Annotated in this window: 113 protein-coding genes, 2 tRNA genes, 1 pseudogene and 1 riboswitch (1 of these 117 running past the window's edge); of the genes and pseudogenes, 43 read left to right on the top strand and 73 right to left on the bottom strand. The window is 60.1% G+C overall.

Annotated features, from left to right (window positions below; translation table 11 throughout):
• The 19 genes from der to trmJ form a co-directional block, all read right to left on the bottom strand.
• A protein-coding gene (gene der, locus FHK92_RS10220) for a ribosome biogenesis GTPase Der (protein ID WP_181287935.1) crosses the window boundary here: on the bottom strand, positions 1-675 show its 5' end (the start). It extends 798 nt beyond the left edge of the window; the window shows 675 of its 1,473 coding nt (coding positions 1-675); it begins with the start codon at positions 673-675; the stop codon falls past the left edge of the window.
• 202 nt (positions 676-877) lie between these two features.
• Positions 878-2,029, bottom strand: coding sequence for an outer membrane protein assembly factor BamB (gene bamB, locus FHK92_RS10215; protein ID WP_181287934.1), 1,152 nt, complete (start codon positions 2,027-2,029; stop codon positions 878-880).
• Complete coding sequence (locus tag FHK92_RS10210) at positions 2,022-2,663, bottom strand: tetratricopeptide repeat protein (RefSeq protein WP_030139587.1); 642 nt, start codon at positions 2,661-2,663, stop codon at positions 2,022-2,024. The genes bamB and FHK92_RS10210 overlap by 8 nt, the downstream gene beginning before the upstream one ends.
• 40 nt (positions 2,664-2,703) lie before the next feature.
• Positions 2,704-3,993, bottom strand: a complete 1,290-nt coding sequence (hisS, locus tag FHK92_RS10205) for a histidine--tRNA ligase (protein WP_181287933.1) — start codon at positions 3,991-3,993, stop codon at positions 2,704-2,706.
• A gap of 22 nt (positions 3,994-4,015) precedes the next feature.
• Positions 4,016-5,125 (bottom strand): flavodoxin-dependent (E)-4-hydroxy-3-methylbut-2-enyl-diphosphate synthase, encoded by a 1,110-nt coding sequence (ispG, locus tag FHK92_RS10200; protein ID WP_181287932.1) that lies wholly within the window; start codon positions 5,123-5,125, stop codon positions 4,016-4,018.
• Positions 5,126-5,128: 3 nt separating this feature from the next.
• The gene (locus FHK92_RS10195; RefSeq protein ID WP_181287931.1) at positions 5,129-6,175 is read right to left on the bottom strand and encodes a RodZ domain-containing protein; all 1,047 of its coding nucleotides are present in this window, start codon (positions 6,173-6,175) and stop codon (positions 5,129-5,131) included.
• Entirely contained in the window at positions 6,175-6,933 is a 759-nt protein-coding gene (gene pilW / locus FHK92_RS10190) for a type IV pilus biogenesis/stability protein PilW (RefSeq protein ID WP_181287930.1), read from the bottom strand. The genes FHK92_RS10195 and pilW overlap by 1 nt, the downstream gene beginning before the upstream one ends.
• 12 nt (positions 6,934-6,945) lie before the next feature.
• Complete coding sequence (gene rlmN, locus FHK92_RS10185) at positions 6,946-8,094, bottom strand: 23S rRNA (adenine(2503)-C(2))-methyltransferase RlmN (RefSeq protein WP_053118626.1); 1,149 nt, start codon at positions 8,092-8,094, stop codon at positions 6,946-6,948.
• A 28-nt stretch (positions 8,095-8,122) separates the two neighbouring features.
• On the bottom strand, positions 8,123-8,548 hold the full coding sequence (gene ndk / locus FHK92_RS10180; protein WP_030139592.1) for a nucleoside-diphosphate kinase: 426 nt from the start codon (positions 8,546-8,548) through the stop codon (positions 8,123-8,125).
• Positions 8,549-8,636: 88 nt separating this feature from the next.
• Entirely contained in the window at positions 8,637-8,837 is a 201-nt protein-coding gene (iscX, locus tag FHK92_RS10175; protein WP_181287929.1) for a Fe-S cluster assembly protein IscX, read from the bottom strand.
• A 13-nt stretch (positions 8,838-8,850) separates the two neighbouring features.
• On the bottom strand, positions 8,851-9,192 hold the full coding sequence (gene fdx / locus FHK92_RS10170; protein WP_030139594.1) for an ISC system 2Fe-2S type ferredoxin: 342 nt from the start codon (positions 9,190-9,192) through the stop codon (positions 8,851-8,853).
• A 3-nt stretch (positions 9,193-9,195) separates the two neighbouring features.
• The gene (gene hscA, locus FHK92_RS10165; RefSeq protein ID WP_181287928.1) at positions 9,196-11,058 is read right to left on the bottom strand and encodes a Fe-S protein assembly chaperone HscA; all 1,863 of its coding nucleotides are present in this window, start codon (positions 11,056-11,058) and stop codon (positions 9,196-9,198) included.
• 50 nt (positions 11,059-11,108) lie between these two features.
• Positions 11,109-11,630, bottom strand: coding sequence for a co-chaperone HscB (gene hscB, locus FHK92_RS10160; RefSeq protein WP_030139596.1), 522 nt, complete (start codon positions 11,628-11,630; stop codon positions 11,109-11,111).
• 8 nt (positions 11,631-11,638) lie between these two features.
• Entirely contained in the window at positions 11,639-11,962 is a 324-nt protein-coding gene (iscA, locus tag FHK92_RS10155) for an iron-sulfur cluster assembly protein IscA (RefSeq protein ID WP_030139597.1), read from the bottom strand.
• Between the two features lie 24 nt (positions 11,963-11,986).
• Complete coding sequence (iscU, locus tag FHK92_RS10150) at positions 11,987-12,373, bottom strand: Fe-S cluster assembly scaffold IscU (RefSeq protein WP_003185157.1); 387 nt, start codon at positions 12,371-12,373, stop codon at positions 11,987-11,989.
• 43 nt (positions 12,374-12,416) lie between these two features.
• Positions 12,417-13,631, bottom strand: a complete 1,215-nt coding sequence (locus tag FHK92_RS10145) for an IscS subfamily cysteine desulfurase (RefSeq protein ID WP_030139598.1) — start codon at positions 13,629-13,631, stop codon at positions 12,417-12,419.
• A 50-nt stretch (positions 13,632-13,681) separates the two neighbouring features.
• Positions 13,682-14,173, bottom strand: a complete 492-nt coding sequence (gene iscR, locus FHK92_RS10140; RefSeq protein ID WP_030139599.1) for a Fe-S cluster assembly transcriptional regulator IscR — start codon at positions 14,171-14,173, stop codon at positions 13,682-13,684.
• Positions 14,174-14,440: 267 nt separating this feature from the next.
• On the bottom strand, positions 14,441-15,217 hold the full coding sequence (gene cysE, locus FHK92_RS10135; RefSeq protein WP_181287927.1) for a serine O-acetyltransferase: 777 nt from the start codon (positions 15,215-15,217) through the stop codon (positions 14,441-14,443).
• Between the two features lies 1 nt (position 15,218).
• A complete protein-coding gene (gene trmJ, locus FHK92_RS10130) occupies positions 15,219-15,989 on the bottom strand; it encodes a tRNA (cytosine(32)/uridine(32)-2'-O)-methyltransferase TrmJ (RefSeq protein ID WP_181287926.1) in 771 nt (256 codons plus the stop codon).
• Positions 15,990-16,133: 144 nt separating this feature from the next.
• Here trmJ and suhB point away from each other — a divergent pair, with 144 nt between their 5' ends.
• Positions 16,134-16,952: a type III secretion system regulator SuhB gene (gene suhB, locus FHK92_RS10125; protein WP_003185165.1), complete on the top strand. Its 819-nt coding sequence runs from the start codon at positions 16,134-16,136 to the stop codon at positions 16,950-16,952.
• 318 nt (positions 16,953-17,270) lie between these two features.
• On the opposite strand, the gene FHK92_RS10120 is transcribed toward suhB, so the two are convergent.
• The 6 genes from FHK92_RS10120 to queA all read right to left on the bottom strand — a co-directional run bounded on the left by FHK92_RS10120 (position 17,271) and on the right by queA (position 23,354).
• Positions 17,271-17,819: a glycine zipper 2TM domain-containing protein gene (locus FHK92_RS10120; RefSeq protein ID WP_014336691.1), complete on the bottom strand. Its 549-nt coding sequence runs from the start codon at positions 17,817-17,819 to the stop codon at positions 17,271-17,273.
• Between the two features lie 117 nt (positions 17,820-17,936).
• Positions 17,937-18,851 carry a protein translocase subunit SecF gene (gene secF, locus FHK92_RS10115; protein WP_181287925.1) on the bottom strand — a complete coding sequence of 305 codons (915 nt, stop codon included), beginning with the start codon at positions 18,849-18,851 and terminating at the stop codon, positions 17,937-17,939.
• Positions 18,852-18,860: 9 nt separating this feature from the next.
• Positions 18,861-20,729, bottom strand: coding sequence for a protein translocase subunit SecD (secD, locus tag FHK92_RS10110; protein ID WP_181287924.1), 1,869 nt, complete (start codon positions 20,727-20,729; stop codon positions 18,861-18,863).
• 63 nt (positions 20,730-20,792) lie between these two features.
• Positions 20,793-21,131, bottom strand: a complete 339-nt coding sequence (yajC, locus tag FHK92_RS10105) for a preprotein translocase subunit YajC (protein WP_003227923.1) — start codon at positions 21,129-21,131, stop codon at positions 20,793-20,795.
• A 43-nt stretch (positions 21,132-21,174) separates the two neighbouring features.
• Positions 21,175-22,290 carry a tRNA guanosine(34) transglycosylase Tgt gene (tgt, locus tag FHK92_RS10100; protein ID WP_181288045.1) on the bottom strand — a complete coding sequence of 372 codons (1,116 nt, stop codon included), beginning with the start codon at positions 22,288-22,290 and terminating at the stop codon, positions 21,175-21,177.
• A gap of 14 nt (positions 22,291-22,304) precedes the next feature.
• The gene (queA, locus tag FHK92_RS10095; protein ID WP_181287923.1) at positions 22,305-23,354 is read right to left on the bottom strand and encodes a tRNA preQ1(34) S-adenosylmethionine ribosyltransferase-isomerase QueA; all 1,050 of its coding nucleotides are present in this window, start codon (positions 23,352-23,354) and stop codon (positions 22,305-22,307) included.
• A 108-nt stretch (positions 23,355-23,462) separates the two neighbouring features.
• Here queA and FHK92_RS10090 point away from each other — a divergent pair.
• The 3 genes from FHK92_RS10090 to FHK92_RS10080 all read left to right on the top strand — a co-directional run bounded on the left by FHK92_RS10090 (position 23,463) and on the right by FHK92_RS10080 (position 25,359).
• Positions 23,463-23,547: transfer RNA gene (locus FHK92_RS10090), tRNA-Leu, on the top strand.
• Between the two features lie 347 nt (positions 23,548-23,894).
• On the top strand, positions 23,895-24,224 hold the full coding sequence (locus FHK92_RS10085; protein ID WP_181287922.1) for a hypothetical protein: 330 nt from the start codon (positions 23,895-23,897) through the stop codon (positions 24,222-24,224).
• Positions 24,225-24,309: 85 nt separating this feature from the next.
• Positions 24,310-25,359: a PD-(D/E)XK nuclease domain-containing protein gene (locus FHK92_RS10080; RefSeq protein WP_181287921.1), complete on the top strand. Its 1,050-nt coding sequence runs from the start codon at positions 24,310-24,312 to the stop codon at positions 25,357-25,359.
• On the opposite strand, the gene FHK92_RS10075 is transcribed toward FHK92_RS10080, so the two are convergent.
• Both FHK92_RS10075 and FHK92_RS10070 read right to left on the bottom strand, forming a co-directional pair.
• Positions 25,349-25,681, bottom strand: a complete 333-nt coding sequence (locus FHK92_RS10075; protein WP_181287920.1) for a low molecular weight protein tyrosine phosphatase family protein — start codon at positions 25,679-25,681, stop codon at positions 25,349-25,351. The genes FHK92_RS10080 and FHK92_RS10075 overlap by 11 nt on opposite strands.
• Positions 25,678-25,872, bottom strand: a complete 195-nt coding sequence (locus FHK92_RS10070; protein ID WP_181287919.1) for a hypothetical protein — start codon at positions 25,870-25,872, stop codon at positions 25,678-25,680. Before FHK92_RS10070 ends, FHK92_RS10075 begins: the two co-directional genes overlap by 4 nt.
• A gap of 540 nt (positions 25,873-26,412) precedes the next feature.
• Here FHK92_RS10070 and FHK92_RS10065 point away from each other — a divergent pair.
• From FHK92_RS10065 to FHK92_RS10055, 3 genes are read left to right on the top strand one after another with little or no spacing between them, the layout of a single operon-like run.
• Entirely contained in the window at positions 26,413-27,300 is an 888-nt protein-coding gene (locus FHK92_RS10065) for a ParA family protein (RefSeq protein WP_181287918.1), read from the top strand.
• Entirely contained in the window at positions 27,297-27,770 is a 474-nt protein-coding gene (locus tag FHK92_RS10060; RefSeq protein WP_181287917.1) for a hypothetical protein, read from the top strand. The genes FHK92_RS10065 and FHK92_RS10060 overlap by 4 nt, the downstream gene beginning before the upstream one ends.
• A 4-nt stretch (positions 27,771-27,774) precedes the next feature.
• The gene (locus FHK92_RS10055) at positions 27,775-28,473 is read left to right on the top strand and encodes a hypothetical protein (RefSeq protein ID WP_181287916.1); all 699 of its coding nucleotides are present in this window, start codon (positions 27,775-27,777) and stop codon (positions 28,471-28,473) included.
• Between the two features lie 104 nt (positions 28,474-28,577).
• On the opposite strand, the gene FHK92_RS10050 is transcribed toward FHK92_RS10055, so the two are convergent.
• From FHK92_RS10050 to FHK92_RS10035, 4 genes are all read right to left on the bottom strand, one after another.
• Positions 28,578-28,943, bottom strand: coding sequence for a DUF6124 family protein (locus FHK92_RS10050; protein ID WP_181287915.1), 366 nt, complete (start codon positions 28,941-28,943; stop codon positions 28,578-28,580).
• A 384-nt stretch (positions 28,944-29,327) separates the two neighbouring features.
• Positions 29,328-29,933 carry a hypothetical protein gene (locus FHK92_RS10045; RefSeq protein WP_181287914.1) on the bottom strand — a complete coding sequence of 202 codons (606 nt, stop codon included), beginning with the start codon at positions 29,931-29,933 and terminating at the stop codon, positions 29,328-29,330.
• Positions 29,934-30,113: 180 nt separating this feature from the next.
• The gene (locus FHK92_RS10040; protein ID WP_181287913.1) at positions 30,114-30,473 is read right to left on the bottom strand and encodes a DUF6124 family protein; all 360 of its coding nucleotides are present in this window, start codon (positions 30,471-30,473) and stop codon (positions 30,114-30,116) included.
• An 838-nt stretch (positions 30,474-31,311) separates the two neighbouring features.
• Positions 31,312-31,647 (bottom strand): DUF2442 domain-containing protein, encoded by a 336-nt coding sequence (locus FHK92_RS10035; protein ID WP_181287912.1) that lies wholly within the window; start codon positions 31,645-31,647, stop codon positions 31,312-31,314.
• Between the two features lie 205 nt (positions 31,648-31,852).
• On the opposite strand from FHK92_RS10035, the gene FHK92_RS10030 reads away from it, so the two are divergent.
• A complete protein-coding gene (locus FHK92_RS10030; protein WP_181287911.1) occupies positions 31,853-32,938 on the top strand; it encodes a sensor domain-containing diguanylate cyclase in 1,086 nt (361 codons plus the stop codon).
• Here the strand turns inward: FHK92_RS10030 and FHK92_RS10025 are convergent.
• From FHK92_RS10025 to FHK92_RS10015, 3 genes are read right to left on the bottom strand one after another with little or no spacing between them, the layout of a single operon-like run.
• Positions 32,922-35,267 (bottom strand): TonB-dependent receptor, encoded by a 2,346-nt coding sequence (locus FHK92_RS10025; RefSeq protein WP_181287910.1) that lies wholly within the window; start codon positions 35,265-35,267, stop codon positions 32,922-32,924. The two genes, FHK92_RS10030 and FHK92_RS10025, sit on opposite strands and share 17 nt — an antisense overlap.
• Position 35,268: 1 nt before the next feature.
• Complete coding sequence (locus FHK92_RS10020) at positions 35,269-37,656, bottom strand: hybrid sensor histidine kinase/response regulator (protein ID WP_181287909.1); 2,388 nt, start codon at positions 37,654-37,656, stop codon at positions 35,269-35,271.
• Positions 37,656-38,456 carry a response regulator transcription factor gene (locus FHK92_RS10015; protein ID WP_181288044.1) on the bottom strand — a complete coding sequence of 267 codons (801 nt, stop codon included), beginning with the start codon at positions 38,454-38,456 and terminating at the stop codon, positions 37,656-37,658. The genes FHK92_RS10020 and FHK92_RS10015 overlap by 1 nt, the downstream gene beginning before the upstream one ends.
• A 196-nt stretch (positions 38,457-38,652) precedes the next feature.
• Between FHK92_RS10015 and FHK92_RS10010 the strand changes: the two genes are divergently transcribed.
• The 3 genes from FHK92_RS10010 to FHK92_RS10000 all read left to right on the top strand — a co-directional run bounded on the left by FHK92_RS10010 (position 38,653) and on the right by FHK92_RS10000 (position 42,216).
• The gene (locus tag FHK92_RS10010; RefSeq protein WP_181288043.1) at positions 38,653-39,057 is read left to right on the top strand and encodes a DUF488 domain-containing protein; all 405 of its coding nucleotides are present in this window, start codon (positions 38,653-38,655) and stop codon (positions 39,055-39,057) included.
• A 247-nt stretch (positions 39,058-39,304) separates the two neighbouring features.
• Entirely contained in the window at positions 39,305-40,657 is a 1,353-nt protein-coding gene (locus FHK92_RS10005) for a HEAT repeat domain-containing protein (RefSeq protein WP_181287908.1), read from the top strand.
• Positions 40,658-40,710: 53 nt separating this feature from the next.
• The gene (locus tag FHK92_RS10000; protein ID WP_181287907.1) at positions 40,711-42,216 is read left to right on the top strand and encodes a hypothetical protein; all 1,506 of its coding nucleotides are present in this window, start codon (positions 40,711-40,713) and stop codon (positions 42,214-42,216) included.
• Between the two features lie 198 nt (positions 42,217-42,414).
• On the opposite strand, the gene FHK92_RS09995 is transcribed toward FHK92_RS10000, so the two are convergent.
• The 3 genes from FHK92_RS09995 to FHK92_RS09985 form a co-directional block, all read right to left on the bottom strand.
• Positions 42,415-42,960, bottom strand: a complete 546-nt coding sequence (locus tag FHK92_RS09995) for a DUF4256 domain-containing protein (RefSeq protein WP_181287906.1) — start codon at positions 42,958-42,960, stop codon at positions 42,415-42,417.
• 155 nt (positions 42,961-43,115) lie between these two features.
• Positions 43,116-43,865 (bottom strand): hydroxypyruvate isomerase family protein, encoded by a 750-nt coding sequence (locus tag FHK92_RS09990; RefSeq protein ID WP_181287905.1) that lies wholly within the window; start codon positions 43,863-43,865, stop codon positions 43,116-43,118.
• A gap of 8 nt (positions 43,866-43,873) precedes the next feature.
• Positions 43,874-44,539: an arylsulfatase gene (locus FHK92_RS09985; protein ID WP_181287904.1), complete on the bottom strand. Its 666-nt coding sequence runs from the start codon at positions 44,537-44,539 to the stop codon at positions 43,874-43,876.
• A 129-nt stretch (positions 44,540-44,668) separates the two neighbouring features.
• Here FHK92_RS09985 and FHK92_RS09980 point away from each other — a divergent pair.
• Positions 44,669-45,089, top strand: a pseudogene (locus FHK92_RS09980) (VOC family protein).
• 126 nt (positions 45,090-45,215) lie between these two features.
• On the opposite strand, the gene FHK92_RS09975 reads toward FHK92_RS09980, so the two are convergent.
• On the bottom strand, positions 45,216-45,929 hold the full coding sequence (locus tag FHK92_RS09975) for a FadR/GntR family transcriptional regulator (RefSeq protein ID WP_181287903.1): 714 nt from the start codon (positions 45,927-45,929) through the stop codon (positions 45,216-45,218).
• Between the two features lie 96 nt (positions 45,930-46,025).
• Between FHK92_RS09975 and FHK92_RS09970 the strand changes: the two genes are divergently transcribed.
• Entirely contained in the window at positions 46,026-46,769 is a 744-nt protein-coding gene (locus FHK92_RS09970; RefSeq protein ID WP_181287902.1) for a FadR/GntR family transcriptional regulator, read from the top strand.
• Between the two features lie 177 nt (positions 46,770-46,946).
• On the opposite strand, the gene FHK92_RS09965 is transcribed toward FHK92_RS09970, so the two are convergent.
• The 7 genes from FHK92_RS09965 to FHK92_RS09935 form a co-directional block, all read right to left on the bottom strand.
• The gene (locus FHK92_RS09965; protein WP_181287901.1) at positions 46,947-47,669 is read right to left on the bottom strand and encodes an oligogalacturonate-specific porin KdgM family protein; all 723 of its coding nucleotides are present in this window, start codon (positions 47,667-47,669) and stop codon (positions 46,947-46,949) included.
• A gap of 129 nt (positions 47,670-47,798) precedes the next feature.
• Positions 47,799-48,566 (bottom strand): ABC transporter ATP-binding protein, encoded by a 768-nt coding sequence (locus tag FHK92_RS09960; protein WP_181287900.1) that lies wholly within the window; start codon positions 48,564-48,566, stop codon positions 47,799-47,801.
• A gap of 10 nt (positions 48,567-48,576) precedes the next feature.
• Positions 48,577-49,416, bottom strand: a complete 840-nt coding sequence (locus FHK92_RS09955; RefSeq protein WP_181287899.1) for an ABC transporter ATP-binding protein — start codon at positions 49,414-49,416, stop codon at positions 48,577-48,579.
• A 10-nt stretch (positions 49,417-49,426) separates the two neighbouring features.
• The gene (locus FHK92_RS09950) at positions 49,427-50,335 is read right to left on the bottom strand and encodes an ABC transporter permease (protein ID WP_181287898.1); all 909 of its coding nucleotides are present in this window, start codon (positions 50,333-50,335) and stop codon (positions 49,427-49,429) included.
• Entirely contained in the window at positions 50,335-51,372 is a 1,038-nt protein-coding gene (locus tag FHK92_RS09945; RefSeq protein WP_181287897.1) for an ABC transporter permease, read from the bottom strand. The genes FHK92_RS09950 and FHK92_RS09945 overlap by 1 nt, the downstream gene beginning before the upstream one ends.
• 34 nt (positions 51,373-51,406) lie before the next feature.
• Positions 51,407-53,029 carry an ABC transporter substrate-binding protein gene (locus tag FHK92_RS09940; RefSeq protein WP_181287896.1) on the bottom strand — a complete coding sequence of 541 codons (1,623 nt, stop codon included), beginning with the start codon at positions 53,027-53,029 and terminating at the stop codon, positions 51,407-51,409.
• A gap of 69 nt (positions 53,030-53,098) precedes the next feature.
• Positions 53,099-54,253: a mandelate racemase family protein gene (locus FHK92_RS09935; protein ID WP_181287895.1), complete on the bottom strand. Its 1,155-nt coding sequence runs from the start codon at positions 54,251-54,253 to the stop codon at positions 53,099-53,101.
• Between the two features lie 268 nt (positions 54,254-54,521).
• On the opposite strand from FHK92_RS09935, the gene FHK92_RS09930 reads away from it, so the two are divergent.
• Positions 54,522-54,938, top strand: coding sequence for a VOC family protein (locus FHK92_RS09930; RefSeq protein WP_181287894.1), 417 nt, complete (start codon positions 54,522-54,524; stop codon positions 54,936-54,938).
• A 67-nt stretch (positions 54,939-55,005) separates the two neighbouring features.
• Here FHK92_RS09930 and FHK92_RS09925 read toward each other — a convergent pair whose 3' ends face one another.
• A complete protein-coding gene (locus FHK92_RS09925; protein ID WP_181287893.1) occupies positions 55,006-55,233 on the bottom strand; it encodes a hypothetical protein in 228 nt (75 codons plus the stop codon).
• Positions 55,230-55,742 carry a type VI secretion system amidase effector protein Tae4 gene (locus tag FHK92_RS09920; protein ID WP_181287892.1) on the bottom strand — a complete coding sequence of 171 codons (513 nt, stop codon included), beginning with the start codon at positions 55,740-55,742 and terminating at the stop codon, positions 55,230-55,232. Before FHK92_RS09920 ends, FHK92_RS09925 begins: the two co-directional genes overlap by 4 nt.
• 174 nt (positions 55,743-55,916) lie before the next feature.
• Here FHK92_RS09920 and FHK92_RS09915 point away from each other — a divergent pair, with 174 nt between their 5' ends.
• From FHK92_RS09915 to FHK92_RS09895, 5 genes are all read left to right on the top strand, one after another.
• The gene (locus FHK92_RS09915; protein ID WP_181287891.1) at positions 55,917-56,909 is read left to right on the top strand and encodes a TRAP transporter substrate-binding protein; all 993 of its coding nucleotides are present in this window, start codon (positions 55,917-55,919) and stop codon (positions 56,907-56,909) included.
• Between the two features lie 124 nt (positions 56,910-57,033).
• Positions 57,034-58,029, top strand: coding sequence for a C4-dicarboxylate TRAP substrate-binding protein DctP (dctP, locus tag FHK92_RS09910; RefSeq protein WP_181287890.1), 996 nt, complete (start codon positions 57,034-57,036; stop codon positions 58,027-58,029).
• A 65-nt stretch (positions 58,030-58,094) separates the two neighbouring features.
• The gene (locus tag FHK92_RS09905) at positions 58,095-58,727 is read left to right on the top strand and encodes a TRAP transporter small permease (protein WP_181287889.1); all 633 of its coding nucleotides are present in this window, start codon (positions 58,095-58,097) and stop codon (positions 58,725-58,727) included.
• The gene (gene dctM / locus FHK92_RS09900; RefSeq protein ID WP_030138620.1) at positions 58,724-60,007 is read left to right on the top strand and encodes a C4-dicarboxylate TRAP transporter large permease protein DctM; all 1,284 of its coding nucleotides are present in this window, start codon (positions 58,724-58,726) and stop codon (positions 60,005-60,007) included. Before FHK92_RS09905 ends, dctM begins: the two co-directional genes overlap by 4 nt.
• Positions 60,008-60,117: 110 nt before the next feature.
• Positions 60,118-62,025, top strand: coding sequence for an alkaline phosphatase D family protein (locus FHK92_RS09895; protein ID WP_181287888.1), 1,908 nt, complete (start codon positions 60,118-60,120; stop codon positions 62,023-62,025).
• Here the strand turns inward: FHK92_RS09895 and FHK92_RS09890 are convergent, their stop codons facing one another.
• The 7 genes from FHK92_RS09890 to FHK92_RS09860 form a co-directional block, all read right to left on the bottom strand.
• Positions 62,026-62,634, bottom strand: a complete 609-nt coding sequence (locus FHK92_RS09890) for a LysE family translocator (RefSeq protein ID WP_181287887.1) — start codon at positions 62,632-62,634, stop codon at positions 62,026-62,028.
• A 182-nt stretch (positions 62,635-62,816) separates the two neighbouring features.
• The gene (locus tag FHK92_RS09885; protein WP_181287886.1) at positions 62,817-63,317 is read right to left on the bottom strand and encodes a methylated-DNA--[protein]-cysteine S-methyltransferase; all 501 of its coding nucleotides are present in this window, start codon (positions 63,315-63,317) and stop codon (positions 62,817-62,819) included.
• 170 nt (positions 63,318-63,487) lie between these two features.
• A complete protein-coding gene (locus FHK92_RS09880; protein ID WP_181287885.1) occupies positions 63,488-66,223 on the bottom strand; it encodes a LuxR C-terminal-related transcriptional regulator in 2,736 nt (911 codons plus the stop codon).
• A gap of 207 nt (positions 66,224-66,430) precedes the next feature.
• Positions 66,431-67,795: a DUF1329 domain-containing protein gene (locus FHK92_RS09875; protein WP_030138615.1), complete on the bottom strand. Its 1,365-nt coding sequence runs from the start codon at positions 67,793-67,795 to the stop codon at positions 66,431-66,433.
• 25 nt (positions 67,796-67,820) lie between these two features.
• Positions 67,821-69,692: a DUF1302 domain-containing protein gene (locus tag FHK92_RS09870; protein WP_181287884.1), complete on the bottom strand. Its 1,872-nt coding sequence runs from the start codon at positions 69,690-69,692 to the stop codon at positions 67,821-67,823.
• 287 nt (positions 69,693-69,979) lie between these two features.
• Entirely contained in the window at positions 69,980-71,662 is a 1,683-nt protein-coding gene (locus tag FHK92_RS09865; protein WP_181287883.1) for a fatty acid--CoA ligase, read from the bottom strand.
• 145 nt (positions 71,663-71,807) lie between these two features.
• Positions 71,808-72,437, bottom strand: coding sequence for a LysE family translocator (locus FHK92_RS09860; protein ID WP_181287882.1), 630 nt, complete (start codon positions 72,435-72,437; stop codon positions 71,808-71,810).
• A 195-nt stretch (positions 72,438-72,632) separates the two neighbouring features.
• Here FHK92_RS09860 and FHK92_RS09855 point away from each other — a divergent pair, with 195 nt between their 5' ends.
• The 3 genes from FHK92_RS09855 to FHK92_RS09845 all read left to right on the top strand — a co-directional run bounded on the left by FHK92_RS09855 (position 72,633) and on the right by FHK92_RS09845 (position 75,477).
• On the top strand, positions 72,633-73,598 hold the full coding sequence (locus tag FHK92_RS09855; protein ID WP_181287881.1) for a 2-hydroxyacid dehydrogenase: 966 nt from the start codon (positions 72,633-72,635) through the stop codon (positions 73,596-73,598).
• 32 nt (positions 73,599-73,630) lie between these two features.
• Positions 73,631-74,629, top strand: a complete 999-nt coding sequence (locus FHK92_RS09850) for a class I SAM-dependent methyltransferase (RefSeq protein WP_030138610.1) — start codon at positions 73,631-73,633, stop codon at positions 74,627-74,629.
• Between the two features lie 51 nt (positions 74,630-74,680).
• Positions 74,681-74,802, top strand: a riboswitch (yybP-ykoY riboswitch).
• 90 nt (positions 74,803-74,892) lie between these two features.
• Entirely contained in the window at positions 74,893-75,477 is a 585-nt protein-coding gene (locus tag FHK92_RS09845) for a TMEM165/GDT1 family protein (protein ID WP_181287880.1), read from the top strand.
• A 136-nt stretch (positions 75,478-75,613) separates the two neighbouring features.
• On the opposite strand, the gene FHK92_RS09840 is transcribed toward FHK92_RS09845, so the two are convergent.
• The 4 genes from FHK92_RS09840 to FHK92_RS09825 all read right to left on the bottom strand — a co-directional run bounded on the left by FHK92_RS09840 (position 75,614) and on the right by FHK92_RS09825 (position 77,775).
• On the bottom strand, positions 75,614-76,429 hold the full coding sequence (locus tag FHK92_RS09840; RefSeq protein WP_181287879.1) for a M48 family metallopeptidase: 816 nt from the start codon (positions 76,427-76,429) through the stop codon (positions 75,614-75,616).
• A gap of 233 nt (positions 76,430-76,662) precedes the next feature.
• Complete coding sequence (locus FHK92_RS09835) at positions 76,663-77,286, bottom strand: SOS response-associated peptidase (protein WP_181287878.1); 624 nt, start codon at positions 77,284-77,286, stop codon at positions 76,663-76,665.
• Positions 77,287-77,322: 36 nt separating this feature from the next.
• Positions 77,323-77,583 (bottom strand): putative signal transducing protein, encoded by a 261-nt coding sequence (locus tag FHK92_RS09830; protein WP_181287877.1) that lies wholly within the window; start codon positions 77,581-77,583, stop codon positions 77,323-77,325.
• Positions 77,584-77,592: 9 nt separating this feature from the next.
• On the bottom strand, positions 77,593-77,775 hold the full coding sequence (locus tag FHK92_RS09825) for a CPXCG motif-containing cysteine-rich protein (protein WP_181287876.1): 183 nt from the start codon (positions 77,773-77,775) through the stop codon (positions 77,593-77,595).
• Positions 77,776-77,914: 139 nt separating this feature from the next.
• Between FHK92_RS09825 and FHK92_RS09820 the strand changes: the two genes are divergently transcribed.
• On the top strand, positions 77,915-79,081 hold the full coding sequence (locus FHK92_RS09820; protein ID WP_033864426.1) for a 1-acyl-sn-glycerol-3-phosphate acyltransferase: 1,167 nt from the start codon (positions 77,915-77,917) through the stop codon (positions 79,079-79,081).
• A 162-nt stretch (positions 79,082-79,243) separates the two neighbouring features.
• On the opposite strand, the gene FHK92_RS09815 is transcribed toward FHK92_RS09820, so the two are convergent.
• On the bottom strand, positions 79,244-79,525 hold the full coding sequence (locus tag FHK92_RS09815) for a hypothetical protein (RefSeq protein ID WP_181287875.1): 282 nt from the start codon (positions 79,523-79,525) through the stop codon (positions 79,244-79,246).
• Between the two features lie 370 nt (positions 79,526-79,895).
• Between FHK92_RS09815 and FHK92_RS09810 the strand changes: the two genes are divergently transcribed.
• Positions 79,896-80,102, top strand: coding sequence for a hypothetical protein (locus FHK92_RS09810; RefSeq protein ID WP_003185312.1), 207 nt, complete (start codon positions 79,896-79,898; stop codon positions 80,100-80,102).
• 131 nt (positions 80,103-80,233) lie between these two features.
• On the opposite strand, the gene FHK92_RS09805 is transcribed toward FHK92_RS09810, so the two are convergent.
• On the bottom strand, positions 80,234-80,818 hold the full coding sequence (locus FHK92_RS09805; protein ID WP_181287874.1) for a YajG family lipoprotein: 585 nt from the start codon (positions 80,816-80,818) through the stop codon (positions 80,234-80,236).
• A 206-nt stretch (positions 80,819-81,024) separates the two neighbouring features.
• Between FHK92_RS09805 and FHK92_RS09800 the strand changes: the two genes are divergently transcribed.
• Both FHK92_RS09800 and mqo read left to right on the top strand, forming a co-directional pair.
• On the top strand, positions 81,025-81,258 hold the full coding sequence (locus FHK92_RS09800) for a hypothetical protein (RefSeq protein ID WP_181287873.1): 234 nt from the start codon (positions 81,025-81,027) through the stop codon (positions 81,256-81,258).
• 737 nt (positions 81,259-81,995) lie between these two features.
• On the top strand, positions 81,996-83,504 hold the full coding sequence (gene mqo, locus FHK92_RS09795; RefSeq protein WP_181287872.1) for a malate dehydrogenase (quinone): 1,509 nt from the start codon (positions 81,996-81,998) through the stop codon (positions 83,502-83,504).
• 110 nt (positions 83,505-83,614) lie between these two features.
• Here the strand turns inward: mqo and FHK92_RS09790 are convergent, their stop codons facing one another.
• Together FHK92_RS09790 and FHK92_RS09785 are read right to left on the bottom strand one after the other, a co-directional pair.
• On the bottom strand, positions 83,615-83,902 hold the full coding sequence (locus FHK92_RS09790; protein ID WP_181287871.1) for a PA4642 family protein: 288 nt from the start codon (positions 83,900-83,902) through the stop codon (positions 83,615-83,617).
• Positions 83,903-83,963: 61 nt separating this feature from the next.
• Positions 83,964-84,449: a hypothetical protein gene (locus FHK92_RS09785; protein WP_181287870.1), complete on the bottom strand. Its 486-nt coding sequence runs from the start codon at positions 84,447-84,449 to the stop codon at positions 83,964-83,966.
• Between the two features lie 322 nt (positions 84,450-84,771).
• Between FHK92_RS09785 and dauA the strand changes: the two genes are divergently transcribed.
• Positions 84,772-86,499, top strand: coding sequence for a C4-dicarboxylic acid transporter DauA (gene dauA, locus FHK92_RS09780; RefSeq protein ID WP_181287869.1), 1,728 nt, complete (start codon positions 84,772-84,774; stop codon positions 86,497-86,499).
• A gap of 169 nt (positions 86,500-86,668) precedes the next feature.
• Here dauA and FHK92_RS09775 read toward each other — a convergent pair whose 3' ends face one another.
• Together FHK92_RS09775 and FHK92_RS09770 are read right to left on the bottom strand one after the other, a co-directional pair.
• Positions 86,669-87,142 carry a WbuC family cupin fold metalloprotein gene (locus FHK92_RS09775; RefSeq protein ID WP_181287868.1) on the bottom strand — a complete coding sequence of 158 codons (474 nt, stop codon included), beginning with the start codon at positions 87,140-87,142 and terminating at the stop codon, positions 86,669-86,671.
• 3 nt (positions 87,143-87,145) lie between these two features.
• Positions 87,146-87,703 (bottom strand): hypoxanthine-guanine phosphoribosyltransferase, encoded by a 558-nt coding sequence (locus tag FHK92_RS09770; protein ID WP_181287867.1) that lies wholly within the window; start codon positions 87,701-87,703, stop codon positions 87,146-87,148.
• A gap of 162 nt (positions 87,704-87,865) precedes the next feature.
• Here FHK92_RS09770 and upp point away from each other — a divergent pair, with 162 nt between their 5' ends.
• Together upp and FHK92_RS09760 are read left to right on the top strand one after the other, a co-directional pair.
• Positions 87,866-88,504 carry a uracil phosphoribosyltransferase gene (gene upp / locus FHK92_RS09765; protein WP_030138594.1) on the top strand — a complete coding sequence of 213 codons (639 nt, stop codon included), beginning with the start codon at positions 87,866-87,868 and terminating at the stop codon, positions 88,502-88,504.
• Positions 88,505-88,506: 2 nt separating this feature from the next.
• On the top strand, positions 88,507-89,781 hold the full coding sequence (locus FHK92_RS09760; protein ID WP_181287866.1) for a uracil-xanthine permease family protein: 1,275 nt from the start codon (positions 88,507-88,509) through the stop codon (positions 89,779-89,781).
• A gap of 142 nt (positions 89,782-89,923) precedes the next feature.
• Here the strand turns inward: FHK92_RS09760 and hemH are convergent, their stop codons facing one another.
• Together hemH and FHK92_RS09750 are read right to left on the bottom strand one after the other, a co-directional pair.
• Positions 89,924-90,949, bottom strand: a complete 1,026-nt coding sequence (gene hemH, locus FHK92_RS09755) for a ferrochelatase (protein WP_181287865.1) — start codon at positions 90,947-90,949, stop codon at positions 89,924-89,926.
• A 13-nt stretch (positions 90,950-90,962) separates the two neighbouring features.
• Positions 90,963-91,862 (bottom strand): TIGR01777 family oxidoreductase, encoded by a 900-nt coding sequence (locus tag FHK92_RS09750; protein WP_181287864.1) that lies wholly within the window; start codon positions 91,860-91,862, stop codon positions 90,963-90,965.
• Between the two features lie 196 nt (positions 91,863-92,058).
• Here FHK92_RS09750 and FHK92_RS09745 point away from each other — a divergent pair, with 196 nt between their 5' ends.
• From FHK92_RS09745 to FHK92_RS09720, 6 genes are all read left to right on the top strand, one after another.
• On the top strand, positions 92,059-93,045 hold the full coding sequence (locus FHK92_RS09745) for an NAD(P)/FAD-dependent oxidoreductase (protein ID WP_181287863.1): 987 nt from the start codon (positions 92,059-92,061) through the stop codon (positions 93,043-93,045).
• A gap of 175 nt (positions 93,046-93,220) precedes the next feature.
• Complete coding sequence (locus FHK92_RS09740) at positions 93,221-94,183, top strand: YbgA family protein (RefSeq protein ID WP_181287862.1); 963 nt, start codon at positions 93,221-93,223, stop codon at positions 94,181-94,183.
• On the top strand, positions 94,183-95,121 hold the full coding sequence (locus FHK92_RS09735; protein ID WP_181287861.1) for a MerR family transcriptional regulator: 939 nt from the start codon (positions 94,183-94,185) through the stop codon (positions 95,119-95,121). Before FHK92_RS09740 ends, FHK92_RS09735 begins: the two co-directional genes overlap by 1 nt.
• 12 nt (positions 95,122-95,133) lie before the next feature.
• Positions 95,134-96,567, top strand: a complete 1,434-nt coding sequence (gene phrB / locus FHK92_RS09730) for a deoxyribodipyrimidine photo-lyase (RefSeq protein WP_181288042.1) — start codon at positions 95,134-95,136, stop codon at positions 96,565-96,567.
• Between the two features lie 163 nt (positions 96,568-96,730).
• On the top strand, positions 96,731-97,492 hold the full coding sequence (locus FHK92_RS09725; RefSeq protein WP_181287860.1) for an SDR family NAD(P)-dependent oxidoreductase: 762 nt from the start codon (positions 96,731-96,733) through the stop codon (positions 97,490-97,492).
• 28 nt (positions 97,493-97,520) lie between these two features.
• Positions 97,521-97,826: a YkgJ family cysteine cluster protein gene (locus tag FHK92_RS09720; RefSeq protein ID WP_181287859.1), complete on the top strand. Its 306-nt coding sequence runs from the start codon at positions 97,521-97,523 to the stop codon at positions 97,824-97,826.
• A 129-nt stretch (positions 97,827-97,955) separates the two neighbouring features.
• On the opposite strand, the gene FHK92_RS09715 is transcribed toward FHK92_RS09720, so the two are convergent.
• The 6 genes from FHK92_RS09715 to hemA form a co-directional block, all read right to left on the bottom strand.
• On the bottom strand, positions 97,956-98,474 hold the full coding sequence (locus FHK92_RS09715; protein ID WP_181287858.1) for an acyloxyacyl hydrolase: 519 nt from the start codon (positions 98,472-98,474) through the stop codon (positions 97,956-97,958).
• A 114-nt stretch (positions 98,475-98,588) separates the two neighbouring features.
• Positions 98,589-99,380, bottom strand: coding sequence for a glutamate racemase (gene murI / locus FHK92_RS09710; protein WP_181287857.1), 792 nt, complete (start codon positions 99,378-99,380; stop codon positions 98,589-98,591).
• Positions 99,377-100,129, bottom strand: coding sequence for a molybdopterin-synthase adenylyltransferase MoeB (locus tag FHK92_RS09705; RefSeq protein ID WP_181287856.1), 753 nt, complete (start codon positions 100,127-100,129; stop codon positions 99,377-99,379). Before FHK92_RS09705 ends, murI begins: the two co-directional genes overlap by 4 nt.
• A complete protein-coding gene (gene prmC, locus FHK92_RS09700) occupies positions 100,123-100,953 on the bottom strand; it encodes a peptide chain release factor N(5)-glutamine methyltransferase (RefSeq protein ID WP_181287855.1) in 831 nt (276 codons plus the stop codon). Before prmC ends, FHK92_RS09705 begins: the two co-directional genes overlap by 7 nt.
• A gap of 14 nt (positions 100,954-100,967) precedes the next feature.
• A complete protein-coding gene (prfA, locus tag FHK92_RS09695; RefSeq protein WP_053125197.1) occupies positions 100,968-102,050 on the bottom strand; it encodes a peptide chain release factor 1 in 1,083 nt (360 codons plus the stop codon).
• Positions 102,047-103,336 carry a glutamyl-tRNA reductase gene (hemA, locus tag FHK92_RS09690; protein WP_039592198.1) on the bottom strand — a complete coding sequence of 430 codons (1,290 nt, stop codon included), beginning with the start codon at positions 103,334-103,336 and terminating at the stop codon, positions 102,047-102,049. Before hemA ends, prfA begins: the two co-directional genes overlap by 4 nt.
• A gap of 181 nt (positions 103,337-103,517) precedes the next feature.
• On the opposite strand from hemA, the gene FHK92_RS09685 reads away from it, so the two are divergent.
• From FHK92_RS09685 to ychF, 8 genes are all read left to right on the top strand, one after another.
• Complete coding sequence (locus tag FHK92_RS09685; RefSeq protein WP_181287854.1) at positions 103,518-105,242, top strand: tetratricopeptide repeat protein; 1,725 nt, start codon at positions 103,518-103,520, stop codon at positions 105,240-105,242.
• 4 nt (positions 105,243-105,246) lie between these two features.
• The gene (gene lolB / locus FHK92_RS09680; RefSeq protein ID WP_181287853.1) at positions 105,247-105,864 is read left to right on the top strand and encodes a lipoprotein insertase outer membrane protein LolB; all 618 of its coding nucleotides are present in this window, start codon (positions 105,247-105,249) and stop codon (positions 105,862-105,864) included.
• Between the two features lies 1 nt (position 105,865).
• Entirely contained in the window at positions 105,866-106,717 is an 852-nt protein-coding gene (ispE, locus tag FHK92_RS09675; RefSeq protein WP_181287852.1) for a 4-(cytidine 5'-diphospho)-2-C-methyl-D-erythritol kinase, read from the top strand.
• Between the two features lie 37 nt (positions 106,718-106,754).
• Positions 106,755-106,829: transfer RNA gene (locus FHK92_RS09670), tRNA-Gln, on the top strand.
• Positions 106,830-106,876: 47 nt separating this feature from the next.
• Entirely contained in the window at positions 106,877-107,818 is a 942-nt protein-coding gene (locus FHK92_RS09665) for a ribose-phosphate pyrophosphokinase (protein ID WP_003171603.1), read from the top strand.
• Positions 107,819-107,958: 140 nt separating this feature from the next.
• Positions 107,959-108,561 carry a 50S ribosomal protein L25/general stress protein Ctc gene (locus FHK92_RS09660; protein WP_181287851.1) on the top strand — a complete coding sequence of 201 codons (603 nt, stop codon included), beginning with the start codon at positions 107,959-107,961 and terminating at the stop codon, positions 108,559-108,561.
• A 166-nt stretch (positions 108,562-108,727) separates the two neighbouring features.
• Positions 108,728-109,312 carry an aminoacyl-tRNA hydrolase gene (pth, locus tag FHK92_RS09655; RefSeq protein ID WP_003185374.1) on the top strand — a complete coding sequence of 195 codons (585 nt, stop codon included), beginning with the start codon at positions 108,728-108,730 and terminating at the stop codon, positions 109,310-109,312.
• Between the two features lie 22 nt (positions 109,313-109,334).
• Positions 109,335-110,435 carry a redox-regulated ATPase YchF gene (gene ychF, locus FHK92_RS09650; RefSeq protein WP_072344518.1) on the top strand — a complete coding sequence of 367 codons (1,101 nt, stop codon included), beginning with the start codon at positions 109,335-109,337 and terminating at the stop codon, positions 110,433-110,435.
• Positions 110,436-110,489: 54 nt separating this feature from the next.
• Here the strand turns inward: ychF and FHK92_RS09645 are convergent, their stop codons facing one another.
• Positions 110,490-112,565 (bottom strand): calcium-binding protein, encoded by a 2,076-nt coding sequence (locus FHK92_RS09645; RefSeq protein WP_181287850.1) that lies wholly within the window; start codon positions 112,563-112,565, stop codon positions 110,490-110,492.
• Positions 112,566-112,862: the final 297 nt, after the last annotated feature.

Here is a 112,862-nt window from a genome sequence, read left to right as displayed (position 1 = left end):
GTCGTAGACGATCACCCGATCTTCGCCGAGCATGCGGTTGACCAACGTCGACTTGCCGACATTCGGACGGCCGATGATCGCAATCTTGATCCCGTCCTTTTCGCTCGGGCCCGGAATGCGCTTGGCTTCCTCGCCTTCGGCAACGACTTCTTCCTCGCCTTCTTCCGGCTCGTCTTCGTCGTCTTTCGGGAAACTCTCCAGAGCGATTTCCAGCATCTGGGTGATGCCACGGCCGTGGGCGCCGGCGATCGGGATTGCCTGGCCCATGCCCAACGGTGCGAACTCGGCGCGGGCCATGTCCGGGTCGATGTTGTCGACCTTGTTGGCGACCACGTAGGAACGCTTGTTACGTTTGCGCAAATGCTCGGCGATCATCTGGTCGGCGGCGGTAAAACCGGCCTTGGCGTCTACCAGGAACAGCACCACATCGGCTTCTTCGATGGCGAGCAGCGACTGCTCGGCCATTTTTTCGTCCATGCCGTGTTCATCACCGGAGATGCCGCCGGTGTCGACCAGAATATAGGTACGCCCTTGCCACTTGGCCTCACCGTATTGGCGATCACGGGTCAGACCGGACAAGTCGCCGACGATGGCGTCGCGAGTCCTGGTCAGGCGGTTGAACAAGGTGGACTTGCCGACGTTCGGTCGGCCCACCAGGGCGATTACGGGAACCATGCGGCTCTCCACTTCGTTATTTCAGAAAATACAAAAGCCGCTGCGAGGCAGCGGCTGGTGCTCGGGGGCCACCTTGTGGGAGCGAGCCTGCTCGCGAAAGCAGTGGGTCAGTCGACATACAGGCCGCTGATCCATCGCATTCGCGAGCAGGCTCGCTCCTACAAAACTGGAGCCGCTTGGGGGATTAGCCCCAAGCATAGTCTTACTTGATGGTCAGGGCTTCCAGTTTGCCGCTGTTGCCATACACATAAATCATGCTGCCCACCACCAGCGGACGGGCACGCAGGCCGTCGCTGTCGATGCGCTCACGGCCGACGAAACGACCGTCCACCTGGCTGAGCAGATGCAGGTAACCTTCCAGGTCACCGACTGCAACGTAGCTGGAGAACACTTCCGGGGCCGACAGTTGACGACGGGCCAGGGAATCGTTGCTCCACAACGCGGTGGTGGAACGCTCATCGACGCCCTCGACCGTGCCCGAGGACAGGCTCACATAGACGCTGCCAAAACCTTGGGCGACACCGGCGTAGCTGGACGCATCGCGCTGCCACAGCACGCGACCGCTTTCCAGGTCCAGTGCCGCGACGCGACCCTGGTAGCTGGCGACATACAGCGTACCGCCGGACAGCAGCAAGCCGCCGTCGATGTCGACCACACGTTCCAGTTCCGAACGACCTTGCGGGATCGCTACACGCTGTTCCCAGACCGGCACGCCGTTGGAAATGTCCAGGGCCACGACTTTACCGGTCGACAAGCCAGCTACCGCGAGGCGGTTGGTGACGATCGGCGCGCTGGTGCCGCGCAGGGTCAGTACCGCCGGAGTGCTGTCATACAACCAGCGCTGGTTGCCGGTGGCGGCATCCAGGCCGATCAGGCGGTCATCCTGGGTCTGGACCACGACCACGTCGCCGTTGGTGGCGGGCGGTGCGAGGACTTCACTGGTTACGCGCGCGCGCCATTTTTCTTCACCGCTGCTCGCGTCCAGGGCGACGATCTCACCCTTGAGCGTGCCGATCATGACCAGCCCGTAACCCACGCCAACGGCGCCGGACACAGGCAGCTCGAGATCTTTCTTCCACTTCACGTCGCCGTTCATGCGATCCATGGCCATGACGACGCCGGTGACGTCACCGGCATAAATGGTGTCGCCGTCGATGGCCGGCACCAGCATGTTGTAGGTTTCACCCTGGCCGTCGCCGATGGAGCGGCTCCATTGCTTCTGCAGCACGACTTCTTCTTTGAAATCGGTCAGTTCGGCCGGAGGCAGTTCTTTCTTGCTGTTGCTGCTGCAACCCGCGGCCAGAATGGCCAGGGCCAGCAATGCTGCATGTTTCCAACGGATCACGTCACGCATCCCCTTTGGCCAGGTCGTCCAGCTTGATTTGCAGGCCACCGACCGCCGCTTCATCCGACAGCGCAGCCTTGGCTTTTTGGTAGGCCGCATGGGCCTCATCGGCACGGCCCAGCTGTACCAGCAGGTCGCCCTTGAGTTCTTCGCGAGTGGCCAGGAATGCCTTGTCGGCATCGCCGTCGAGCAGCTTCAAGGCGTCTTCGGTCTTGTTCTGTGCCGCCAGCACCTGCGCCAGGCGCTGACGCGCCACTTCGCCCAGGGTTGGGTTGGCCGGTTTGTCGACGATCGCCTTCAGCTCGGTGGCTGCGTCGTCCAGCTTGCCGCTGTCCACCGCGACCTTGGCCACGAACAGACTGCCGTACTGGGCGTAGGCGGTGCCGCCGAACTCTTTGTTGAGCTTGCCGGCCAGGTCCGCCACGCGGGCCGCGTCAGGCTTGCCGTCCGGGGTCAGGGTGGTTTCCAGCAATTGCTGGTAGAGCATCGAGGCGCCTTGCGACTGGTTGCTCTGGTATTTCTGGTAGGCCTGCCAGCCGAACACGATGACCAGCGCCAACAGGCCGCCAGTGACCAGCGGCTTGCCGTTGCGCGTCCACCAGTCCTTCAAATCCGCCAGCTGTTCATCTTCGGTACTCGACACCCCAATACTCCTTAATCGCTAAATCGGCTGTTTGACAGCTTCAACCCTGCACGACGCAGGTGGCCAGGTGTGCAGCAAGCGCATCCCAGGCAATACTTTGTTGTTCGCCCTGGCCACGCAGGGGTTTGAAACCTACCACTTGTTGGGCCAGTTCGTCGTCACCGAGGATCAATGCGTACAGCGCACCGCTCTTGTCGGCCTTCTTGAATTGGCTCTTGAAGCTGCCGGCGCCGGCATTGATCTGCAGGCGCAGGTTGGGCAACTGATCGCGGATCCGCTCGCTCAACGACAGGGCGGCCAGCTCGGCAGCCTCGCCGAAGGCGCACAGGTAGACGTCGACCTGGCGGGACAGCTCTTCAGGCACCTTGTCCAGCGCTTCAAGCATCAGCACCAGGCGCTCGATGCCCATGGCAAAGCCCACGCCTGGGGTCGGCTTGCCGCCCATCTGCTCTACCAGCCCGTCATAGCGACCACCGGCACACACGGTGCCCTGGGCGCCGAGCTTGTCAGTGACCCACTCGAAGACGGTCTTGCTGTAATAATCCAGGCCGCGAACCAACTTTGGGTTGATCACGTAAGGGATGCCCACGGCGTCCAGGCGAGCCTTCAGCCCTTCGAAGTGCGCACGGGACTCGTCGTCGAGGTAGTCGGCCATTTTCGGCGCGTCCACCAGGATCGCCTGGGTTTCCGGATTCTTGGTGTCGAGCACGCGCAACGGGTTGGTCTTCATGCGGCGCTGGCTGTCTTCGTCCAGCTTGTCCACGTGCGCGGAGAGAAACTCTACCAACGCTTCGCGGTAGCGACCGCGGGATTCACTGGTGCCCAGGCTGTTGAGCTCGAGCTTGACCGCATCACGCAGTCCCAACTCGCCCCACAGGCGCCAGGTCATGACGATCAGCTCGGCGTCGATGTCCGGCCCCTCGAGGTTGAACACTTCGAGACCAATCTGGTGGAACTGGCGATAACGGCCTTTCTGCGGACGTTCGTGACGGAACATCGGGCCGACGTACCAGAGTTTCTGCACCTGGCCGCCGCCGGTGATGCCGTGCTCGAGCACCGCACGTACACAAGCCGCCGTGCCTTCCGGGCGCAGGGTCAGGGAATCGCCGTTGCGGTCGTCGAAGGTGTACATCTCTTTTTCTACGATGTCGGTCACTTCACCGATGGAGCGCTTGAACAGCTCGGTGAACTCGACGATCGGCATGCGGATCTGCCGATAACCGTAGTTATCCAGCAAACGCGCCACGGTGCCCTCGAAATAGCGCCACAGGGGCGTCTGCTCGGGCAGGATGTCGTTCATGCCACGAATGGCTTGCAGAGGCTTGCTCACATGTATTCCTTAATCTTGCGACTTAACCGCGCGCGATGACCGCTGCGTCGGCTTCGACCTTTTCGGCCGCTTTCTGGCGGATCAGCCGTTCCAACTCATCCACCAGATTGTCATTCGTCAGTTTCTGCGACGGCTTGCCGTCGATGTAAATCAGGTTCGGTGTACCGCCAGTCAGGCCGATATGGGCCTCCTTGGCTTCGCCCGGCCCGTTGACCACGCAACCGATCACCGCGACATCCAGCGGCACCAGCAGGTCTTCAAGGCGCCCTTCCAGCTCGTTCATGGTCTTGACCACATCGAAGTTCTGCCGCGAGCAGCTCGGGCAGGCGATGAAGTTGATGCCACGGGAACGCAGGTGCAGGGACTTGAGAATGTCGTAGCCGACTTTCACTTCCTCGACCGGGTCAGCCGCCAACGAGATGCGGATGGTATCGCCAATCCCTTCGGCGAGCAGCATACCGAGGCCGACGGCGGATTTCACCGTACCCGAACGCAACCCACCGGCTTCGGTGATGCCCAGGTGCAAGGGCTGGACAATTTCCTTGGCCAGCAGGCGGTAGGCTTCGACGGCCATGAACACGTCGGACGCCTTCACGCTGACCTTGAAGTCCTGGAAATTCAGGCGTTCGAGGTGCTCCACATGGCGCAGGGCCGACTCCACCAGCGCGGCCGGGGTCGGTTCGCCGTATTTCTTCTGCAGGTCTTTTTCCAGGGAACCGGCGTTCACCCCGATGCGGATCGGAATGCCGCGGTCGCGTGCGGCATCCACCACGGCACGCACGCGGTCTTCACGACCGATGTTGCCCGGGTTGATGCGCAGGCAATCGACACCCAGCTCGGCCACGCGCAGGGCGATGCGGTAGTCGAAATGAATGTCGGCCACCAACGGGACCTTGACCAGTCGCTTGATCTTGCCGAACGCCTCGGCGGCGTCCATGTCCGGCACGGAGACGCGCACGATGTCGACGCCAGCGGCTTCCAGGCGGTTGATCTGCGCGACCGTGGCGGCCACGTCATTGGTGTCGCTGTTGGTCATGCTCTGCACAGCGATTGGCGCATCGCCGCCCACGGGCACGTTACCGACCCAGATTTTCCGGGATTCGCGACGCTTGATTGGAGATTCGCCGTGCATGACTTATTGACCCAACTTCAGGCGAGCGGTCTCGCCACTGGTGAACGGAGCGATGTCGACCGGCTGGCCGTTGTAGCTGACCTGCGCGCCACGGGCATAACCCAGGCGTACGGCAAACGGTGGCTTGCCGTTGACAGACGCGCTGTCGCCCTTGCGCTTGAGGCCACTGAACAAGACTTTGCCGTTGCCATCGGTGATCTGCGTCCAGCAATCGGCGGTGAACTGGATCTGTACCTGGCCGTCACCCGCTGCTGGGGCCGCTGGGGCAGCCGGAGCCGACACGGTGGGTGCCGGCGCGGCAGGAGTTGGAGCAGCAGGTGTTACCGGAGTGCTACCAGTGTGGGCTGGGTTCGCAGGAACTGCCGGAGTGCTACCGGCATGGGCCGGAGCCGTTGGCGCGGCAGGTGCAGGAGCAGGCACCGGCACGGCTGGCACCGCAGGCTCGCTGCCAGCAGCGGTATCGTCCTCGGCACCATCCTGGCCCTGAGGCAACGCCAGTGCGGTTTCGCCTTCAGCCTGGCCTTCGGCAACAGCCTGGTCTTCCGGCTCGTCCAGAGGATGGATCTGGGTGGTGCCGTCGGCGCCTTCGACTTCGACGTGCTCCGTGTTCATCGCAACCGGTTCCTTGGTACGCAAGGACGCCTGGTCTTGCCACCAGACAAAACCGCCACCGATCACCGCGATCAGCAGCAACAGGCTAACGATGCGCAGAATGGTGTGGGAAACACGCACGGGCTCTTCGATACGGCCCAGGCTGTGTACATTGCTGCCCTGGGCGTCGGAACCGGTGAATTGATCGAACTGCTGGACCAGAACGGTCTGGTCCATGCCCAGCAATTTGGCATAGGCGCGGATGTAGCCCCGGGCGAAGGTATGCCCTGGCAATTTGTCGAACGCGCCGGCTTCCAGATTGCTCAGGGAAGTCACGGTGAGATTGAGCTTGTGGGCCACTTCGGCCAGCGACCAACCATTGCTTTCGCGGGCTTGACGCAGGGTCTCACCGGGATTTACGCGAGTCGCTGCTACAACTTCGGGATGCGCCGCTTTCATCATTGCTCCGACAGGTATTGCTGATATTCCGGCGTACCGGGATAGAGTCTTTTAAGTTGCAGGCCGTAACTTGCAGCCTTGTCGCGATCTTCAAACACATGTGCCAGGCGAACGCCGAGCAATAGACTACGTGCATTTTGTTCGCTGAGCAGGCTAAAACGCTCGTAATAGTCACGCGCGGGCACATAATGCCTGTCTTCGTAAGACAACTCAGCCATTTCCAGCAGTGCACGCGGTTGTTGGCGGTTGAGCCGCAGCGCCTTCTCAAGCTGCTGGCGAGCCAGGTCGCGCTGGCCGAGCTTCGCGGCCGTCATGCCGAGGTTCTCGAAAACCCGCGAACGCTCGGGATAAAGGGTATCGGCGGCCGCTTGCTCGAAGCGTTCGTAGGCTTCCTTGTAACGGGCCTGCTCGTAGAGAAAACTGCCATAGTTGTTCAGGATACGAGCATCTTGCGGCCGGGCCGACAGCGCCTTGCGAAAATGCTCGTCAGCCAGGTCCGATTCAAGCTCGGCCTGGAACACCAGCGCCAACGCCGCATTGGCATCCGCGTCGGAGCTATCCAGTTCCAGGGCTTTCTTGAGTGGCACCTTGGCCCGCTCGGTCATGCCCTGCTGCAGATAGCCGATGCCCAGTTGCACATAGGCCTGGCGGGCTTCGTCGCGCCCTTTGCTGGTCTTCATCGGGTTGTAGTCACCCGACAGGACACAACCGGAACAAAGACCGGCCAGCAGCAAAACGAGCGCGAAGCGCAGGGACATAGAGTTCCTCTCTTAGTGGCTGTTCGCAGCGTTCTGCACTGCATCGTCGGCGGCGTTCAATTCGCGCACGGCAATGTAGCGTTCGCTGCGACGGGTGCGATCCAGCACCTGTCCTACCAATTGGCCACACGCAGCGTCGATGTCTTCGCCGCGGGTGGTGCGCACGGTGACGTTGAAGCCAGCGTGGTGAAGCTGATCCTGGAAGCGACGAATCGCGTTGTTGCTCGGACGCTCGTAACCGGAATGCGGGAACGGGTTGAACGGGATCAGGTTGATCTTGCACGGGATGTTCTTGAGCAGCTCGATCATCTCGACCGCGTGTTCAACCTTGTCGTTCACATCCTTGAGCAAGGTGTACTCGATGGTCAGCACGCGCTTTTCGCCCAGGGACGACATGTAGCGCTGGCACGACTCGAGCAGCATCTTAAGCGGATATTTCTTGTTGATCGGCACCAATTGGTTACGCAATGCGTCATTGGGTGCGTGCAGCGACAACGCCAGGGAGACGTCGATGTGCTTGGCCAGCTCATCGATCATCGGCACCACGCCGGAGGTGGACAGGGTCACGCGGCGTTTGGAAATGCCGTAGCCCAGGTCATCCATCATCAGGTGCATGGCCGAGACGACATTGTCGAAGTTCAGCAGCGGCTCACCCATGCCCATCATCACCACGTTGGTGATGGCACGGTCGACGGTTGCCGGGACGCTGCCAAAGGATTTGTTGGCAATCCACACCTGGCCGATCACTTCGGCGGCGGTGAGGTTGCTATTGAAGCCTTGCTTGCCGGTGGAGCAGAAACTGCAGTCCAGGGCACAGCCTGCCTGGGACGAAACGCACAAGGTGCCACGTTTGCCCTGGGGAATGTAGACGGTCTCGACGCAGCTGCCGGACGCCACGCGCACCACCCACTTACGAGTGCCGTCGCTGGAAATGTCCTGGCTGACCACTTCGGGGCCGCGAATCTCGGCAACAGCCTTGAGCTTTTCGCGCAGGGCCTTGCCGACATTCGTCATGGCGTCGAAGTCGTCGACGCCAAAGTGGTGAATCCATTTCATCACTTGGCCGGCACGGAAACGCTTCTCCCCGATCGAGTCGAAGAATTTCTCCATTTCCGGCTGGGTCAGGCCCAACAGGTTGGTTTTGCCGTTCGATGTAGTCATGGATTCACCTTCACTCAAAAGCCTGGGCTTAGCGAGTGGTTACTTCAGTAGCGGAGAAAAAGTAAGCGATTTCGCGAGCAGCGGCGGCTTCGGAGTCCGAACCGTGGACGGCGTTGGCGTCGATGGATTCAGCGAAGTCAGCACGGATGGTGCCAGGAGCAGCTTCTTTAGGGTTGGTAGCGCCCATCAGCTCACGGTTGCGAGCGATGGCGTTTTCGCCTTCCAGCACCTGAACGACAACCGGACCGGAGGTCATGAAGGCAACCAGCTCACCGAAGAAGCCGCGCTCGCTGTGCTCAGCGTAGAAGCCTTCGGCTTCGGCTTTGGACAGTTGCTTCATTTTCGAAGCTACAACGCGCAGGCCAGCGTCTTCGAAGCGGGTAACGATCTTGCCGATCACGTTTTTAGCAACGGCGTCAGGCTTGATGATGGAGAAAGTACGTTGAACAGCCATGGTGTAACTCCAGAAACGGTAATTTGCGAAAAATTAAACCCGCGAATTATACGCGGGTTCAGGGGTATTGCCTAACCTGCCAGGTCGATCAGTCGATTTCTTCGATCCAGAGCGTCTGGACCGCTTCCAAGACCTTCTCGCCAACACGGCCAGAGGTATTGTCGAAACCGGGTAATTCCATGATCCAGCGCTGCAGATCGACAAAATTCACGGTCAACGGATCCACGTCCGGCTTGGCTTCGGCCAGTTCTTCTGCGATGCGTTGTACATCATTCCAACCATAGCTCATGACAGTGTCACCATCAGTGCGGCGCTTCGGCCGCATGGTTAAGCGAATATTTCGGAATTTCGACGGTCAGGTCTTCGGTGCCGACGATAGCTTGGCAACCCAGGCGCGATTGCGCTTCCAGGCCCCAGGCCCGATCGAGGAAATCTTCCTCCAGTTCGTCTGCTTCTTCCAGCGAGTCGAACCCTTCACGAATGACGCAATGGCAGGTCGTGCAAGCGCAGACGCCGCCACAGGCACTTTCCATCTCGATATGGTGCTCATGGGCCAGCTCGAGAATGGAAATCCCGGGCTCAGCCTCCACGACCATGCCCTCCGGACAGAACTTCTCGTGGGGCAGAAAAATCACCTGCGGCATCAGTTATTCCTCGATTTCATTCAGGTTGCGCCCCGCCAGGGCGGCTTTCACCGTCGAGTCCAGGCGGCGGGCAGCAAAGGCATCGGTGACGTGCGACAGACGCTTGGTCTGCTGCTCGATGGCATAACCATCCGTGCCCTTGATCAATTCGGAGAGTTCTTGCATCTGCATTTCGATAACCATGCGCTCTTCGGCGTCGAGCAAACGGTCGCCATCGGCTTCTAGGGCGGCCTGCACGGCTTCGATCAGGCGCTGGCCGTCAACCTGCTGCTCGCGCAGCACACGGGCGACCTTGTCGTCACTGGCGTGCTGGAACGAGTCTTTGAGCATCTTGGCGATTTCACCGTCGGTCAGGCCATAGGAAGGCTTGACCTGGATACTCGCTTCCACGCCCGAACCCAGTTCGCGAGCGGAAACGTTGAGCAGACCGTCGGCATCGACCTGGAAGGTCACGCGGATCTTCGCCGCACCGGCGACCATGGCCGGGATGCCACGCAGTTCGAACCGAGCCAGGGAACGGCAGTCGCTGATCAATTCACGCTCGCCTTGCAGCACGTGGATCATCATGGCCGACTGGCCGTCTTTATAAGTCGTGAAATCCTGGGCGCGGGCAACGGGGATGGTGGTGTTGCGCGGAATCACCTTCTCCATCAGGCCGCCCATGGTTTCCAGCCCCAGGGACAACGGAATCACGTCGAGCAACAGCAGTTCGCCGCCGTCGCGCTTGTTGCCGGCCAGGCTATCGGCCTGGATCGCGGCGCCGATGGCGACGACTTGATCCGGGTCGATTTCGGTCAACGGCTGGCGGCCAAAGGCTTCGGCAACGGCTTCGCGAACCCGAGGCACGCGGGTCGAACCACCGACCATGACCACGGCCTTGACGTCTTCGAGCTCTACGCCGGAATCACGCACGGCGCGGCGGCAGGCCTTGAGGCTGCGGGCGACCATGGGTTCGACCAGCGCGTTGAAGGCTTCACGGGTCAGGGTGGCGTTCCAATCGCCATAAGCGACTTCAACAGAGGCGGCGTCGGTCAAGGTTTCCTTGGCGGCGCAGGCGGTTTGCAGCAGATGGCGCTGGGCACCCGGATCGAGGTCGGCGGAGAGACCCGCCTGCTCGATGATCCAGCCGGCGATGGCATGGTCGAAATCATCGCCGCCCAGGGCGCTGTCGCCGCCGGTAGCGAGGACTTCAAAGACACCGCCAGTCAGGCGCAGGATGGAAATATCGAACGTACCGCCGCCCAGGTCGTAGATGGCGACCAGGCCTTCGGCGTGCTGGTCCAGGCCGTAGGCAACGGCAGCGGCAGTCGGCTCGTTGAGCAGGCGCAGCACGTTGAGACCGGCGAGCTTGGCAGCGTCCTTGGTGGCCTGGCGCTGGGCGTCATCGAAATATGCAGGGACGGTGATCACCGCGCCCACCAGTTCACCGCCCAACGCCGCTTCGGCACGTTGGCGCAGGACCTTGAGGATGTCGGCGGAAACCTCGACCGGGCTTTTCGGGCCCTGCACGGTTTCGATGAACGGCATGTGGGATTCGCCGCCAACGAAGCGGTACGGCAGCTGGTCGCCCAATTGCTTGACGTCGGACAGACCACGACCCATCAAGCGCTTGACCGAGACAATGGTATTCAGGGGATCGGTGGCGGCGGCCAGCTTGGCCGACTCGCCCACTTCGACGCGGTCGGCGTGGTAACGCACGGCGGACGGCAGGATCACCCGCCCCTGCTCGTCGGCCAACGGTTCGGAAAGACCGCTGCGCAAGGCAGCGACCAGGGAATTGGTGGTACCCAAGTCGATCCCGACAGCCAGGCGACGCTGGTGCGGTTGTGGACTTTGGCCGGGTTCGGCGATCTGCAGTAGGGCCATCGTAATCAGGACTTATCTGTAATCAGGCGTGCGACCGGAGCGGCACTGGGTTAATCGTCGAGGCGCTCTTCTAGCTGGCGCACTTCGTGGGTGAGCTTGTCGAGGAACTGCATGCGCCGCATCAGGCGTTCGGCCTGTTCGCGTTGCGCTGCATCGTTCCAGCAGGCTGCGAAGCTTTCGTTGAGCGTGTGCTGGGCATCTTTCAAGCGCCGCTTGAATACCGCGACACCAGCCAGGTCGGCACTGTCCTGCAGGTCTTCAAGCTCCTCGCGCCATTGCATCTGCTGCAACAGGAACTCGGGATCGTGCACCGTGACTTCCAGGGGCAGCTCATGACCGCTGATGGCGAGCAAATAGCGCGCGCGCTTGGCCGGGTTCTTGAGCGTCTGGTAAGCCTCGTTGAGGTTCGCCGACTGCTCGAGCGCCCGCCGCTGCTCAGCCTCGGAGGCATCGGCAAAGCGGTCGGGATGGACACCACGGGCCAATTCCAGATAACGCGCGGACAACTGATCGAGGTCCAGCTGGAAAGCAGGCTGCAACTGGAACAACGCAAAATGACAAGGAGTACCCACGAGCAGCCTCAGATGTTGAAGCTTTCGCCGCAGCCACATTCACCGCGCACGTTGGGATTGTTGAACTTGAAGCCTTCGTTCAACCCTTCCTTGACGAAATCCAGCTCGGTGCCGTCCAGGTACGTCAGGCTCTTCGGGTCGATGATCACTTTCTGACCATGACTTTCGAACACCTGGTCGTCTTCACCGACTTCGTCGACGAATTCCAGTACATAGGCGAGGCCGGAACAGCCCGTGGTGCGAACACCCAGGCGGATACCCTCGCCCTTGCCGCGCCCTGCAAGGGAACGCTGCACATGCTTAGCTGCCGCTTCTGTCATCTGGATAGCCATGGAAACTCCTTACCGTAACGCGGATCAGATCAAGCCTTTCTTCTGCTTGTAGTCGCGAACGGCGGCCTTGATGGCGTCTTCAGCGAGTACCGAGCAGTGGATTTTCACTGGCGGCAAGGCCAGTTCTTCGGCCAGCTGGGTGTTCTTGATGGTTTCGGCTTCGTCGAGGGTCTTGCCCTTCATCCACTCGGTGGCCAGGGAGCTGGACGCGATGGCGGAACCGCAGCCGTAGGTCTTGAACTTGGCATCTTCGATGATGCCTTGCTCGTTGACCTTGATCTGCAGGCGCATCACGTCGCCGCACGCCGGGGCGCCGACCATGCCGGTGCCGACGTCAGGATCCTGCGCGTCCATCTTGCCGACGTTGCGCGGGTTCTCGTAGTGGTCGATGACCTTTTCGCTATATGCCATTTGCTTCAATCCTCATCAGTGGAGCCGCTCTGGTGGCGACTTCTCAGTGCGCCGCCCATTCGATTTTCGAAATGTCGACGCCGTCTTTGTACATATCCCACAGCGGCGACAGAGCGCGCAGCTTGGTCACGGCCTCGCAGACTTTCTGCGCGGCGTAATCGATTTCTTCTTCGGTGGTGAAACGGCCGAAGGTGAAGCGGATGGAGCTGTGGGCCAGTTCGTCGTTGCGGCCCAGGGCGCGCAGTACGTACGAAGGCTCCAGCGAAGCCGAGGTGCACGCCGAACCGGACGACACGGCCAGATCCTTGAGCGCCATGATCAGCGACTCGCCTTCAACGTAGTTGAAGCTCAGGTTCAGGTTGTGTGGGACGCGGGCGGTCATGCTGCCGTTGACGTACAGCTCTTCCAGGTGCTCGACCTGCTTGAAGAAACGGTCGCTCAAGGCCTTAATGCGCACGTTCTCGGCCGCCATGTCTTCCTTGGCGACGCGGAAGGCTTCACCCATGCCGACGATCTGGTGGGTCGCCAGGGTACCGGAACGCATGCCACGCTCGTGACCGCCGCCGTGCATGGTCGCTTCGAGACGAACACGCGGCTTGCGGCTGACGTACAGGGCGCCGATGCCTTTAGGGCCGTAGGTCTTGTGGGCGGAGAACGACATCAGGTCGACTTTCAGCTTGGACAGGTCGATGTCGACCTTGCCAGTGGATTGCGCCGCGTCGACGTGGAACAGGACGCCCTTGGAACGGGTCAGTTCGCCGATGGCTGCGATGTCGTTGACGGTGCCGATTTCGTTGTTCACGTGCATGATCGAGACCAGGATGGTGTCGTCGCGCAGGGCGGCTTCGACCATGGCCGGGGTGATCAGGCCGTCTTCACCGGGCTCGATGTAGGTGACTTCGAAGCCTTCACGCTCCAGTTGGCGCGTGGTGTCCAGGACAGCCTTGTGCTCGATCTTGGAGGTGATCAGGTGCTTGCCCTTGGTGTGGTAGAAATGCGCGACACCCTTGATTGCCAGGTTGTCGGACTCGGTGGCACCGGAGGTCCAGACGATTTCACGCGGGTCGGCGTTGACCAGGTCGGCGACTTGGCGACGGGCGTTTTCCACCGACTCCTCGGCCTTCCAGCCGAAGACGTGGGAGCGGGACGCCGGGTTACCGAAGTTTCCGTCGACCAGCAGGCATTCACTCATCTTTTGCGCGACACGCGGATCAACCGGGGTGGTCGCAGAGTAATCAAGGTAAATCGGCAATTTCATGGACTCTCTCCTAAATCAGGCTGGCTGGCGTTCCGCGTGCTCTGCGGCAGTCATTCGACGGCGGACGCTTCGATCTTGTCCAGGTGCGGCGCCTTGCCATTGCAACGGCGCTGGTCCTGACGCTGGGCTACTTCTTGCACCTCACGGCGAGTCACAAGGTCGGCCAAGCTGATACCACTCAGAAATTCGTGAATCTGCAGGCTCAAGTCGCACCACAGATGATGGGTCAGGCAAGTATCGCCGCCATGGCAATCGCCCAGCCCCTGGCATTTGGTCGCATCGACCGATTCGTTCACGGCATCGATCACCTGGGCGACCTGGATGCCTTGCATCTCGCGCGACAGCTGGTAGCCGCCACCGGGGCCGCGAACGCTGGAGACCAGGTTGCTGCGGCGCAGCTTGGCGAACAGCTGTTCGAGGTAAGACAGGGAAATGCCTTGGCGCTCGGAGATATCGGCGAGGGACACCGGCCCGTGCTGCGCATGCAATGCCAGATCCAGCATTGCGGTCACGGCGTATCGGCCTTTTGTAGTCAGTCGCATGGACAATTACCACGGAGTTCGGAATGGGGGCGAGTATGCAATTCCCGAGTATTTAAGTCAAGTATAAGACCTAGTACTTTACTCGGATTTACCCGCAAAAGAGCGCGCGAATGATAGCAAAGGTAGGCGGCTAACGACCAGCGATACCGCGTTATCGTTCATCGCGAGCAAGCTCGCTCCCACAGGGCTCTCTGGCGAGCACATAACTCATGTACGACGCAAATCCCATGTGGGAGCGAGCTTGCTCGCGATGAGGCCAGCAGGGTTTCAGCTGGCCTGGGTCTCATCCTTGTCCTTCACACACGCGAAATCCTCTTCGCGCAGTTCAGGCAGGTCCTTGGCACAATAATTACTCCCCAGCTCCTTCAGGGCGCCGCACATCCCCTCCAGGCGCCCATCCACGGCTTGCAGGTGGTCGAGCAACTGGTTGATCGCCCGAGCGACCGGGTCGGGCATGTCTTCGCCGACACCGTAGGCGTCGAAGCCGATCTTCTCGGCCATGGCCTTGCGACGGGCGTCCTGCTCGTCATCGGACTTGACGATGATCCGCCCCGGAATGCCCACCACGGTCGCGCCGGGCGGCACGGCCTTGGTCACCACCGCGTTGGAGCCGACCTTCGCCCCCGCCCCGACCGTGAACGGCCCGAGCACCTTGGCACCGGCACCCACGACAACACCGTCTTCCAGCGTCGGGTGACGCTTGCCTTTGTTCCAGCTGGTGCCGCCGAGGGTCACGCCCTGGTACAGCGTCACGTCATCGCCAATCTCGGCGGTCTCGCCAATGACGATGCCCATGCCGTGGTCGATGAAGAACCGGCGACCGACCTTGGCGCCCGGGTGGATTTCGATCCCGGTCAGCCAGCGCCCAAAGTTCGAGACCAGCCGCGCCAGCCATTTCCAACCCATGTTCCACAAGGCGCCGGACAGGCGATGGATCCAGATGGCGTGCATGCCCGGGTAGCAGGTCAGCACTTCAAAGGCATTGCGCGCCGCCGGGTCACGATGAAAGACGCTCTGGATATCTTCACGCAAACGTTCGAACATTTTATTCCTTCCGCTTAATCAGCTCGCCACGGGCCGCTTTCTGGGTTTCCGTGAGGATGCCGCGCAATATATTCATTTCCGCCCGGCTTACCGAGCTTCGTCCGTACAACCGACGCAGGCGCGCCATCAAGTGCCGAGGCTTGTCCGGGTCGAGGAATTCGATGTCCACCAGGGTCTGCTCCAGGTGTTCATAGAATCGCTCCAGTTCGTCCATGGTCGCCAGTGTCTCACTGCGCGGCGACGTCGCCTCGTATTTTTCCAGTTTGCTGGGCTGACCTTCGGCTTGCAGCCAGGCCATGCGCACTTCATAACTCAACACCTGCACCGCCGCCCCGAGGTTCAGCGAGCTGAAGCCGGGGTCGGAAGGGATATGCACGTGGAAATGACATCGCTGCAGCTCTTCATTGGTGAGGCCGGAATCTTCACGGCCAAACACCAAGGCGATCTGCGCGCCCTGCCCGGCTTCCTCGATCACTTTGGTGCCGCACTCGCGGGGATCGAGCAGCGGCCAGGGGATACGGCGGTCGCGGGCACTGGTGCCGAGCACCAGGTTGCAACCCACCAAGGCGTCTTCCAGCGTGGCGACAACCTCGGCATTGGCCAGGATGTCATTGGCACCGGACGCCCGGGCATCGGCTTCATGATGGGGAAACGAGCGAGGCTCGACCAGCACCAGCCGCGACAGGCCCATGTTCTTCATGGCCCGCGCAGCTCCGCCGATGTTACCCGGATGGCTGGTATTGACCAGGACGACACGAATGTTCTGCAACAAGGGAGGCGCTCTCGAACACTTAAAAGGGAGCAAATCTTACCTAAGCACCTACCGTTAAGCTATGAAAGCGAACACCAACCTTCTCCTGAGAAAAAGTTCTGATAGAATGCGCGGCTTTCTTTAACAACCTTAGGTGACACATCCATGCAGCCCATGCTGAATATCGCGCTGCGCGCCGCCCGCAGCGCCAGTGAACTGATCTTCCGCTCCATCGAGCGCCTGGATACCATCAAGGTCGATGAAAAAGACGCCAAGGACTACGTGTCCGAGGTGGATCGCGCCGCCGAACAGAAAATCGTCGACGCCCTGCGCAAGGCTTACCCGAACCACTCCATCCTCGGTGAAGAGACTGGCATGCACGCCGGTACCGGCATCGAAGGCGAAGAGTACCTGTGGATCATCGATCCGCTGGACGGCACCACCAACTTCCTGCGTGGCATTCCACACTTCGCTGTCAGCATCGCCTGCAAGTACCGTGGTCGCCTGGAACACGCCGTCGTGCTGGACCCGGTTCGCCAGGAAGAATTCACCGCCAGCCGTGGCCGTGGCGCCCAACTGAACGGTCGTCGCCTGCGCGTCAGCGGCCGCACCAGCCTCGACGGCGCCCTGCTGGGTACCGGTTTCCCGTTCCGTGACGACCAGATGGACAACCTGGACAACTACCTGGGCATGTTCCGCGCCCTGGTCGGCCAGACCGCGGGCATCCGCCGCGCCGGTGCTGCAAGCCTGGACCTGGCTTATGTCGCTGCCGGTCGTTTCGATGCGTTCTGGGAATCGGGCCTGTCCGAGTGGGACATGGCTGCGGGTGCCCTGCTGATCCAGGAAGCTGGCGGCTTGGTGAGCGACTTCACCGGTGGCCACGATTTCCTTGAGAAAGGCCACATCGTTGCTGGCAACACCAAATGCTTCAAGGCAGTGTTGACGGCTATCCAGCCGCACCTGCCGGCTTCGCTGAAGCGCTAAGCAGCTCGGCTACAGAAAAAGCACCTTTAGGGGTGCTTTTTTTATGCCTGTTGAAATCACTCAGTTCAGATGTGAACACTCCGTGGCGAGGGAGCTTGCTCCCGCTCGGTTGCGCAGCGACCGCAAGATTTTGGGCCTGCTGCGCAGCCCAGCGGGAGCAAGCTCCCTCGCCACAGTCGATTACTTTCTTGAATATTGATACAAGCTGACCCGTCGCTTTCGCGAGCAGGCTCGCTCCCACCGGGGATTGGTGGTGGAGCGTGGAAATGCGCGCGTAAAAAAAGCACCCCGAAGGGTGCTTTTTTTATAGCGGTTGGATCACTGGGCCGGTTCGTTCTGGCCAAGGATCAGTTGGCCTTCCTTGCTCACCGGGATCTGGTTGCCCGGGTCGCGGTCCATGCGGACTTTGCCTTCCTTGCCATCGAGCATGTAGCGAACGTCGTAGCCTACAACCTTGTCGCTGATGTCATTGACCGTGTTGCAACGAGTCTGGGTGGTGGTGTAGGTGTCGCGTTCCTGCATGCCTTCCTGGATCTTGTTACCGGCATAACCACCACCGGCCGCGCCGGCCACGGTGGCGATTTTCTTGCCGGTGCCGCCGCCGATCTGGTTGCCCAACAGGCCACCGGCCACAGCGCCGAGCACGGTGCCGGCGATCTGGTGCTGGTCCTGGACTGGCTTCTGCCGAGTCACGGTGACGTCCTTGCACACTTCACGCGGAGTCTTGATCTGGGTCTTGACCGGTTCCACGGCCAATACTTGCGCATACTCAGGGCCACTTTTTACCAAGCTGTAGGTGGCGACCGCACCACCGGCTGTTACACCGACAGCACCCAATACCGCACCAACCAGCATCGATTTGTTCACTTGAACCTCCTGACCATCACAAGCGGAATAATCCGCGCTTCTCCCAGCCTTGGAGCATAAAAAAAGGCGCGAGTTCAACTCGCGCCTTTTCAGCGGTGACGGACGGAAAACCGAGCCTTACGGGCGGTCGTCCACCTCGGTCTCTACAGCAGCTGGAGGAATCAGGTCCTCGCTGTTCAGATTCAGCCAGATCAACACCACGTTGGCGATGTAGATCGACGAGTAGGTACCCGCCAGCACGCCAATGAACAGTGCGATGGAGAAACCGAACAGGTTGTCGCCACCGAAGAACAGCAGCGCGGCAATCGCCAGCAATGTGGAGATCGATGTCGCCATGGTCCGCAGCAGGGTCTGGGTGGTCGAGATGTTGATGTTCTCGATCAGCGACGCCCTGCGCAGCACACGGAAGTTTTCACGCACCCGGTCGAACACCACGATGGTGTCGTTGAGCGAGTAACCGATGATCGCCAGCACCGCCGCCAGTACCGTCAGGTCGAAGGTGATCTGGAAGAACGACAGGATGCCCACGGTCACGATCACGTCGTGGATCAGCGAGACAATCGCGCCCACCGCGAACTTCCACTGAAAGCGGAAAGCCAGGTAGATCAGGATGCCGCCAAGCGCCATCAGCATGCCGAGGCCGCCCTGGTCGCGCAGCTCTTCACCCACCTGCGGGCCGACGAACTCGACGCGCTTGACCTGCGCCGGGTTGTCGCCGCCAGCCTTCTGCAAGGCCTCGGCCACCTGGTGACCCAACTGCGGGTCTTCACCCGGCATGCGCACCAGCAGGTCAGTCGTCGCACCAAAGCTCTGCACGATGGCATCGCTGTAGCCCGAAGTTGCCAGTTGCTCACGCACCTTGGTGACGTCGGCCGGACGCTCGTAGGTCAGCTCGATGAGCGTACCGCCGGTGAAGTCCAGGCCGTAGTTCAGGCCCTTGGTGGCCCAGCTGAACAACGCGAGGGCCGTAAGGAACAATGTGACGCCGAACGCAATGTTGCGAACGCCCATGAAGTTGATTGTACGTAACATGGCAGCCCCTTAAATCCACAACTTCTTGAAGTCACGACCGCCAAAGATCAGGTTGACCATTGCGCGGGTCACCATGATGGCTGTGAACATCGAGGTAAAGATCCCGAGGGACATGGTCACTGCGAAGCCCTTGACCGGGCCGGTGCCCATGGCGAAGAGAATCCCGCCGACCAGCAACGTGGTCAGGTTGGCGTCGAGGATCGCGGTGAATGCCCGGCCGAAGCCTTCGTTGATTGCCCGCTGGATCGACATGCCCGCGGCGATCTCTTCACGTATCCGCGAGAAGATCAGCACGTTGGCGTCCACCGCCATACCCATGGTCAACACGATACCGGCGATACCCGGCAGGGTCAGGGTGGCGCCGAGCAACGACATCAAGGCCAGCAGCATCACCATGTTCACCGCCAGCGCGACGGTGGCGATGATGCCGAAGAAGCGGTAGATGGCGATGATGAACAGCGACACGAACAGCATGCCCCACAGGGAAGCGTTGATGCCCTTGGTGATGTTGTCGGCACCCAGGCTCGGGCCGATGGTGCGTTCTTCAGCGAAGTACATCGGCGCGGCCAGGCCACCGGCACGCAGCAGCAGGGCCAGTTCCGAGGATTCGCCTTGGCCGTTCAGGCCGGTGATGCGGAACTGGCTGCCCAGTGGCGACTGGATGGTCGCCAGGCTGATGATCTTCTTCTCTTCCTTGAAAGTCTGGACCGGTACGTCTTTCTCGACGCCGTTGACCACTTGCTTGGTGTAGGTGGTGGTCGGCTTCTGCTCGATGAAGATCACCGCCATGCTGCGACCGACGTTGCTGCGCGTGGCGCGGTTCATCAGTTCGCCGCCGTGGCCGTCCAGGCGGATGTTCACCTGCGGACGACCTTGCTCATCAAAGCCGGCCTTGGCGTCAGTCACCTGGTCGCCAGTGATGATCAGGCCGCGCTCGATCTGCGCCGCCGGGCGATTGCCCTCGCGGAACTCGAAGCTCTCGGAAGTCGCCTTGGACGCACCCGGCTCAGCGGCCAGGCGGAATTCCAGGTTGGCAGTCTTGCCGAGGATACGCTTGGCTTCAGCGGTGTCCTGCACGCCCGGCAGCTCAACCACGATGCGGTTGGCGCCCTGGCGCTGCACGATCGGCTCGGCCACACCCAGTTCGTTGACGCGGTTACGTACCGTGGTCAAGTTCTGCTTGATGGAGTATTCGCGGATTTCCGCCAGCTTGGCCGGGGTCATCGCCAGACGCAGCACCGGTTGGCCATTGAGGTCGGCCGGCACAACGTCGAAATCGTTGAAGTTCTTGCGGATCAGCGCACGGGCCTGCTCGCGAGTGTCTTCATCGCTGAAGCCCAGCTGAATGGCAGCGTCGAGTGGCGGCAGACTGCGATAACGCACGCGCTCTTTGCGCAACAGGCTCTTGACGTCGCCTTCGTAGACTTTCATGCGCGCATCAAGGGCTTTTTCCATGTCCACTTCCAGCAGGAAATGCACACCACCGGACAAGTCCAGGCCCAGCTTCATTGGGTGGGCGCCGAGTTTACGCAGCCATTGCGGGGTGGTCTGGGCCAGGTTCAGGGCTACAACGTAATCGTCGCCCAACGCCTTGCGCACCACGTCCTTGGCTGGCAGCTGGTCTTCAGCCTTGACCAGTCGCAACAGGCCGCCCTTGCCGTTTTCGGCGATGGACGCAGCCTTGACTTCGATGTTGGACGCCTTGAGCGCAGCGCTCGCGCGGTCCAGATCGGCCTGGGTGACCTGCAGCGCAGTGCTTGCGCCACTGACCTGAATGGCCGGGTCATCCGGGTAAAGATTGGGAGCGGAATAAATCAGACCGACCGCCAGCACCGCCAGGATCAGTAGGTATTTCCACAGAGGGTATTTGTTCAGCATCACGCCGCCCGCTTATGACGCGGGGCGCCTTGCGCGCCCCGTCGATTGAATTGAAGTTGTTACTTAGATCGCTTTCAGCGTGCCTTTTGGCAGCGTGGCCGCGATAGCGCCCTTCTGGAACTTCATTTCAACAGTGTCGGACACTTCCAGTACCACGAAGTCATCGGCCACTTTGGTGATCTTGCCAGCGATGCCGCCGGTGGTGACCACTTCGTCACCCTTGGCCAGGCTGCTGAGCAGGTTCTTCTGCTCTTTGGCGCGCTTGGCCTGTGGACGCCAGATCATCAGGTAGAAGATGACCAGGAAGCCGACCAGGAAAATCCACTCGAAACCACCGCCCATAGGGCCGGCAGCAGCAGGTGCAGCGGCATCAGCCATGGCGTTAGAGATAAAAAAGCTCATTTAGCACTCCAGTTGCAAGTATTGAATCTTAGGATCGGAAAACTCAGTCCAAAGGCGGAACAGGCAACCCGCGCTTGGCATAGAAGGCCTCGACAAAGGCGGCCAATGTACCCTGTTGGATAGCCTCGCGCAAACCAGCCATAAGCACCTGATAATGGCGCAAATTGTGGATGGTATTGAGCATACTGCCGAGCATTTCGCCGCACTTGTCCAAATGATGCAGATAAGCGCGGGAGAAGTTCTGGCAGGTGTAGCAATCGCACGTCGGATCGAGCGGCGAATCATCATGGCGATGGAACGCGTTACGGATCTTCAGCACACCGGTGTCGATGAACAGATGCCCATTGCGGGCATTACGGGTTGGCATCACGCAATCGAACATGTCCACCCCGCGGCGCACACCCTCAACCAGATCTTCCGGTTTGCCAACGCCCATAAGGTAACGAGGTTTGTCAGCGGGCATTTCGCCCGGCAGGTAATCGAGCACCTTGATCATCTCGTGCTTCGGTTCGCCCACCGACAGGCCGCCAATCGCCAGGCCGTCGAAGCCGATCTTGTCCAGGCCTTCCAGCGAGCGCATGCGCAGGTCGCGGTGCATGCCGCCCTGCACGATGCCGAACAGCGCAGCGGTGTTGTCGCCGTGGGCATTCTTCGAACGCTGGGCCCAGCGCAACGACAGCTCCATCGAGACCCGCGCCACGTCTTCATCGGCCGGGTACGGCGTGCATTCATCGAAGATCATCACGATGTCCGAGCCCAGGTCGCGCTGCACCTGCATCGACTCTTCGGGGCCCATGAACACCTTGGAACCGTCCACCGGAGAGGCGAAGGTCACGCCCTCCTCCTTGATCTTGCGCATCGCGCCGAGGCTGAACACCTGGAAGCCGCCGGAGTCCGTCAGAATCGGGCCTTTCCATTGCATGAAATCGTGCAGGTCACCGTGGGCCTTGATGACTTCCATGCCCGGGCGCAGCCACAGGTGGAACGTGTTGCCTAGGATGATCTCCGCGCCAATCGCCTCGATGTCACGCGGCAACATGCCCTTGACCGTGCCGTAGGTGCCCACCGGCATGAACGCAGGGGTTTCCACGGTTCCGCGGGGGAAGGTCAGGCGTCCGCGACGAGCCTTGCCATCGGTGGCAAGCAACTCGAAGGACATGCGACAGGTGCGACTCATACGGTTTCCTCGGGCCCGCGTGGCGCGGGGTTACGGGTGATGAACATCGCATCACCGTAGCTGAAAAAGCGGTACCCATGCTCGACGGCGGCCTTGTAGGCGGCCATGGCTTCGGGATAACCGGCGAACGCCGAAACCAGCATCAACAGCGTGGATTCGGGCAAATGAAAGTTAGTGACCAGGGCATCGACCACATGAAACGGCCGGCCCGGGTAGATAAAGATGTCGGTGTCGCCACTGAACGGCTTGAGCACGCCATCGCGCGCGGCGCTTTCCAGGGAACGCACGCTGGTGGTCCCCACCGCCACTACTCGACCGCCGCGCGCACGACAGGCCGCCACGGCATCTACCACGTCCTGGCTGACTTCCAGCCATTCGCTGTGCATGTGGTGGTCTTCGATGCGATCCACGCGCACCGGCTGGAACGTCCCCGCGCCGACGTGCAGCGTCACGAACGCCGTCTCCACGCCCTTGGCGGCAATCGCCTCCAGCAATGGCTGATCAAAATGCAGCCCCGCCGTCGGCGCCGCCACCGCCCCCAGACGCTCGGCGTACACGGTCTGATAACGCTCGCGGTCCGAACCTTCGTCCGGGCGGTCTATATAAGGAGGCAACGGCATGTGCCCGACACGGTCGAGCAGCGGCAACACCTCTTCGGCAAACGCCAGCTCGAACAACGCATCATGCCGGGCCACCATCCGCGCCTCACCGCCGCCGTCGATCAAGATCGACGAACCCGGCTTGGGCGACTTGCTCGACCGCACATGGGCCAGCACGCGATGGCTGTCCAGCACCCGCTCCACCAGAATCTCCAGCTTGCCGCCGGAGGCCTTCTGGCCGAACAAACGCGCGGGAATCACTCGGGTATTGTTGAACACCATCAAATCGCCCGGGCGCAAATGCTCGAGCAAATCAGTGAATTGACGGTGAGCCATGGCACCGCTGACCCCGTCCAGGGTCAACAGTCGACTGGCGCGACGCTCGGCCAGAGGGTGGCGAGCGATCAGCGAATCCGGGAGTTCGAAGGTAAAGTCAGCAACACGCATGATGGGGTTCGTCTAGCAGGGCCGGAAAGTCTAGCGGAAATATTAAAAATTCACCATGAAACGTGATTGACCAACGGTAGGCACCTCTCTATACTTCGCCGCCATTGAGCCCTGATGGCGGAATTGGTAGACGCGGCGGATTCAAAATCCGTTTTCGAAAGGAGTGGGAGTTCGAGTCTCCCTCGGGGCACCATCTTAAAGAAAGACCTTGAAATTCAAGGTCTTTTTTTTCGCCTGCAGAAAAGTGGTTTGCCCATGATCAACACCACCAGCCCCGCTTTTGTGGCGAGGGGATTTATCCCCGCTGGGCCGCGAAGCAGCCCCCAAATACCAACCAAGTGGCGAGAAAGAACCCACGGCAAGAAACAACCGGTACCAGGGTGAAGAACCCGTGGCGAGGGAGCTTGCTCCCGCTTGAGCGCAAAGCGCTCACAAAAAAGCCACACCACACACCGATACTCCGACTAGCACCCACCAAGCCATAAACCCTCAACCCAACACACCCTACCCTCCTCACCCAGTCACAAAGGATTTCACCCCATGGAATTGCTGCTGGAAACGGTCGCTCTTTACTCCCTCAAGCTGGCTTATGAGACGGAAGGCCACAGCCCGATTCTGCGGGATGATCCGTTGATGGGCAGTTGCGACCGTGAGGTTTTTGGGTTGTTGGTGCGTAGGGAAGATATTCAGAGTATTCAGGCGAAAGTGCAGCGTTGCCTGGACTTGGCACTAGAGGCAATTGGGGGCAGGAATACGATTTTGGGGCGGGAACTGGGGCGGTTGGCGACTGAATTTGAAGCTATCCAGACGATGGAAGAGCTTCAGGGTCCGCTACTCAAGCTTAGGGGTTACCTGAAAGATATCCAGTGAACCTGTGGGGCGTTGGGGGAAAAATCAGTTACTTCTCCCACATAATGCGCGCCTAGCGCAACCGAACATATTGGAGAAGAACGCTTTGCTGAAATGGATCTCTGCACTGTTTGATAGAAGCAAAGACTACGACACTCTGGGTGAGTTAGTGATGGAGAACCGACGCTGGCGCATGTTCGCCAAGGTCGGGTTCACGATACTGACGTTGATGCCCATACTCACTTACTGCTCATGGATAGCCCCTCGCTTTGAGGACTCGGGCGTTACCAATCCCGCAGTGCTTGAGGTGATCAATAGCGAGGAGTATCAGCAGGCAACCCAGGAGATTTTTGCTCTGCTCGACCTTTATAACCGGGGGGAGATCGGCCTGGATTCGCTACGTGGTTTACAGGGCGTTCACCGAATTGGCGGGGTGATGGTCACGTTTAATCTGAAACTGGTACCACGAGACGAGCCTAGGCAGGGAGGAGGCAGTAAATACAAGCTTGATGGCCAGTACAAAGTTACAGTGGCTATAGGCTATCTGGTTTTGTTTCTGACCATCGAATTGCTTCTGATCGGGGTAGCAACCTGCGCGATTTTCCAAGGACCACCAAAAGCGCAACGCAGGCTTGAAGAACAGATATTGCAAGATCACTTCTCCCTCGATATGCCTGTACTACCCGCAACCGTAGAGCAAGCCGATCAGGTCGTCGAGCGCATGCTGCTGCGTTTTCATCGTTTTGCGAAAGATCTGGAACACCGCCCACGCGGCCGAAAGGGAATTCAGCTCGACGATGAATACGACGTCCAATTCTTGGTCAATGCATTGCTAAGATTGCAGTTCGACAATGTAAAGCCTGAAGAGCCGTCCCCGAGCATGGCAGCAGGCGCCACCCGCGCAGACTTCCTCCTCCCTGAACATGGGCTCTTTCTGGAGCTCAAGATGACGCGCGATGGTATGACTGCAAGATCGCTAGCCGACGAGCTTATTCTGGATATCGCACGCTATCGGGGCCATCCCGGATGCCATGCAATCATTTTCTTCGTTTACGACCTCCGCGGCCTTGTTAAAAACCCTGCAGCATTGCAAACGGAGTTATCGGAAATTGCAGGCGAGTTACCTGTAAGCCTGATCGTTTCGCCTAGCCATTAGTACACAGGTATGACGTCACCGCTCGCTCAAGCATGTCCACCAGTTCAGGATCCATGAAGCGATAATCATCGGGAATATCCAGAACATGCAGCCGTTTGTGCTCAAGCAGCCGAGCGTACTCTGCTCGTAGCCGATGCTCGTGCTTGCGCTCCATTACAAAAATGACATCGGCCCAACGGATATCCGCTGGGCCGACTGGTTTGCGTGCATTGGGGCTGGTGCCCGCCGAACGCGCCCCGAAACCAGGACGCCGACGCCAGATCGCCTCCCCGGTAGGGCTACGCCATTGGTTACGACTGCAAACGAACAGGAGATTGGTCACTCTTTATCCAACAGTTGGCGAGTCGTGCGAATGGGATAACTCATACCGAGCTGACGCGCCCGGTGTAGCTTATCGGCACGGGTATAGATCAGCTTCCAATTCTTTTCTGGCTTGGAGTCCTGCGGACTAATCGCTTCGCGTCCACCGTGTTTGCGGGACTGCGCGCGTCTCCAGCTACGGGTTCTTTTCATGGTCATTTCCTCGTGAGTACCGGGTTCAGCAGCCGCGGTAATACGAGTTGGAGAAATGGTAAGCGTGAATTGGGGTTGTGGCTAGTGTGGGCGCTGTTGGATAGCTGCGGTTGGAGGTCCGTATTGGCTATCGATTCGGGATGCAAACGCAAAAAGAAAGGACCGATTGCTCCCGGCCAAGGCTAAAGTTAATAAATCCGTCCCCTTTTCTCTCCTGCGCGTCTCCAGCTGTGGGTTCTTCCATGGTTGTTTCTTCGCGAGTACCGGTTCAGCAGCCGCGGTAATACGAGGTGGTGGGATGGTAAGCGTGAATTGGGTTGTGGCTAGTGTGGGTGGGGGTGGATAGCTGTAGTTGGACGGTCCGTAACGGCTGTCGTTTCGGGATAAAATAAGGGGAGGGTGTCGACCATTGCTAGCAAAGCAAAAGAAAATAAATCCGTTCCCTTTTCGTGTATGCGAAACGCAGGATTTGTGATATTAGTCCAGCACCAATAGCTAATCCAAAAAACTTCCATAAATTCTAGCGGCGAGGTAATGAGGGTGGCTCAAGGAAGCGATGCAACCAATGTACCTGTTATATCCGTTCTAAACATGAAGGGCGGGGTGGGGAAAACCACTATCAGCGCTCATCTATTTAGACACATGGTGGATGTTTTAAAGAAATCTATTCTGATTATAGATTTCGACCCGCAATTCAACTTAACTCAAACCTTGATGACTCAGGCACAATATCAAGGATACCAAAAAAACAATAAAACTGTTTTTTCCGTAATGGAACCCCCATCCACCCCTACGCTATTCACAATTGCAAAAAACTTAGGACCTCCACCTTCGACAGACGAAGTAATGAAGCAATTGTTAATTTGGACTGAGAGCAAGAAAACGGCACTAGGACTTGTGCCTGGTGATTTCAGGATGACCAAATACACTTTAGTTGACGATCCAAAATCTTTAATACCCGTCCAGAAAAGATTTCTAGAATTCGTGGAGGCCGCCAAAAAGGAATATGACTTAATCGTTATAGATTGCAACCCTAGCAGCTCCTTCATGAGTCTTTGTGCGCTAACGGCATCAAGCCACTTATTAATTCCGGTCCGATCAGACCTATATTCCATGCTAGGCCTGGAGCTACTGGACGAATTTGTAAACGGGCTTCCCGCCATTATTACCAAACCCAAGCAGATTGTTTTAATAAACGGGGGACCAGGAAACTCAATGAGCACTGAGTTTGAAAGCACCTTGCGCGCCAACTCAAAATTCGGCCCTGCAACACTCCCTACCATTTTAAAATCATCTAGCTTATTGAGCGCCAAGGAAGGAAGAGTTGGATGTGCAACAGATAAGAAATTACCTCATGTAAACGCCCTTAAGCGAAATCTTACAAAGATCGCGCACGAGCTAAAAATACCTCTAGGGTGGGAATTATGAACTCCGACATAAAAAGACTTTTTATGCTTCTTGCAGCGGCTGGATTTGATCGATACGGAGCTGAAGACATAATTCAGACCATAAAGAACTCCGACACAAAAAAAATGCTATCAGAATTTGACAGAGCCAATAAAGCTTTGACGGGAGAAACTAAAGAAAAGGTTTTCATTAAAAAAAATCAGGATGAATATTACAAAGACCATAGCGTTGCGGAGAAAATACAAAAATTACTTATAACAGAGTCTAGCCTTACTGTAAAACAAGGCTTTATTGCATTCGAGCACATGCTTAGGGAGGCATACCCTAATAGAACAGTACCTACGCCAAATCCTAAAAATGGTTTTACGGCTTGGATTCGAATGCTGAGCAGAGACTTCAGCGACTCGGAACTATTGCATGTTGCGAGCCGACTCAGAAACCAAATAGTGCACGGACTAAACGACAAGGACGACTGGACCTTAAAGGAGTAAAGGAATGCCAGCCAAAAAACAACTAGCGGATCTTTTAACTTCGGCTAGGCAATTCTCAGATGCAAGTGGCGTTTTTGTGATCTCTGAAATTGATCGCCAGTCAAAATTATTTCTAGACTGGGTACCATATCTCAATAGTCTAAAAACCGGCGTAGCCGATGAGTTACTTGATGGAGCAGTTTCGTCTCTTAGAGAGGTGGCGGCCTGTTCTGGTTTAGGGTTGGTTAGACCAGCTTTGCTAGCGATGCGCACAGAAATTGATCTAATACTAAGCTGGCTCTACTTCAAAGATCATAGCGTGGAGTGGGAGTTTGTAAATAATACCGGGGACGGCTTTAAGCTAAAAAAAGAAATCTTGGATTACTTGGCCAAATATTGTGGCGAGTTTGGCTCCAGATATGGAATATTGAAAGACACCATGACTCGCACTGAAGTAGATCCATATAGACTTTTATCCGCTCACATCCACTCTCAAAGTTTAAGCACCCTACCAATGATCAATGAGCTTAAGGATGTTGTGAGGGGAGCTGATTTTGTAGATGACCTACCAAAGCTCGCTCACGAAGTAGATGAATACATTAGTGACACACTGTTTTCACTCCTCGCATCCGGCTGGACACAAATCCCTCCAACTTTGATAAAGTCTCTAGAGTCACGATTCAAATCGAAAGCTCAAAAGAAAACATTCTTTCATGGCAAGTGAGTTTTTTACCGTGGCGTCACGACAATATAGGAAAAAAGGGGACGGTTTTATTGAAAAAGGTCTTGTTAAACAAGACCTTTTCCATGTCAGCGGCAGTTTAGCTGCTACCTCACCTCAACAATATCCAAAGCCCGATTCGCCAATAGCTCGCTCACTTCAATAACCTGCAAAATTCCCAACGCAACCCGCCTTCGCGAGCCATCCAGATCGAACGCAAGATCACTGATCATGGCATTCGCCGAAGCAAGGTTCTCAGTGAGATTCGCCAGCAAACACTCAGAATCCACACCCGGATCAATCCGAAAAATGGAATCGGTCTTGTCAGACTTTTCGCTCTTAGGCTTGGGTTTGGGCTTCAGGTAATAATCCAACGCCCGCGTGGCAGCGTCATCAATTTTCTTGTTACGCGCAGACTGAGCACGAGACACGTGTTCGTCGGTAACTGGGGGATTCGGTGTAATTTTGACCATGGTCCTAGCTCTCTTTTGGTTGAGGCTACGACCCGTTCGCGACTAAACGATTGGGAGGCAGCTGTACGCAGGTTAGTCGACCGACGAGCTAAGAAATCGGCGCGCCCGGAGGCGCCCTGCGCACAGCCACCATCGAGTGCAGGATTGGTATACCTGACTGACGGACGCTTGAGCGACTTAGCTACGGCGGGCGACTAAACCCGATCACTGATGAGCAGTGACAGGTCCCAAACTACCGACGCGGCCCAAGGCGCACAAGCCGGCGGATTCTGGCGTAGTTGTAGGCAAAGGCGCAAGGCGATGTGGCTTATGGGCGGAGGTCGCTCGATGCCTGACAGACTCGGCCTACGTTATCCATTTTCAGCCGGGTATCCGAGCCTCGAATCAAGGCTTCTTAGGCAGCTCAGTTACCTGACGATGGGTCGTCACGATGAAGGGTCTGCCCTGCAAGTCCATTTGCTCCAAGACAATCTTGTTCTTCTCAACCTCCTTGATGCGCGCCTGTCCGGATCCCCCATCGGGAAAGAAATCGCTGAGGTTGGGCATGCTGGGGCCGATAAATCGCGCCACCGTCAACGGCGAAATATCTTCGCCGTCAACCGTGTAGGTCTTGGGAAATGTCTTCATCTGTTGCAGCGTGAACGACAGGTTTTCGCTGTCTGCGCTCCAGGTCCCGGCGCCATTGGCGCTGTATTCGAGCCTGTAAGGTTTCGAGGGCTCTGTTCCTACCAACGCGACAACGCCGCTGACGTTGTAATGGTTGTTGGCGAAGTATTCGATCATGCCCTTGAACTCGAACTGGACGCCTCCGGCATTGGGATAGCTGAACTCTTCGTTCCAACGGCCAATGAAATGACTTTTGTAGTAGTCAGCCCGCATTTCGGCCAACCAGGATGAAATGCTGGGGAATCCGGCTAGTAAGCCAACAACAGCCACGATCGCGGCCCAGCTTTTTAGCGAGTACTGCTTGAGTGTCGAGACAGCGGTCATCCATAACTCCTGATCCATGAGGAGGCGTGCAGCACTCCGGTTCCGTCTGAGCTGTTATTGCTTCAGGTCTTCTATCAGCTTGCCTACGTCCAGGTCTGGGTTTGTTTGGGGTAAGCAATTCACTACAAAAAAGAGGTCTCGTTGCCAAGACCTCTCTTGTACCGACGCCGAGCGCCTCGGCTATCTTACTTCAACAATATCCAACGCCCGATTCGCCAACAGTTCACTCACCTCAATCACTTGCAAAATCCCCAACGCAACCTGCCTTCGCGAGCCATCCAGATCGAACGCCAAATCGCTGATCATGGCATTCGCCGAAGCCAGGTTCTCACTGAGGTTCGCAAGCAAACATTCAGAATCCACAGCCGGGTCAATCCGAAAAATGGAGTCGGTCTTGTCTGGCTTTTCGTCCTTAGGCTTGGGCTTCAGGTAGTAATCCAACGCCCGCGTGGCAGCGTCGTCGATTTTCTTGTTGCGGGCAGATTGAGCACGGGAGACGTGTTCGTCGGTAACGGGAGGGTTCGGTGTAATTTTGACCATGGTCTTAACTCTCTATTGAGGCCACGACCCGTTCGCTGCTAAACGAATTGGGAGGCAGCTGTACGCAGGTTAGCAGACCGACGAGTTAAGAAATCGGCGCGCCCGAGGGCGCCCTGCGCACAGCCACCATCAAGTGCAGGGATGGGGATTCCTGACTGATGACGCGTTGTGCGACTTAACTCGGCGAGCTGCTAAACCCGATCACTGATGAGCAGTGACCGAACCCAAACTACCGACGTAACCCAAGGCGCACAAGCCGGCGGATTCTGGCGTAGTTGTAGGCAAAGGCGCAAGGCGCTGTGGGCTGGCGGGGCTTTGTGCCGGTGTCTGTCGGGCTTTGCTTACAGGGCTTCATTTGGCTGGCGTGAGCGGTTGGCCGATGGATGAAGAGGGGCTGCTGCGCAGCCCAGCGGGAGCAAGCTCCCTCGCCACGGGGGTCGGTGTTTACTCAACAGGGCAGCGTAGGAATAAATGGATCTGTCCCTTTTGGACAGTGTCTGTCGGGCGTTACTGACAGGGCTTCATTTGGCTGGCGTGAGCGGTTGGCCGGTGGAGGAAGAGGGGCTGCTGCGCAGCCCAGCGGGAGCAAGCTCCCTCGCCACGGGGGTTCAGCGTTTACTCAACTGAGCAGCGTGGTAATAAATGGATCTGTCCTCTTTCGGACATGGGGCGGGTTTCGTTCTGTGAGGTTGGGTCCGCTTGAATACTCGCTGACTGACGCACCGCTATCGCGAGCAAGCTCGCTCCCACAATGAGAGCGTTGTGAATGGATTCATTGGACATCCGGTTATCCCGTGGCGAGGGAGCTTGCTCCCGCTGGGCTGCGCAGCAGCCCCAATCAGCCAGTGGCCGGGTCTGGGTCGTCGGCGGGGATTGTCGTTCGATATCCAGCACTCAAATGCCTGTTGGCAACCTCACCGGCTTGCTCCAGCGCCAACCGATGCAAGGTGACAGCGGCCAGTTCCAAACCATCACTCCAACGCACATCAAAGCCCCATTCGCCCGCTTGGGCAGTGCCGAACGAGGACGGATCGACCAAGGGTTTCAGCACCGGGAATTGTCGGATATGTGCCTGCAGGTCTACGTCATAGCGCTTGCCGTTGGCAAACTCCGCTTGCAACGCACGTTGGCCCGGGACAGGCTTCACGCTGTTGATTCTGGCTTCGCAGGTCATGGGCAATGTCTCCGATTCTGTTCATTCCACACGCTTTGCGGGTCGGCCTTGTGATTCGTTGCCAAGGCTACACCCAAAATCTTCCCCATCCATCCCCTCCCGCAAAGCCCCCATCCGCTCCAGCAAAGTCCCCGCCCGCTCCGCACCCCGATAATCCCCCGCTTCACCCACCCCAAGCGCTACAACCGAGCACCGCGTACCTCCCATGAACCTACGCACCTTCATTCGCCGCTACTGCCTCAATTCCAGGCTTGCCACGAATGCACTCACCCGCCTGCACAAATCACTCTCCTCCCTGGCCACCTACCTGGCCCAGCAAGGCTTCGATTCCAACATATGGCCCGCCACTCGCGACGAAGCCGAGTTGGACCGTCACCTCAACAGCCTGTGCCCAGAGCTGGCGACTTCGGTGTTCAGCCACGCCCGCGAAGGCATCATCCTCGTCGATCCATACGGCCGGGTCATTGCCGTGAACGAGGCCTTCACCCGCCTGACTGGTTACGGGCAGGACGAGCTACAAGGCCGCGACTTGAACGCCCATCGCATGGTCCGTCGCCTCACCGCGTTTTACGCACCGATGAAAAACGCGCTGGATTTCCACGGCCACTGGTCCGGCGAAATCCAAAGCAATCACAAGGACGGCCGGGAGATGACGTCGCGGATCAGCGTCAGTGCCGTGCATGATCGTCACGGCAATGTGCAGCACTACGTGGCGCTGCTCGGCGATATGACGCAGATGAAGCAGCGTTTGCAGTTGCTGGAGCGGGATGCGCGGTATGACGCGCTCACGCAGTTGCCCAATCGGTTGTTGTTGGCCGAGCGGATGCGTCAGGCGTTGGGCAAGGCGCGTATTTATCAGCAGAAAGTGGCGATCGCGTTTATTGACCTGGATGGGTTCAAGGCGCTGAACGACAGTTATGGCCATGACTGGGGAGATCGGGTGTTGCAGATTGTCGCGGCGCGGATCAATGCGACGTTGCGTGAGGGCGATACGTTTGCGCGGCTCGGGGGTGATGAATTTGTCGCCGGGCTGGTGGGTTTGCACGCCGAGGAGGACAGCGAGCCTTTGCTGAAGCGGATGCTGGCGGCGGCGAATGCGCCGATTGTGATTGGCGCGCAGAAAGTAGAGATTGCGGCGAGTATCGGGGTAGCGTTTTACCCTGAGCATGGGCATGAGATCGATGGGTTGATCAGCAAGGCGGATCAGGCCATGTACCTGTCGAAGAAGGCTGGCGGTAATCGTCTGGCGTTTTGTCCGACGCGGTTTATTTCGCTCAATAACGAAGCCTGACGGTGGTGCCGACGGTGCGTTCGCTGCCGGTCATGACGCCATAGTCGCCGGCGCCGAGCAGTGAGTAGACGGCGGTGATGTAGTTGCGGTCGAAGACGTTGCGCACCCAGCCTTCGACTTCCCAGGCGCGGTCCTGGCTGCGCAGGCCCAGGCGCAGGTTGGTGAGGCCGTAGCTCGGTTGATAACTGCCTTCGCCACCTTCGAGGGTGCCGGAGTAGCCGGTGCGGAAGCTGTAGTCGACGCCGCTGTAGGCTTCCAGACCGTAGGGCAACGGGTGGGTGTGGTCGAGGCCGCTGCTGAGGTTCCATTCCGGCGCGTTGTAGAGGCGCTCGCCGCTGAGGTCGCAGGTCCATTGGCCCGACGCCGGTGGGCACGGGGCGTTGGGGAAGCTGCGGTAGCGGGCATCGCTCCAGGCCACGCCCAGGCGCCCGGTGAGTTGCGTGGTGAGTTGCCAGGCGGAATCGAGCTCGATGCCGCGCAGGCGGACTTTGCCGACGTTGATCAGGTTGTCCCGCAGCGGTGGCGCGAACACCGAGGTCGGCGGGCTGTAGGTGAGCGCTTGGTAGTCGTCGACGTCGGTCTGGTAGACGGCGAGATCGAGCAAGGCGCGCTGATCCCAAAAGCGGTTTTTCATGCCGACTTCCAGGGATGTGGCGCGTTCCGGCTCGAAGGTCGGCGCGGTGAATGGGCCGATCACGTCGAAGTTGATGCCACCGGCCTTGTAGCCTCGCAACCAACTGACGTAGCCCATCACCGCATCGCTGAAGCGGTAGCTGGCGCTGAGCAGGCCGGAAACGTTGTCTTCTTTTATCGAGTCTTCGCGGTAGTACGCTCGGCCGAGGGCGATGTCGCGCAGCAATTGCCCGCCGGCCTGAAACACCGGGGGCAAACCGGTCAGCGGGGCGAGGTTGCTGACGTCGCGGGAGATCCAGCCGTCCTTGCGCTCCTGGCTGTAGCGCAGGCCGCCGGTGAGTTCCAGTGGGTCGATCGGGCGCCAGGAGAGTTGACCGAAAATCGCGCGGCTGTCGCCCTTCTGCTCGCCGTCGTAACGTTGCCGGGCGCTGTCCAATAACAGGGCCGGCACCTGGCTCGGGTCGGTGATGTTGATGCCCAGTTTCTTCAGTTGCTCCAGTTGGTCGCCGACGAACCAGGGCGCGGCGTCCTTGCCGAATTCCGCGTCGATCTGGCGGTCGAGCTGCTGGCGCAGGTAGTAGAGGCCGGCAACGTAATCGACGGACGAACCGGCCGTGCCGGACAGGCGCCATTCCTGGCTGAACTGCCGATGGCCCAACTCGGTTTCGGATTGGGCCACCGCCAGCGCGGTGCTGTCGCCGTCGCGGCTGGCGCGGTAGTCCCAGTCGCGGTAGGCGGTGATGCTGGTGAAGCGCATCGCCTCGTCGAGGTCCCAGTTCAATTCCAATGACACGCCGTTTTGCAGGGTTCGCGGATGGCCCGGTGCGTCGATGCGCGACTCGCGTTTGTACGGGTCGGGCTCGGTCAATGGATAGCCAAGGAACTTGGCGCGCTTGCGGGTTTGTTCGCTGTAGTGATTGGGCAGCAGGACGTTGCCGGCCTCGTTTTGCTCGGCGTAGTCGGCGATCAGGCGAGCGCTGAAATCGCTGTTCGGCGTCCATAGCAATTGTCCACGCTGGCCTTGGCTGTCGGCATCGCCGAGGCGGCTGCCGTCTTGCAGGTTTTCCACGGCGCCGTCGGAGGCGCTGTCGAACACATTGAGTCGTCCGGCGAGCACGTCATCCTTCAACGGTCCGGAAATCGTCCCGCGATATTCCCGCAACCCGCGCTCGCCGTAGCTGGCTTCGAGGTTGGCCTCGGGCTGGAACGTCGGTTGCCTGGTAATGATGTTCAGCGCGCCGGCGGTGGTGTTTTTGCCGAACAAGGTGCCTTGCGGCCCGCGCAGGACTTCGATGCGCTCGATGTCCATCAACTCGGTGAAGGCCATGCCCTGGCGCGCCTGGTAAACGCCGTCGACGTAGGTGCCGACGCTGCCTTCCAAGCCATCGTTGTAGGCGGTCGCGCCGAAGCCGCGCAGGCCGAAACCGGCATAACGGGCGTCGTGGCCGGAGACCACCAGGCCGGGCACGCGTTGTTGGATGCCTTGCAGCCGGTGCAGGCCGGCTTCGTCCAGTTGATCGCCGTAGAGGACGTTGATCGGGATCGGCACGTCTTGCGGGTCTTCCTCGCGGCGGCGGGCGGTGACGGTGGTTTCGTCGAGCGTGAGGTTGGAGGCCTCTTGTTCGGCATGGACCGACGCCCAAGGCAACGCGGCGAAGCTGCCCAGCAACAGCAGCCGATAACCCCAACCCGACATGCTATCGCTCCCGAGCCATCGCGGGACGCACCGTGTCCGGGCAGGCCAGTGTCTTGAGCTGCGCCAGCAATTCACGGCTGTCGGCGGGCTTGAGCAATACCGCGTCGAAGGTCAGGTCCGTTGGATAGTCCTGCGGCCGGCGTGGCGGCACTGCCGAATACAACATCACCGGCAGATCCCGCCAGCGCTCGCGCACCTGTCGCAGCAGTGCCCAGCCGTCCATGCCGGGCATCATCTGGTCGGTGATAAGCAGGTCGATTGGTTGCCCGGCGATGCAGGCCAAGGCGTCTTCGCCGTTCGCCGCCATGCTCACGTCGAAACCGTAGCCGGCCAGCAGGTCGTAGAGCCATTCGCTGTTCTGCTCGACGTCGTCCACCAGCAGTACGTGTTTGCCCTGGCCATCCAAGGGCGTGACGTTGTTATCGACGAGGCCGATTTCGAGGTCGTGTTCTTTGGCGCATTTGAGTTGCAGGCAAAAACTGAAGTGGCTGCCCTGCCCCGTGGCCTGGGGTTCGAGGTGGCTGTCCATGCGTTCCAGCAGCTGGGTGACGATGGACAGGCCCAGCCCGCTGCCTTCGTAGCGTTGCGCGTTGCGGCCGCGGCGGAACGGTTGCAGCAGTTGTTCGAATTCATGCGGGTCGATGCCGATGCCGGTGTCGATCACGCTGAAGCGCAGCTCCACGGTTTCAGGGGTTGCGCCGGGACATGCGCTCACTTCAAAACGGATCTGGCCATTGCGGGTGAATTTCGCCGCGTTTGCCAAGAGGTTCATGAGCACCTGTCGAAGGCGTTTGAAATCAGCCTCCACCAGCGCCGGCAGGTCATCCGCAAAAACGGCTTCAAAGGTGTTGCCCTGGCGGGCGGCGAGAAACCCCGCCTCGTCGGCGATCTCTTGGAGGAAACCGTACAGGTAGCCCGGCGCGAGGGTGAGTTGCATCTGCTCAAACTCGCCACGGGAGAACTCCAGCATCTCGTCGATCAATTCCAGTTGCTGACGGGCGTTGCGCTCGATGGTGGCTTGATAGTCGCAGTTCGGCCCGGCGTGCAGCAGGCGCGCGTAATCGATGATGCGCACCAGCGGCGAGCGCAAGTCGTGGCTGATCCGCGCCATCAACGCACTGCGCGCCTCGAGGGATTCGCGCAACTGCGAAGTGCGCAGCGCCACGGTGCTTTCCAGGCGTTCCTGCTCGGCCTGGCGTTGTTGTTCGAGGGTGGACAGGGCGTGCTTCTCGCGGTTGCGGCTGCGGGCGACTTCCATGATCAAGGTGCACACCAGCAACACCACGCCCGCCAGCGTGGACGACAGGCTGTATTTGCTTTGCGGCGATTGCCAGGGCAATTGTTCTTGCGGAAAAAACATCCGCATCAGCAGTTGCCCAAGCAATAGCGCCGGCACCAGCCAGGCCATCCAGCTGTAGGCCAGCCGCGCGCGCCAAGCCATGAACAGCGTAGCGACCAACGCGACGTAGAAACTGAACAAGGAAACCTGGACGATTTGCGCGCCCTGGACCGGGTCGATTTTCAGCCACCAGAGTCGGCCGGCGACACAGCCCAACAGCGGCACCCAATAGCTCCAGCCAATGATTTTGGGCAGCCGGGAAACCTGCAACAGCACGCGGAAATAGGCCAGGAATAGCACAAACGAAAACGCGCTGGCGCAGGTCAGCAACTCGCGCGTCCATCCCAGCGCGCTGGGCCAGTAGATGAGGTAGCCGTTGAGGATGCAGGTCAGCAGGATGTAGCTGAGAACCGCGCCGGCGTTCACCGTCAGCAGTCGCGAACGCAGGATCCAGCCGACAATGAGGCCGAACGGCACGACCAGCAGGACGATGCCGAGGGTGAGGCCGTCGCTCAGGTAAGTCTGTTGCTGGCTGCGCAGCAGGGCGGGTTCGGACCACAGTTCCGGCTCCAGCAGCATCTGGAAGTTGCTCGCCACTCGGACGAACACCGTGGCGCTCTCCCCCGCCGCCAGCACGACCGGGAACGCCGGTTGGCGCGCTGCCGGCTGGGGCCATTCGGCCAGGGGATAGGCCGCTCCGCCACGGGCATCCTGCCCCGGTTGGTAGACGCGGAGGTCTTCCAGGCGCGGCGCGCCGATCACCAACAGGCGTGAGCACGCCACGGTGCCCGAATTGGTGAGCTGGAATTTCAGCCAGAAGGCGGAGCGGCTGTAGCCCTGCGTCGGCCAGTTTGGGGTTGGCGTGTTGAAACTCGTCTCGGGCAATCGAGAAATCTGTTCCAGGCTGAGGCTGGCTTGGGTGTCTTCGAAAATCTGCGCTGCGGGCATCAGGTCCACGTGATCCGCCCGACAGATATCCACAGGCGCCGCGTGCACCAGACCTGTGGATAACAACGCCAGCGTCAGCAACAAAAACTGTAGAAGTCGCATCAGGCGCGCCCGGCCGACTCGGTTTCAGTGATGCCCAAGGCTTGCTGGCGAAACTGACTGGGCGTCATGCCGATTCGCTGGCGGAAGGCCGTGGTGAAATTGCAGGCGTTGCGAAAGCCCACCAGTTCGGCGACGTCCTGCACGCTCATGGCGCTTTCGGCGAGCAGATCCTGGCCGCGCCGCAGTCGCGCGTCGCGAATGTAGGCGAACACCGTCAGGCCCAGGTGCTCACGGAAGATCCGCGAGAGGCGTTTCTCATGGGTGCCGACTTTTTGCGCCAACTGGACCAGGGAAGGCATGTCATCAAGGTGTTCTTCGATCAATCGCATCGTGGCGCGCAGGACGATTTCATCGCCTCCCGGCTCCGGTTCGGCCGGGCTGGCTTGAGCGGTGGGCGGCGCGCGCCAGGTCAATTGCAGGTGGATCTTGATCCGCGCCAGCACTTCTTCGGGCGCGCAGGATTTGGGAATGTAATCGACGCCACCGACGGTCAAGCCTTCAAGGCGTTCAATCGAACTGTTGGCCGACGATAGGAAGAGAATGGGCGTCTGCCGGGTCGCCGGCGCCTCGCGCAGAAGCCTGCACAGACTGAAACCGTTCATGTACGGCATGTGCACGTCCAGCACGATCAAGTCCGGGCGCAGGGCCAATGCCCGCTGATAACCCTGATGCGCATCGCTGGCCAGGGAAATGCGCCAGGGCTGCTGTTTCAGCAAGATGATGGTTGCGCGGATGTCCTCTGGAACGTCGTCGATCAGCAGAATATGCGGCTCGGACGACGCCGCCGCGCCCCCAGCCATAGCCGCTCGCCCTTCGAATCGTCCGTCGTCCATTCGCCAGGTTCCCTTCTCGTGCTTTTGCCAATCGTGGATCGGTAAAAATCGTTACACCAATAGCGGCAGCTCGGGCGAAGACTTGAAGGCGACGAATTGTCCATGGTCGTCCCATCGCGGGCGACCTATGCTGAAGCAGTTCCACTTCGACAGGCAAATCATGATGATCCAATGCAAACGCGCCTATGAAACAGCCAGCGCCGAAGATGGCGTGCGGGTGCTGGTCGACCGGTTGTGGCCGCGCAATTGCCGCAAGAATGCGCTAATGATTGCTGAGTGGCTGCCAGAAGTTGGACCGTCCCATGAACTGCGCAAGGCGTTCAAGGCGGGAGCGGTTTCGTTCGCCGAGTTCAGCGTGGCCTACCGGCGGGAGCTGGCGGCGCGGCCGGAGCATTGGTGGAAACTGGTGGATGTCGCGCGAGGTGGGACGTTGACCTTGGTGTATGCGGCAAAATCCACGGCTGAGAACAACGCGGTGGTATTGGCGCAGTGGTTGGAGGATGAAGTGGAGAAGCGGACCGAGGGGAGTTCGCCGGTTTGTTATCTGGATGAGTTCCAAGAGCTTTGAAAAGCGCTTGCTGTCACCCGTGGCGAGGGAGCTTGCTCCCGCTCGGCTGCGCAGCAGTCGTAAAACCTGTCGACTGTTTTTTCTTGATGTACCGGGTTGAACGGTTTGGGGCCGCTGCGCAGCCCAGCGGGAGCAAGCTCCCTCGCCACGGTGGGCGTTAATGAATCGGTTACGTTGTCGACGCGAATTTGAATCCTGGAATGGGGTATAAGAAAAGCCCGCATGACCGCGTGTAAAGGACTGGAACGTGAGCGCAATACAATCATGGCTGGATAGGCTGAAGAAGAGACAGACACCCGAACTCTCTTGGCCCGATTACCGGCAGAACGAAGCGCTGGAAGCGCTCGCGCAGGCAGGGACCAACGCAACGTGGGCAGAGCTCAGCAGCCACTACAACGGTTTCGTCCGGGAAATCGCCGTAAGGGAACTGTGCCGGCATCCCTCGCCTGAAGCGTTGGTCGCGTTGATAGAACGGCTGAATGATTGGGTTCCGCAAATTCGCGATTTAGCCGCCGCCGGCCTGGAGCATTACCTTTCGCCCGAGCACATCCAGGCGTTGTTGTTCGCAGTGGAGCCGCTCTTGGCTTTGGCCGCGCGTCGTCGAGCAGATCACGGCAAGACCCTGCAAACCGCTCGTGCTGTTTTGCAGTTGCCTGCTATCCGAGACACAGTCCGTGCGAATTTCCTGACGCGACAGGGTAAAGCTGCCCGCTATCTTTTCGAACTTTTGCTCGAGAATGATCCTGCCCCGGAAGCACTGCTACGCAGCGCCCTTGCCCATCGTGAAGTGACTGTAAAGTTGATGGCCGTTTCTGCCTGTCAGCAAATGCCGGGCGCCCATGCTCGGCTTTTGCTGCTTGAAGCCCTGTCTCAGCCCGGTGCCAAGTTTCGCGTTTGCGTGTTGCGCGCGCTGCTTCCCCTTCTGGATGATCCACGGCCTGTGATATTTGAGGCCTTGCTTGATGCATCGCCCTCCATCCGTAGCCTGGCGCGCTGGGCTGCACCAAACAGCAATGTCGATTCGGTGACGATCCTGGCTGACCGACTGAAGCAGGCTATCCCCATCAAAAAGCGGGACTGGCTTGGTGTGCTTGGCCTTGCTGCGGAGCTCGGCATCGAGCTGGAACCGCAGTGGCAAAAAGAAGCGATGCGTTCCTCCTATCCCACGGTGAGGCATGCCGCTGTCAGCACGCTGTCCGATAGCCTGCTGCCGGAACTGCTCAGGGCCCTGGATGACCCGTCGGACAAGGTTTTTGCCGCAGCAATCGTGCGCTTGAACAAACAACCCTGGTCTTCAGTGAAAGCTGGGGTAGACGCCAAGTTGGATCGAGATTGGCATGACCTTTCGATTAAGCGCCGAAGCGCGATTTTCCAGTTGCGACCGCTATGGCAGCAGGCTGCGTACCTGTTGGCTCGACTGGACACAGAACCTGCGGTGCAGGCCTTTTGGCTTCGTCAATTGAACCTATGGTGCGATCGTCAATATCAGATGGTCGATCCGGTCACGCCCAAAGCCGAGCGAGCAGCGCTTGCAGAGCAACTCCGAGCGTTGGCCACGCAGGGTCTTATAGATCGCAACAGCGTTGCACGCGTTGTTTAGCCATGAACAGTTGACCGGGCGACGCAAACTCAATCACGAGGAAGAGAGCCGTAATGCAATCGCAATTTGATCCGCTGGTTCATATCGATTGGAAAACACCGGGCAGCGACTTGCTCGGGCTGTTGCAGCATTACTATCCCGACGTCGGTGTGTTTGCCGGCCCAGGGTTCGAGGCGCTGTTGGATGAGCTGTTCAATGAGATGCCCGAGGTTTGCTTCGAGGCGCTGGCGGCGGTGTTGGCGGGTCAGGGTTATGACCTGTGGAACCTGGACGCCGGCGGCGATGATTATCGGCCGGTGGTTTTCCCCTCGGATCAGCGCGAGGCGTTTGCCAGGCATTGGCAAAGCGCGCGTGGCGAGCCGAGGTTCACGCCGATATTGATCGAGCCGCCCAAACCTGCGGCCGTCGAGCGCAAACCGGCCAAACCCAAGCGCAGCAAGTTGAAGTGGTTGCAGGAAGTCCATGACTATCCCGGCGCCACGTATGTGCATGAATACAACTACCGCAACGGTTGGGCCGCGATCACCGAGCAGGACGAAGACCAATGGCTGTGCTTCCTGATCGATTACAACCAATGGCCACCCACCGAGCAGGACATGCTCGAACATCGCACCGATGGCGTGGACGGCGCGGATTTGCAGCTCATCGATGCCGACGCAGAGCGCAGCCTGTGGAAACGTCAGGTCGTGCGCGGCGATTACAGCGCGGACGACCGTTATCAATATGAAATTCGTCGAGGCGATGAGGTCGAGGCGTTCGGGCCTGCCGGGGTGCAGTGGTCGGAATTCGAGCAACCCAGCGTGGTGGTGGGCTCGGAGATATTCGAACGCCAGCGCATTTACGAGCCCGAGCATTTGACGCGGATCTGGCGGATCACGGCGGACCGCAGCGAGGTGATTTTCGAGGACTCGGATGAGCTGACGATCCTGCCGGTCGGCCCGGGCCGCTTGTTGTTCATGCAGCACAACGGCAAGCGTTGCTGGGTCTGGGACCAAGCCGCGAAACAGGCAGTCGTCGCCCAGCCGATGCCCGCCGAGGCCTATAAGCTGCGGGCGGCGACGGCGTATTTGGGCGGCGACGAGATTCTGTTATTCAGCGAAGGCGCGCGGCAGAACGTCGAGCATTCGGGTTATCAGGAGACGGTGTTGTTGGCGTGGCGCTTCAATTTCGTCACCGGCGCTAAATCGAAGGCGACGCTGGACGGTTTCGGCAGCGAGCTGCGTCAGGACACACGCCTGCTCGTCACCCAGCCCAAGCAAGTCATCACGTTGCGCACGTTTCATGGGCAACTTCATGTATCCCGCGGGCATGGGGATTGGTGGGTGTGGGGTTACCGCGCCAACACCTTTGGTACGCAGACGCTGGCGTGGTTTTGGAATCAACGCAGCAATGAGGTGGTGAAGCTGTCGACCAAGGATATCCCGCGCATCAAGCCGGAAATTCGTTACGTGGCGGCGCAGGATCGGTATCTGGCGTTCGAGGCGGATTTTGTGGCGCGGTTGCCGGAGTTTGGCGAGATCGTTGCGGCCAAGGGGAGTGAGGTTTTGGTTTTTGAATGAAGTGGTTTGCCCCACCGCAATCCTTCGAACGCATCAGCTTTTGTGGCGAGGGAGCTTGCTCCCGCTCGGCTGCGCAGCAGTCGCAAAACCTGCCGACGCCGTCTCTCCTGGTGCACCGCGGTGAATGGGTTTGGGGCCGCTTCGCAGCCCAGCGGGAGCAAGCTCCCTCGCCACAGGGGCAGCGGTGTCCTTGAGGGCTCAAACGCGCAGCACCCCACGAAACCCACGCGCCGCGTAATACGACTGCACACCATTGTGATAGATGAACACCCGACCATAACGATAGTCACCAAAAATCGCCCCATCGAGCGCACGAAGTTCTGCAGGTGTCGCCAGCCAACTGGACGTCTTGGCATCAAACTCACCGAGTGTCTGCAGGGCTCGGTATTGCTCCTCGGTCAACAGGGCAATCCCCATCTCATCGGCCATTTCAATCGCACTGCCTTTGGGCTTGTTCTCCTTGCGTGCGTCCAGGGCCGCGCGGTCGTAGCAGAGGCTTCGGCGACCGGTGGGGCTTTCCTTGGCGCAATCGAAGAAGGTGATAGTGCCGGTCTTTGGGTCGAGGCCGATAACATCCGGCTCACCGCCGGTGGCTTCCATGGCTTGGAGGGACTTCAGGGCCTTGGGGTTGGCTTCGAGCCGGGACTGGACGTCGGCCCAGGGGATGTCTCGGTGGCGGTTCGGGTTTTGTTCGAAGCGGGTTTTCAGGGTTTGGATGAGGCTTTCTTGTTCTTGTTTTTTCATGGTGTGGGTGTCCGTGGGTGATCGGTTGCTGATTCCGCGTTTGGTTCAGGGCTACCTAGGATAGACGGACGGCAGATTTTCCACTGACTTGGCCGCTTTTTTTGTGGGAGCGAGCAAGCTCGCTCCCACAGGGGTGAGGCCGGCTTAGCTGTTTGTCAGGCACTGAACTGCTTGATCCAATCAAGGCCTGCCACGGTAGAGCCGGTGGGACGGTATTCACAGCCGATCCACCCTTGGTAGCCACGCTGCTCCAGGTCTGCGAACAAAGCCGCAAAATCCATGCTCCCCGTCCCCGGTTCATGACGCCCCGGGCAGTCGGCAATTTGCACATGGACGGTTCGGTCATAAAAGCGAGCCAGGATATCCGCCGCATCCCCGGTTAGCCGTTGGGCATGGTAAAGATCAAGGATCAGCCCGACACTCGGGAAAGTTTCCAGCACCTGTTGCGCCTTGCTGAAGTCGGACATGTAATAGTCCGGCATCTCCTGCACACAGATGACCTCGATCAGCGGCCGCAAGCCCTGGTCTTCGAGGTATTTGACGGCGTACTCCAGGTTGCGCCCATAGATAAGTGCGGCGTCTTCCTGCGTCGTAACACCCGACATGATGTGGACATCGGAACACGCCAGCGCCTTTGCATAACGCGCAGCCTGGAGCAAGCCGCTGCGAAACGCCTCGTCCTTGCCCTGCAAGGCCGCGATGCCTTTGGTCACGCCAGCAGGTGCGGCGAATTGGATCAACGGCAGGTTGTGTTGAGCCAGATGATCAGCCAAGAGACTGGCGTCGAACTCATAGGGGGAAGGGAATTCCACAGCACGGAAACCCGCCATAGCGGCGGCTTCGATGCGTTGCAGAAATGGCACTTCATTGAACTGAAAACCGAGATGAGCGTTGAACTTGAGCATTGGGTAAATCATCCATCCTGGGGAAAAACGAAAGCATCCGTTTGGAACAACTTGCGCAGCGCCAGCACCGCGCTGTCAGGCGTGGTCAGCACTGGTAGACCGGAGCGGGCCTGGGCCTGCCCAGCGGCACGCATCATTGAAAACTGGGCGAAGCAGATCAGGTCGCAGCCCTCGACCCGGGCGGCCATATCCGCGATGGCGGCATCGTGAGCCTCTTGGTTGCCGTCATTCAGCGCCTGCAATGCGCCCGGAACGAAATAAGGCACCACCTCCACCGCGCGACCGTTGAGCGCTGCCGCTTGTTTGAACTCGGGCATCATCGACGTAATGGTGGGCTCGAACGTCGCGAGCACGGCAATGCGCGATGCCTGTTTCAGTGCCTGTTCGATCATCGCTTCGTTCGGCTTGAGCACCGGGATGGTCACCTCGGGTTTAACCAGGTCGATGGCATCGCCAAACGCCGAGCAGGTAAACAGAATGGCATCCGCTGCGCTTTGTACGGCGTAGTGGGACAACGTCAGGAAACGCGTCTTCATGTTCGCGCTCAACTCGCCTTCCTGCACCCGGTCCTGGGGCAACGAGTCTTCGAGCAGATTGACGATCCGCGCCTGCGGCCAATGCTGGGCAAAAGCCGCCGTGACGGGCTCGATCGCCAAGGGGGTGGCGTGGATCATAAAGATACGTGGAGCCTTAATGCTTATGCCATTCTCCAAATCATGTTTTTTGCACGGTATCAGAAGCCCGGATAGCGTGTGGAATTCCTGTGGCAATAAACAATGCGGCACTGAGCACATGAGGCCTGTATGAAGAACTTCACGATTCAACGTATCGACCACATTGTCCTGCGCGTAAAAGACCTCGAGCGCAGCCTCGCTTTTTATACGTCGGTGCTCGGTTGCGAGCTCAGGAAACGTCGGGACGATCTTGGCATGCTGCATCTGGGTACGTACTGGTATTTCGATGATTGATTTGGTGGCTGTCGACGGGCCTCTCGGTTGCCAGGGTGGGCCGGCGGCGGGTAAACAGGGACATAATGTTGGTCACCTCTGCCTGCGTATCGAGCCGTTTGATGAACCCGCCCTGCTTGCGTATTTGGCTTCAGCCGGCCTGGAGGTTGAGAAAGCGCAGATGTGCTATGGCGCGGAGGGCAAGGGTTGGTCGATTTACTGCTTCGATCCGGATGGCAACCAGATCGAGTTGAAGGGGCCTGTACTGGAGCCTTGAGCTTCGACTGGCGGCTGCGGCCCCTGTGGGGGCTTGCTCGCGATGGCGGTCTGTCTGAAGCGGTGATGTTGACTGTGCCGCCGTCTTCGCGAGCAAGCTCGCTCCCACAGGGGGCAGTGGTGGAAGTTATTGCGCCGTCAGCTCCACCACACCCCGGACCCGCTGCTGCATGTTGATCAAATGCAACCGCATCGAAGCCCGCGCTGCTTCCCCGTCATGTCGCGCCAACGCGGCGTAGATCTGCTCGCGCTCACGCATCACCAACGCTCGGTTTTCCTCCGTCACCGCCGGTCCGGCCTGTTGCACGACGGCGATCAATGTATTGCCGACATGGGCCATGGCATCGATGAAGAAATTGTTGCCGGTGCATTGGGCGATCTGCAGATGAAATTCAAAATCGGCCCGGGAGCTTTCGTCATCCGATGGGTCAATTGCATTCGCCGCATCGAGCGCTTCACGCATGGCCAGCAGCTGCTCCGGCGTAGCCCGTTGCGCGGCGATGCCGGCGGCTTCCACTTCCAGGCTCAGGCGCAGTTCGATGACGGCCAGTGCATCGTAGGCGCCGCCCTTGACGTGTTTGCTGCCCTGGAAATCCCCCGGTCGGGCGGTGTCGACCACGAAGGTGCCGATGCCATGGCGCGTCTCGACCAAACCTTCGGCCTGAAGCCGGGACATGGCTTCACGCACTACGGTGCGACTGACGCCGCGCTCCTTGATGATCACCTGTTCGGTCGGCAACTTGCTGCCCGCGGGCAGCTCGCCGGCGAGTATCTGCTGCGTCAGGTCGACCACCAGTTGCTGAGTCATGCTCAGGCGTCGATCGGTTGTGACACGCTCCATTGCACCTATCCATCAAGCCAGACGATCGCGGCATTATAGCCGCGACCTTGCGCCAAAACTCACTATAATGCCCGCTGATCACACTAGAGCACGCCGATGACGGATCAAGCGTTATCTCCATTGAACAAGCCGCGCCGCCTCGCCGAAACACTGGTCGACCGTTTTGCCCAGCGCATGCGTGACGGCATCCTGAAATGCGGCGAAAAGCTCCCCACCGAAGTGCACATCATGGAAGCCGAAGGCGTCAGCCGTTCGGTGGTGCGCGAAGCGTTGTCGCGTTTGCAGGCCGCAGGGCTGGTGGAGACGCGCCATGGCGTCGGCACTTTTGTGCTGGACATGCCGGCGCCGGAAGGTTTTACCCTCGGGCCGGCGACGATTGCCACGTTGTCCGACGTGCTCAATTTGCTGGAGTTTCGCCTGAGCCTGGAAGTACAGGCCGCCGGCATGGCCGCCGAACGCGCCACGCCCGAAGCCCTGGCCGAACTGGCCCAGGCGCTGGACGCGTTGTTACAAGGGCCTGAGAAATCCGGCACCACGATCAATGCCGATTTCCAGTTCCACCTGAAGATCGCCAAGGCGGCCGGCAATTACTACCTGATCGACATCATGAAGCACCTGGGCACGAAGCTGATCCCGCGTACCCGGATGAACTCCGCCTATTCGGGACAAAGTGATCGCAGTGCCTACCTGCAGGGGATCAATGCCGAACATCAGCAGATTTTCGATGCCATCGCCAGTCGCAACGTCGACGCGGCGCGGGCGGCCATGTACCTGCACTTGAGCAACAGCCGCATGCGCCTGTGTGAAACCCAACAACGCCAGGCGTTCTACAACGAGTAACCCCCGCAGTTTTGTGGCTGCAGTGACCACAGCATTTGTATCCTCCACCGCCCCCTGTGGGAGCGAGCTTGCTCGCGAAGGCGGCGGCACATCCAATATCATCGGCACAGGCAGACCGCTATCGCGAGCAAGCTCGCTCCCACAGTTTTATTCAGTGTTGACTACCTCTCCCACAACTCAGAAAAAGTTGTACTGAATGCCCACCCGCAACCGCAGTTGCCGATCGCTGTCCACCGAGTTGACCTTGATATCACCGACTTCGAAAAACGGTGCCCAACGCTTATCCCACTTGTACTTGACCACGGCATTCTGCTCATAGTCATCGGTGCCGCCGTTGTAGCGGATGTAATCGGCGTCGAAATAAGTCAGTTGATATTCATACGCCCACGGCCCTTGATCCGCGTAGTTGATGTAGACGTCGTAGCGATGGATCGTCTGGTCGTCCTGGGCATTGTCCGGCACGTCGCGATCGACCTTGTCGCGGTCGAGCTTGGATGAATCGTAACGGTAGCGACCGGCGATGCTCAGTTCCTTGGTGATCTTATAGCCCAGGCGCATGCCCATCTTGTAGGTGGTGGATTCCTCATCGCTTTCCATCGCGAACGAAGGCGTCAGCGTCCAGCGATCGTCGATCTTGTGCTGGTAGTTGACGGTAAATTCATGGCCGCTGCCGACGGTGTTGTCGAAGGCGACGTCTTCCCGGTCACCGGCGGTCTTGTATTTGAGTTCGCCTTCCAGGCCCACACCGTTATCCAGCCTGATGCCGAACTTTGCGCGGTCGGCGTGCATGCGGGTCTTCTCTGCGTATTGATGGCGAACGTTTATATAACCGGTATCGGCCTGGGCGAAAACCGAAGTGAACAATGAAGCGATCGACAAAACGACGAGGGTCTTTTTCATGTTTTTTATTCTTGTTGGTTGAAATCGTTAGTTGGGTTAACGCCAAATCGCAGGCGAGCGCGTTTGCGCATTGAAACGTGCGGTTCAACGAGTTCTGCGGTTTAAAACAGCTACAGCGGTTTGGTTACTTCAGACGGCGATAGGTATTCGTTGTATGTCGCGGCTGGCTTGCACCAGCAAACGGGTGTAGTCGTGGGTGGCGCCATCGCTTGCCAATAGATGACTGTCTAGGGTTTCCACCACCCTGCCCTGCTGCATCACCGCCAGCCGATCGCACAGATGTGCAACGACGGCCAGGTCGTGGGTAACCATCAAATAAGTCAGCCCTTCCTGGCGGCGCAGTTCGGCCAACAGATTGAGGATTTCCGCCTGCACCGAGACGTCGAGCGCCGAGGTCGGCTCGTCCAGCAGCAACACCCGAGGGCGCAGGATCAGCGCCCGGGCAATCGCCACGCGCTGGCGCTGGCCGCCGGACAATTGATGCGGATAACGAAAGCGAAAGCTGTCATTCAAGCCGACCTTGCGCAGGATCTCGCTGACCTTTTGCCCACGCCCATCGATGCCATGAATGCGCAGTGGCTCCTGCAAAGCGGCGTCGATGGTGTAGCGCGGATGCAGCGAGGCGTACGGGTCCTGGAAGACCATTTGCACGGTGCGGTAGTGGTCCAGCGGCAGCTTGCGCGTCACCGCCCGACCGGCGATTTGCAGTTGTCCGGTCCAGTGCTGGTACTGTCCGGCCAGGCAACGCAGCACCGTGGTCTTGCCCGAACCGGACTCCCCCACCAGGCCGAATGCCTCACCTTCGGCAACGCTCAAATGGACGTCGTGCAATACCGCGTTCAGTGCCGCACCCGTGCCAAAACTGAGGTTCAGGCCGGTGATTTCGATCATGCTCATGACAGGCTCCTCAAGGGTTCAACCAATGTGGGTCGCGCTGCAACACCGGCAGCGTGGCGCGCGGATGGTCCAGGCTGGGCAATGCGGCCAACAGGCCTTGGGTGTAGGGATGGGTGGCGTTATCCAGGTCGGCGGCGGCGATCGACTCGACCACGCGGCCGGCGTACATCACCAGCACGCGGTCGCAGAAATGCCGCACCAGGTTCAGGTCGTGGCTGATGAAAATCAGCCCGAGGTCACGCTCGCTGACCAACTCTTCCAGCACGTTGAGCACCTGCCGGCGCACCGACACGTCCAGCGCCGAAGTGGGTTCGTCGGCAATGATCACCCGGGGATCGGTGATGACCATCATGGCGATCATGATCCGCTGGCCCATGCCGCCCGAAACTTCGTGGGGGTACAGGTCATAGACCCGCCGAGGATCACGGATGTGCACCTTGGCGAGCATGTCCAGCGCCCGGTCCCGGGCTTCGCGATGGGGCACCTTGTGATGGGCGAGGTAGGCTTCGGCGATTTGTTCGCCAACGCGCACCACTGGGTTCAGTGAGTATTTCGGGTCTTGCATGATCATCGACATGCGCGCGCCGCGAATCGCCTGGATCTGCTTTTCGCTGGCGCTCAGCAAGTCGATATCGGCGAAGCGCAGGGTCTTGGCGGTGACCCGCGCCGTCGGCGGATGCAGACGCAAAAGGCTGCGGCCCACGGTGGATTTGCCCGAGCCGGATTCGCCGACGATGGCGAGTTTTTCCCTGCCCAAGGTGAACGACACGTCACGCACCGCCAGTGACGTTTTGCCCGCATTGCGAAACTCCACGCACAGATCCTGTACGGCCAGTTTTATCTCAGTCATGGGACTTTCCTCAGGATTGGCTGCGGGGGTCGAGGACATCGCGCAAGCCGTCACCCAACAGGTTGAAGGCCAGGCTCACCAGCATGATCGCCGCACCGGGCGCCGCCACCAGCCACCAACTTTCGAGCATGTAGCGCCGCCCGGTGGAGATCATCGCGCCCCACTCCGGCAACGGTGCCTGGGCGCCGAGGCCAAGAAAGCCCAGGGCGGCGGCCGTTAGGATGATGCTCGCCATGTTCATGGTCAGGCGGATGATCACTGACGACAGGCACATCGGAATGATGTGGCGCAGGATGATCCGGGTGCTCGACGCACCTTGGAGTTGAACCGCGACGACGAAGTCTGCGTTGCGCAGCGGCAGTGTTTCGGCACGGGCGAGCCGGGCAATCGGCGGCCAGGCAGTGAGTGCGATGGCGATCACCGCATGCTCCAGGCCCGGGCCGAGGGCGGCGATGAAGGCCAGCGCCAACACCAGGCTGGGGAACGAGATGAAGATGTCGGTGATGCGCATGAACAGGCTGTCGACCCAACCGCCGAAGTAACCGGAAACCGTGCCGACCAACAGGCCGATGGGCCCTACGATCACCGTCACCAGCAAGACGATGTACAGCGTGATACGCGAGCCATACACCAGCCGGGCGAACACATCGCGACCGTATTCGTCAGTGCCGAACCAATGCGCGCTGCTGGGTGCTTGCAACGCGCCGGCAAGGTTCTGCAACAGGGGATCGTGGCCGGCGATCCAGGGCGCGAAGACTGCGACAAGGATCAGCGTCGATACGACGACCAGGCCGGCAAACGTCATCGGGTTGCGCAGCAGGAATCGCAGCAGCCGGGCGGCGCTGGCGACCAGTGCAGCCGTACTTGATGCGGGCAGCGCGGCACTGCCGGCTGCGCTGGAAGCAAGGGGCAGGTTCATTAGCGAGTCCTCGGGTCGAAGATCTTGTAGAGCGCGTCGCTGATCAGGTTCAGCGTCACGAAGATGAGGCCGATCAACAGCACGCAAGCCATCACCGCGTTCATGTCGCCGAGCAACAGACTGCTCGTCAGGTACTGCCCGAAGCCTGGCCAGGCGAAGACGGTTTCAATCAGCACCGAGCCCTCGAGCAAACCGCCGTAGGCCAGCGCAACAATCGTCAGCAGTTGCACGCGGATGTTGCCGAAGGCGTGGCCCCACACGATCTTGCGTTGGGACAAGCCCTTGACCCGCGCGGTAATGATGTATTCCTGGGACAGTTGCTCGAGCATGAAGCTGCGGGTCATGCGGCTGATGTAGGCGACCGAGTTGAAACTGAGGATCACCGCCGGCAGCAGGATGTGCCGCAGGGCGCTGCGAAAGGCTTCCCAATCGCCGGACCAAGCGGTGTCGATCAGCAGCAGCCCGGTGTGTGTCGGAATCAACCCGTCGTAAGCCAGGCCGATCCGCCCGACACCACCGGCCCAACCCAACCAGGCGTAGAACACCAGGAAAGCCATCATGCCGATCCAGAAAATCGGCGTGGAATAGCCGAACAGCGTGATCAGCCGCGCGACATGATCACCGGCACGGCCTTGGTGAGTCGCCGCGTAGACACCCAGCGGCAAGCCCGCCAACACGCCGAACAGAATGGCCAGGGTCGCCAGTTCCAACGTCGCCGGGAACACCCTGGCAATGTCGGTGATGACCGGATTGCCGGTCAGCAAGGCCATGCCGAAATCACCGTGGACCAGGTCGCCGAGGTAGATCGCGAATTGGGTCCACAACGGCTTGTCCAGGCCCAGCTCTTTGTATACCTGGGCATAGGCCGAAGCGTCGGCGTCCGGGCCGACGATTGCCAGCACCGGGTCCAGCGGCATCACCCGTCCGATAAAGAAAGTCAGCAGCAGCAACCCGAGCAGCGTTACCGCCACCGAGCCGCCGCGCCGGGTCGCCGAAGCGGCCCGGGTGGTCCAGATTGAAAAGGATGCAGTCGACATATTCATTCCTGCCTTGGCCGTGTGGCCGTCGATTTCAGCGCTGCTTGTAGACGTCGCGAAGGCGCGTGGTGGCGGCGGTGTGGCCGATGTAGTTGCGCACGTCGGCATGGATCACCACCTCGTCGACCATCTGCGAGACCGGCATGATTGCTCCGGCTTGTTGGTCATAGAGGGTCTGGACCTGGGCGTACATTTGCCGCTGCCGCTCGGGGTCGCGCTCGCGCTCGGCTTGTTCGATCAACTGGTTGAGCTGCGGATCGAAGAACGAGGTGCGCCAGCCCTGGAAGTTGCTCAACTTGGCTTCGGTGCGGTTGTCCGGGTTGTACACCAGGGCCCGCAGGCTCGAATGCGGATGACGCTCCGCCCCGCCACCGCCGCGCCCGACGAGGATGTCGAACTGGCGGTCGCGCATCGCCCCGTAGATCTGGTTGCCGGTGCCAGTGATGATCGTCGCCTGGATGCCCGCCTGGGCCAGCGTCGCTTGCAGACTGGTGGCGATGTTGATGAACGGCGGATCGGTCAGCGAGCGGATGCTCACCTTGAAGCCTTCGGCGTGGCCGGCCTCCGCCAGTAGGCGCTTGGCCTTGGCCACGTCCAGGCGATAACCCGGATCGTCCAGCCGCGCCGGCAAACCCAGTTGCATCGGCCGCTGGTTGATCACGCCATAATGCGGCATCACCACGTCGTTGATGCCTTGGTAGTCGATCAACAGGCGGATGGCCTGGCGCACGCGGATATCCTGGAACAGCGGCTGCTGCATGCTCAACGCCACGTAGTACAGCGTGCCGCGAGCGATGCTCTGGATGTGCACTTCATCGACCGCGCCCAGGGCCTTGATATCGGTGGCGGCCATGCCGCGAGCGACATCCAGGTCACCGCGCTCGACCATCAAGCGCAAGGCCTGAGATTCGGTCATGTTGCGCATGATCACCCGGCGCAACTTTGGCGCGCCGCGCCAATAGTCATCGTTGCGACTCATCAGGATCACGTCGTTGGCGCGCCAGATATCCAGCTTGAACGCGCCGGACCCGGCCGTATGCGTAGCCAGCCACGCCGCGCCCTGATCGTCACCGACCTGATGCTGCAAGGCCACCGAGCGATCGACGATGAAAGCACTGGGCGAGGTAGCCAAGGTATTGAGCACCAGCAACGGATCGGTGCTGCGCGGCAACTCCATGACAAAGGTGTGTGGCCCTTCGGCGCGCATCAGTTTGACGACGTTTTCGGCGGTGAAACCGTAGGCCTTCCAGGTCGACGCCAAGGCGCGATTGAGGGTGACCACGCGCTGCAAGGACCAGGCGACATCCTGTGCAGTGAGCGGCGCGCCGGAGTGAAAGCGGACGTCGTCGCGTAGTTGAAAGGTCAGGCGCATACGGTCCGGGCTTATTTCCCAGCTTTTCGCCAGGGCGGGAATCAGCGTGTCCGGCTGCGCCGCGTCTTGCTCCAGGAGCATGTCGTAGACGTTGGCGTTGACCTCGGCAACCTCCAGGCCCGTCGCGGCGGCCGGGTCGAGGGACAACAGGTTGATCATGCTCATGCCCACCACCAATTGGTCGGCGGGCGTTTCGCCTTGGGCCAGGCTGACGGGCACCTGCACTGTGCACAGGGCCACGATGACACACAGCAGCCTGGTCAGGCGCTTGGGCCAGAGTTTCATGGTTCAGTCCTTTCTTATATTTATAAAGACTTGTCGTCCGGGCCGTTCAGCCTCGGACGCCTTGCGCCATCAGTGTCGGGATAATGTATTGGCTTCGATATACGCGAAGTTGATGTCCTCGCCCAACCCCGGCCGATCCGACAGGTGCACATAACCGTCGGCATCCATCGGATCGACGAGGCTGTTGAGGTGCGCCGGCACTTCCTCGTAGTCGAGGAACGGATGCAGCAGGCCGCGCTCGTACCAGCGGCAATTGCTGATCGCCCCAACCACGGCGAGGTTCGCCGCGCCGTTGCCGTGGACCTCGCAATCCATGCCGAACGACTCGGCCAGGTGCGCCACTTTCAGGCACGGCCCGATGCCGCCGACGCCAGCCACGCCGGCGCGCAGGATGTCACAGGATTTGTGCGTGACCCAACTGGCGCGGCTGTGGAATTTGCCGGCGATGCTTTCCGGGCCCAACACCGGGATATCCAGGTTGGCCGCCAGCCAGGCGTAGGACTCGGCGGAGTCTTCCATCATTGGCTCTTCGAACCAGGCGAAATCCAGCTTTTCCAAGGCCTTGCCGATGGTCAGCGCATCCATGCGGCTGTACCAGTGGTAGCCATCGAGCATCAGGGCGATGTCCGGGCCAACCGCCTCGCGCACGGCGGCGCAGGCCTGGATGTCCATTTGCGGATTTGGCGCGAAGGAAATCGGCGGCATCCAGGTGTGCAGCTTGATTGCCTTGTAGCCACGCGCGACGAGCTTTTCGGCGAACTGACCGTACTCGTCTGGCGTGGACAGCCCACCCGGCAAATCATCGCCGCACATCGTCGAGCCATAGGCCAGGACCTTGTCGCGATAACCGCCAATGAGCTTGTGCACCGGCAACTTCAGCTTGCGCCCGGCCAGATCCCACAAGGCTTGTTCCACCAGGGCCAGGGCCCGATCAGTGAACTGCCCTGCGCTGCCGCGCTGCCAGTGCGCCAGATCCTGCCAGATGCTTTCACGGTCCATCGGGTCGCGACCGATCAGCACCTTGCGCACGAAGGATTCGATGATGTGCGGGCGAATCAATTCAGGCGTACCGAAGGCATAACCCTCCGATCCGTCGTCGCAGCTGATTCGCAGCAGGGCCATCTTGATCATGACTTCGTCGCCGGGATGGGCGTGGCCGGCACTGTCCTGGGCGCGACGCGACGGGGTGGAAAAAATTTCGACGTTAACGCCTGTGATTCTCATGGGGAGGAGCCACCGTGTTGTTATTTTTTATTTGTATGTCGTCATACAACGTTGCGGATTATTCGAATGTTTTCCCAGGCGTGTCAACCCACAAAACCAATCAAACAGGAGATTTTTTCATCGATTCGTCATTTCCAGAAAGATGACGACTCTAGAAGTCGTCATACTACTTGGCCTGTCATTGCTGGGAATCAGCTCGCTCCCTCTGCGGGAATTGTTGGGCTAAAGTGACTGGGTCATTGGCGCGACACCCCATGCGGAGGCCGGTATGAAGGACTTCACCATCGAACGCATCGACCACATCGTCCTGCGCGTAACGGACATCGAGCGCAGCCTCGCCTTCTACACCTCAGTGTTCGGTTGCGAGCTCAGGAAGCGTCGGGATGACCTGGGCCTGATCCATCTCGGTGCCGGTGCATCGATGATCGATCTGGTGGACGTCGACGGGCCGCTTGGCCGCCAGGGTGGCGCGGCGGCCGGCAAGCAGGGCCATAACGTTGATCACTTCTGCCTGCGCATCGAGCCGTTTGACGAGCAGGCTTTGCTCGCTCATTTGCGCGCAGCCGGCCTGGCCGTCGAGAAAGCGCAGATGCGTTTTGGCGCGGAGGGTAAGGGATTGTCGATCTATTGCACCGATCCGGATGGCAACCAGATCGAATTGAAGGGGCCATCGCTGGAGCCTTGAGCTCCAGCCAGCCTGATGCGGTCAGGCCAAGAGGTGCGAAGAAACGCCTATCGCGTGCACTGCTTGGTTAAATCCTTTTCGCGCGCCGACGGCTCCAGATAATGCCCGCCACAGCCGCGACGATCATCACTCCGATATTTCCTAACAGCCAGATCGCGAAATTGCGGCTCTGGTCCGCATCGCTTTCGTACAGCGGACCCACATAGGTTCCGATCAGTATGAAAATCAGATTAAAAACACCCATGGCCGAAGCGACCAGCAGAAAGACGAACAAGACTCCTTTGATCACCTTCATATGACCTTCCAGAACCAGATGTCCTTGGACTCATGGTAATCCGAGAAAGTACCTTCGATGGAGAAGCCCATTTGTATTCGTGGGTAACTCAACCAATCCGTCAACCGGCGACCACTCCAAAGGTCGATGTGATCGCCACTGCGATTGGCAGAAGTTTCATTTGCCCGGCGCCAGAAGTCCTTGAAGAAAATGATTCCCTGCTGCCCTTCCAGACTGTCTTCAAAGTCTTCGCTTTTGACGGTCTTCATGCCTTGCAAGCCGGGAATCCTGGCTCGACTCAAGGCTTTGGCGAGTTCTTCGGCAGCCAATATGTGCCCTTCGCTCTTGGGATGCTGCCAACAATGACGCACACTCCTGAGCTGGCTCATGTCGGCGCCTGCGCGCCGCAGGGCCACGCCGAGATTGATTGCGCATTGATCGCCAAAGTTCTTGGAACCATTCGTCCTGCAAGGCGCGGCGTCGCCGAATATTTCGGGATGACTCTTCCATAACTTATCAAACGTAAACATCCTGTCCCCCTCCTGAGGCTTTTGATCCTGAAGGCCTAGCCTAGCAGATGGCGAAACGGCTTCATTTTACCTATCACCCAATCACCCGCGTTTTTTCTCCTAGACTTGCCATGTTTACAGTTCGCCGGGGCTGGGATGAGCCCGCACGATAAACATAATTCCAAGAGAATCGCCATGCTCAAACCCTTATGGAACGCGCTCGCCTTCGCGCTGGCTTTCACCACGCTGGGCACCGCTGCTGCGGACCCCATCGTTATCAAGTTTTCTCACGTGGTGGGCGAGCAGACGCCCAAGGGCCAAGGCGCCTTGATGTTCCAGAAGCTGGTGGAGGAACGCTTGCCGGGCAGGGTCAAGGTGGAGGTTTATCCCAATTCCACGCTTTATGGCGATGACAAGGAAATGGAAGCGTTACTGCTGGGAGACGTGCAGATCATTGCCCGTTCGCTGGCCAAGTTCGAGCAGTACACCCGCAAGGTGCAGCTGTTCGACTTGCCGTTCCTGTTCGACGACATCGCTGCCGTGGATCGTTTCCAACAGAGCCCCCAAGGGCAGCAATTGCTCAAGTCCATGGAAAGCAAGAACGTCACAGGCCTGGCCTATTGGCATAACGGCATGAAGCAATTGTCGGCAACCAGACCACTTCGTATGCCCGAAGATGCGCGCGGCCTGGTCTTTCGCGTGCAGACTTCCGCCGTATTGGAGGAGCAGTTCAAGGCCGTGGGCGCCAAAGGGCAACCGATGATCTTTTCGGTGGTGTATCAGGGCTTGCGTACAGGCCTGGTCAACGGCACGGAAAACACCTATTCGAACTTCTACAACCAGAAACTGCACGAGGTACAGAAATACGTTACCGAGTCCAACCACGGCATCCTCGATTACATGTTGATTACCACGTCGGACTTCTGGAACGGCTTGCCAGCGGATATCCGCGCGGAACTGGAGAAGATCGTGGCCGAGTCCACCGCCTATGCCAACAAGGAAGCGGAGCGATTCAACCAGCTGGACAAACAGCACGTCCTGGACGCCAAGACCACCGAGATCATCACCCTCACCCCGCAAGAGCGAAGTGCATGGCGCGACAAGATGAAACCGGTGTGGGCGAAGTTCGAAAAAGACATCGGCCCGGACCTGATCAGGGCCGCCGAAGCGTCCAACAAGACGCCGTAAACGGTGCACTTGATGTCACAATGCCCCGGCAAGCTATTTTCTGCCTAGACTTGCAACTGTCCCACCGTGCGTTGTGTTTTGAATGAGCCTGCACGGGCAAAACCAAAAATAAAAGGAAACCCCAATGTTCAAACCTATGTGGAAAGCACTCGTCTGCACGCTGGCCCTCAGCGCGCTGGGCTCGGCCATGGCAGCCGACCCGGTGGTCATCAAGTTCTCGCACGTGGTGGCCGAACAAACCCCTAAAGGTCAGGGCGCGCTGCTGTTCAAGAAGTTGGTGGAAGAACGACTGCCAGGCAAAGTCAAAGTCGAGGTGTACCCTAACTCCTCGCTGTTCGGCGATGGCAAGGAGATGGAAGCCCTGTTGTTGGGCGACGTACAAATGATCGCGCCGTCCCTGGCCAAGTTCGAGCAATACACCAAGACGGTGCAGTTGTTCGACCTGCCGTTCCTGTTTGACGACATCTCCGCCGTGGACCGTTTCCAGTTGAGCCCTGAAGGCCAGAAACTGCTCAAGTCCATGGAAAGCAAGAACATCACCGGCCTGGCCTATTGGCACAACGGCATGAAGCAATTGTCCGCCAACAAACCGCTGCGCGAACCCAAGGATGCCCGTGGCCTGAAGTTCCGCGTGCAGGCGTCTGCCGTGCTCGAAGAACAGTTCAAGGCCGTGAACGCCAACCCGCGCAAGATGAGTTTCGCCGAGGTGTACCAAGGCTTGCAGACCGGTGTGGTCAACGGTGCGGAAAACCCGTACTCGAACATCTACAGCCAGAAGATGCATGAAGTGCAGAAGTACATCACCGAATCCAACCACGGTGTACTCGACTACATGCTGATCACCAACACCAAGTTCTGGAACGGCCTGCCGCCGGACATCCGTACTGAACTGGACAAGATCCTGGTGGAAGTCACGGCTCAAGTGAACAAAGAGGCGGCACAGCTCAACGAGCATGACAAACAGCGCATCCTCGATGCCAAGACCACCGAAATCATCACCCTCACGCCTGAACAGCGCGAAGAATGGCGCGAGAAGATGAAACCGGTATGGAAGATGTTCGAAGGTGACATCGGCGCCGATCTGATCAAAGCCGCCGAAGCCTCCAACAAGGCTCAGTAATGGGTTGGCCGGCGTTGCCACCTTGGCAATGCCGGCCTGTCGTCCTCTAGCAGGAGATGTCATCCATGAACGCCCTTCGGCGCACCTGGGAACACTTCGAGGAAGGTTTCATTGCTTTCCTCCTGGCCGCCATGACGCTCGTCACGTTCGTCTATGTGGTCCTCAACAACCTCTACGCGGTTTTCTACAGCCTCGGCGACCACTGGCCCGCCGCCAGCGAGTCGATGTTCGCCATCGGCGACGGCATCATGGGCATGGCCCAGGCAATGACCTGGAGCAGCTCGTTGACCAAGGCGCTGTTTGGCTGGCTGATTTTTTTCGGTCTTTCGTATGGCGTGCGGACCGCCGGGCACATCGGCGTCGATGCGCTGGTGAAACTGGCGAGCAAACCGGTACAGCGCTTCATCGGCGTGATCGCCTGCCTGTGCTGCCTGGGTTATGCCGGGTTGCTGGCCGTGGCGAGTTTCGAGTGGATCAACACCTTGATGATTGCCGGAATCGGCGCCGAAGACCTCGGCCATTTCGGCATCATGCAATGGCATATCGGGTTGATCGTGCCGGTGGGGTTCGCGCTGGTGTTCATCCGCTTCGTGGAAATTTTCGTACGCATCCTGATGAATCGTCAGACGGGCCTGGGCCTGGCGGATGAAGCAGCGGAAGCGATCAAACTGACCGAGATCGAGGAAGACAAGCCATGACCATTGCCTTCCTGTTCATCGCGCTGTTCGTGTTGATGTTTATCGGCGTCCCCATCGCCATTTCCCTGGGCCTGGCCGGATCGCTGACGATCATTTTCTTCAGCCCCGATTCGGTACGTTCCCTGGCGATCAAGCTGTTCGAAACCAGCGAACACTACACGTTGCTGGCGATCCCATTCTTCCTGCTGGCCGGTGCGTTCATGACCACGGGCGGTGTGGCGCGGCGGCTGATCGACTTTGCCAACGCCTGCGTCGGCCATATCCGTGGCGGCCTGGCGATTGCGGCGGTGCTGGCGTGCATGTTGTTTGCCGCGCTGTCCGGTTCCAGTCCCGCAACGGTGGCGGCGGTGGGCTCCATCGCGATTGCCGGCATGGTGCGTTCGGGTTATCCACAGGCGTTTGGTGCCGGCATCGTCTGCAACGCCGGGACCCTGGGCATCCTGATTCCGCCGTCGATCGTGATGGTGGTGTATGCCGCCGCGACGGAAACCTCCGTGGGCAAATTGTTCATGGCCGGCGTGGTGCCGGGCTTGTTGCTGGGTGTGTTCTTGATGGTGGCGATCTACATCGTCGCGGTGAAGAAAAACTTGCCCGCCTTGCCCAGGGCCACCTTGCGCGAATGGCTGACGGCGGCACGCAAAGCGGTCTGGGGTCTGCTGCTGATGGTCATCATTCTCGGCGGGATCTATTCGGGGATGTTCACACCCACCGAAGCAGCGGCGGTCGCGGCGGTCTATTCGGCGTTTATCGCGTTGTTCGTCTATAAGGACCTGACGTTCCGCGAGACGCCCAAGGTGCTGCTGGAGTCGGCCAAGCTGAGCATCATGCTGATGTTCATCATTGCCAACGCCATGCTCTTCGCCCATGTGTTGACCACCGAGCAACTGCCGCAACAGATCACCGCATGGGTGATCGAGGCCGGGCTGACGCCAGTGACCTTCCTGCTGGTGGTGAACATCGTGCTGCTGATTGCCGGTGCGTTCATGGAGCCGTCGGCGATCATCCTGATCCTGGCGCCGATCCTGTTCCCTATCGCCATGAAACTGGGCATCGATCCGATTCACCTGGGCATCATCATGGTGGTGAACCTGGAAATCGGCCTGATCACGCCGCCGGTGGGCTTGAACCTGTTCGTCACCTCGGCGGTGACTGGCATGTCGCTGACGGCCACCATCCGCGCGGCCATGCCGTGGCTGATGATCTTGCTGGCGTTCCTGGTGCTGATCACCTATGTGCCGTGGATCTCGCTGGTTCTGCCGAACTGGTTGGGAATGAGCTGACTCTGTGGCGAGGGAGCTCGCTCCCTCGCCACAGCAGCGGGTACGCCACAGCCCTCAGGCACATTGCGTTATGATCCCTGCTTCTTTCTGAAGCAGAGCTTTTCCTACGAATGTTGCCGCCCCCTTCCGACACGCTAACCTCCCTGCCCTGCGTCCTCGTCGGTCCGCTGTTGCGGCGATTGGAACCCCGGCGGCTGGTGATGTGGCTGGTGGGTACACGGCCATTGACGTTGATTTTGCGCCTCGACGGAGCAGGCGATCTCGCACTCGACGCCACGCGTTGCACAGTGGTGCCCGTGGGCCGGCAGGCATTTGTGCATTTGATCGACGTGCATCTCGAGACCGCCCTGCCGCTGGATGTGGCGATTGATTACGACCTGCTGGTAGACGGCACGCCCATCGCAGAATGGGCGCCGCACCTGCTATACGGCGACGCGAAGTGCCCGAACTTCGTGCTGCATTCGCGCATCGGGCAATTGATCCATGGCTCCTGCCGCAAACCCCATTACCCGGCCAACGACGGTTTGCTCTGTGTCGATCGGCTGTTGGCGCAATCTCCCGAGCAACGGCCGGCGTTGTTGATGATGAGCGGCGACCAGGTGTATGCCGATGATGTCGCCGGGCCAATGTTGCGGGCGATCCATGCCTTGATCGAGCGCCTGGGGTTGTTTGAAGAATGCCTCGAAGGTGCGGTGGTGGAAGACAGCGCCAAGCTTTACCAACACCCCGCCAGTTATTACCACCGTGCAGACTTGCTGCCAGCGCTCGAAAGCAACGAAACCCTGCGTGAGCGATTCTTTGGCGGGGCACGCAAGCCGATCTTCACCAGCAGCAGCGCCGATAATCACCTGGTGACCTTCGCAGAAGTCATGGCGATGTATCTGCTGGTGTGGTCGCCCGTGCCGTGGACGCTGATCGATCCGCAACCACCCGAGCTGACCGTCGAACGTCGTCAGCGCTATGACTTGGAACAACAGCGCATCGAGGCCTTCAAGGTCGGGCTTGGCGGCGTGGCCCGGGTGTTCGCGCACCTGTCCTGCCTGATGATCTTCGACGACCACGACATCACCGACGATTGGAATCTATCCGCGCAATGGGAGGAAACGGCCTACGGGCATCCGTTCTCCAAGCGCATCATTGGCAACGCATTGGTCGCGTATATGCTTTGCCAGGGCTGGGGCAATAACCCCGACGTGTTTGATGAGGTGATCCAGCAAACCCTGGCGTTATGCGGCACCGCCAAAGACCGCTACCTCGACAGCGCACCACAAGACACGCTGATCGACACACTGCTCGGCTTCCAGCAATGGCACTACGTGCTGCCGAGCACGCCGGCACTGGTGGTGCTCGACACCCGTACTCGCCGTTGGCGCAGCGAAAACAACCTCAAGCAGCCGTCGGGCCTGCTGGACTGGGAAGCGTTGAGCGAGCTGCAACAGGAGTTGCTGGACCATCGCTCGGCGATCATCGTGTCCCCGGCGCCGATCTTTGGCGTGAAGCTGATCGAGACCGTGCAGCGGGTGTTCAGTTGGTGCGGCTATCCACTGTTGGTGGACGCGGAAAATTGGATGGCCCATCGCGGCGCGGCCCAGGTGATCCTGAATATTTTCCGACACTCACGTACGCCTGGTAGCTACGTGGTGCTCTCGGGTGATGTGCATTATTCCTTCGTCTATGAAGTATTGATCCCACATCGCAAGGGCGGTCCGCGCATCTGGCAGATCACCAGCAGCGGCATCAAGAATGAATTTCCGCCTGCGCTGCTGGAATGGTTCGATCGGCTGAACCGCTGGCTCTATTCCCCACGCTCACCTTTGAACTGGTTCACCAAGCGCCGCAGCATGCGCATCGTCCCCCATGTCCCGGAACACGCCGAGGCCGGGGAACGCTTGTGGAATTCGGCGGGGATCGGCCAGGTGTTTTTCAACGAACAGGGGCAACCGGCGGACATCTACCAGCACAACGCCAACGGCCAGCCGCCGACACGCATGCTGGCGCCGAAGTCGCCCCCAGGCTGATCATTTGCTGGCCGAGGCCATCAGCACGCCGAAGGAAAAAAACGTCAGGCCGGACAATTTGCCGACAATGCGTGTGCCTTGGCGCGTGGATAGCCAGCCCCTGGCACGGCTCGCCATCAGCGCGTAGCCACTGTGTATGCCTATGACGAGCAAGCCGTAGGACGCCACCAGCAGGAGAAACTGCGTGTAATAGTTACCGGCCGGCTCAATGAATTGCGGGAACACCGCCAGAAAAAAGAACCCGGCCTTGGGGTTGAGCAACTGGATCGACAACGCCTCGACAAATCGCCGCCAAGGTCGTGAAGGCGTGTCATTGAGAGTCGGAATGAAGGTCTTGGTGTTCCACATCTTCACACCCAGATACAGCAGATAAGCCGCGCCGATGTACTTCAACACAGTGAATGCCGTCGCTGATGTCGCCAGGATCAGGCCCACGCTGCTGGCCGAAATGCCCGCCACCAGGAAACCACCCAGGGCGATGCCGAGAATACCGGGCAAGGCGCCACTCCAGCCATGACGCACCGAGTTGGACAAGGTCAGGACCACGCCAGGACCGGGGCTGAGGATGGTCAGGGTTGCGAGCAGCAGGAACAATCCATAGCTGGCCATAATGGCTCCGTTGGCAATTTATGTTTGCAGGCGGCAACACTGTAGACGGATTTCATATTGGCGCAGGAAAAATCTGTGGGAGCGAGCTTGCTCGCGATGACGGAGTGTCAGGTGATGAAGATGCTGAATGTTGGGCCGTCATCGCGAGCAAGCTCGCTCCCACAGGGGGATTGGGGTGAGGGTCAGAATGCAAGCTGCAGGCTCTGCTGGCCTTCGAGGCTGAGCAAAAACTGTTTGGCGGCGAGGCCGCCAGCGAAACCGGTGAGGCTGCCGGAGGTGCCGATGACGCGATGGCAAGGGGCAATGATCGAGATCGGGTTGCGCCCGTTAGCCGCCCCGACGGCGCGGGTCGCGGTCGGCTGGCCGATCTGGATGGCGATGTCGCGGTAGCTGCGGGTCTCGCCGAATGGGATGGTCAGCAACGCCTGCCAGACCCGCACTTGGAAATCAGTGCCGGCGAAGTCCAGGTCCAATTCGAAATGGCGGCGCTGACCGGCAAAGTATTCCAGCAATTGACGCTCGGTCTCCTTGAGCGTCGGGTGATCGCCGTCTGGCTCCAGCGGCCCGAGGCGCACCCGATTGAGCCGTTCGTTTTCCCACAGGATAGCCGCCAGTTTCGTGCCGCGGGCGACGAGGATCAGCTCGCCGACGGGGGATTGAATGGTTTTGTACAACGGCAACATCAAGTGATTCCTTGGCTCAAGCTAAATGGCTTTTGTGGCGAGGGAGCTTGCTCCCGCTGGCTGCAAAGCAGCCCCAATGCAAAGCCTGGGACACCGCGGCGCCAGGTCTTGGGGTCGCTTCGCAACCCAGCAGGAGCAAGCTCCCTCGCCACAGGTTTCTCACAGCAATCTCACCCCAGCAACCCCAACACCTTCGCCCGCGCCACGGCCTGGGTGCGGCGCTCCACGCCGAGTTTACTGTTGATGTGGCTAGCGTGGGTTTTCACCGTGTGCAACGAAATGAACAACTGCTCGCTGATTTCCTGGTTGGAACAGCCCTGGGCGATCAGTTGCAACACCGCGCGCTCACGGCTACTGAGGGTCTCGACCGGCGCCGTGGATTCGGTGGGTAGCGTCGCCGCCGACGGCAAAGACTCGAGCAGTTGTTGGCGCAAATCGCTGGGCGGTACCTGCAACAGTTGCTCGCGCAGCCACTCAGGATGATCTTTCAACAACCACTCGAAAGGTTGCAGTACCCCGCCGATGGCGGCCTCGAAGGCTTGGGCCAGGGCGCTTCGCGCTTGCGGCTCACGCTCCACACCGAGCAGCAACGCGACCTTCTGATTGAGCACCATGACGCTGAGCATTTGCCGCCCGGTTTGCTGGGCGTGCTCAAGTAATGCATCGAGGCGCCCTTCGGCCTGCATCGGTTGGCCGCGGATGGACTCCAGCAACGCCTGTTGCAGTTCAACGTGCAGTGGCAGTTGCGGATGAAATTCCGGAGGCGCGGCAGCCCGTTCGCCAGTGTAGGTCTGCCCCAGTCGTGCCAACCAGGCTTCGGCCAGCTCGGTCCGGCCTTGGGCGAGCCAGAGCTCGCATTTGACCAGGGTGATCATCGCCAGGTAATACACCGGCGGAACGTCCCAGATATGCATCAAGCGCTCCGCCTCGGCCAGTTCGGCAAAGGCCCGGGCGAACTCGCCATTGTGGCCTTCGACGCGCGCAATCACGCAATGGCCGATCAACACGCTGATGTCACGACAGGCCCTGGCTTCGGTCAGGCCAGCTTGCAGCCGTGCCAATCCAGCCTGGGATTGCATGCGCAGGGTCAGCAAAAATCCCTCATACAGGACCAAACGCGCTCGCACCGCGTACAACCGTTGTGGCGACAACCCATGCAGACGTTGCAGCCCTTGCCTCACCTCTTCCAACGCCCGCAGGATTTCTCCCCGGGCTTGCAGTACCCGGGCCCGATCGTAATGGGCCAGGGCCTCGAAGAGTGGGTTGCCGACCCGTTGCGCCAGCTCCAGGGAGTCGCGGTTCAAGGCACGAGCCCGCCACAAGTCGCCATCGGCAATCGCCAGGTTCGACAGGGTGGACAAACACATCAGCCGTTGGCCGTAACGTTTTTGCGGCAGGCTTTCCAGGGCTTCGGTGCAATAGCGCAACGTGGCCGCGCGGTCGCCACGCCCTCGGGCAACAATGCCGCTCAGGGCGAGCCATTGCGCGAGCATGGACTTTTGCGCAGTGGCCGATGGGGCCGGCAGGAAGCGGCTCAAGTGTGCGGCCAACTCCTCGGCGGCATCCAGTTGGCAGGCCAGGCCCAGCGCCCAACTGTAGAGCACGATCAACCTCGGGGTGCTGATGAGGAGGCTGTCGGGCAAGTCCATTTTCCAACGCAGCAACATGCCGACGTTCTGCTCGGCCAGCAGTTGCTCCTCCGACAGGTTCTGTACCAGATTCGCGGCCACGTCCAGGTGCCCGGCCCGCAGCGCCTGCTCCACGGCTTCGTCGATCAAGCCCTGGGCGTTGAACCAGCGGCAGGCCCGAAGGTGCAAAGTCGCGGCCGGCACCATGGCCGGCGCACTGGGACGGCTACGCAACAAGTCGGAAAACAAATGATGAAAGCGGTACCAGTGGCCATGTTCGTCCAACGGCACCAGAAACACCTGGTGAGCGGCGAGGTATCGAAGGATTTCCTGACTGTCATGGGCATCGCGAACCGCATCGCACAGTTCGCTGCAAAAGCGCTCTTGCGGGGCGATGTCATAGAGAAACGCCTGCACCTCGGCGGGCAGGCAATCGATGACTTCCTCAAGCAGGTAATCGCGGATCAGCCCTTCCCCACCGTGCAAGGCCTGGGGCAGCCGCCCGTCATTGCCGGCCTCGGAAGCCGCGAGCAACCAGAACCGCAGCCCGGCCACCCACCCTTCACTGCGCTGGATGAGGCTTTCCAGCGCCTCCCCGCGCAATGAGCTGCTGTGATGTTGGAGCAAGGTCTGCGCTTCGTCGTGGGTCAGGCGAAGGTCCTGCTCGTTGAGTTCAAGCAACTGTCGTGACAGGCGCAAGCGCGCCAGGTGCCAATCCGGCCGCTGGCGGCTGGTGACTAGCACCAGCAACCCGTCGGGCAGGTGATTGAGAAAAAACTGCAGGCAGCGATCCAGCACCGGACTCTGGGCGAGATGGTAATCGTCGAGCACCAATAACAACGGAGCGCGAGGGGACAGGTGCGTGGACAGTTCATCCAGCAGGCCGTCGAGCCATTCTTCGAACGCAAAGGGCTGATGGCGCTGACGCATTTTCAGCAGGCCCAACGCCCGGCCACCCAACTGGGGAAAAAAAGCCTGGAGCCCTTCGAGTAGCCGCTCCAGAAAACGCCCTGGATCGTTGTCCCGGCCGCTGAGCCCCAACCAGAGACTTTGCCATTGAGCCGGCAGGCCCTGGCAGAACTCCACGGCCAGCGAGCTTTTGCCGAACCCCGCCGGTGCGCTCACCAACAACAATCTGCCACCGAGCCCGGCACTCAAGCGCTCGCACAACCGCGGCCGCACGACATGGCCGTCGGGCAAGGGTGGGCGGTAGAAGCGCCCTTCCTGTACCGCAATGGCTGCGCGGGAAGAATCCGGAAGTGAAGACAAATCAGTCATGGCCGGCTCTTGTTGGAATGCGGGTGGCGGCGTTGCAGATGTCCGCAGACTAGCCGTAAACGGAGAGGTATTGAAGGGAGTGCTACAAATGGCTACAAAAAGGCTACAAACCAAATGCCTTGGAGTGCCGCTTTTGTGCCGGCTAAAAAAAACGCCCCGAACCAGTCGGGGCGTTTCTTCGAGGATGCGGCCTCGGGCAAAGCGGTTTTAGCGAACGCCTTCCTGGCGCAGGGCCGCCGGGGTGAAGTCGCTGGTGGACGCGGTGAAGCCGAAGTCGTAGGCCGATTTCTCTTCGTTCTTCATGCCCAGGGCCAGGTAGCGACCGGACTGCAGATCATAGATGACCTCCATGGCGTACCACGGCACTTGCTTGTCGTAGTAGTTCTCGGCATGGGCTTCGGCCACGCGCCATAGCTGGCCACGACCGTCGTAGTGATCGATGACCGCGGCTTGCCAGGTGTCTTCATCGATGTAGAAGTCACGCTTGGCGTAGATGTGGCGCTGGCCTTCCTTCAACGTCGCGGTCACGTGCCAGACACGACGCAGCTCATAGCGCGCCAGGTCCTGGTTGATGTGGCCGGCCTTGAGGATGTCGGCATACTTGAGCTGCGGCGAATCGATCTTGTGGCTGTTGGAGGCGATGTACAGCTCTTTCTTGCCTTCCAGCTTCCAGTCGTAACGGTCCGGCGCGCCGTTGTACATGTCGAGGTTGTCGGAGGTGCGCAGGCCGTCGGCGGCGGTACCCGGGCCGTCGTAGGCGACTTGCGGGGCCTGGCGCACGCGGCGTTGGCCGGCGTTGTAGATCCAGGCCTTGCGCGGCTCCTTCACCTGGTCGAGGGTTTCGTGCACCAGCAGCACGGTACCGGCCAGGCGCGCCGGCGCCGTCACTTGCTGCTTGAAGTAGAACAGCACGTTGCCCGGGTTGGCCGGATCGAAGCCCTTGATCTTGTCGCGGAACACGAACTGATCCTGGAAGTACACGAGGTTGTACGAACCGTTGGGCTGTGGCGTGGCCTGGGTCACCAGGCGAGTCACACTGCCGCCGCGATAGCGGGTGATGTGGTTCCAGATCACTTCGAGTCCGCTCTGGGGAATCGGGAACGGCACCGCCGTCTCGAAATTCTCCAGGCCGTTGCCAGCCCCCACCAGTTTGGTGTTCACGGCGTTTTTCTTGATGGAGGCCAACACGTCATCCGGCACGGTGGCGCCGCGATGGGTCGGGTAGACCGGCATCTTGAAGGTTTCCGGGTAGCGCTTGAACATCGCGTACTGGCCCGGGGCGAGCTTGTCCTTGTACTGGTCGACATTCTGCGCGGTGATGGTGAAGACAGGTTTCTCACTGGCGTACGGGTCGGAGAGGAAGCCCTTGCCGTCCACGCTGCCGGCGTTCTTGGCCATGGGTTTCCAGGCCGTGATCGAACCATCGGCATTACCGGCCATCTCGGCGCCCATCGGCGTCAGGCTCTTGCCCAGTTTATCGGCCTCGGCGGCAGGCACGGCGGCCATGACGCTGGCCGCCAACAGGGATAATCCCAGCGCACCGACTTGCAACAGATTCTTTGTTATTTTCATAGTGTGTCGTCCTGAAATACGGTGCTTAGAAGTTCACGCCGACGCTGAGCGCCACGAAATCGCGATCGTCCACGGTACTGAAATCCCCGCCAAAGAAGTTGGTGTAGGCCAGGCTCGCGTTGTAGGTGTTCTGGTACTCGGCATCCAGCCCGAGGCTGACGGCCTTGCGCCCTTCCTCGAAGTTGGCGCCAGGACCTGGCGAATAGCCTTTCACGTCATGGGACCAGGCCACGTTGGGCTTGAGGTTCACACCGGCGAAGACGTCCGGGTAATCCCAGATGGCGCGAGTGCGGTAGCCCCAGGAAGTGGCGGTGGTGAAGCCGTCGTTGTTGCAGTTGCTGTTGACGCCGCTGATGGTCTGGCCACCGCCTGCGGCGGTCGATGTATTAAGGGTATTGCAGAAGCCATTTGGCAGCTCACCTGGCCCGAATACCGGATCACGACCGTAACGAACGTCGGATTTGCTTTCCAGACCGCCCACATGTGTCACACCGATTTCACCCACCAGGGTAAGACGGCTGGCGCCCATGACCTGATCGAGGAAGTGGGTGAATGTGGTCTGGAACTGGGTGATTTCCTTGCGACGGTAGCCGTGCAGATCCTGGCCTGGTACGCCGGTAAGCAGGGAAGCATTGTCGAAAGGACGGCCTCCGGGGCCGAAATTGATCGGGCGAACTCCCGCGAACAAGATATCGGTGGTGCTTAATTGAACTGGTGCATTCGGCCGATAACTCAGTTCACCGCTCCATGCCGTACCGGTAGGCAAGGTGGTAGAGAAGCTCAGGCCATAAAGGCGGATATCTTCTGGATATTCGACGAAGTATTCCGAGTTGCCCGCTACGAGTACCGGCGCCGCTTGACCAAGGCCCGGTGCGATGTTGTAGATGGACTGTGGGGCACCAGTGGCACTGAAAATTGGAGCTCGGCTGTGATAGTTGATGAAGTAAGCGCCGAATTCGGTGTCCAGTGGCTCGAACATGTACTTCAGGGAAGCACCCCATTGGCCACTGTCTCGGGCATCACGGTCGGCGCCACGACGCACGAGCACGCCTTCACCGTTTATGTCGACGCCCAATGAACCCAATGCGGCTAATTGGCCCGCTGTAAAGTTGGAGCTTGGACTCAAAACCCGCAAATTATCCGAGCAACCATCCGCAATCACATCCGGCTGCGAGAAAAACGTCCCGCAGTTATCCACAACCGTCTGGTCCCACTCGATCTGATAGAAAGCTTCAGCCGACAGGTTATCGGTCAGACTCTGGGACACATAGAACATGTTGACCGGGATCAGGCCTTCCTTGATCTCGGCGCCTGGACGACGGAACGCGGACACGTCAACCGGGTTGATGGCGTTGATACCGCCCTGGATGAAGGTGCTCTCACCCCAACTGACGACCTGCTTGCCCAGGCGGACCGAGCCCGGCTGATCGGCAATGGAGTAGTTGTGATAGACGAACGCATCGAGGATCTGCCCGCCGGAGGACTTGGCGCCTTCCTTGCGGTTGCTGTCGCTGATGTCTTTGAAAAGACGATTCTCGTCCTTGAGCTCAAAGTCATACCAGTATTTGCCACGCACAAACACACCGGTGTCGCCGTACTTCAGTTCCAGGTCATGGATGCCCTTGAATATCTTCGAGAAGGTTTCCCCACGCTTGAAGTTCAGGTGGCCATCATCGGAGGTCTGGGACAGGCCCTTGCCGCCGTTGTTCACACCGATCAGATCGCGGTTGGCCTTGGCCGTAGACCAGCTCGCACCGACCGACAGGGACGAATCGAACTGGCCTTCGATTTCACCGATGTTGAAGCTGACGCCGAATGCAGGGCCGGCGAGCGAGGAGGCAAGACTGACGGCCAGCGGCAATTTTGCCCGGCGCCAGAAAGTGTTTGCTGAGGTCATCGACGCAACTCCATGTGTTTTATTGTTATGGCAGTGGGTATTCCCGGAAACCCTTCGCCGTGCTGGCACGCGCGTCCCATTCCGAAAATCCTTGAGCGGACTATAGCCAGCAGGTAGTACGGCTTGATCCCTCTAAAGTGTGATTTGCAGCCCTCGACCACTCTGGAACAGTCCTTCGCCAGGCCGACACCTGTCGGCACGGCAAGGATGGCTGAATTTTCGATTTTGACAAGACAAGCGCTTGCTTGGTGGGGCTGCCGTGCCCTTTTCGGGCACGGCAGGGACGCTCAGAGCGTGGAGAGGAAGGTGCTGTTGTTGGTCTGCCATTCGGTGATGTCGACGCGGATACGCTTCTTGTCGAGCTTGCCGACGCTGGTCTTGGGAATTTCCGTAACAAGGGCGATCTGGCTCGGGATTGCCCACTTGCTCAAGTGGCCCAATTCCACGAATGGCTTGAGATGTTCCTTGAGCTCGCGAGCCCCGATCTGATGCCCTTCGCGAATCACCAGCAAGGCAAATGGCCGCTCGCCCCACTGCGGATCGGGAATGCCGACCACTGCTACTTCACGTACCGCCACATGACGGCTGATGAGGTCTTCCAAGTCCAGGGAGGAGATCCACTCGCCGCCAGTCTTGATCACATCCTTGATGCGGTCGCGAATGTCGATGAAGCCCATGCCGTCGAGCGTGGCGACATCGCCGGTGTGCAACCAGCCGCCGCTCCAGAGCTCGGCGCCCTTCTGCGGTTCGTTGAAATAGCCTTCGGTGAGCCACGGCGCGCGCAGCACCAATTCGCCCTGGGTCTCGCCGTCGGCAGGCAGGAAGCGACCCTCGCCGTCGACTATCGCCGCCTCCACCAGTGGCCCCGGCACGCCGGCCTTGATCCGGTAGGTGATGCGTTCATCTTCGCTGCCGGCCATCAGTTCGTCGTTGAGGTGGGCGCAGGATACCAGCGGGCCGGTTTCCGACATGCCGTAGGCGGCGGTGAGCTGGATGCCCTTGGCTTTGGCCGCCTCGTACAGGCTACGGTTGAGGGCGCTGCCACCGATGACGATTTTCCAGCCGCCGAAATCGGTGTCCTGGGCGCCCTTGGCGTTGAGCACCATTTGCAGGATGGTCGGCACGCAGTGGGAAAAGGTGACCTTTTCCTTGCGCCACAGCTCCACCAGGAACTCCGGGTCGTAACGACCGGGGTAGACCTGCTTGAGCCCCAGCATGGTCGCCACGTACGGCAGGCCCCAGGCGTGGACGTGAAACATTGGCGTGATCGGCATGTACACGTCGTTGGTGCCCAGCAGCCGCACGCTGTCGATAGCGCCCATGATGGTCCCCACGCCCATGGTATGGAGCACCAGTTGCCGATGGGTGAAATACACGCCCTTGGGGTTGCCCGTGGTGCCGGTGGTATAGAACGTGGTGGCGACGGAATTCTCGTCGAAATCCTGGAAGTCGTAGACCGGGCTTGCGCCGGCCAGCAGTTGCTCGTATTCGCCCACCAGATTTGGCAGGTCAGCGGTTTTTTCAGGCAGGTCGGTCAGCAGCAGGGTCTTGTCCACCGTGGTCAGGTGCCCGGCAATCGCCTGGTACAACCCGACGAACTCGCTGTTGACCAGCACGAAGCGGTCCTCGGCGTGGTTCATGGTGTAGAGGATCTGCTCCGGCGACAGGCGCACGTTGATGGTGTGGATCACCGCGCCGATCATCGGGATCGCGAACATACATTCCAGGTAGCGATGGCTGTCCCAGTCCATCACCGCCACGGTATCGCCGGCCTTCACCCCCGCCTCGGTCAGCACATTGGCCAGCCGCGCGACGCGCTCGATCAGCGTCGGGTAGCTGTAGCGCAACTGGTCGCGGTAGATGATCTCGCGGGTTTTCTCGTAACGCGCGCCGGACATCAGCAGCCGCTTGATCAGCAACGGGTATCGATAGGCGCCTTCGGCTGGAGGAATAACGCGAGTCTGCAACATAGAGTGTCCCTTTTCTGACTGCACGGTCTTGGCTGGAAAACAAGCACTCTAAAGCGCTTCTCCACGGATCAAATCAGCCGAAGGAATGATTTGATCCGCCCGCGAATACCAGCCTTGAGCCATCATCGGGACCGGTTCAGCCCGCTCAGTGGGCCTCGGTAAACGCCAGTTTCACCCCGATGGCAACCAGCACGGCGCCCATGGTCCGGTCGAACCAGTGGCCCATGCGAGCAAAAGCGGCACGCACCCGCGCCTGGCTGAACAGCATCGCCACCATGCAGAACCAGGCCGCCGTGGCGACCGCGAGGTATACGCCGTAGCCGGCCTGGATCGCCATCGGGGTGTGGGGGTTGATGACCACGGTGAACAGGGACAGGAAGAACAGCGTCGCCTTGGGGTTCAGGCCGTTGGTCACGAAGCCGGCGGTGAACGCGCCGCGAGCGGTGCGTTCGCCCACCTCCTTGTGCAGGTTTTCCTCGCTGGCGTTGGCCGGCTGGGCACGCAATGCCTTGAAGCCGATGTACAACAGGTAGGCGGCGGCCGCCCACTTCAATGCGTTGAACAGCACGATCGATTGGGACACGATCAGGCCGATGCCCAGCAGCGAATACCCCACATGGAGGAAAATCGCGGTGCCGACGCCCAACGCTGTCCACGTCCCGGCACGGCGGCCGTGGGTCACGCTTTCACGGACCACCACGGCAAAATCCGGTCCAGGACTGGCCACGGCCAGCAGATGGATCAGGGCGACGGTGAGGAATTCGGCGAGGTACATGGTGCGGCTCCTTGCGACAATCTTTGTTGAATGAATCCCGTGGCGAGGGAGCTTGCTCCCGCTCGGCTGCGCAGCAGTCGCTTGCCCCTGGGGCCTGCTTCGCAGGCCAACGGGAGCAAGCTCCCTCGCCACGGTAATTGTTCTGATAGGCTCGCCACATTACGCCTCCAGCCCTCTCCATGACAGGTACAGCTGATGACCAATACCGCCCGCGCAGTTTTTCTCGATCACCCTTCCCTGGACCTCGGCGACCTCGACCTCGGCCCACTACGCGAATGCTTCAGCGAGCTGCAACTGTTCGCCGGAACCCGCCAGGATGAGGTGACGGAGCGGCTCAAGGGCGCCACGGTGGCGATCACCAACAAGGTCGTGATCGATGCAGCCGCGATGGCCGCCAACCCCGAACTGCAACTGATCCTGATCAGCGCCACCGGCACCAACAACGTCGATCTGGCCGCGGCCCGCAGCCATGGCATCACCGTCAGCAACTGCCAGGGCTATGGCACGCCGTCGGTCGCCCAACACACGATCATGCTGTTGCTGAACCTGGCGACACGCCTGGCCGATTATCAAAAAGCCGTGGGCGAAGGACGCTGGCAACAGGCTTCGCAGTTCTGCCTGCTGGACTATCCGATTGTCGAACTGCAAGGCAAGACCCTCGGGCTGCTCGGCCACGGCGAATTAGGCAGCGCGGTCGCGCGGCTGGCCGAAGCCTTTGGCATGCGCGTGTTGCTGGGACAGATTCCCGGACGACCCGCTCGTCCCGACCGCCTGCCCTTGGATCAATTGTTGCCGCAAGTGGACGCCGTGACGTTGCACTGCCCGCTCAACGAGCACACCCGGCATTTTATCGGTGCTCGCGAACTGGCTTTGCTCAAACCGGGTACGTTCGTGGTCAACACCGCACGCGGCGGCCTGATCGACGAGCAGGCCTTGGCCGATGCCCTGCGCAGCGGTCACCTGGGTGGTGCGGCCACCGACGTGTTGAGCGTCGAGCCGCCCACCCAAGGCAATCCGCTCCTGGCAGGCGATATCCCACGGTTGATCGTCACGCCTCACAATGCCTGGGGCAGCCGCGAGGCCCGGCAGCGGATCGTCGGCCAACTGAGCGAAAACGCCCAAGGTTTTTTCAGCGGTACAGCGCGACGAGTCGTCAGTTGATAAACTGCCGCACTTTTTTTAAGGAGCAGACCATGGACCCGCGCAGTGAAGTACTGCTTCGTCAGCCTGAGTTATTCCAGGGGTCGGTCTTGCTGGCCGGCCTGCCCGCCGACGATCTGCTCGGCCGCCTGCCCGAGGCCCATGGTTGGTGCTGGCACGCCGGCGATCAAGCGGCCCTGGATGCGCGTTTCCCGGAGCGCAGCCATTTTGGCGTGAACGTACCCGAGCGAGGATTCGACACCGCCGTGGTGTTCCTGCCCAAGGCCAAGGACCTCACCGACTACATCCTCAACGCCGTGGCCGCGCGCCTGGCCGGTCGCGAGGTGTACCTGGTGGGCGAAAAACGCAGCGGCATCGAGGGCGCTTCCAAGCAGCTCAACCCATTCGGCAAGCCGCGCAAGCTCGACAGCGCGCGGCACTGCCAACTCTGGCAGGTCACCGTCGCCAACGCGCCCGAGGCCAAGCCGCTGGAAAGCCTGGCGCAGACGTATGAGCTGCCGCTTGCCGAAGGTCCGCTGAAGGTCATCAGTTTGCCCGGGGTGTTCAGTCACGGGCGGCTGGATCGCGGCAGTGCGCTGTTGCTGGAGCACTTGGACAAGCTGCCCAGTGGCCACCTGCTGGACTTTGGCTGCGGCGCCGGCGTGCTGGGCGCGGCGGTCAAGCGTCGCTACCCGCACAACACCGTGACGCTGCTGGATGTGGATGCCTTCGCCGCCGCCAGCAGTCGCCTGACCTTGGCTGCCAATGGCCTGGAAGCCGACGTGCTGACCGGTGACGGCATTGACGCCGCGCCCATGGGCCTGAACGCGATTTTGAGTAATCCACCGTTCCATGTGGGCGTCCACACGGATTATCACGCCACGGAAAACCTGCTGCGAAAAGCCGCCAAACATCTGAAAAATGGCGGCGAACTGCGGCTCGTCGCCAACAGTTTCCTCAAATACCAGCCGCTGATCGAGGAGCACCTCGGCACGTGCACCATCAAGGCCGAAGGCCAGGGTTTTCGCATCTACCGGGCCAAGCGTGGCTGACGCTTTTTTGAAAAACAGCGCTTGCCCAATCGGATTTGCCTAGGCAGAATCCGCACCGTCCTAGGGGAGTAGTCTCCCGCGAGCGCCCTGCTCGCCCGGCATACGTCAACATACTTGGTCAGCAGACCATGGCGTATGCGGCCCAAGCGTCCACGCAGATGGTCGCTGGGTTTGACAAGACCTATGACACGCACACCTTACCCGGGGCGGGAAGGCTGTACGTGTCATAGCCGTGTCGACCCGCCCCTCTTAGGAATTCCCTGATGCTGGACTCTCTACTCGTACCTACCGCCATCGTTGCGCTGGCCGAAATCGGCGACAAGACGCAGCTGCTCGCGCTGATCCTTGCTGCTCGCTTTCGCAAACCCTGGCCGATCATCGCCGGCATCGTCGCCGCGACCCTGGCCAACCACGCGGCAGCGGGCGCGGTGGGTGCCTGGGTCAGTGGGTTCTTCTCCGGCTCGGTGTTGCACTGGATATTGGCGGCAAGCTTCGCGGCCACGGCACTGTGGACTCTGGTCCCGGACAAGCTGGACGACGAGGAGGCCAACACCGCTCGCAAGTTCGGGCCGTTCCTGACCACGCTGATCGCGTTCTTCCTGGCGGAAATCGGCGACAAGACCCAGATCGCCACGGTGATGCTCGCCGCGCAATACCCGGAACTGTGGCTAGTGATCATTGGCACCACCGTGGGCATGTTGATTGCCAACGTACCCGTGGTACTGGCGGGCAATTTCGCCGCCGAGAAACTGCCCCTGGCCCTCATCCGCCGCCTGGCCGCCTCGGCGTTTTTCATCCTGGCGATCGTTGCGGTTTACAAGGCGATGCAGAGCAGTGGGTGGGTTTGATACCGCGTCATCGTTCATCGCGAGCAAGCTCGCTCCCACAGGGGCTGCGGGTGTTCACAAGATTGTGATCACCGCAGATCATTGTGGGAGCGAGCTTGCTCGCGATGAGGCCAGCCGCCTCACCGCGTGATGATGATTACTTCTTGGCCTGCTGGTAAAGCGGCATCACCTTCGGAATCGCCGCCTGCAACGAGGCGATCCGGCTGCTCGATGACGGGTGGGTGCTCATGAATTCTGGCGGAGCGCCTTCCGATGCCTTGGCCATCTTGTTCCACAGAGTGATCGCCGCGTTCGGGTCGTAGCCGGCGCGGGCGGCCAGTTCGAGGCCGATCAGGTCGGCTTCGTTCTCGTTGCCACGGCTGTTGGGCAAGGTCATGCCGTAGTTGGCCACGGTGTCGGCCAGCGCCAGACTGTCCTGGCCCAGGCCGAATATCGCGCCGGCGCCCTGCTTGGCCATTTCGATGCCATAGGCCTTGGACATGGCTTCACGACCATGCTCGCGCAAGGCGTGGGCGATTTCATGGCCCATGATCGCGGCGATCTCAGCGTCGGTCAGTTTCAACTGATCGATCAAGCCGGAGTAGAACATGATCTTGCCGCCAGGCCCGCAGTTGGCATTGAGCTCGTCACTCTTGATCAGGTTGACTTCCCAGTTCCACTGCGCCGAATCCGGGCGGAACACAGGCGCCTGGGCAATCAGGCGGTCGGCAATTACCTGGAGACGCTTGGCATCGCTGCTGGTCTTGTCCAAAGCGCCCTGGGCTTTCGCCTCGCCCATGGTTTTCTGATAGGACTGGGCGTACATCTGGTTGACCTCAGCGGTCGACAGCATGCTGAACATATATTGCTTGCGTTCCACCCCCACGGCTCCGCCGCTGGTGGTGTTGACCGATTGGCAACCGGCAAGCAGCAGACCTGTACTCAGCGCACTTACCATCAAAATCTTGTTCATCTATGAAGCTCCCTGGAAACGTGGGCGTATCCTAGGCGTTGATTTGTATCGGCGCCAGATACACAGCGCGAGGATTACAGATTTTTCGGACGGATCCCACGCAGGTCATTTGCCCTTCGCGAGCAGGCTCGCTCCCACAGGTATGTGCGGCCCTCAACAATTTTTTTGGTCCCACATCGCCCCATGTGGGAGCGAGCCTGCTCGCGAAGGGGTTGGAACTGTCGCCACAAGACTCAAGCCGGCGTCAGGCATTCCGGCCCATTGAGTTTCGGGTCGTTGACCATGTTCGCCAATACGCGCTCGCGCAATTGCCCCGGCTCGCTCGCCAGCAGCCCTTGCAAGGCATGCAGCGGGGTCTCGGGGTCAAGCCAGAGTCGTTGGCCTTCTTCATCCAGGATTAACGGCCGACGCTGGCCAGCCGCCGGCTGGGTGATGACTGCCGTGCTCAACCACACCTGTTCCTGTACCGGATAGGCTTCCCAGATCGCCGCAAAAAACAGTGACGAACCCTCTCCCGGCGTCAGCCAATACGGGCGTTTACGCGAGCCACCGCGCCATTCGTAGAACCCGTTGGCCGGCAGCAGGCACCGACGCAAACGCAGGGCCTCGCGGAACATTGGCTGTTCGGCAACGGTTTCGGCCCGGGCATGGGCCGGGGTCCGGGACAGATCGGTCAACCACGGCGGCGTCAAACCCCAGCGCGCCCGGGCCAATTCGCGCTGGCCATCGGCGCCGACCCGCAGCATCAGCACCGAATCGTTGGGCGAAATGTTCCATTGGGCCTTCTGGTCGGCGGGGAAGCCGGGCAAGGCCGCAAAAGCGGGGTTCCAGCGAAACAGGGCATAACGTCCACACATGGGGTAACACGGCTCTCAGATCAAACGGCGGCCAGCCTAACAGACCAGCGTTCCGGGGTAACTGTCCGGTTCGTCGCCGAGCAGCGGCAGCGCGGCATTGTAGGCGGCGATCAATTCCCGGGCGTATTGCGCCTGTTCATCCTCCACCGCCAGCCCCAACAGGCCGTGCATCGGCAGTTCCCCCGCGCCACCCATCAGGTCACGCCCCACCAGATGCGCCGTGATGCCTTCGCTGGCGAGCATGCCTTGGAGCAATTCGCCTTCCATCAGGTTTTCCAGCTCGTAGATTCGCTGCATGGCCGCCCCTCATTCGTTCTCGCTGAAGACCTCCAGGTGCCATTCCTCACCGTGGACCTGGAGCACGAAGTTGATCGGCCGGCAACAGACCTGGCAGTCCTCGATATAGGTCTGGTCGCCGCCGGAAAGATCCACTGTCGTCTCGACCTCTTCACCACAATACGGACATTCATACTCAGCGGCTTCCAGCATCGCGGTCTCCCAAGTGACTTGTGCGTATAATCGCCGGTCTATTTGCAGGGCTATTTTCGTCTGGCTTATTTTCCAGGCCGTGCCCTGTCGTATTTTCGATCGAACCTTTACTTACCCTAGCCGTTTCCAACAAGAGAGCATGATGGGCGAATTCGATGCCATCCGACCTTACGACGACAGTGAAGTCCCAGCAGTGCTGGCACGGCTGCTCAGCGACAAGGCGTTTCTAGATATCCTCACCCACTTCCGCTTCCCGCGCCTGGCCGGCGCCTTCGGCTGGATGCTCAAACCCCTTATAGCGCAGAAATTGCGTCGAGAGTTCGCCGGTGTGACATCGGTCGCCACGTTGCAGGACAAAGTGGAGTTCTATGTCGACCACACCATCGAGCGCGCCACCGATGGCGTGACATATACCGGGGTGGAGCAATTCAAGTCCGGCAACGCTTACCTGTTCATCGCCAACCACCGCGACATCGTGATGGACCCGGCGTTCGTCAACTACGCCGTGTACCACGCCGGCCTGCCGACCCCGCGCATCGCCATTGGCGACAACCTGCTGCAGAAGCCGTTTGTCAGCGACCTGATGCGCCTGAATAAGAGTTTTATCGTGCACCGCTCGATCACTGGGCGGCGGGAAAAAATGGCGGCGTACCAGTTGCTGTCGGCGTACATCAATCATTCGATCCGCAACGATTGCGCCTCGATCTGGATCGCCCAGGCCGAAGGTAGGGCCAAGGACGGTGACGATCGCACCGAATCAGCGATCCTCAAGATGTTCCACATGAGCCGCAAGGACGAGCCGTTCGGCGAAGTGATCCGCTCGCTGAACCTGACGCCGGTTTCGATCAGCTATGAATACGATCCGTGCGACCAGGCCAAGGCCCGCGAGTTGTACATCCGCGCCACCACCGGGACCTACACCAAGGCACCGGGCGAGGATGACGTCAGCATAGCCAAGGGCATCACCGGCTATAAAGGCCGGGTCCATGTGAATTTTGCCGCGCCGATTACCGAGCTGTTCGAGGACACCAAGCAACTGGCAGCGGAGATGGACCGGCAGATTCTCGGCGGTTATCGCTTGTTTCCGGTGCATTACCTGGCCTACGCCCAATGGGCCGATGCAGACCCGCAGTTGCAGGTGCCGACGGCCGCCGAGGTGTTCGGTGCCGAAGAGCTGGCGAAGGCCCAAGAGGAATGGCAGCGTCGGTTGGATGAGTGCCCGGTGGAACAGCGACCGTTCCTGGTGTTGCAATATGCAACGCCGGTGCGCAACCAATACCGGGTCAAGGCGGGGTTGGCGCTTTAAGCGACAGCCCTTCGAGCGAGTGACCTGTGGCGAGGGGATTTATTCCCGCTCGAGTGCACAGCACTCGCAAGCCCTTGGGCTAGCCATAGATATCGGGGCTGCTACGCAGCCCAGCGGGGCGGTGCGACGTTTCGCTAAATCCCCTCGCCACAGATTGCCTCATCAGAGCTTTGTGCTGAACCACGACATCAGCAACGCCACGCCCAGGCAAGCAAACCCGAAGCGGTAGAAAAACCGGTTCATGCGTTGCGTCGCCAGGTCCAGCAGCGCTTCGAATCGTTCATTGCTTTCGCCGCTACGCGCTTCGAGACAGGCCCGCGCCCGCTGTTCGCGGCGGCGCGTTGCGTGCAGTACCCAGCCACCCGGGCAGGCAAACAGCAGCGCGAGCAGGTTGATCAGTTTGGCGGGGTGGGCAGCGAACAACGAAAACAGTTGCAACGACATCACGAACCTCAAGCGAAAACGGACGCCCTGCGCCCAAGACCTATAAATCGGGGCGCGGATTCTACCGAAAGCCTGGGGCGCTGCGTCGGTTTTTCCGACCGGTTACGATGTCGCTCCATATTGAATGCTTTTGTGGCGAGGGGATTTATCCCCGCTGGGCTGCGAAGCAGTCCTAAAACCGGCTACCAGGGTGTGTCAGGCGAATTGCATACAGCTCTTTTGGGGCTGCTGCGCAGCCCAGCGGGGCGGTGCGACGTTTCGCTAAATCCCCTCGCCACAGGGGCGGGCTCAACTTTCTAATTTCATCCGTCACGGTTTCGTCATATGGATAGGCCACCCTGTCGCCCTCCAAACCCGCACGGAACCCGTCATGCTGCACGCCGAAAACCAGGATCGCCTCTACCTCATCAGCCCGAGCGACGAACAACAGAACCTCGTCGACAGCCTGTCTTTCAACGTACAGGACCGGCACTGGCTGGTGTATTGCGCCCTCGGCGGCCATCAACACGCTGATCTTCCAGAGACAGACCTGCTGACCGGCATCAGCGTGCTGGAGTTCTATTCCCAGGCCGCCTGAATTTCTCGCCCATAAAAAACCCTGTGGGAGCGAGCTTGCTCGCGATGGCGGTGGATCAGCCAACATCAAAGTGGCTGACACTCCGCTATCGCGAGCAAGCTCGCTCCCACAGGGGATGTACGGCTTGTTACTTATTCAGCCAATACCTGACCAATGGTCGGGTCCTTGAACAGACGGGTCAGGGCGTCGCTCAATACATCGCTGACCAGCTTGGTATTGGTCTCCTGGTTGGGCGCCATGCCGAAGCGCTGGTCCAGCGAAGCGCCGTAACGACCGCTGTAGCGGCGGCTGGCGTTCTGCACGTCGGAGCGGAAGGTCGCGCCGATGGTGGCCTCCGTCACATACATGCCTTCCTTGGGCGACTGGTATTTCAGTTCCGCCAGGGTCACGGTCAGTTGCGGAGCGTTCATGGCATTCGCGGTCGGGGTGAAGCCCAGCAAGCGCACGGCCGCCTCGGCCTGGGCCTGCAACTTCGGCAGGATCTGCGCGCCCTGCACCGTGATCACGCTGGTCTCAGGGTACAACCCACCGCGGGTGCCAAGGGTCGGCGACGGACGACCGTCCACGACACGCACCACGACCGGTTGGCCACGGCCCACCGGCGCCAATTGGGCGTTGAGCTTGGGTTCCGGGTTAAGTTGCTGCGGGCTGTGGGCACAGCCGACAAGGGTCAGGCTGGTCACGGCGATCAAACCGAACAACAGGCGTTGCAACATGCTCTTCTCTCCAGAATCGGGCACAAACAGGCCGGCAGTATAGCGGTGCGCCATCGCGGCGAACCAGCGTCGCAGCATGAATACCGAAATGTCTGACAAGGGCCACGGTGGGCGGTTCCTGTCACCCCGTTGTCACGGTCCTTAAACCAGCATGTCATGGCCAGCTGTCAGGCTGTTCACAAGTCCCCTCGACACGGTATCCGACCATGCGCTTTCTCATCGATCTGTTTACCCCTCGTCCCCATCATCGTTGCTTTGCCCTGCTTGACCGCGCCGGTCGCTGCCAGGCTTTCAAGCAATGCAGCTTGCAGCCCATGGGCGAAGGCTGGGTCGAAATCGAAGAGATCCGCCTCAACTGGCTGCACCAGCCCCTGCCCGCCGAAGCGCGAGTGCAAACGCCTCGTGCACGCGCCCGTAGCCGGCAGCTGTTGGCCGTCTGACCGGAAGGCTAATAAAAGTCATAAAACACGACCATTTCCGCGCGTTTCTTCGTTACAATCTCCCCCCGATTATAAGGACGTCTCCTGATCGGGCCTCGCAACATCGCTGATGCGCTTGTATTGGCACTTCGCACCGCCCACAGAGAGCCGCCCACACAGATCGAGTGAAGCTGGCGCGCTTGCTGTTTCAGGGCAAAATCTCCGCTTTTCACGAATCTGCAGAGCTGTCATTACGCTCGGTAACTGAGCTGTCTGCCCGTTTTGCCTGTCATGTATTGCATGGGGGCAACCAAACCGGGCGCGGTGCCAGGCTGGGACAGCCCTTTTTTGAGGTTCACGTCTTCAAAAGAGCGTGAAAAAACGGGTTTTCACAACTTCACAAGAGTGTGGCGAGCAAATGAAGAGTTTTGCGTCTGAACAAGCACCATTAGCGTCTGGAACAGCCCAACGACACAGGACCGGATATCGCTCAAGAACCGGCGCCTGAAGCCTGTCCGCTACGGATTTGGTTGCACGAACGGATGTCTCGGCCATAAGTCGAATTGCCTGCGCGGCGCTTAAATGAGTTCATGTGACTCTTGAGGCCGTGCTGCATGCATCCGCAGTGTTGCGAAGAATTGCGAAGATTCGGACATGGCAATTCCTGGCCATGGATTCCTGGGGCGCAACTGATCTTGCCCCGCTTCCTGGCCGCTATGCCGACAATTTGGTGCTGCAGATTTTTGGAGACGCGTTAAATGGCGCATAACGAAGCAGTCGATGTAGTTCTGGTAGGGGCCGGCATCATGAGTGCCACCCTGGCCGTACTGCTCAAGGAGCTCGACCCCGCGATCTCGCTGGAAGTCGTCGAGCTGATGGATTCCGGTGCCGCGGAGAGTTCCAACCCGTGGAACAACGCCGGTACCGGCCACGCCGGGCTGTGTGAGCTGAACTACACGCCCCAGGCCGCCGACGGCACCGTCGACATCAAGAAAGCCGTGCACATCAATACTCAGTTCGAGGTGTCGAAGCAGTTCTGGACGTACCTGACCAGGAAGGGCACGTTCGGCTCGTCGAAATCCTTTATCGCTCCGGTGCCGCACCTGAGCTTCGTGCAGGGCGAGAAAGGCGTGGAGTTCCTGAAGAAGCGCTTCGAGCTGATGCGCCAGCATCATGCCTTCGCCGACATGGAATACACCGAAGACAAGGATCAGATGGCCGAATGGATGCCGCTGATGATGCCCGGCCGGCCGGCTGATGAAGTTGTCGCCGCCACCCGCGTCATGAACGGTACCGACGTCAACTTCGGCGCCCTGACCAACCAGTTGCTCAAGCACCTGGGCAGCGCACCGGACACCCAGATCAAATATTGCAAGCGCGTCACCGGCCTCAAGCGCAAGGGCGATGGCTGGACCGTAAGCATCAAGGACGTCAATTCCGGCAACACCCGGGAAGTCGACGCCAAGTTCGTCTTCCTCGGTGCCGGTGGCGCCGCGTTGCCGTTGCTGCAAGCTTCGGGCATCGAAGAGAGCAAGGGCTTCGGTGGTTTCCCGGTCAGCGGCCAGTGGCTGCGTTGCGACAACCCTGAAGTGGTCAAGCATCACCAGGCCAAGGTCTACAGCCAGGCCGCGGTGGGCTCGCCGCCGATGTCGGTGCCGCACCTGGATACCCGCGTGGTCGATGGCAAAAAGTCCCTGCTGTTCGGGCCATACGCCGGTTTCACCACCAAGTTCCTCAAGCACGGCTCGATCATGGACCTGCCGTTGTCGGTACGCGCCGGCAACATCGGCCCGATGCTGGCCGTGGCCCGGGACAACATGGACCTGACCAAGTACCTGATCAGCGAAGTGATGCAGTCCATGGAGCAGCGCCTGGAATCCCTGCGTCGCTTCTACCCCGAGGCGAAAGCCGAGGACTGGCGCCTGGAAGTGGCCGGCCAACGGGTGCAGATCATCAAGAAAGACCCGAAGAAAGGCGGCATCCTGCAATTCGGCACCGAGCTGGTGGCGGCCAAGGACGGCAGCCTCGCCGCCCTGCTCGGCGCTTCGCCGGGCGCTTCGGTGACCGTGTCGATCATGCTGGAACTGATCGAGCGCTGCTTCCCGGAAAAAGCCAAGGGCGAGTGGGCTACCAAGCTCGCGGAAATCTTCCCGGCTCGGGAAAAAGTGCTGGAAACCGATGCGGCGCTGTATCGCAAGATCAATGCGCAGAACAACATTGCGCTGGAACTGGTTGAAGAAAGCAGCGAGACCCAAAGCTACGCTTGATTCGATCGGCTAAAAAAACGCCCCGTTCTCCATGAGAGCGGGGCGTTTTTTTTGGATCTTGTGGCAAGGGAGCTTGCTCCCGCTGGCCTGCGAAGCAGGACTTCGGGCTATCAGCCACGCGCCTTGTTGATCAACTCGATGTATTCCTCGGCATTACGCTGATCCTGGATCAGCGCAACGAAATCATTGCCATGCTCGTCCTTGCCATTCAGGTCGTAACCGGCCTCGACGAAAAACCCCAGGAAGCGCTCGAAGTCATCGACACGCAGCCCACGGTAGGCCTTGATCAGTTTGTGCAGCGACGGCGACGTGGCATCGACCGGTTCAAAATTGAGGAACAGCTTGATCTGTTCATCGCCAATCTCGTCACCAATCACTTGTTTCTTGTCTTTACGCATTGCCGGCTCCAGCTTGCACAGTTCACGGGGCGGGCAGTTTACCCCTGCCGGGCCCCGGCGCTCAACGCGGGCGTGCGGCGCCAGTGTGCAGGTCGGCCCAGATGTGCCCATTGGCGTAGCTGAGAAACTGCACGTAGACCGTGTCGTTGCGCAGCAGATCGATGACGACTCGGTACTGGGCCTGTGGATAAGACAGGGTCAGGGTCTTGCTCGCTTCGTCGAACACCGGTTTCTTCAGGCTTTTGCTTTCGCCATCGAAATTGATGATCACCTGGCTGATGGTCGCGCCCTTGTTCAGGGATTTGCCTTTGAGCCGCACCATCAATGGAGAGGTGACCGGGATCGGTTGTTGATTGGAAGGCCGCTGGTTGCCCAGCACCACCGAATACTCCGTGACTTGCAGCAATTGTTGCTGTTCGGGCTGTTCCTGGCGCGCCACCAGGTCATCGGGGGGCAGGAACTGGCTGTGCATCGGCGCGGCCATGGCCGTCATGGGCAGGCTGGCTATCAACAGCAGAGTGGCGCAGCGGTGAATCGATACACGCATGACAGGCTCCAGAGGCTTGGCTGGGCACGCTAGCATCCATGGAAAAAATAAGCGACCCGGGTCAATACATCCGGAGGGCTGGCGCGGCATACTCAGAGGGCCATCAGTACTGGCCTCACCAGCGCACGCTTTTGTGGCGAGGGAGCTTGCTCCCGCTGGGTTGCGCAGCAGCCCCAGATGGGCCAACGCGATTCGCCAGACGGAACGCGTCTGCCGATTTTACGACGGCTTCGCCGCCGAGCGGGAGCAAGCTCCCTCGCCACGGGGAAATATGTCTGCAGGTCCAGTTGTTTCACTCCGTTCAATTTCGTGTGGAGTATCCATGTCCTTCTCCGCCCCACCGCTGTTCGCCGCCTGGCGCCAAGCCTGGCGTGCCGGTTATACCCTTGAACGCCTGCGCGGCGATCTGGTGGCCGGGCTAACCGTGGGCATCATCGCCATCCCCCTGGCCATGGCGCTGGCAATCGCCGTTGGCGTCCCACCCCAGCATGGCCTGTACACGGTGCTCGTGGCAGCGCCACTGATCGCCCTGACCGGCGGCTCGCGTTTCAATGTGAGCGGGCCGACGGCTGCCTTTGTCGTCATCCTCCTGCCCATCACCCAGCAATACGGATTGGGCGGCCTGCTGTTGTGCACGATGCTCGCCGGCTTGATCCTGATCGCCCTGGGATTGATGCGCGCCGGGCGGCTGATTCAGTACATCCCCTATCCTGTGATCCTCGGTTTCACCGCCGGGATCGGCGTCGTCATCGCCACGCTGCAACTCAAGGACCTGTTGGGATTGACCACCGCCGGCCACGCCAAGCACTACATCGAACAGCTCGGTGAGCTGGTCGTCGCGTTGCCTAGCGCCCATCTTGGCGACGGCATCATCGGCGTCGCGTGCCTGGCCGTGCTGATTGCCTGGCCGCGCTGGGTACCACGGGTTCCAGGTCATCTGGTGGCCTTGCTCGTGGGCGCGCTGCTTGGGCTGGCGATGGAGCGCGGCGGATGGCCGATCGCAACATTGGGCGAACGCTTCAGCTACGTCGTCGATGGCATCGCCTATCCCGGCATCCCGCCTTTCCTGCCGAGCTTCGACTGGCCGTGGGACTTGCCGGACAGCCAAGGTCATGCGCTGGTGCTTTCCTATGACCTGTTCCGCCAATTGCTCGGGCCGGCGTTTGCCATCGCCATGCTCGGCGCCATCGAATCGTTGTTATGCGCGGTAGTGGCGGACGGCATGACCGGCAGCAAGCATGACCCGAACGCCGAACTGATGGGCCAGGGCCTGGGCAATCTGGTTGCACCGCTGTTCGGCGGCATCACCGCCACCGCCGCCATCGCCCGTAGCGCCACCAACGTGCGCAGCGGTGCGACCTCACCGCTGGCGGCGATCATCCACAGTCTGGTGGTATTGGTGGCAATCGTGTTGCTGGCGCCACTGTTCAGCTACCTGCCCATGGCCGCGCTCGCGGCATTGCTGGTGATGGTGGCCTGGAACATGAGCGAGGCCGGGCATGTGCTGCACACGCTGCGTATCGCACCGCGCAGTGATGTGCTGGTCCTGTTGACCTGCCTGAGCCTGACCGTGCTGTTCGACATGGTACTGGCCGTCGCCGTCGGCCTGTTGCTGGCGGCCGGGTTGTTCATCAAGCGCATGAGCGAGCTGACCGACAGCGCCGAGTTGCCACGCCACGTCCATCAAGCCTTGCTGGACATGCCCGAACATGTCCGCTGTTACGCCATTCGCGGGCCGTTGTTCTTTGGCGCAGCGGAAAAAGCCCTGGATGTGCTGCGCAAATTCGACCCGGGTGTTCGGGTGGTGGTCGTGGAAATGAGCGCCGTGCCGATGCTGGACATGACCGCGCTGGCGGCGTTTGAAAATATCCTGAGGGATTACCGCAAGCAGGGCATCGGCCTGATCCTCGTCGCGACCGCGCCAAGGGTACGCCTGAAATTGCGCCGCGCTGGAATACATCGCGAGCAGCGCCAATTGGCGTATGTGCAGACCTTGGAACAGGCGCGGGTCAAGAGCGAGAAATGGCTGGCCAGTCATACGGCCCATTGAAGACGCGCCCGACCTGTGGCGAGGGGATTTATCCCCGCTGGGTTGCGAAGCAGCCCTAAAATCAGGCGACTCGGAGTGTCAGGTTAATCGAGTCGATTGTTCCAGGGTCGCTTCGCAACCCAGCGGGGATAAATCCCCTCGCCACAAAAGCGTCCACACCACAGGTCGATCAGTCGAACTGAGCGCGCATCCAGGCGTGGTATTGCGCCACGCCGGGCTCGCCTTCGCGAGGCGCCCAATGGGCCAGTTCGCCCTCGCCCACCGGCCGGTAAGGGCCGGCCTTGCATTCGAACATCAGGCTGTCGGCTTCGAGCACCACCAGGCCGTGGTAGACGCCAGCCGGCAAGTCGACACCGAGGCAAGCGCCGCCAGCCTGCAGGATTCGCTTGTCGAGCACCGTACCGGTTTCGTCGAAGATCAACACACCGAGCCGGCCTTTGAGCACAAGCAAGGTCTCAGCCTTGTCGGCGCTCAAATGGCGATGCGGCGGGATGTAGGTCGACGGCTGCAAGCCCACCGCCATGCGATGACAAGGCTCGTCCATCTGGTGGAAGTTGTGATGCTGCCGCCCGCGTGGGCTGGCCGCGGCTTTCCCGGCCAGCTCATCGAACAGGGCTTGATCCAGGAACGCCGGCCCAGTCATCTATTACATCCCCTTGACCGCAAAGATGCCGTTGGCGTTGCGCCAATAGCCTTTGTAGTCCATGCCATAACCAAAGATGTAGCGGTCGATGCACGGCAAGCCAACGAAGTCCGCTTTCAGGTCGGGACGGGCCTTGCGGTCGTGGTCCTTGTCGATCAGCACAGCGGTGTGCACCGCGCGGGCGCCGGCGTGTTTGCAGAAATCGATGATCGCGCCCAGGGTGTGACCCTCATCGAGAATGTCGTCGATGATCAGCACGTCGCGGTCGATGAACGAGACTTCCGGCTTGGCTTTCCAGAACAAGTCACCGCCGCTGGTTTCGTTGCGATAACGAGTGGCGTGCAGGTAGGACGCTTCCAGCGGGAAGTTCAGATAAGTCAGCAGTTTGCCGGAGAAAATCAGGCCGCCGTTCATCACGCAGAACACGACCGGATTGCTGTCGGCCAACTGATCGTTGATTTGCGCACCGACACGGGCGATGGCCGCTTCGACTTCAGCTTCGGTGTACAGGCAGTCAGCCTCTCGCATGACTTGACGGATATGCTCGAGATCAGCGGACATGGCGCTCTCCAGGGGTGGCAGTTCGGAAAAGCCGGCAAAGGTACGCATCCCGCCCGGCCAGATCAAGCATTTGTGGACTAACGTTCTGTATTGTCTATAGGACAACACCCTCGGATAGATTAATCTAGGCCGGTTTTTTTGCCCGCCGCCGGAGCCTTCCCCATGCCCATCCTCGAGATCCGCCATCCGCTGATCAGACATAAACTCGGCCTGATGCGCCGCGCCGACATCAGCACGAAGAACTTTCGCGAACTCGCCCAGGAAGTCGGTGCCCTGCTCACCTACGAAGCCACCAAGGACCTGCCGCTGGAGTCCTACGAAATCGACGGCTGGGCCGGTACGGTTCAGGTCGAGAAAATCGCCGGCAAGAAAATCACTGTGGTGCCGATCCTGCGCGCCGGCATCGGCATGCTTGAAGGCGTGCTGAGCCTGATCCCAGGGGCCAAGGTCAGCGCCGTGGGTGTGGCTCGCAACGAGCAGACCCTGCAAGCACACACTTACTTGGAAAAACTGGTACCGGAAATCGACGAGCGCCTGGCGATGATCATCGACCCGATGCTCGCCACCGGCAGCTCGATGGTCGCCACCATTGACCTGTTGAAAAAGGCCGGTTGCCGGGACATTCGCGCCATGGTGCTGGTTGCCGCCCCCGAAGGCATCAAGGCCGTGGAAGATGCTCACCCTGACGTGACCATCTACACCGCGTCCATCGATCAGAAACTCAACGAACACGGCTACATCATCCCCGGCCTGGGCGATGCCGGCGACAAGATCTTCGGCACCAAGCAGAAGGACGCCTGAGCATGCAGGACGAGTTCAACGATCCGCTCTGGCGCCAGGTGCTGTCCGGCGCCCAGATGCTGTTCGTCGCTTTCGGCGCGCTGGTACTGATGCCGCTGATCACCGGGTTGGACCCGAACGTGGCGCTGTTCACTGCCGGCCTGGGGACGATCCTGTTCCAAGTCGTCACGGGACGCCAGGTGCCGGTGTTTCTCGCCTCGAGCTTTGCCTTCATCACCCCGATCATCCTTGCCAAGGGCCAGTTCGGCCTCGCGGCGACCATGGGTGGCGTGATGGCGGCTGGTTTCGTCTACACGTTCCTGGGCCTGGCGGTGAAGATCAAGGGCACCGGGTTCATCGATCGCCTGTTGCCGCCGGTAGTGATCGGCCCGGTGATCATTTCCATTGGCCTGGCCATGGCGCCGATTGCCGCCAACATGGCAATGGGCAAGGCCGGTGACGGCACCGAGCTGATTCGTTATCAGACCGCGATGATGATTTCGATGCCGGCCCTGCTCACCACCCTGATCGTCGCAGTGTTCGGCAAAGGCATTTTCCGCCTGGTACCGATCATATCCGGCGTGCTGGTGGGCTTTGCCATGGCGTTTTTCTTCGGCGTCGTGGACACCGCAAAAATCGCCGCCGCGACATGGTTCGCCCTGCCGGCCTTCACCGCGCCGGAGTTCAACTGGCAAGCAATCCTGTTCATCGTGCCGGTCGCCCTGGCGCCGGCCATCGAGCACATCGGCGGCGTGATTGCCGTGGGCAGCGTGACCGGTCGCGACTACCTGAAAAAACCCGGCCTGCACCGCACCTTGCTCGGTGACGGCATTGCCACCACCGCCGCCGGCCTGTTCGGCGGACCGCCCAACACCACCTACGCCGAAGTCACTGGCGCGGTGATGCTGACCAAGAACTACAACCCGAAGATCATGACCTGGGCGGCGATCTTTGCCATCAGCCTGGCGTTCATCGGCAAGTTCGGCGCGCTGCTGCAAAGCATCCCGGTGCCGGTAATGGGCGGGATCCTGTGCCTGCTGTTCGGCTCGATCGCTGCGGTGGGCATGAACACGCTGATCCGCCACAAGATCGATTTGGGCGAAGCACGCAACCTGGTGATCGTTTCAGTGACATTGGTGTTCGGCATCGGCGGCGTGCTGGTGGGCACCGGCACCGGCCCGGACGACTTCGGTCTCAAAGGCATCGCGCTGTGCGCCGTGGTGGCGATTGCGTTGAACTTGTTGCTGCCGGGTAATGTCGGTTGGAAGCAGAAGAAGGCGGATGAGCCGTTGATCTGACTCAGGCTTGAAGGCTTTTTTGACCCTTAAATAGCCATCGCGAGCAAGCTCGCTCCCACAGTGGATCTCGAGTGGTCACAAAATTTGTGTACACCGCAGGCCCATGTGGGAGCGAGCTTGCTCGCGATGAGGCCCTTGAACCTCACAAAGCAATCGGCGCCCGTTCGCAAAGGGTGCTCAACGCCTGCGCCCACTGCGGATCGTCATTGAGACACGGCACCAACACCAACTCCTCCCCTCCCGCTTCGCGAAACTGTTCACGGCCACGGTCGCCGATTTCCTCCAGGGTCTCGATGCAATCGGCGACGAATGCCGGGCACATCACCAGCACCTTCTTCACACCACTCTTGGCCAATTCCTCCAGGCGCGCCTCGGTGTACGGTTCGATCCACTTGGCACGCCCCAGTCGCGACTGGAACGACACCGACCATTTCCCATCCGCCAGGCCCATGCGATGGGCGAACAGTTCGGCGGTGCGGATGCACTGGGCGCGGTAACACGTCGCCATGACTTCCGGCGGCGCGTTCTTGCAGCAGTCGGCATCCTTGAAACAGTGAAAGCCCGTGGGGTCGAGCTTGGTCAGGTGCCGTTCGGGCAGGCCGTGGAAACTCAGCAACAAGTGATCGTGTTCCTGCATCAAGTAAGGCTTGGCGCTGGCAACCAGCGCATCGAGATATTCCGGCTGGTCGTAGAACGGCTGGAGAATCGAGAACTGAACATCGAGTTTCTTCTCGCGCACGACCCGCTTGGCCTCTTCGATCACCGTGGTCACGGTACTTTCAGCGAATTGCGGATACAACGGCGCCAGCGTGATGTTCTTGTGGCCCTGGCTCGCCAGCCGTACCAAGGTTGATTCGATGGAAGGCTCGCCATAACGCATCGCCAGCTCCACCGGGCCTTGGGTCCATTGATGGGTCATGGCTTGTTGCAAGCGACGGCTGAGCACCACCAGCGGCGAACCCTCCTCCCACCAGATCGACGCATAGGCATGGGCCGACTGCTCGGGGCGCTTGATCAGGATCAGCGACACCAGCAAGCGACGCACCGGCCATGGCAAGTCGATGACGTACGGGTCCATGAGGAATTGATTGAGGTAGCGGCGCACATCGGCCACCGAGGTGGAGGCAGGCGAACCCAGATTCACCAGAAGCAACGCGTGATCGGTCATGCAACATCCTATTTCAAAGGCGACCCGATAAATCTTCCAGGGCCGCAGGCAAATCAGTGAACCGGAATGAAAAACCCGCCGCCTGCAATCGGGCCGGCGTGGCGCGCTGGCCGCCCAGCAACAGTAATGACAACTCACCCAACGCGACTTTCAGCGCAAGCTCCGGCATCGGCACCACCGCCGGCCGATGCAATACGCGCCCCAGGGCCTTGGCAAAATCGCGGTTGCGCACCGGGTTCGGCGCGCAGGCATTATAAGGACCGCTGGCATCATCGCGATGCAGAAGAAAATCAATCAGGGCGATTTGATCGTCGATATGAATCCACGGCATCCACTGCCGACCATCGCCGATACGCCCGCCCAGCGCCAGCTTGAAGGGCAACAACAGCCGCGACAAAAAGCCGCCCTCGGCAGACAGGACCAGGCCGGTGCGAACCAGCACCACACGCAGGCCCATGGCCTCGGCCCGCTGCGCGGTTTCTTCCCAGGCAATGCACAACTGGCTGGCGAAGTCCTCGCTGACCGGTCCCGATTCCTCGGTCAACTCCCGCTCGCCACCGTCGCCGTACCAACCCACGGCGGAACCGGAAATCAGTACCTGCGGCTTCTGCTCGCAGCGCTCCAGCCATGCGAGCAAAACCTCGGTCAGCGTGACGCGGCTGCTCCACAACAACATCTTGCGCTTATGGCTCCAAGGCCGATCGGCAATGGGCGCGCCCGCCAGGTTGACCACCGCATCCACGGGCTCGCCGATCTCGTCGAGCTTGGCGACGCCTTGTGCCTGCGCGCCGCAAATTTCCGCCACTTGTTCAGGTCGACGACTCCAGACCGTCAAGCGATGTCCTTGCTCCAACCATTGCCGGCAGAGCTGACGTCCGATCAAACCAGTACCGCCGGTCAGCAATATGTGCATGAGGTGTACCTCTCATCGCGTTTTACCCGGCCCATTAGTCTATTTTTATAAGTAGAGATTTTTCATATCGGACAGGGTCTGTTTCTAACAATAGGACAACCTGTCGAAACGCGAACGGTAAAACTTATACCAAAAATCAAAATTGTACAGGATTAAACGACGGCGTAGTCTGTACAGAAAGTTAAACGAGGCCCTCATGACTGTACCTATCGCAATCATCGGCACCGGCATCGCCGGCTTATCAGCCGCCCAGGCCCTGACGGAGGCCGGGCACGTCATCCAACTCTTCGACAAAAGCCATGGCAGCGGCGGGCGCATGTCGAGCAAGCGCAGTGACGCTGGCGCACTGGACATGGGCGCACAATATTTCACCGCCCGCGATCGGCGCTTCGTCACGGAAGTCCAGCGCTGGCAAGCCAACGGCTGGGCGGCGGAGTGGAACCCGCAGCTCTATCACTATCAAGACGGGGAAATGAGTCCCTCCCCCGACGAACAGACCCGCTGGGTCGGCACTCCTCGGATGAGCGCGATTACCCGCGCCCTGCTCGGCGAACTGCAAGTGCAATTCGCCTGCCGAATCACCGAGGTGTTTCGCGGCCAGGAACACTGGCACCTGCAGGACGCGGAAGGGTTCACCCATGGCCCCTTCGGCCAGGTGATCATCGCCACGCCGGCGCCGCAGGCCACCGCATTGCTGGCGGCCGTGCCGAAGTTGGCCGGGGTGGCCGCCGGGGTGAAGATGGACCCTACCTGGGCCGTGGCGCTGGCCTTCGAACAACCCTTGGACACGCCCATGGAAGGCTGCTTCGTACAAGACAGCCCCCTCGACTGGCTGGCTCGCAACCGCAGCAAGCCGGGACGCGACACCAAGCTCGACACGTGGGTGCTGCATGCCACAAGTGACTGGAGCCGCCAGCACATCGACATGCCCAAGGAAGCGGTGATCGAACACCTGCACGGAGCCTTCGCCGAACTGTTGCACAGCGCGATGCCGGCGCCGAGCTTCAGCATGGCCCATCGCTGGCTGTATGCGCGCCCTGCCGGCAGCCATGAATGGGGCGCATTGGCGGACGCCGACCTGGGCTTGTATGTGTGTGGCGACTGGTGCCTGTCTGGCCGGGTCGAAGGTGCCTGGCTCAGTGGCCAGGAGGCCGCTCGCCGCTTGCACGCCAGCCTGCAGTGAATCGTGTCATCCCGCACCGCTCGCTGCTGTCGCAAAGACAGCAGCCCGTCCCGCGCCAACATGTCATGACCTCCGCTCGTTCAATTCGCGGTTGACTTGTGCCCGTTCGGATCTATGATGAAAATATTGTACAGAAAACAAAATCTGTACAAGATTAAGCCATCAGAGGTCGCCCATGCCCAGCGAAGCCCTTGCCAAACCCAGAATTGCAATCAGCGCCTGCCTGATGGGCGCTGAAGTTCGCTTTAACGGCGGGCATAAACAGTCGCCACTGTGCAGCCGCACGCTTACCGAATACTTCGATTTCGTCCCGGTCTGCCCCGAAGTCGCCATCGGCCTGGGCATCCCCCGCGAGCCGATTCGCCTGGTGGGCAACCCAGAGCATCCTGGCGCGGTGGGCACGGTGAATCGCGACCTCGACGTGACCCAACCGCTGGCCGAATACGGACGGCAGATGGCTGGAGAACTCGAAAGTATCTGTGGCTATATCTTCATGCAGAAATCGCCTTCCTGCGGGCTGGAACGGGTCAAGGTCTACGATCACAACGGCGTGCCCCAGGATGGCGGTGGACGAGGCATTTATGCCCAGGCTTTTTGCGAGCGTCATCCGGACTTGCCGGTGGAAGAAGATGGCCGTCTGAATGATCCGGTATTACGGGAGAATTTCCTGACGCGCGTGTTCGCCTATGCCGCCTGGCAACCCCTGCGCCAGCGAGGCCTGACGCGACGCGACCTGATTGAATTCCACTCGCGCTACAAATACTTGCTGATGGCTCACAACCCGGTGCAGTACAAGGCGCTGGGCAACATGCTGGGCAACATGGGCAAGGGCGACCCCGACGAATTGGGCGCACGTTACTTCAGCGCCTTGATGGCCGCCTTGAAAAAGTGTGCCACCCGCCGTACCCACACCAACGTACTCCAGCACTTGAGCGGCTACCTCAAGCGCGCCATCGATGCCGATGACAAGCAGGAAGTCCAACACCTCATCGCGCAATATCGCCTCGGCATCGTGCCGCTGGTGGTACCGCTGACATTGCTCAAGCATCACTTGCGCCAGCACCCTGACCCTTATCTGGCACAGCAGGTGTACTTGCAACCCCACCCGGAAAATCTCAGCTTGCGAAACGCCATTTGATGAATACAAAACCTGATTCAAGCGCCAGCGAAGACCTCGGCGTCGACTTTGCCGAGGCACTGGCGCAGGGCTGGCTTCCCATACGCGAAGTGGCCCGGCAAACCGGCGTCAACGCCGTCACGCTGCGGGCCTGGGAGCGACGCTACGGCTTGATCGTGCCGCACCGCACCGCCAAGGGTCATCGCTTGTTCAATGCCGAGCATGTGCAGCGGATCCAGAGCATCCTCACCTGGATCAATCGCGGCGTGGCGGTGAGCAAGATCAAGCCCTTGCTCGAAACGCCGCAACCACCCGAAGAGCCTGTACAAGACGATTGGCAGCGCCAGCGTCACGCCTTGTTGCTGGCCGTGACACAACTGGCCGAGCGTCAGGTCGACGATCTGATCAACCAGGCGATGGCGCTGTATCCGCCGCGGACAGTCTGCGAACAGTTGCTGCTGCCGTTGCTGGCCGAGTTGCAAACGCGCTGGCAAGGCCAGTTCGGCGCGCAACTGGAGCAGGTTTTTTTCCACACCTGGCTGCGCAGCAAATTCGGTAGCCGGATTTATCACAACAACCGTCAGCTGCGTGGCGCGCCGTTGCTGCTGGTCAATCAATCCCAATCCCACCAGGAACCCAGCCTGTGGCTCACCGCCTGGCTCGCCAGCAGCGCCGATTGTCCGGTGGAAATACTTGACGGCCCCCTGCCTGCGGGAGAGTTGGCCCTGGCGGTCGAACGCCTCAAGGTTCGCGCCGTACTGGTGTATTCCAACCACGCCTTGGACTTGTCCCAACTGCCCAGGCTGCTGAATGCAATCGACTGCCCGATCATCATCGCCGGCCCGGCCGCGTCAATCCATCAAGCCAGGTTATCCACAGGCGTCTCGACGCTGGACGTGTCCTGGGCCGAAGACCCATTGGCCGCTTACCGCGAGCTGAGCCGCAGAGAACTCCTGTAGATGAAAGACCGCATGCAACTGATCTGGCTGCGCAGCGACTTGCGCCTGCACGACAACACCGCGCTGGCGGCAGCCGCAGCCGCGGGGCCCTGCGTCGCGGTGTACATGATCAGCCCGGGGCAATGGCACGCCCATGACGATGCACCGTGCAAGATCGATTTCTGGCTGCGCAACCTCGCCTCGTTGAGTGCCGCGCTGGACGAATTGAATATTCCGCTGCTGATTCGCCACGCGTCGCATTGGGACCAGGCGCCACAGGTACTGGCAACGCTGTGCCGCGAATTGAACGTCAGCGCCGTGCATGTCAATGAAGAATACGGCGTGAACGAAACCCGACGCGATGTCGAGGTTGCTCGAACCCTGAAGAGTCAAGGCGTGGCGTTCCACGGCTACCTTGATCAACTGCTGTTCAAGCCTGGCAGCGTCCTGACCAAGACCGGCAACTATTTCCAGGTGTTCAGTCAATTTCGCAAGGTGTGCTACCAGCGCTTGAATCTTTCGCTACCCGGCCTGGTTCCCGCACCTACCGGACAAGCCCGCACGGCCATCGCCAGCGATCCGGTGCCCACACATGTCGAAGGCTTCATGCCTCCCAGCGAGGCGCTACGTGCCCTCTGGCCCGCCGGCGAGAACGAGGCCCGACGGCGCCTGGACGCCTTTGTCGACCAACACATCGATGATTACCAGCGTGAGCGCGACTTCCCCGCCCACCCCGGCACCAGCCAGCTTTCAGCCTATCTGGTGGCCGGCATTGTCTCGCCACGCCAGTGCCTGCACGCTGCGCTGCAAGCCAACCAGGGAGAATTCGAGAGCGGAAGTGTCGGTATCGTGACCTGGATCAATGAATTGCTCTGGCGAGAGTTTTATAAACACATTCTTGTGGGTTATCCACGCGTGTCGCGCCATCGCGCGTTCCGCCCGGAAACCGAAGCACTGGCCTGGCGCAAGGCTCCCGATGAATTGGAAGCCTGGCAGCAAGCTCGCACCGGCCTGCCGATTATCGACGCAGCCATGCGTCAACTATTGGAGACTGGCTGGATGCATAACCGCCTGAGAATGGTGGTCGCCATGTTCCTGACCAAGAATCTGCTGATCGACTGGCGCGAAGGCGAACGTTTTTTCATGCGCCACCTGATCGACGGAGACTTGGCCGCCAACAATGGCGGCTGGCAGTGGAGCGCCTCCACCGGCACGGATTCTGCACCCTGGTTCCGTATCTTCAACCCCTTGAGCCAATCGGAAAAATTTGATCGCGAGGGACTATTTATCAAACGGTGGATACCTGAACTGAACGATCTCGACGGGCTACGGGTCCATAGCCCAAATGTACAAGGCAATTTGTTTGACGCGGTGCAGTACCATCCGCCAATCGTCAATCTGGCCGAGTCACGAGTACGTGCGCTGGCAGCCTTCAAGAATCTGCCAGCACGGCAGGTCAAGGGATGAGACGATGACCAATCCCGAACATGAAGGTGTTGAGCGGCCGGATGCAATATTTTAAAGCAATATATCTTGATTAATTCAAGGGCTTGTTCAGGGACAACGTGCAGGATGCACGGACCAAGCCTGGCCAACTTCTATCAAGGCTGCGCAAAAAAGGGGAAGATCGATGGCGCGAAAATATTGGCTGACCGGTGCCGGTAACGGACTGGGTGCTGCGTTGGCTGAAGCGATCCTTCAGTCTGGGGCGCAGTTGGCCATCAGTGCCCGCGTCGCGACCTCTTGCGAGGCCCTTTCGCAACGGTATCCCGGCCAGGTGCTGATGGTGCCGGGCAACTTGACCGACAGCCAGACCGTTCGCGAGATCGGCCAGCGGCTTGCCCAAGAGTGGGGAGCACTGGATACGGTGATCATCAATGCAGGCACGGCTGAATACGTTGCTGGCCAACCCACCGATAACGCGCTGATCGAACACATCATTCGCAGCAATCTGCTCGCAGCGAGTTTCTGCATCGCAACCGCGCGCCCTTTGTTACGCCAGGGAGCCGAGCCGCACTTGGTGGGCATTGCCAGTCCGGTCACATACCTGCGCCCCTCGGAAGTCGAGGGCGACGGAAACGAGATGCGCCATGTATTCGAATCGGCGCGTACCGATCTGGCGTCCAACGGGATCGACCTTACGCTGGTCATCCCGGGTTTTGACAATCCGGCAACGGACCTCAATGAAGGTTTTTCCGTATTGGCCCGATGGACTGCTGAAACGGCAGCGAGCCACATACTGACGCAACTGGCGGAACGTCCCCATGGAATGGCCTTGCCTGCCGCCGCCATGACGAAGCTCTGGCCGTTACCGTCATCAAGCAAACCTGCTCAAGGCGACACCGCCACCTGCCAAAACGGAGGACAATCCCCGATCAAGGGACAACCCTGAGCGGCCCGGTTGCCTTACACTGCGGCCCATGAAAACCATCCCTCTCGTTGAACTCCCCGCGCCGCTCGTCACCTGCTCGACCTGCGCGGCATGCTGTTGCCAGCTGGAAGTAATGCTCATCACCGACACGGGTGTTCCAGAGCGGTTTATCGACACCGACGACTGGGGCGGGGAAGTGATGCTGCGCCTTGACGATGGCTGGTGCGCGGCGCTGGACCGCGACAGCATGATGTGCACGATCTACGAAAGGCGTCCGCTGATTTGCAGGGAGTTCGAGATGGGGGCGCCGGAATGCCTGGAAGAACGTCAGGGCATTGCCACGGCGTATCGGTAACGAAACATCCTGAGAACTGATTTTTTGTGGGAGCGAGCTTGCTCGCGATAGCGATAGATCAGGCAACATCGTATCGTCTGGCCAACCCCTTCGCGAGCAAGCTCGCTCCCACAAGTCCCAAGCTGTCTCTTACAACGGCATCGTGTAGTGCAGTGCGTAGCTTTCCACACCGTCGTTGGTCGACTTGATGCCAGCGTTGGAGTAATGAGTGGCGCGGATGCCCACTTCATGTCCACCCTTGAAGCGCAGGCCGAAACCGACGCGATCTTCGAACTGGAACGCCGTGCCCAGCTTGTTGGTTTCAACTTCGGTATTTTCAAACAACGCAACGCCCACGCCTGCTTCGACGTACGGCTTCACGTTCTGGCCGGAAAATTCGTAAACAAAGACTGGCGAGAACGACACGCTATGGTTGCTGGAGGTCTTATCCCCCTCCCAATACGTGTAGGCACCGCTCCAGTAACCGGTCAGGCGCCCCACGTCACTCTGCAACCAACTTTTATCCCAATCGAATTGCATGCCCAGGCGATAAGTCATGGTCGAGTCGCCAGTCTGGCCAACCCCGAACTCGACGCCCGCAGCCTGCGCGGTGTAAGTGTGCCCCAGCAATGCAGCCGCAAATGCGGCGTAGCAGAATAAGCGCTTCATAAGAAACATCCTTTTCCGACAGCCTAGTTAGTTTTTTTCCTACAACGGACAGAGCTATAGAAATCGGTGCCAAAACAGAAGTTCAGCTCGATTTACACAATTTTCACGTTTTTTTTACAGTTCGAAGTTTCGCACAATGTCAGACGAATCCCATAGAGCCGGTAGGATTTTTCTTAAATGTAGCGGATCCGCACTGCTCCAGAATTGCGCTTCACTGGCGGGCCCGTGGGCCAGTAGATTCCGTTCGGCCAACAGGCGCTGAAGTTGCCGAGCCACAGCGGCGCCCGTGTCGATCAGGCTGATGTGTTCGGGAACCATGTGCTTGAGCAACGGCTTGAGGAATGGATAGTGCGTGCAGCCGAGGATCAACGTGTCGCAACCGGCCGCCAGCAAGGGAGTCACGTAGCCTTGCAACAATTGACGCAAGGCCGGGCTGTTCAGGTCGCCGCCCTCTATCAATTCCACCAGCCCTGGGCAAGGCTGCGTGATGACCCGCACATCCGTGGCGAAACGATCGAGCAACGCAGCGAACTTGGCGCTCTGCAAGGTGCCAGTGGTCGCCAGCACACCCACGATGCCGCTTCGGGTGGCAGCGGCGGCAGGCTTGACCGCTGGTTCCATGCCAACGATGGGCCAGTCGGGGTAGTCGCGACGCAGGTCGGCCACGCCGGCCACCGTCGCGGTGTTGCAAGCGACCACTAGCGCCTTGGCGCCTTCGCGCCGAAGAAAGCCAGCAATGATCGCGCATCGCTCGCGGATGTACTCCGGACTCTTTTCGCCGTACGGGATATGTCCACAGTCGGCGATGTATAACAGCGTCTCATTGGGCAGCAACCGACGGATTTCACCCAGCACCGACAGCCCGCCGACCCCAGAATCGAACACACCGACCGGCGCTTCACTCATGTCGGCCTGCCACAGACGCTGCAACCCGGATCACGCTTGACCCGCAATTCGCGAAAACGCGTGCCCAAGGCATCGATCAACAGCAAGCGCCCCACCAGCGGCTCGCCGAAACCCACCAGCAGCTTCAATGCTTCGAGCGCCTGGAGACTGCCCACCAACCCCACGAGCGGGCCAAGCACGCCGGCCTCGCTGCAGGTCAATTCGGCTTCGCTGCCGTGACCGTAGAGACAGTGGTAACACGGACTTTCGGCGCGACGCGGATCGAACACCGACAGTTGCCCTTCCAGACGAATCGCCGCGCCGCTGACCAAGGGCTTGCCCGCCGCCACACAAGCCGCGTTCACCGCTTCGCGTGTGGAAAAGTTGTCGGAGCAATCCAGCACCACGTCCACCGCCGCCACGGCCTCTGCCAGGCTGTCTTCGTCCATCGCGACCGGGTGAGGCACCAGCCGGACCTCGGGGTTGATGGCGGTCAGGCGCCGCACCGCCGATTCGACTTTGCTCAGGCCCACGCTGTCGGTGTCGTGGATGATCTGCCGCTGGAGGTTGGTCAGGTCAACCGTGTCGAAGTCCGCCAGGTGCATCTCGCCAACGCCAGCGGCGGCGAGGTACAACGCCACCGGAGCGCCGAGGCCGCCCAGTCCGATGATCAATACGCGGCCCTGCTTGAGGCGCAACTGCCCGTCGATGTCGACATGCTGCAGCAGAATCTGTCGGCTGTAGCGCAGCAATTCCTGATCGTTCAGCACGGCAGGCGTCCCAGACTGATGCGTTCGTGGCTGCCCAGGTCCTTGCGACTGTGGACGTCGGCAAACCCTCGGCCACTCAACAGGTCGCGCACCGCTTCAGCCTGGTCGTAACCGTGTTCCAGCATCAACCAGCCGCCCGCTTCGAGATGATTGGGTGCCTCGTCGACGATTGCGCGCAAGTCATCAAGCCCATCCGGCCCGGCGACCAGGGCACTGGACGGTTCGAAACGCACGTCGCCCTCGGCCAGGTGCGGATCGCTGGCGGCTATATAGGGCGGATTGCTGATGATCAGTCCGAAACGTTCGCCCTCCAACGCGCTGAACCAGTGACTGCTCAACACCGTTACGTTACGCAGGTCCAGGCGCTGGCGATTGCGCTCGGCCAGGGCCACCGCTTCGAGCACCCGATCCACCGCCGTGACGTTCCAGGCCGGGCGCTCACTGGCCAACGCCAGGGCAATCGCGCCGCTGCCGGTGCCCAGGTCCAGAACCCTGGCCGGCGTGGCCGGCAACAAGGCCAACGCGGTCTCCACCAGCAGCTCGGTATCGGGACGCGGAATCAGCGTATGGGGCGCCACTTCCAAGTCGAGTTTCCAGAAGCCTTGTTGCCCGAGGATGTAGGCCACCGGCTCGCCGGAGCGACGGCGACGCAGGTATTCGGAGAACAGCAGCGCCGCCTCGCTGGGCACGATTCGCTCGGGCCAGGTGTGCAGGAAGCTGCGGGACTTGCCCAGCGCAGCGGCCAGCAGCAACTCGGCGTCCAGCCGTGGCGTCGGAGAATCCGGCAGCTCGGCGGCGCGTAACAGACTGGCGATGATGGTCATTTATTCACCTGTGCTTATTCGCCAATCGCGGCCAGCTGGTCGGCCTGGTATTCGGCCAGCAAGGGCTCGATCACCGCGTCGACGCCACCGGCCAGGATTTCATCCAGGGAATACAGGGTCAGGTTGACGCGGTGGTCGGTGACCCGGCCCTGGGCAAAGTTGTAGGTACGGATCCGCTCGGAACGATCACCCGAGCCCACCAGCAATTTGCGTTCGCTGGCGATGGCGTTGGCGGCGGCGCTGGTCTGCTGGTCGTTGAGCTTGGCCGACAACCAGGCCATCGCCCGCGCGCGGTTCTTGTGCTGGGAGCGTTCTTCCTGGCACTCGACCACGATGCCCGAAGGCAAATGCGTGATGCGGATCGCCGAATCGGTCTTGTTGACGTGCTGGCCGCCCGCCCCCGAAGAACGGTAGGTGTCGACCCGCAGGTCCGCCGGGTTGATCTCGATGGCTTCCTGTTCGTCCGGCTCAGGCAACACCGCCACGGTGCAAGCTGAAGTGTGGATGCGTCCCTGGGATTCGGTGGCCGGCACACGTTGTACGCGGTGGGCGCCGGATTCGAACTTCAACTTGCCATAGACGTTGTCACCCTCGACCCGGGCGATGACTTCTTTATAGCCGCCGTGTTCGCCTTCGTTTTCCGAGAGGATTTCCACCCGCCAGCCGCGACGCTCGGCGTAGCGCGAATACATGCGGAACAGGTCGCCGGAAAAGATCGCCGCCTCGTCGCCACCGGTGCCGGCGCGGATTTCGAGGAACACGTTACGTCCGTCGTTCGGATCCTTGGGCAATAGCATGCGTTGCAGGCTGCTTTCCAACTCGACCAATTGTTCCTTGGCCTCGCGCACCTCTTCCACCGCCATTTCGCGCATGTCAGGGTCGCTGTCCTTGAGCAGCGCCTGGGCGCCTTCGAGGTCGCCTTGCACCTTGAGCAACTGTTTATAGGTCGCGACAATCGGCTCGACTTCCGCGTACTCCTTGGAGTAGGTCCGGAACTTGTTCTGGTCGGAAATGACTTCGCCGTCGCCCAGCAAGGCGGTCAGTTCCTCGAAACGGTCCTGGAGAATGTCCAGCTTATTGAGCAGTGACGCTTTCATTGCGATTTTTTATCCGAAAAGCTATCCGGTGAAGCCTCACCGAGGGCGAAAAGTTCCTGGGCCATGGCCAGCGCATCGAGGCGGCCTTCGGCGGTCAGCTTCTTGAGCTGGACGCTGGGCGCGTGGAGCAATTTATTGGTCAGGCCGCGAGCCAACTGCACCAGCACCTCTTCGGCACTGCCACCGTTGGCGAGCAGGCGCTGGGCCTTTTGCAATTCTTCGTCGCGCAGCCGTTCGCTTTGCTGACGATACGCCTTGAGCACGTCCACCGCCGCCAGCTCGCGCAGGCGCACCATGAAATCCTCGGCGCCGACGGTGATCATCTCTTCCGCCGCCTGGGCCGCGCCTTGCCGGCTCTTCAGGTTCTCGGCGACCACTTCGTGCAGGTCATCGACACTGTAGAGATAAACGTCGTCGAGTTCGCCCACTTCCGGCTCGATGTCCCGGGGAACGGCGATGTCGACCATGAAGATTGGCTTGTGCTTGCGCAGCTTCAGGGCACTTTCCACCGCGCCTTTGCCGAGGATTGGCAACTGGCTGGCGGTGGAACTGATGACGATGTCGCTGTGCACCAACTCAGCGGGAATGTCCGAGAGCAACACCGCGTGGGCGCCGAACTGTTCGGCCAGGGTACTGGCGCGCTCCAGCGTGCGGTTGGCGACCACGATGCGTTTCACGCCCAGGTCATGCAGGTGGCGGGCAACCAGGGTGATGGTCTCGCCAGCACCAATCAGCAACGCCTGGCTGCGCTGCAGATCGCTGAAAATCTGCTTCGCCAGGCTGACCGCGGCAAACGCCACGGACACCGGGTTCTCGCCAATGGCCGTGTCGGTGCGCACCTGCTTGGCGGCATTGAACGTGGCCTGGAACAGCCGCCCCAGCAGCGGGCCGACGGTGCCGGCCTCGCGCGCCACGGCGTAAGCCGATTTCATCTGGCCGAGAATCTGCGGTTCGCCCAACACCAGCGAGTCGAGCCCCGAGGCGACGCGCATCATGTGACGAACGGCCGCATCATCTTCGTGCACATAAGCGCTGGCGCGCAGCTCTTCAAGGCTCAAATCATGGTATTCGGCCAGCCAGCGCAGCACTGAATCGGCCGAAACGTGATCCTGTTCTATATAAAGCTCGCTGCGATTGCAGGTGGACAGGATCGCAGCTTCGCGGCTGTCGGTGAGTCGGCAGAGCTGCTGCAGGGCCTCAACCAGCTGCTCAGGCGTGAAGGCCACGCGCTCGCGGACGTCTACTGAAGCAGTCTTGTGGTTGATACCAAGTGCAAGGAAGGCCATTCAAGGTCGCTGATGGTGACGTGAAGCCGGCAATTGTCCTACTTCGCCAGATTCAGAACAACCACCCCCGACTATTGTCACAATTACCTGTGCCTATAAAGCATCCGCCGAGACTCGGTTATGTTTGACCGATGGCTTGTGTCATGATGATCCGACCGCAGGTTAGTCGTCCTCTTCCTATATGAATAGATCCTTTGCGTTGCTCCTCGCTTTTGCCTTCCTCGGCGGCTGCCAGTCCATGGCCCCCGTTTCGACGGACGGTACGCCACCGGTCGAAGACAGTTCCCCGACCCCCGAAAAGCCCAAGGTCTACGGCTCGTTCAGCGAGGAGACCATCTTCAGCCTGCTGAGCGCCGAGCTGGCGGGCCAGCGCAATCGCTTCGATATTGCGTTGGACAACTACGTCACCCAGGCCATCAATACCCAGGACCCGGGGATTTCCGAGCGCGCGTTTCGCATCGCCGAATACCTGGGCGCTGACCAGCCCGCCTTGGATACCGCGCTGATCTGGGCGAAGAACGCCCCGGACGATCTCGAAGCGCAACGCGCCGCCGCCATACAACTGGCACGTGCCGGACGTTATGACGACGCCATGACATATATGGAAAAAGTCCTGCAGGGCAAAGGCGACACCCATTTCGACTTCCTTGCGCTGTCCGCGGCCGATACCGACCAGGAAACCCGCGCCGGCCTGATGAAGAGCTTCGATCGCCTGCTGCAACGTCATCCGAACAATGGACAACTGATTTTCGGCAAGGCGCTGCTGCTGCAACAGGACGGCGATTCCCAGGGTGCCCTTACCCTGCTGGAAGACAACCCGCCAGAGGCCGGCGAAGTGGCGCCCATCCTGTTGCGTGCACGGCTGTTGCAAAGCATGAATCGCGGTGACGAAGCCCTGCCGCTGATGGAAAAAAGCATCAAGAAATACCCGGACGACAAACGCCTGCGCCTCACCTATGCGCGCATGCTGGTCGAGAACAACCGCATGGACGACGCCAAGGTCGAATTTTCCAGCCTGGTGCAGCAATACCCTGAGGATGATGACCTGCGTTACTCCCTGGCGCTGGTCTGCCTGGAAGCCAAGGCCTGGGAAGAGGCCAAGGGCTACCTGGAAGACCTGATCGCACGGGAAAGCCACGTTGATTCGGCCCACCTGAACCTTGGTCGCATCGCCGAGGAGCGCAACGACCCCGAGAGCGCTCTGATCGAATACGCACAGGTCGGCCCGGGCAATGATTATCTGCCGGCGCAGTTGCGCCAGGCCGACATCCTGATCGGCAATGGCAGGACGGCCGAGGCCCAGAGTCGCCTGGCCATCCAGCGTGACACCCAGCCGGACTACGGCATCCAGCTCTTCCTGATCGAGGCCGAAACCTTGTCGGCCAACAACCAGGGCGACAAGGCCTGGGGCGTGTTGCAACAAGCCTTGAAGCAATACCCGGACGATCTGAACCTGCTGTATACCCGCGCCATGCTGGCGGAAAAACGCAATGACCTGGCCCAGATGGAGAAAGACCTGCGCCTGATCATCCAGCGCGACCCGGACAACGCCATGGCCCTCAACGCCCTTGGCTACACCCTGTCGGATCGCACCACCCGCTACGATGAAGCCAAGGTGCTGATCGAGCAGGCCCACCAGATCAACCCGGAAGACCCGGCGGTACTCGACAGTCTCGGCTGGGTGAACTTCCGCCTGGGCAATCTCGACGAAGCCGAACGCCTGTTGCGCCAGGCCCTGGAGCGCTTCCCGGACCAGGAAGTCGCCGCTCACCTGGGCGAAGTGCTGTGGGCCAACGGCAAACAACGCGAAGCCCGGCAGATCTGGGACAAGTTCCTCAAGGAACAGCCCGACAGCCCCATCCTGCGCAGCACCATCAAACGCCTGACCGGATCAGAGACTCTTTAAGATTATGTTTTTGCGCCATTTCATTGTTTTCAGTTTCATCGCCCTGCTCGCCGGTTGCGCGGGCTTCGGCGCCCGCGAGTCCGTCCAGGGCCAGGGCAACCAGGCCCAGTGGCGCGAGCACAAGCAACAGTTGAGTAGCCTCGATGGCTGGCAGATCGACGGCAAGATCGGTATTCGCGCGCCAAAGGACTCGGGCAGCGGCACCTTGTTCTGGCTGCAGCGCCAGGATTACTACGACATTCGCCTCTCCGGGCCGCTGGGCCGTGGCGCCGCCCGCCTGACCGGCCGGCCGGGCCAGGTTTCGCTGGAAGTCGCCAACCAGGGGCGCTACGAGGCACCCACCCCTGAAGCGCTGCTGGAAGAGCAATTGGGCTGGAAACTGCCCGTGTCGCACCTGACCTGGTGGGTTCGCGGCCTCCCTGCACCGGACAGCGAGAGTCGCCTGACCCTCGACGCGGACAGTCGCCTGTCCAACCTGGAGCAGGACGACTGGCAGATTGAATACCTCAGCTATGCCCAGCAGAACGGCTATTGGTTGCCCGAGCGCATCAAGCTGCACGGCAGCAATCTCGACGTCACGCTGGTCATCAAGCAATGGCAGCCGCGCAAGCTGGGGCAATGACATGAGCGCAACACGCCTGACGCTGCCCTCCCCGGCCAAGCTCAACCTGATGCTGCACATCCTCGGCCGGCGACCCGACGGCTATCATGAGCTGCAGACAATCTTTCAGTTTCTGGACTACGGCGACGAGATCACTTTCGCGGTGCGCGACGATGGCGTGATCCGCTTGCACACCGAATTCGATGGCGTTCCCCACGACAGCAATCTGATCGTCAAGGCCGCGAAAAAACTCCAGGAACAATCCGGCTGTTCGCTGGGCATCGATATCTGGATCGAAAAAATCCTGCCCATGGGCGGCGGTATCGGTGGTGGCAGCTCGAATGCGGCGACCACTTTGCTGGGCTTGAATCATTTGTGGCAACTGGGCTGGGACATGGATCGCCTGGCGGCCCTGGGCCTGACGCTGGGCGCCGACGTACCGGTTTTCGTGCGGGGCCACGCGGCTTTTGCCGAGGGCGTGGGGGAAAAACTCACGCCGGTGGAACCCGAAGAACCCTGGTACTTGGTGCTTGTGCCGCAAGTATCTGTAAGTACAGCAGAAATTTTTTCAGATCCACTGTTGACACGTAACTCTCCTCCCATTAAAGTGCGCCCCGTTCCCAAGGGAAACAGTCGAAATGACTGCTTACCGGTGGTAGCAAGGCGTTATCCAGATGTTCGTAACGCATTGAATTTGTTAGGTAATTTTACCGAAGCAAAACTCACCGGAACTGGAAGTTGTGTGTTTGGGGGCTTCCCAAGCAAAGCTGAAGCTGATAAAGTCTCGGCCCTTCTGATAGAGACCCTTACAGGGTTTGTAGCGAAAGGAAGCAACGTTTCGATGTTGCATCGCAAGCTGCAAAGTCTGCTCTAAAAGGAATCGAGTGCTGGGCACTCGCAGCAACAGATACAGGGGCGTCGCCAAGCGGTAAGGCAGCAGGTTTTGATCCTGCCATGCGTTGGTTCGAATCCAGCCGCCCCTGCCATTTTCCTATACTCATCCAGGTATACCCTCAGCCTTCAGGTACTGCGCGTGTCCAAGATGATGGTCTTTACGGGGAACGCTAACCCCGATCTGGCTCGGCGTGTCGTACGTCAGCTGCATATCCCTCTCGGTGACATTTCTGTCGGTAAGTTCTCCGACGGCGAAATCACTGCCGAGATCAATGAAAACGTTCGCGGTAAAGACGTCTTCATTATTCAGCCGACTTGCGCTCCGACCAACGATAACCTGATGGAACTCGTCGTGATGGCTGATGCCTTCCGCCGCTCCTCGGCTACTCGTATCACTGCTGTTATTCCTTACTTTGGTTATGCCCGTCAGGATCGCCGTCCGCGTTCCGCACGTGTGGCTATCAGCGCGAAAGTCGTCGCCGATATGCTGACCGTAGTCGGCATCGATCGTGTACTCACGGTCGATCTGCATGCTGACCAGATCCAGGGCTTCTTCGATATTCCCGTGGATAACATCTACGGCTCCCCTGTCCTGGTGGATGACATTGAAGATCAGCGCTTCGAAAACCTCATGATCGTGTCCCCGGACATTGGCGGCGTCGTGCGTGCACGGGCCGTTGCCAAATCCCTGGGCGTTGATCTGGGTATCATCGACAAACGCCGTGAGAAAGCCAATCACTCCGAAGTGATGCATATCATTGGTGATGTCGAAGGGCGTACCTGCATTCTGGTCGATGACATGGTCGATACCGCCGGCACCCTGTGCCACGCGGCCAAGGCCCTGAAAGAGCATGGCGCTGCCAAGGTCTTTGCCTACTGCACACACCCTGTGCTGTCGGGTCGAGCGATCGAAAACATTGAAAATTCCGTGCTGGATGAGCTGGTGGTGACCAACACCATCCCGCTGTCCGCTGCAGCACAAGCCTGTGCGCGTATCCGTCAACTGGATATCGCACCGGTAGTTGCCGAGGCGGTTCGCCGCATCAGCAATGAAGAATCGATCAGTGCGATGTTCCGCTAAGGGCCCTGCCCTTTCCAGAAGATCTCGTTGACGAAAAGCGCCCCGCCCCAACACTCATGTTGTGGCGGGGCTTTTTTGCCCATACCGCTTTGGCGTCGGTCGCAGACGTCATTCGGAAATGGCTATTTTGGAGATACAACATGAACGATTTTACTCTGAATGCTGAAGTGCGTTCCGACCTGGGGAAAGGTGCGAGCCGCCGCCTGCGTCGTCTCGCAAGCCTGGTTCCAGCTGTAGTCTACGGTGGCGACAAAGCCCCTGAGTCCATCAGCATGCTGGCCAAAGAAGTTGCCAAACTGCTCGAAAACGAAGCGGCCTACAGCCACATCATCGAGCTGAACGTTGGCGGCACCAAGCAAAACGTCGTGATCAAAGCCCTGCAGCGTCACCCGGCCAAAGGCCACGTGATGCACGCTGACTTCGTCCGCGTTGTTGCCGGTCAGAAGCTGACTGCTGTTGTTCCAGTGCACTTCATCAACGAAGCTGCTCCGGTCAAGAAAGGCGGCGAGATCTCGCACGTGACTTCGGAAATCGAAGTGTCCTGCCTGCCGAAAGACCTGCCTGAATTCATCGAAGTCGACCTGGCTAACGCCGAAGTCGGCACGATCATTCACCTGTCCGACCTCAAGGCTCCTAAAGGCGTTGAGTTTGTTGCCCTGGCTCACGGTGATGACAAGGCTGTTGCCAACGTCCACGCTCCACGTGTTGCTCCAGAAGCTACTGAAGAAGGCGCTGCAGAGTAATTTCACTCTGTCGCCGGAGTGACCGGAAACATCGCGGACTGGAACGTAGCGAGACAACGGGCAAGAACGCGAAGTTTACTTAACGGTAGATCCGCAATTTTCGTTCGTTGTCGCCACCCTGTCTGACCGCGACATGTTATCCACCACTCCAGGAAGGGCCCCTATCGTGACTGCCATCAAACTGATCGTTGGCCTGGGAAATCCAGGCGCCGAATACGAACAGACCCGGCATAACGCAGGGGCCCTTTTTGTTGAGCGCATCGCGCACGCCCAAGGCGTCAGCCTGGCCGCCGATCGCAAATATTTCGGCCTGACCGGGCGCTTTTCGCACCAGGGTCAGGATGTTCGCCTGTTGATTCCCACCACCTACATGAACCGAAGCGGCCAGGCCGTGGCGGCATTGGCCGGTTTCTTTCGCATCAAGCCGGAAGAAATCCTGGTGGCCCACGACGAACTCGACCTGCCTCCGGGCGTCGCCAAGCTCAAGCAGGGCGGCGGCCATGGCGGTCACAACGGGTTGCGCGACATCATTGCGCAACTGGGTAATCAGAATACCTTTCACCGCCTGCGGCTTGGCATCGGCCACCCGGGCGTTGCCAGTATGGTTTCAAACTTTGTCCTGGGTCGTGCGCCTCGCGCCGAACAGGAAAAACTCGATGCCAGCATCGACTTCGCCCTCGGCGTGCTGCCGGATATCCTCGCCGGTGAATGGAACCGCGCGATGAAAAACCTGCACAGCCAGAAGGCCTGACACTTATCCGAGGGGAAACACCATGGGATTCAATTGCGGCATCGTCGGCCTGCCTAACGTCGGCAAGTCCACCCTGTTCAACGCCCTGACCAAATCCGGGATCGCGGCCGAGAACTTCCCCTTCTGCACCATCGAGCCGAACAGCGGCATCGTGCCGATGCCCGATCCACGCCTGGAAGCGTTGGCAGCGATCGTCAATCCCAAGCGTATCCTGCCGACCACCATGGAATTCGTCGACATCGCTGGCCTGGTGGCCGGCGCGTCGAAAGGTGAAGGCCTGGGCAACAAGTTCCTGGCCAACATCCGCGAGACCGATGCCATCGCCCACGTGGTGCGCTGCTTCGAAGATGAGAACGTGATCCACGTCTCCAACAGTGTCGACCCGAAACGCGACATCGAGATCATCGACCTGGAACTGATCTTCGCCGACCTCGACAGCTGTGAGAAGCAACTGCAGAAAGTCGCCCGCAACGCCAAGGGTGGCGACAAGGACGCCGTCGTCCAGAAAGGCCTGTTGGAACAGCTGATCGCGCACTTCACCGAAGGCAAGCCTGCGCGCAGCCTGATGAAGAACATGAGCACCGACGAGAAACAGGTGATCAAGGGCTTCCACCTGCTGACCACCAAGCCGGTCATGTACATCGCCAACGTCGCTGAAGACGGTTTCGAAAACAACCCGCACCTGGACGTGGTCAAGGCCATTGCCGAAGAAGAAGGCGCCGTGGTCGTTCCGGTCTGCAACAAGATCGAAGCGGAAATCGCCGAGCTGGACGACGGTGAAGAGAAAGACATGTTCCTCGAAGCCCTGGGCCTGGAAGAGCCTGGCCTGAATCGCGTGATTCGCGCCGGCTACGAAATGCTTCACCTGCAGACCTACTTCACCGCCGGTGTCGAAGAAGTCCGCGCCTGGACCGTTCGCGTGGGCGCTACCGCCCCGCAAGCCGCCGGCGTCATCCACACCGACTTCGAGAAAGGCTTCATCCGCGCCGAAGTCATCGCCTACTCGGATTTCATCCAGTACAAGGGCGAAGCGGGCGCCAAGGAAGCCGGTAAATGGCGTCTGGAAGGCAAGGAATACATCGTCAAGGATGGCGACGTGATGCACTTCCGCTTTAACGTCTGAAGTGAAAAAAACCGCGTGGCAGCGTCTGTCTGCCACGCGGTTTTTTTGTGCCCGTCAACTCAGCAGATGCCATTGATCGACATCTGGCGCCACCCCGATCAGGCCTAGTTCGGCGTCGGGAGCCGCAGCGGGAGCAAAGACCATATTGTCTTCGCCAAGGCTTTCCCGCCAATCCCCGGCAAGCGCAATCTGGAACGAATGGCCTTGCGCGTCCGCTTCCGCATCCTTCAGGTAAGTGCGGTCCAATGCCTCGTTGTAAACCAACTTCAGCGTCGTGTCCGTCCCCTCTCCAAAGCCGGTATAGCCCAGTGCCGATACGTCGATCTTGTCGTCAACCGTAAAGCCTTCGATGAGGTCGGCAAAGCTCTGGGTGTCGGTACGGTAGCTGTCTTCGGTGGAGAGATAGCGGAATACGTCGGCGTTTTCGCGATTGTCCGTCCACAACGAAATGTCGGCCCTGTCTCCACCATTGAGACGGTCGGCGCCCGCGCCACCGATAATGACATCTGCTCCGGCGCCGCCGTTGATACGGTCATTGCCGTCCAGGCCACGGATGATCTCCGACAAGGCTGAACCGGTGATCGTATCGTTGGCAGACGTACCTTCGATGGTGGGCGCGGTAAACACCAGGTTGGTGCTGTTCAACTGCCCGACCAGATTGCCGTCCAGGGTCAGTTCAAAGCGTTGCCCGGATGCGTCGGCGTCGAAGCTCTTGAGGTAGGTGCGCGTGCCGTCCGCGCTGGCCTGGATGGCCAAGGTCCCGTCATGGCCGTCACCGATCCCGGTGAAGCCCAGGCCGATCAGGTCAATGCGGTCCACAGAGGCATCGAAGTCCTGGATGCGGTCGCTGTTGTTCAACGTGGCGGTGCGGAAACTGTCGCCCAACTCGGTAAAACGGAAAATGTCTGCGCCGGCACCACCTTGCAGAACGTCGCGCCCGCCTTCGCCTTGGAGCACATCATCACCCGCCAGGCCATGGATGATTTCGGCGGCATCGGTGCCGTGCAGGATTTCCTCGCCAGCGTACCCATCCACATGAAGCTTGCCATCCTGGCTGCCGAAGCTTGTGTCCAGGCTGCCGTCGGCGTTCAGGCGGATGACATTGAAATCTCCGCTGTTCGTGCCGGCAGCCAAAATCCTGCCATCCGCTTGTACCGTCAACGCCACCGGCGTGTCGGCCTCGAAAGTCACCGAGCCATTGTTGCCAAAACTGCTGTCGAAGGATCCGTCAGCATTGAACCGCGCCACGGTAGCCAAGCTATCGCCCTCGCCATGGCCCATCACAATGATCTTTCCGTCAGCTTGCACGGTGACCACTGAGTCTTCGCCAAACCCCATGGCGGCGCTTAAATGCAGGACGCCATCGTCACCGAAACGAGTATCCAACTGACCGTCGGCGTTGAAACGCTGCAAGGCGAACGTCGGATCGCCTGCACCAGCGGCGTTGTAGGCGGCCCCGACCACAACGCTTCCGTCCGCCAGCACCGCCGTGGAAATCCCGCCGTTGAAGAATGGGTCTTCGGAAATGTCGACGGTCAGCACGCCATGGTTTCCGAAGCCGTCGAACAAGGCGCCGTCATTGCCAACCTTGGTCACGGTCGCCTGGTCAAACCCGCGTGCACTGACCTGAAAGGTGCCGTCCGTATTGGCCGTCAGGTCGATATCCTTGAAGTCATGGCCGATGTCGACCGTCATGACGCCGTTCTGGCCAAAGCCAGCATCGCGTGTCCCGTCGCTGTTGTAGCGTTCCACCTGTATGCCGGTGTTCAGCGCCACCGCGACAAGCACCTTGCCATCGGACTGTACCGCCGTCAGCTCATAGCGGGACGCTGGCGCTGTCGCGGCCGGTATCATGTCCACGCCACCGTCGTGAAAGCCGGTATCCAGAGTTCCATCCGCATTCAGGCGGATCACTGAATGGTTCTGTTCATAACCGTAGCTCTCCTCACCTGGCGCCCCGGGGTACCCCCATGCCAGGTACTCGGTATAACCACCAATCAATATCTTGCCGTCCGACTGGACGGTGATGCTCTGGGCATCATCGAGCTGGCCGGTGAGGTCGACCTGGACACTGCCCGGGCCGGTTCTCACGGTATGGGAATCCACTTTCGTGCTATCGAAGGTTGTCATGGTTTAGTCCTTTAATAAATGCCGGATTCGTCACTCTGGAAGAGCCACAACGCTCTGTACGCTGCCCCGATCATTGGCTTGGCCGGTGGTTTTAGTCGTCAGCAGGCTGGATGGCCCTTTTGCTCGGAGGGGTCAACGAGCGGCAAGTTCACTTCTGGCCGGGGGATGACGACAGATGGCCAATCCCCTTCCCTTCCCAGTTATTTCCCCAGGCAATCGGCCATATGTAGGCAATTTCCTAAGGAATAGGAACGCGCCTTTATAGGACGCTTCTGAATTTTCAGAACGGGCGGTTTG

The organism is Pseudomonas brassicacearum subsp. neoaurantiaca, assembly GCF_013608025.1.
Taxonomy (GTDB): domain Bacteria; phylum Pseudomonadota; class Gammaproteobacteria; order Pseudomonadales; family Pseudomonadaceae; genus Aquipseudomonas.
The sequence above is the reverse complement of the archived record's forward strand: the minus strand, read 5'-3'. Positions and strand labels throughout refer to the sequence as shown.

Coding starts and splice junctions, on each gene's coding strand:
- bamB (WP_181287934.1), bottom strand. CDS start 2,029: ATGCGTGACGTGATCCGTTGGAAACATGCAGCATTGCTGGCCCTGGCC.
- ispG (WP_181287932.1), bottom strand. CDS start 5,125: ATGCACGGCGAATCTCCAATCAAGCGTCGCGAATCCCGGAAAATCTGG.
- FHK92_RS10195 (WP_181287931.1), bottom strand. CDS start 6,175: ATGAAAGCGGCGCATCCCGAAGTTGTAGCAGCGACTCGCGTAAATCCC.
- pilW (WP_181287930.1), bottom strand. CDS start 6,933: ATGTCCCTGCGCTTCGCGCTCGTTTTGCTGCTGGCCGGTCTTTGTTCC.
- rlmN (WP_053118626.1), bottom strand. CDS start 8,094: ATGACTACATCGAACGGCAAAACCAACCTGTTGGGCCTGACCCAGCCG.
- ndk (WP_030139592.1), bottom strand. CDS start 8,548: ATGGCTGTTCAACGTACTTTCTCCATCATCAAGCCTGACGCCGTTGCT.
- iscX (WP_181287929.1), bottom strand. CDS start 8,837: ATGAGCTATGGTTGGAATGATGTACAACGCATCGCAGAAGAACTGGCC.
- fdx (WP_030139594.1), bottom strand. CDS start 9,192: ATGCCGCAGGTGATTTTTCTGCCCCACGAGAAGTTCTGTCCGGAGGGC.
- hscA (WP_181287928.1), bottom strand. CDS start 11,058: ATGGCCCTACTGCAGATCGCCGAACCCGGCCAAAGTCCACAACCGCAC.
- iscA (WP_030139597.1), bottom strand. CDS start 11,962: ATGGCTATCCAGATGACAGAAGCGGCAGCTAAGCATGTGCAGCGTTCC.
- iscU (WP_003185157.1), bottom strand. CDS start 12,373: ATGGCATATAGCGAAAAGGTCATCGACCACTACGAGAACCCGCGCAAC.
- FHK92_RS10145 (WP_030139598.1), bottom strand. CDS start 13,631: ATGAAATTGCCGATTTACCTTGATTACTCTGCGACCACCCCGGTTGAT.
- iscR (WP_030139599.1), bottom strand. CDS start 14,173: ATGCGACTGACTACAAAAGGCCGATACGCCGTGACCGCAATGCTGGAT.
- cysE (WP_181287927.1), bottom strand. CDS start 15,217: ATGTTCGAACGTTTGCGTGAAGATATCCAGAGCGTCTTTCATCGTGAC.
- suhB (WP_003185165.1), top strand. CDS start 16,134: ATGCAGCCCATGCTGAATATCGCGCTGCGCGCCGCCCGCAGCGCCAGT.
- secF (WP_181287925.1), bottom strand. CDS start 18,851: ATGTTACGTACAATCAACTTCATGGGCGTTCGCAACATTGCGTTCGGC.
- secD (WP_181287924.1), bottom strand. CDS start 20,729: ATGCTGAACAAATACCCTCTGTGGAAATACCTACTGATCCTGGCGGTG.
- yajC (WP_003227923.1), bottom strand. CDS start 21,131: ATGAGCTTTTTTATCTCTAACGCCATGGCTGATGCCGCTGCACCTGCT.
- tgt (WP_181288045.1), bottom strand. CDS start 22,290: ATGTCCTTCGAGTTGCTTGCCACCGATGGCAAGGCTCGTCGCGGACGC.
- queA (WP_181287923.1), bottom strand. CDS start 23,354: ATGCGTGTTGCTGACTTTACCTTCGAACTCCCGGATTCGCTGATCGCT.
- FHK92_RS10085 (WP_181287922.1), top strand. CDS start 23,895: ATGGAATTGCTGCTGGAAACGGTCGCTCTTTACTCCCTCAAGCTGGCT.
- FHK92_RS10070 (WP_181287919.1), bottom strand. CDS start 25,872: ATGAAAAGAACCCGTAGCTGGAGACGCGCGCAGTCCCGCAAACACGGT.
- FHK92_RS10060 (WP_181287917.1), top strand. CDS start 27,297: ATGAACTCCGACATAAAAAGACTTTTTATGCTTCTTGCAGCGGCTGGA.
- FHK92_RS10055 (WP_181287916.1), top strand. CDS start 27,775: ATGCCAGCCAAAAAACAACTAGCGGATCTTTTAACTTCGGCTAGGCAA.
- FHK92_RS10050 (WP_181287915.1), bottom strand. CDS start 28,943: ATGGTCAAAATTACACCGAATCCCCCAGTTACCGACGAACACGTGTCT.
- FHK92_RS10045 (WP_181287914.1), bottom strand. CDS start 29,933: ATGACCGCTGTCTCGACACTCAAGCAGTACTCGCTAAAAAGCTGGGCC.
- FHK92_RS10040 (WP_181287913.1), bottom strand. CDS start 30,473: ATGGTCAAAATTACACCGAACCCTCCCGTTACCGACGAACACGTCTCC.
- FHK92_RS10035 (WP_181287912.1), bottom strand. CDS start 31,647: ATGACCTGCGAAGCCAGAATCAACAGCGTGAAGCCTGTCCCGGGCCAA.
- FHK92_RS10030 (WP_181287911.1), top strand. CDS start 31,853: ATGAACCTACGCACCTTCATTCGCCGCTACTGCCTCAATTCCAGGCTT.
- FHK92_RS10025 (WP_181287910.1), bottom strand. CDS start 35,267: ATGTCGGGTTGGGGTTATCGGCTGCTGTTGCTGGGCAGCTTCGCCGCG.
- FHK92_RS10020 (WP_181287909.1), bottom strand. CDS start 37,656: ATGCGACTTCTACAGTTTTTGTTGCTGACGCTGGCGTTGTTATCCACA.
- FHK92_RS10015 (WP_181288044.1), bottom strand. CDS start 38,456: ATGGCTGGGGGCGCGGCGGCGTCGTCCGAGCCGCATATTCTGCTGATC.
- FHK92_RS10010 (WP_181288043.1), top strand. CDS start 38,653: ATGATCCAATGCAAACGCGCCTATGAAACAGCCAGCGCCGAAGATGGC.
- FHK92_RS10000 (WP_181287907.1), top strand. CDS start 40,711: ATGCAATCGCAATTTGATCCGCTGGTTCATATCGATTGGAAAACACCG.
- FHK92_RS09995 (WP_181287906.1), bottom strand. CDS start 42,960: ATGAAAAAACAAGAACAAGAAAGCCTCATCCAAACCCTGAAAACCCGC.
- FHK92_RS09990 (WP_181287905.1), bottom strand. CDS start 43,865: ATGCTCAAGTTCAACGCTCATCTCGGTTTTCAGTTCAATGAAGTGCCA.
- FHK92_RS09985 (WP_181287904.1), bottom strand. CDS start 44,539: ATGATCCACGCCACCCCCTTGGCGATCGAGCCCGTCACGGCGGCTTTT.
- FHK92_RS09975 (WP_181287903.1), bottom strand. CDS start 45,929: ATGGAGCGTGTCACAACCGATCGACGCCTGAGCATGACTCAGCAACTG.
- FHK92_RS09970 (WP_181287902.1), top strand. CDS start 46,026: ATGACGGATCAAGCGTTATCTCCATTGAACAAGCCGCGCCGCCTCGCC.
- FHK92_RS09965 (WP_181287901.1), bottom strand. CDS start 47,669: ATGAAAAAGACCCTCGTCGTTTTGTCGATCGCTTCATTGTTCACTTCG.
- FHK92_RS09960 (WP_181287900.1), bottom strand. CDS start 48,566: ATGAGCATGATCGAAATCACCGGCCTGAACCTCAGTTTTGGCACGGGT.
- FHK92_RS09955 (WP_181287899.1), bottom strand. CDS start 49,416: ATGACTGAGATAAAACTGGCCGTACAGGATCTGTGCGTGGAGTTTCGC.
- FHK92_RS09950 (WP_181287898.1), bottom strand. CDS start 50,335: ATGAACCTGCCCCTTGCTTCCAGCGCAGCCGGCAGTGCCGCGCTGCCC.
- FHK92_RS09945 (WP_181287897.1), bottom strand. CDS start 51,372: ATGTCGACTGCATCCTTTTCAATCTGGACCACCCGGGCCGCTTCGGCG.
- FHK92_RS09940 (WP_181287896.1), bottom strand. CDS start 53,029: ATGAAACTCTGGCCCAAGCGCCTGACCAGGCTGCTGTGTGTCATCGTG.
- FHK92_RS09935 (WP_181287895.1), bottom strand. CDS start 54,253: ATGAGAATCACAGGCGTTAACGTCGAAATTTTTTCCACCCCGTCGCGT.
- FHK92_RS09930 (WP_181287894.1), top strand. CDS start 54,522: ATGAAGGACTTCACCATCGAACGCATCGACCACATCGTCCTGCGCGTA.
- FHK92_RS09925 (WP_181287893.1), bottom strand. CDS start 55,233: ATGAAGGTGATCAAAGGAGTCTTGTTCGTCTTTCTGCTGGTCGCTTCG.
- FHK92_RS09920 (WP_181287892.1), bottom strand. CDS start 55,742: ATGTTTACGTTTGATAAGTTATGGAAGAGTCATCCCGAAATATTCGGC.
- FHK92_RS09915 (WP_181287891.1), top strand. CDS start 55,917: ATGCTCAAACCCTTATGGAACGCGCTCGCCTTCGCGCTGGCTTTCACC.
- dctP (WP_181287890.1), top strand. CDS start 57,034: ATGTTCAAACCTATGTGGAAAGCACTCGTCTGCACGCTGGCCCTCAGC.
- FHK92_RS09905 (WP_181287889.1), top strand. CDS start 58,095: ATGAACGCCCTTCGGCGCACCTGGGAACACTTCGAGGAAGGTTTCATT.
- dctM (WP_030138620.1), top strand. CDS start 58,724: ATGACCATTGCCTTCCTGTTCATCGCGCTGTTCGTGTTGATGTTTATC.
- FHK92_RS09895 (WP_181287888.1), top strand. CDS start 60,118: ATGTTGCCGCCCCCTTCCGACACGCTAACCTCCCTGCCCTGCGTCCTC.
- FHK92_RS09890 (WP_181287887.1), bottom strand. CDS start 62,634: ATGGCCAGCTATGGATTGTTCCTGCTGCTCGCAACCCTGACCATCCTC.
- FHK92_RS09885 (WP_181287886.1), bottom strand. CDS start 63,317: ATGTTGCCGTTGTACAAAACCATTCAATCCCCCGTCGGCGAGCTGATC.
- FHK92_RS09880 (WP_181287885.1), bottom strand. CDS start 66,223: ATGACTGATTTGTCTTCACTTCCGGATTCTTCCCGCGCAGCCATTGCG.
- FHK92_RS09875 (WP_030138615.1), bottom strand. CDS start 67,795: ATGAAAATAACAAAGAATCTGTTGCAAGTCGGTGCGCTGGGATTATCC.
- FHK92_RS09870 (WP_181287884.1), bottom strand. CDS start 69,692: ATGACCTCAGCAAACACTTTCTGGCGCCGGGCAAAATTGCCGCTGGCC.
- FHK92_RS09865 (WP_181287883.1), bottom strand. CDS start 71,662: ATGTTGCAGACTCGCGTTATTCCTCCAGCCGAAGGCGCCTATCGATAC.
- FHK92_RS09860 (WP_181287882.1), bottom strand. CDS start 72,437: ATGTACCTCGCCGAATTCCTCACCGTCGCCCTGATCCATCTGCTGGCC.
- FHK92_RS09855 (WP_181287881.1), top strand. CDS start 72,633: ATGACCAATACCGCCCGCGCAGTTTTTCTCGATCACCCTTCCCTGGAC.
- FHK92_RS09850 (WP_030138610.1), top strand. CDS start 73,631: ATGGACCCGCGCAGTGAAGTACTGCTTCGTCAGCCTGAGTTATTCCAG.
- FHK92_RS09845 (WP_181287880.1), top strand. CDS start 74,893: ATGCTGGACTCTCTACTCGTACCTACCGCCATCGTTGCGCTGGCCGAA.
- FHK92_RS09840 (WP_181287879.1), bottom strand. CDS start 76,429: ATGAACAAGATTTTGATGGTAAGTGCGCTGAGTACAGGTCTGCTGCTT.
- FHK92_RS09835 (WP_181287878.1), bottom strand. CDS start 77,286: ATGTGTGGACGTTATGCCCTGTTTCGCTGGAACCCCGCTTTTGCGGCC.
- FHK92_RS09830 (WP_181287877.1), bottom strand. CDS start 77,583: ATGCAGCGAATCTACGAGCTGGAAAACCTGATGGAAGGCGAATTGCTC.
- FHK92_RS09825 (WP_181287876.1), bottom strand. CDS start 77,775: ATGCTGGAAGCCGCTGAGTATGAATGTCCGTATTGTGGTGAAGAGGTC.
- FHK92_RS09820 (WP_033864426.1), top strand. CDS start 77,915: ATGATGGGCGAATTCGATGCCATCCGACCTTACGACGACAGTGAAGTC.
- FHK92_RS09815 (WP_181287875.1), bottom strand. CDS start 79,525: ATGTCGTTGCAACTGTTTTCGTTGTTCGCTGCCCACCCCGCCAAACTG.
- FHK92_RS09810 (WP_003185312.1), top strand. CDS start 79,896: ATGCTGCACGCCGAAAACCAGGATCGCCTCTACCTCATCAGCCCGAGC.
- FHK92_RS09805 (WP_181287874.1), bottom strand. CDS start 80,818: ATGTTGCAACGCCTGTTGTTCGGTTTGATCGCCGTGACCAGCCTGACC.
- FHK92_RS09800 (WP_181287873.1), top strand. CDS start 81,025: ATGCGCTTTCTCATCGATCTGTTTACCCCTCGTCCCCATCATCGTTGC.
- mqo (WP_181287872.1), top strand. CDS start 81,996: ATGGCGCATAACGAAGCAGTCGATGTAGTTCTGGTAGGGGCCGGCATC.
- FHK92_RS09790 (WP_181287871.1), bottom strand. CDS start 83,902: ATGCGTAAAGACAAGAAACAAGTGATTGGTGACGAGATTGGCGATGAA.
- FHK92_RS09785 (WP_181287870.1), bottom strand. CDS start 84,449: ATGCGTGTATCGATTCACCGCTGCGCCACTCTGCTGTTGATAGCCAGC.
- dauA (WP_181287869.1), top strand. CDS start 84,772: ATGTCCTTCTCCGCCCCACCGCTGTTCGCCGCCTGGCGCCAAGCCTGG.
- FHK92_RS09775 (WP_181287868.1), bottom strand. CDS start 87,142: ATGACTGGGCCGGCGTTCCTGGATCAAGCCCTGTTCGATGAGCTGGCC.
- FHK92_RS09770 (WP_181287867.1), bottom strand. CDS start 87,703: ATGTCCGCTGATCTCGAGCATATCCGTCAAGTCATGCGAGAGGCTGAC.
- upp (WP_030138594.1), top strand. CDS start 87,866: ATGCCCATCCTCGAGATCCGCCATCCGCTGATCAGACATAAACTCGGC.
- FHK92_RS09760 (WP_181287866.1), top strand. CDS start 88,507: ATGCAGGACGAGTTCAACGATCCGCTCTGGCGCCAGGTGCTGTCCGGC.
- hemH (WP_181287865.1), bottom strand. CDS start 90,949: ATGACCGATCACGCGTTGCTTCTGGTGAATCTGGGTTCGCCTGCCTCC.
- FHK92_RS09750 (WP_181287864.1), bottom strand. CDS start 91,862: ATGCACATATTGCTGACCGGCGGTACTGGTTTGATCGGACGTCAGCTC.
- FHK92_RS09745 (WP_181287863.1), top strand. CDS start 92,059: ATGACTGTACCTATCGCAATCATCGGCACCGGCATCGCCGGCTTATCA.
- FHK92_RS09740 (WP_181287862.1), top strand. CDS start 93,221: ATGCCCAGCGAAGCCCTTGCCAAACCCAGAATTGCAATCAGCGCCTGC.
- FHK92_RS09735 (WP_181287861.1), top strand. CDS start 94,183: ATGAATACAAAACCTGATTCAAGCGCCAGCGAAGACCTCGGCGTCGAC.
- phrB (WP_181288042.1), top strand. CDS start 95,134: ATGCAACTGATCTGGCTGCGCAGCGACTTGCGCCTGCACGACAACACC.
- FHK92_RS09725 (WP_181287860.1), top strand. CDS start 96,731: ATGGCGCGAAAATATTGGCTGACCGGTGCCGGTAACGGACTGGGTGCT.
- FHK92_RS09720 (WP_181287859.1), top strand. CDS start 97,521: ATGAAAACCATCCCTCTCGTTGAACTCCCCGCGCCGCTCGTCACCTGC.
- FHK92_RS09715 (WP_181287858.1), bottom strand. CDS start 98,474: ATGAAGCGCTTATTCTGCTACGCCGCATTTGCGGCTGCATTGCTGGGG.
- murI (WP_181287857.1), bottom strand. CDS start 99,380: ATGAGTGAAGCGCCGGTCGGTGTGTTCGATTCTGGGGTCGGCGGGCTG.
- prmC (WP_181287855.1), bottom strand. CDS start 100,953: ATGACCATCATCGCCAGTCTGTTACGCGCCGCCGAGCTGCCGGATTCT.
- prfA (WP_053125197.1), bottom strand. CDS start 102,050: ATGAAAGCGTCACTGCTCAATAAGCTGGACATTCTCCAGGACCGTTTC.
- hemA (WP_039592198.1), bottom strand. CDS start 103,336: ATGGCCTTCCTTGCACTTGGTATCAACCACAAGACTGCTTCAGTAGAC.
- FHK92_RS09685 (WP_181287854.1), top strand. CDS start 103,518: ATGAATAGATCCTTTGCGTTGCTCCTCGCTTTTGCCTTCCTCGGCGGC.
- lolB (WP_181287853.1), top strand. CDS start 105,247: ATGTTTTTGCGCCATTTCATTGTTTTCAGTTTCATCGCCCTGCTCGCC.
- ispE (WP_181287852.1), top strand. CDS start 105,866: ATGAGCGCAACACGCCTGACGCTGCCCTCCCCGGCCAAGCTCAACCTG.
- FHK92_RS09660 (WP_181287851.1), top strand. CDS start 107,959: ATGAACGATTTTACTCTGAATGCTGAAGTGCGTTCCGACCTGGGGAAA.
- ychF (WP_072344518.1), top strand. CDS start 109,335: ATGGGATTCAATTGCGGCATCGTCGGCCTGCCTAACGTCGGCAAGTCC.
- FHK92_RS09645 (WP_181287850.1), bottom strand. CDS start 112,565: ATGACAACCTTCGATAGCACGAAAGTGGATTCCCATACCGTGAGAACC.